The organism is Sphingopyxis macrogoltabida, assembly GCF_001314325.1.
Classification (GTDB): Bacteria; Pseudomonadota; Alphaproteobacteria; order Sphingomonadales; family Sphingomonadaceae; genus Sphingopyxis; species Sphingopyxis macrogoltabida.
On the sequence record NZ_CP009429.1, the window covers coordinates 1402461 to 1514903 of the forward strand.

General features: G+C 65.4%; 116 protein-coding genes (2 of these 116 running past the window's edge). 57 read left to right on the forward strand and 59 right to left on the reverse strand.

Annotation, left to right across the window (positions count from 1 at the left end; genetic code table 11):
- From LH19_RS07005 to LH19_RS07035, 7 genes are all read left to right on the forward strand, one after another.
- Positions 1–1881, forward strand: the 3' portion of a protein-coding gene (locus tag LH19_RS07005) for a phage tail protein (protein ID WP_201258449.1). The gene continues 210 nt to the left of window position 1, outside the view; the window shows 1881 of its 2091 coding nt (coding positions 211–2091); the start codon falls outside the window, past its left edge; its stop codon occupies positions 1879–1881.
- A gap of 81 nt (positions 1882–1962) precedes the next feature.
- Positions 1963–4344: a hypothetical protein gene (locus tag LH19_RS07010; RefSeq protein ID WP_054726340.1), complete on the forward strand. Its 2382-nt coding sequence runs from the start codon at positions 1963–1965 to the stop codon at positions 4342–4344.
- Between the two features lie 39 nt (positions 4345–4383).
- Positions 4384–4740: a hypothetical protein gene (locus LH19_RS07015; protein WP_054726344.1), complete on the forward strand. Its 357-nt coding sequence runs from the start codon at positions 4384–4386 to the stop codon at positions 4738–4740.
- Complete coding sequence (locus LH19_RS07020; protein ID WP_054726352.1) at positions 4737–5525, forward strand: glycoside hydrolase family 19 protein; 789 nt, start codon at positions 4737–4739, stop codon at positions 5523–5525. Before LH19_RS07015 ends, LH19_RS07020 begins: the two co-directional genes overlap by 4 nt.
- Positions 5522–5881 (forward strand): hypothetical protein, encoded by a 360-nt coding sequence (locus tag LH19_RS07025; RefSeq protein ID WP_054726353.1) that lies wholly within the window; start codon positions 5522–5524, stop codon positions 5879–5881. Before LH19_RS07020 ends, LH19_RS07025 begins: the two co-directional genes overlap by 4 nt.
- Entirely contained in the window at positions 5878–6240 is a 363-nt protein-coding gene (locus tag LH19_RS07030; RefSeq protein ID WP_054726354.1) for a hypothetical protein, read from the forward strand. The genes LH19_RS07025 and LH19_RS07030 overlap by 4 nt, the downstream gene beginning before the upstream one ends.
- A gap of 4 nt (positions 6241–6244) precedes the next feature.
- Positions 6245–6469 carry a hypothetical protein gene (locus LH19_RS07035; protein WP_156344011.1) on the forward strand — a complete coding sequence of 75 codons (225 nt, stop codon included), beginning with the start codon at positions 6245–6247 and terminating at the stop codon, positions 6467–6469.
- A 734-nt stretch (positions 6470–7203) separates the two neighbouring features.
- Here LH19_RS07035 and LH19_RS27865 read toward each other — a convergent pair.
- The 11 genes from LH19_RS27865 to LH19_RS07095 all read right to left on the reverse strand — a co-directional run bounded on the left by LH19_RS27865 (position 7204) and on the right by LH19_RS07095 (position 11855).
- Positions 7204–7536 carry a thermonuclease family protein gene (locus tag LH19_RS27865; protein WP_082395486.1) on the reverse strand — a complete coding sequence of 111 codons (333 nt, stop codon included), beginning with the start codon at positions 7534–7536 and terminating at the stop codon, positions 7204–7206.
- Positions 7529–7771 carry a hypothetical protein gene (locus LH19_RS28525; protein WP_145923425.1) on the reverse strand — a complete coding sequence of 81 codons (243 nt, stop codon included), beginning with the start codon at positions 7769–7771 and terminating at the stop codon, positions 7529–7531. The genes LH19_RS27865 and LH19_RS28525 overlap by 8 nt, the downstream gene beginning before the upstream one ends.
- Entirely contained in the window at positions 7755–8027 is a 273-nt protein-coding gene (locus LH19_RS07050) for a hypothetical protein (protein WP_145923424.1), read from the reverse strand. The genes LH19_RS28525 and LH19_RS07050 overlap by 17 nt, the downstream gene beginning before the upstream one ends.
- A gap of 188 nt (positions 8028–8215) precedes the next feature.
- A complete protein-coding gene (locus tag LH19_RS07055) occupies positions 8216–8572 on the reverse strand; it encodes a hypothetical protein (RefSeq protein ID WP_054726366.1) in 357 nt (118 codons plus the stop codon).
- Positions 8565–8846 carry a hypothetical protein gene (locus LH19_RS07060; RefSeq protein ID WP_054726369.1) on the reverse strand — a complete coding sequence of 94 codons (282 nt, stop codon included), beginning with the start codon at positions 8844–8846 and terminating at the stop codon, positions 8565–8567. The genes LH19_RS07055 and LH19_RS07060 overlap by 8 nt, the downstream gene beginning before the upstream one ends.
- 2 nt (positions 8847–8848) lie before the next feature.
- Complete coding sequence (locus LH19_RS07065) at positions 8849–9178, reverse strand: hypothetical protein (RefSeq protein ID WP_054726372.1); 330 nt, start codon at positions 9176–9178, stop codon at positions 8849–8851.
- The gene (locus tag LH19_RS07070; RefSeq protein ID WP_456114887.1) at positions 9175–9504 is read right to left on the reverse strand and encodes a hypothetical protein; all 330 of its coding nucleotides are present in this window, start codon (positions 9502–9504) and stop codon (positions 9175–9177) included. The genes LH19_RS07065 and LH19_RS07070 overlap by 4 nt, the downstream gene beginning before the upstream one ends.
- Positions 9501–9824 (reverse strand): DUF551 domain-containing protein, encoded by a 324-nt coding sequence (locus tag LH19_RS29835; RefSeq protein ID WP_054726378.1) that lies wholly within the window; start codon positions 9822–9824, stop codon positions 9501–9503. The genes LH19_RS07070 and LH19_RS29835 overlap by 4 nt, the downstream gene beginning before the upstream one ends.
- Positions 9825–10246: 422 nt before the next feature.
- Positions 10247–10489: a hypothetical protein gene (locus tag LH19_RS07085; RefSeq protein ID WP_054726384.1), complete on the reverse strand. Its 243-nt coding sequence runs from the start codon at positions 10487–10489 to the stop codon at positions 10247–10249.
- Position 10490: 1 nt separating this feature from the next.
- Positions 10491–10832, reverse strand: a complete 342-nt coding sequence (locus LH19_RS07090) for a hypothetical protein (RefSeq protein WP_145923422.1) — start codon at positions 10830–10832, stop codon at positions 10491–10493.
- 171 nt (positions 10833–11003) lie between these two features.
- On the reverse strand, positions 11004–11855 hold the full coding sequence (locus LH19_RS07095) for a class I SAM-dependent methyltransferase (RefSeq protein WP_054726392.1): 852 nt from the start codon (positions 11853–11855) through the stop codon (positions 11004–11006).
- 143 nt (positions 11856–11998) lie between these two features.
- Here LH19_RS07095 and LH19_RS07100 point away from each other — a divergent pair, with 143 nt between their 5' ends.
- The 4 genes from LH19_RS07100 (at position 11999) to LH19_RS07115 (ending at position 16293) form a co-directional block, all read left to right on the forward strand.
- On the forward strand, positions 11999–12970 hold the full coding sequence (locus LH19_RS07100) for a glucokinase (RefSeq protein WP_054726394.1): 972 nt from the start codon (positions 11999–12001) through the stop codon (positions 12968–12970).
- Between the two features lie 65 nt (positions 12971–13035).
- Positions 13036–13776, forward strand: coding sequence for a gamma-glutamyl-gamma-aminobutyrate hydrolase family protein (locus tag LH19_RS07105; protein WP_054726397.1), 741 nt, complete (start codon positions 13036–13038; stop codon positions 13774–13776).
- Between the two features lie 184 nt (positions 13777–13960).
- Entirely contained in the window at positions 13961–15334 is a 1374-nt protein-coding gene (locus tag LH19_RS07110) for an aspartate aminotransferase family protein (RefSeq protein WP_054726400.1), read from the forward strand.
- 20 nt (positions 15335–15354) lie between these two features.
- Entirely contained in the window at positions 15355–16293 is a 939-nt protein-coding gene (locus LH19_RS07115; RefSeq protein WP_054726403.1) for a DUF808 domain-containing protein, read from the forward strand.
- A gap of 50 nt (positions 16294–16343) precedes the next feature.
- On the opposite strand, the gene LH19_RS07120 is transcribed toward LH19_RS07115, so the two are convergent.
- The 12 genes from LH19_RS07120 to LH19_RS07175 form a co-directional block, all read right to left on the reverse strand.
- Positions 16344–17474: an ABC transporter ATP-binding protein gene (locus tag LH19_RS07120; protein WP_054726406.1), complete on the reverse strand. Its 1131-nt coding sequence runs from the start codon at positions 17472–17474 to the stop codon at positions 16344–16346.
- Between the two features lie 109 nt (positions 17475–17583).
- The gene (locus tag LH19_RS07125) at positions 17584–18426 is read right to left on the reverse strand and encodes an ABC transporter permease (RefSeq protein WP_054587527.1); all 843 of its coding nucleotides are present in this window, start codon (positions 18424–18426) and stop codon (positions 17584–17586) included.
- Entirely contained in the window at positions 18426–19331 is a 906-nt protein-coding gene (locus LH19_RS07130) for an ABC transporter permease (RefSeq protein WP_054587528.1), read from the reverse strand. The genes LH19_RS07125 and LH19_RS07130 overlap by 1 nt, the downstream gene beginning before the upstream one ends.
- Positions 19332–19354: 23 nt before the next feature.
- Positions 19355–20461: an ABC transporter substrate-binding protein gene (locus tag LH19_RS07135; protein WP_054726409.1), complete on the reverse strand. Its 1107-nt coding sequence runs from the start codon at positions 20459–20461 to the stop codon at positions 19355–19357.
- A gap of 105 nt (positions 20462–20566) precedes the next feature.
- Entirely contained in the window at positions 20567–21958 is a 1392-nt protein-coding gene (locus LH19_RS07140; protein WP_054726412.1) for a glutamine synthetase family protein, read from the reverse strand.
- 6 nt (positions 21959–21964) lie between these two features.
- Positions 21965–23308, reverse strand: coding sequence for an aspartate aminotransferase family protein (locus LH19_RS07145; RefSeq protein WP_054726415.1), 1344 nt, complete (start codon positions 23306–23308; stop codon positions 21965–21967).
- Positions 23305–24573 carry an NAD(P)/FAD-dependent oxidoreductase gene (locus LH19_RS07150; RefSeq protein ID WP_054726417.1) on the reverse strand — a complete coding sequence of 423 codons (1269 nt, stop codon included), beginning with the start codon at positions 24571–24573 and terminating at the stop codon, positions 23305–23307. The genes LH19_RS07145 and LH19_RS07150 overlap by 4 nt, the downstream gene beginning before the upstream one ends.
- Positions 24574–25920, reverse strand: coding sequence for a glutamine synthetase family protein (locus LH19_RS07155; RefSeq protein ID WP_054726420.1), 1347 nt, complete (start codon positions 25918–25920; stop codon positions 24574–24576). It lies immediately after the preceding gene.
- Between the two features lie 245 nt (positions 25921–26165).
- Positions 26166–26378, reverse strand: a complete 213-nt coding sequence (locus LH19_RS07160) for a hypothetical protein (protein WP_054726423.1) — start codon at positions 26376–26378, stop codon at positions 26166–26168.
- Positions 26379–26611: 233 nt separating this feature from the next.
- Complete coding sequence (infA, locus tag LH19_RS07165) at positions 26612–26875, reverse strand: translation initiation factor IF-1 (protein WP_054726426.1); 264 nt, start codon at positions 26873–26875, stop codon at positions 26612–26614.
- 3 nt (positions 26876–26878) lie between these two features.
- Positions 26879–27085, reverse strand: coding sequence for a cold-shock protein (locus tag LH19_RS07170; protein WP_054587536.1), 207 nt, complete (start codon positions 27083–27085; stop codon positions 26879–26881).
- Positions 27086–27274: 189 nt separating this feature from the next.
- Positions 27275–28507: a sensor histidine kinase gene (locus LH19_RS07175; protein WP_054726428.1), complete on the reverse strand. Its 1233-nt coding sequence runs from the start codon at positions 28505–28507 to the stop codon at positions 27275–27277.
- A gap of 149 nt (positions 28508–28656) precedes the next feature.
- Between LH19_RS07175 and LH19_RS07180 the strand changes: the two genes are divergently transcribed.
- Positions 28657–29073, forward strand: coding sequence for a hypothetical protein (locus LH19_RS07180; RefSeq protein ID WP_054726431.1), 417 nt, complete (start codon positions 28657–28659; stop codon positions 29071–29073).
- 47 nt (positions 29074–29120) lie between these two features.
- The gene (locus LH19_RS07185; protein ID WP_054726434.1) at positions 29121–30122 is read left to right on the forward strand and encodes a fumarylacetoacetate hydrolase family protein; all 1002 of its coding nucleotides are present in this window, start codon (positions 29121–29123) and stop codon (positions 30120–30122) included.
- Between the two features lie 50 nt (positions 30123–30172).
- Here the strand turns inward: LH19_RS07185 and LH19_RS07190 are convergent, their stop codons facing one another.
- The 7 genes from LH19_RS07190 to LH19_RS07220 form a co-directional block, all read right to left on the reverse strand.
- A complete protein-coding gene (locus LH19_RS07190) occupies positions 30173–31219 on the reverse strand; it encodes a type II secretion system F family protein (RefSeq protein ID WP_054726437.1) in 1047 nt (348 codons plus the stop codon).
- 13 nt (positions 31220–31232) lie between these two features.
- Positions 31233–32204: a type II secretion system F family protein gene (locus tag LH19_RS07195; protein ID WP_054726440.1), complete on the reverse strand. Its 972-nt coding sequence runs from the start codon at positions 32202–32204 to the stop codon at positions 31233–31235.
- A gap of 66 nt (positions 32205–32270) precedes the next feature.
- Complete coding sequence (locus tag LH19_RS07200; RefSeq protein WP_054726443.1) at positions 32271–33545, reverse strand: pilus assembly protein CpaE; 1275 nt, start codon at positions 33543–33545, stop codon at positions 32271–32273.
- The gene (locus LH19_RS07205) at positions 33542–34195 is read right to left on the reverse strand and encodes a CpaD family pilus assembly protein (RefSeq protein WP_054726446.1); all 654 of its coding nucleotides are present in this window, start codon (positions 34193–34195) and stop codon (positions 33542–33544) included. Before LH19_RS07205 ends, LH19_RS07200 begins: the two co-directional genes overlap by 4 nt.
- Positions 34196–34220: 25 nt before the next feature.
- Positions 34221–35708 carry a type II and III secretion system protein family protein gene (locus LH19_RS07210; RefSeq protein ID WP_054726449.1) on the reverse strand — a complete coding sequence of 496 codons (1488 nt, stop codon included), beginning with the start codon at positions 35706–35708 and terminating at the stop codon, positions 34221–34223.
- 1 nt (position 35709) lies between these two features.
- The gene (gene cpaB, locus LH19_RS07215; RefSeq protein ID WP_054726452.1) at positions 35710–36750 is read right to left on the reverse strand and encodes a Flp pilus assembly protein CpaB; all 1041 of its coding nucleotides are present in this window, start codon (positions 36748–36750) and stop codon (positions 35710–35712) included.
- A 48-nt stretch (positions 36751–36798) separates the two neighbouring features.
- A complete protein-coding gene (locus tag LH19_RS07220; protein ID WP_054726455.1) occupies positions 36799–37287 on the reverse strand; it encodes an A24 family peptidase in 489 nt (162 codons plus the stop codon).
- Positions 37288–37382: 95 nt separating this feature from the next.
- On the opposite strand from LH19_RS07220, the gene LH19_RS07225 reads away from it, so the two are divergent.
- Both LH19_RS07225 and LH19_RS27875 read left to right on the forward strand, forming a co-directional pair.
- On the forward strand, positions 37383–38513 hold the full coding sequence (locus LH19_RS07225) for an NAD(P)/FAD-dependent oxidoreductase (protein ID WP_054733146.1): 1131 nt from the start codon (positions 37383–37385) through the stop codon (positions 38511–38513).
- Positions 38514–38588: 75 nt separating this feature from the next.
- The gene (locus tag LH19_RS27875; protein ID WP_082395489.1) at positions 38589–38765 is read left to right on the forward strand and encodes a YegP family protein; all 177 of its coding nucleotides are present in this window, start codon (positions 38589–38591) and stop codon (positions 38763–38765) included.
- 17 nt (positions 38766–38782) lie between these two features.
- On the opposite strand, the gene rnhA is transcribed toward LH19_RS27875, so the two are convergent.
- Genes rnhA through ispH form a run of 3 tightly spaced genes read right to left on the reverse strand, consistent with a single transcriptional unit; the run spans position 38783 to position 41183 of the window.
- Positions 38783–39241, reverse strand: coding sequence for a ribonuclease HI (gene rnhA / locus LH19_RS07230; protein WP_054587547.1), 459 nt, complete (start codon positions 39239–39241; stop codon positions 38783–38785).
- Positions 39238–40197 carry a homoserine kinase gene (gene thrB / locus LH19_RS07235; protein ID WP_054726457.1) on the reverse strand — a complete coding sequence of 320 codons (960 nt, stop codon included), beginning with the start codon at positions 40195–40197 and terminating at the stop codon, positions 39238–39240. The genes rnhA and thrB overlap by 4 nt, the downstream gene beginning before the upstream one ends.
- Positions 40197–41183 carry a 4-hydroxy-3-methylbut-2-enyl diphosphate reductase gene (ispH, locus tag LH19_RS07240; protein ID WP_054726459.1) on the reverse strand — a complete coding sequence of 329 codons (987 nt, stop codon included), beginning with the start codon at positions 41181–41183 and terminating at the stop codon, positions 40197–40199. Before ispH ends, thrB begins: the two co-directional genes overlap by 1 nt.
- 209 nt (positions 41184–41392) lie before the next feature.
- Here ispH and LH19_RS07245 point away from each other — a divergent pair, with 209 nt between their 5' ends.
- The 9 genes from LH19_RS07245 (at position 41393) to tatC (ending at position 48882) form a co-directional block, all read left to right on the forward strand.
- Positions 41393–42004 carry a hypothetical protein gene (locus LH19_RS07245; RefSeq protein ID WP_234716105.1) on the forward strand — a complete coding sequence of 204 codons (612 nt, stop codon included), beginning with the start codon at positions 41393–41395 and terminating at the stop codon, positions 42002–42004.
- Positions 42005–42409: 405 nt separating this feature from the next.
- The gene (gene argS / locus LH19_RS07250) at positions 42410–44137 is read left to right on the forward strand and encodes an arginine--tRNA ligase (RefSeq protein ID WP_054726462.1); all 1728 of its coding nucleotides are present in this window, start codon (positions 42410–42412) and stop codon (positions 44135–44137) included.
- Positions 44137–44910, forward strand: a complete 774-nt coding sequence (locus LH19_RS07255) for an SPOR domain-containing protein (RefSeq protein WP_054726465.1) — start codon at positions 44137–44139, stop codon at positions 44908–44910. Before argS ends, LH19_RS07255 begins: the two co-directional genes overlap by 1 nt.
- Positions 44911–45018: 108 nt before the next feature.
- Positions 45019–46026 carry a beta-N-acetylhexosaminidase gene (gene nagZ, locus LH19_RS07260; protein WP_054726468.1) on the forward strand — a complete coding sequence of 336 codons (1008 nt, stop codon included), beginning with the start codon at positions 45019–45021 and terminating at the stop codon, positions 46024–46026.
- A complete protein-coding gene (locus LH19_RS07265; protein WP_054726471.1) occupies positions 46026–46793 on the forward strand; it encodes a segregation and condensation protein A in 768 nt (255 codons plus the stop codon). The genes nagZ and LH19_RS07265 overlap by 1 nt, the downstream gene beginning before the upstream one ends.
- The gene (scpB, locus tag LH19_RS07270) at positions 46790–47389 is read left to right on the forward strand and encodes an SMC-Scp complex subunit ScpB (protein WP_054726474.1); all 600 of its coding nucleotides are present in this window, start codon (positions 46790–46792) and stop codon (positions 47387–47389) included. Before LH19_RS07265 ends, scpB begins: the two co-directional genes overlap by 4 nt.
- Before the next feature lie 25 nt (positions 47390–47414).
- Positions 47415–47645 (forward strand): twin-arginine translocase TatA/TatE family subunit, encoded by a 231-nt coding sequence (locus LH19_RS07275; RefSeq protein ID WP_054587556.1) that lies wholly within the window; start codon positions 47415–47417, stop codon positions 47643–47645.
- 32 nt (positions 47646–47677) lie between these two features.
- On the forward strand, positions 47678–48076 hold the full coding sequence (gene tatB / locus LH19_RS07280; RefSeq protein ID WP_054726477.1) for a Sec-independent protein translocase protein TatB: 399 nt from the start codon (positions 47678–47680) through the stop codon (positions 48074–48076).
- A 50-nt stretch (positions 48077–48126) separates the two neighbouring features.
- On the forward strand, positions 48127–48882 hold the full coding sequence (gene tatC, locus LH19_RS07285) for a twin-arginine translocase subunit TatC (protein ID WP_054733151.1): 756 nt from the start codon (positions 48127–48129) through the stop codon (positions 48880–48882).
- Positions 48883–48903: 21 nt separating this feature from the next.
- Here tatC and LH19_RS07290 read toward each other — a convergent pair whose 3' ends face one another.
- Together LH19_RS07290 and mgtE are read right to left on the reverse strand one after the other, a co-directional pair.
- Complete coding sequence (locus LH19_RS07290; RefSeq protein ID WP_407696738.1) at positions 48904–48999, reverse strand: entericidin A/B family lipoprotein; 96 nt, start codon at positions 48997–48999, stop codon at positions 48904–48906.
- Positions 49000–49260: 261 nt separating this feature from the next.
- Positions 49261–50718 (reverse strand): magnesium transporter, encoded by a 1458-nt coding sequence (gene mgtE / locus LH19_RS07295; protein WP_082395490.1) that lies wholly within the window; start codon positions 50716–50718, stop codon positions 49261–49263.
- Positions 50719–50897: 179 nt separating this feature from the next.
- On the opposite strand from mgtE, the gene LH19_RS07300 reads away from it, so the two are divergent.
- Positions 50898–51347, forward strand: a complete 450-nt coding sequence (locus tag LH19_RS07300; RefSeq protein WP_054587559.1) for a peptidylprolyl isomerase — start codon at positions 50898–50900, stop codon at positions 51345–51347.
- Positions 51348–51382: 35 nt separating this feature from the next.
- Here LH19_RS07300 and LH19_RS07305 read toward each other — a convergent pair whose 3' ends face one another.
- Positions 51383–52507: an NAD(P)H-dependent flavin oxidoreductase gene (locus LH19_RS07305; protein ID WP_054726484.1), complete on the reverse strand. Its 1125-nt coding sequence runs from the start codon at positions 52505–52507 to the stop codon at positions 51383–51385.
- Positions 52508–52604: 97 nt separating this feature from the next.
- On the opposite strand from LH19_RS07305, the gene nadC reads away from it, so the two are divergent.
- The 3 genes from nadC (at position 52605) to LH19_RS07320 (ending at position 54467) form a co-directional block, all read left to right on the forward strand.
- A complete protein-coding gene (gene nadC / locus LH19_RS07310) occupies positions 52605–53453 on the forward strand; it encodes a carboxylating nicotinate-nucleotide diphosphorylase (RefSeq protein WP_054726487.1) in 849 nt (282 codons plus the stop codon).
- Entirely contained in the window at positions 53440–54159 is a 720-nt protein-coding gene (locus LH19_RS07315) for a ribonuclease T2 family protein (RefSeq protein ID WP_054726490.1), read from the forward strand. Before nadC ends, LH19_RS07315 begins: the two co-directional genes overlap by 14 nt.
- 83 nt (positions 54160–54242) lie before the next feature.
- The gene (locus LH19_RS07320) at positions 54243–54467 is read left to right on the forward strand and encodes a hypothetical protein (protein WP_054726494.1); all 225 of its coding nucleotides are present in this window, start codon (positions 54243–54245) and stop codon (positions 54465–54467) included.
- A gap of 9 nt (positions 54468–54476) precedes the next feature.
- Here the strand turns inward: LH19_RS07320 and LH19_RS07325 are convergent, their stop codons facing one another.
- The gene (locus tag LH19_RS07325) at positions 54477–55748 is read right to left on the reverse strand and encodes an MFS transporter (RefSeq protein WP_054726497.1); all 1272 of its coding nucleotides are present in this window, start codon (positions 55746–55748) and stop codon (positions 54477–54479) included.
- 135 nt (positions 55749–55883) lie between these two features.
- Here LH19_RS07325 and pgsA point away from each other — a divergent pair, with 135 nt between their 5' ends.
- Genes pgsA through LH19_RS07340 form a run of 3 tightly spaced genes read left to right on the forward strand, consistent with a single transcriptional unit; the run spans position 55884 to position 57155 of the window.
- The gene (gene pgsA / locus LH19_RS07330) at positions 55884–56456 is read left to right on the forward strand and encodes a CDP-diacylglycerol--glycerol-3-phosphate 3-phosphatidyltransferase (RefSeq protein ID WP_054587565.1); all 573 of its coding nucleotides are present in this window, start codon (positions 55884–55886) and stop codon (positions 56454–56456) included.
- Positions 56457–56460: 4 nt separating this feature from the next.
- Positions 56461–56718, forward strand: a complete 258-nt coding sequence (moaD, locus tag LH19_RS07335) for a molybdopterin converting factor subunit 1 (RefSeq protein WP_054726500.1) — start codon at positions 56461–56463, stop codon at positions 56716–56718.
- A complete protein-coding gene (locus LH19_RS07340) occupies positions 56715–57155 on the forward strand; it encodes a molybdenum cofactor biosynthesis protein MoaE (protein ID WP_054726502.1) in 441 nt (146 codons plus the stop codon). The genes moaD and LH19_RS07340 overlap by 4 nt, the downstream gene beginning before the upstream one ends.
- Here the strand turns inward: LH19_RS07340 and LH19_RS07345 are convergent, their stop codons facing one another.
- A complete protein-coding gene (locus tag LH19_RS07345; RefSeq protein WP_054726505.1) occupies positions 57156–58061 on the reverse strand; it encodes a hydrogen peroxide-inducible genes activator in 906 nt (301 codons plus the stop codon).
- 136 nt (positions 58062–58197) lie between these two features.
- On the opposite strand from LH19_RS07345, the gene LH19_RS07350 reads away from it, so the two are divergent.
- The gene (locus tag LH19_RS07350) at positions 58198–58665 is read left to right on the forward strand and encodes an EF-hand domain-containing protein (RefSeq protein WP_201258448.1); all 468 of its coding nucleotides are present in this window, start codon (positions 58198–58200) and stop codon (positions 58663–58665) included.
- Positions 58666–58767: 102 nt separating this feature from the next.
- On the opposite strand, the gene trmFO is transcribed toward LH19_RS07350, so the two are convergent.
- Positions 58768–60114, reverse strand: coding sequence for a methylenetetrahydrofolate--tRNA-(uracil(54)-C(5))-methyltransferase (FADH(2)-oxidizing) TrmFO (gene trmFO, locus LH19_RS07355; protein WP_054726508.1), 1347 nt, complete (start codon positions 60112–60114; stop codon positions 58768–58770).
- 141 nt (positions 60115–60255) lie between these two features.
- Here trmFO and LH19_RS07360 point away from each other — a divergent pair, with 141 nt between their 5' ends.
- Entirely contained in the window at positions 60256–60927 is a 672-nt protein-coding gene (locus LH19_RS07360; protein ID WP_054726511.1) for a lysoplasmalogenase family protein, read from the forward strand.
- On the opposite strand, the gene LH19_RS07365 is transcribed toward LH19_RS07360, so the two are convergent.
- Positions 60928–61389, reverse strand: coding sequence for a host attachment family protein (locus LH19_RS07365; protein WP_054726515.1), 462 nt, complete (start codon positions 61387–61389; stop codon positions 60928–60930).
- 50 nt (positions 61390–61439) lie between these two features.
- A complete protein-coding gene (locus LH19_RS07370; protein WP_054726518.1) occupies positions 61440–62282 on the reverse strand; it encodes a TauD/TfdA dioxygenase family protein in 843 nt (280 codons plus the stop codon).
- A gap of 164 nt (positions 62283–62446) precedes the next feature.
- Between LH19_RS07370 and LH19_RS07375 the strand changes: the two genes are divergently transcribed.
- From LH19_RS07375 to LH19_RS07385, 3 genes are all read left to right on the forward strand, one after another.
- On the forward strand, positions 62447–62830 hold the full coding sequence (locus LH19_RS07375; protein WP_054726522.1) for a glycine zipper 2TM domain-containing protein: 384 nt from the start codon (positions 62447–62449) through the stop codon (positions 62828–62830).
- Between the two features lie 146 nt (positions 62831–62976).
- Positions 62977–63537, forward strand: a complete 561-nt coding sequence (locus LH19_RS07380) for a peroxiredoxin (protein ID WP_054733160.1) — start codon at positions 62977–62979, stop codon at positions 63535–63537.
- A 53-nt stretch (positions 63538–63590) separates the two neighbouring features.
- Positions 63591–64379, forward strand: a complete 789-nt coding sequence (locus tag LH19_RS07385) for a hypothetical protein (RefSeq protein WP_054726525.1) — start codon at positions 63591–63593, stop codon at positions 64377–64379.
- A 15-nt stretch (positions 64380–64394) separates the two neighbouring features.
- Here LH19_RS07385 and LH19_RS07390 read toward each other — a convergent pair whose 3' ends face one another.
- The gene (locus LH19_RS07390) at positions 64395–64703 is read right to left on the reverse strand and encodes a DUF952 domain-containing protein (RefSeq protein WP_054726528.1); all 309 of its coding nucleotides are present in this window, start codon (positions 64701–64703) and stop codon (positions 64395–64397) included.
- Positions 64700–67414, reverse strand: coding sequence for a DNA gyrase subunit A (gene gyrA / locus LH19_RS07395; RefSeq protein WP_145923421.1), 2715 nt, complete (start codon positions 67412–67414; stop codon positions 64700–64702). The genes LH19_RS07390 and gyrA overlap by 4 nt, the downstream gene beginning before the upstream one ends.
- A gap of 371 nt (positions 67415–67785) precedes the next feature.
- On the opposite strand from gyrA, the gene LH19_RS07400 reads away from it, so the two are divergent.
- Genes LH19_RS07400 through LH19_RS07410 form a run of 3 tightly spaced genes read left to right on the forward strand, consistent with a single transcriptional unit; the run spans position 67786 to position 71369 of the window.
- Positions 67786–68997, forward strand: coding sequence for a hypothetical protein (locus tag LH19_RS07400; RefSeq protein ID WP_054726534.1), 1212 nt, complete (start codon positions 67786–67788; stop codon positions 68995–68997).
- A 60-nt stretch (positions 68998–69057) separates the two neighbouring features.
- Entirely contained in the window at positions 69058–69999 is a 942-nt protein-coding gene (locus LH19_RS07405; protein ID WP_054726538.1) for a hypothetical protein, read from the forward strand.
- Entirely contained in the window at positions 69996–71369 is a 1374-nt protein-coding gene (locus LH19_RS07410; RefSeq protein ID WP_054726541.1) for a sensor histidine kinase, read from the forward strand. The genes LH19_RS07405 and LH19_RS07410 overlap by 4 nt, the downstream gene beginning before the upstream one ends.
- Before the next feature lie 59 nt (positions 71370–71428).
- Here the strand turns inward: LH19_RS07410 and LH19_RS07415 are convergent, their stop codons facing one another.
- On the reverse strand, positions 71429–72712 hold the full coding sequence (locus LH19_RS07415; RefSeq protein ID WP_054726544.1) for a citrate synthase: 1284 nt from the start codon (positions 72710–72712) through the stop codon (positions 71429–71431).
- Positions 72713–72748: 36 nt separating this feature from the next.
- Positions 72749–74203: a glutamate--tRNA ligase gene (gltX, locus tag LH19_RS07420; RefSeq protein WP_054726547.1), complete on the reverse strand. Its 1455-nt coding sequence runs from the start codon at positions 74201–74203 to the stop codon at positions 72749–72751.
- A 68-nt stretch (positions 74204–74271) separates the two neighbouring features.
- Here gltX and LH19_RS07425 point away from each other — a divergent pair, with 68 nt between their 5' ends.
- Positions 74272–76431 (forward strand): ComEC/Rec2 family competence protein, encoded by a 2160-nt coding sequence (locus tag LH19_RS07425; protein ID WP_082395491.1) that lies wholly within the window; start codon positions 74272–74274, stop codon positions 76429–76431.
- On the opposite strand, the gene lexA is transcribed toward LH19_RS07425, so the two are convergent.
- The 9 genes from lexA to LH19_RS07470 all read right to left on the reverse strand — a co-directional run bounded on the left by lexA (position 76385) and on the right by LH19_RS07470 (position 85199).
- Entirely contained in the window at positions 76385–77062 is a 678-nt protein-coding gene (lexA, locus tag LH19_RS07430) for a transcriptional repressor LexA (protein WP_054726550.1), read from the reverse strand. The genes LH19_RS07425 and lexA overlap by 47 nt on opposite strands.
- A 66-nt stretch (positions 77063–77128) precedes the next feature.
- Positions 77129–78319 (reverse strand): molybdopterin molybdotransferase MoeA, encoded by a 1191-nt coding sequence (locus LH19_RS07435; protein WP_054726553.1) that lies wholly within the window; start codon positions 78317–78319, stop codon positions 77129–77131.
- Complete coding sequence (gene moaC, locus LH19_RS07440; protein ID WP_054726556.1) at positions 78316–78786, reverse strand: cyclic pyranopterin monophosphate synthase MoaC; 471 nt, start codon at positions 78784–78786, stop codon at positions 78316–78318. Before moaC ends, LH19_RS07435 begins: the two co-directional genes overlap by 4 nt.
- Entirely contained in the window at positions 78783–79577 is a 795-nt protein-coding gene (trpC, locus tag LH19_RS07445; RefSeq protein WP_054726561.1) for an indole-3-glycerol phosphate synthase TrpC, read from the reverse strand. The genes moaC and trpC overlap by 4 nt, the downstream gene beginning before the upstream one ends.
- Positions 79574–80572, reverse strand: a complete 999-nt coding sequence (gene trpD / locus LH19_RS07450; protein WP_054726564.1) for an anthranilate phosphoribosyltransferase — start codon at positions 80570–80572, stop codon at positions 79574–79576. Before trpD ends, trpC begins: the two co-directional genes overlap by 4 nt.
- Positions 80569–81159 (reverse strand): anthranilate synthase component II, encoded by a 591-nt coding sequence (locus LH19_RS07455; protein WP_054726567.1) that lies wholly within the window; start codon positions 81157–81159, stop codon positions 80569–80571. The genes trpD and LH19_RS07455 overlap by 4 nt, the downstream gene beginning before the upstream one ends.
- Positions 81156–81677 (reverse strand): hypothetical protein, encoded by a 522-nt coding sequence (locus tag LH19_RS28530; RefSeq protein WP_145923420.1) that lies wholly within the window; start codon positions 81675–81677, stop codon positions 81156–81158. Before LH19_RS28530 ends, LH19_RS07455 begins: the two co-directional genes overlap by 4 nt.
- 56 nt (positions 81678–81733) lie before the next feature.
- The gene (locus LH19_RS07465) at positions 81734–83245 is read right to left on the reverse strand and encodes an anthranilate synthase component I family protein (protein WP_054733166.1); all 1512 of its coding nucleotides are present in this window, start codon (positions 83243–83245) and stop codon (positions 81734–81736) included.
- Between the two features lie 13 nt (positions 83246–83258).
- Positions 83259–85199 carry a peptidylprolyl isomerase gene (locus LH19_RS07470; protein ID WP_054726572.1) on the reverse strand — a complete coding sequence of 647 codons (1941 nt, stop codon included), beginning with the start codon at positions 85197–85199 and terminating at the stop codon, positions 83259–83261.
- Positions 85200–85376: 177 nt separating this feature from the next.
- Here LH19_RS07470 and tpiA point away from each other — a divergent pair, with 177 nt between their 5' ends.
- The 8 genes from tpiA to LH19_RS07510 all read left to right on the forward strand — a co-directional run bounded on the left by tpiA (position 85377) and on the right by LH19_RS07510 (position 93280).
- Complete coding sequence (gene tpiA, locus LH19_RS07475) at positions 85377–86126, forward strand: triose-phosphate isomerase (protein WP_054726575.1); 750 nt, start codon at positions 85377–85379, stop codon at positions 86124–86126.
- Positions 86127–86222: 96 nt separating this feature from the next.
- The gene (gene secG / locus LH19_RS07480; protein ID WP_054733169.1) at positions 86223–86657 is read left to right on the forward strand and encodes a preprotein translocase subunit SecG; all 435 of its coding nucleotides are present in this window, start codon (positions 86223–86225) and stop codon (positions 86655–86657) included.
- Positions 86658–86775: 118 nt separating this feature from the next.
- Positions 86776–88407, forward strand: a complete 1632-nt coding sequence (locus LH19_RS07485; protein WP_054726578.1) for a CTP synthase — start codon at positions 86776–86778, stop codon at positions 88405–88407.
- Positions 88408–88433: 26 nt separating this feature from the next.
- Complete coding sequence (locus LH19_RS07490; RefSeq protein WP_054726583.1) at positions 88434–89117, forward strand: Crp/Fnr family transcriptional regulator; 684 nt, start codon at positions 88434–88436, stop codon at positions 89115–89117.
- 103 nt (positions 89118–89220) lie between these two features.
- Positions 89221–90462 carry a S41 family peptidase gene (locus tag LH19_RS07495; protein WP_054726586.1) on the forward strand — a complete coding sequence of 414 codons (1242 nt, stop codon included), beginning with the start codon at positions 89221–89223 and terminating at the stop codon, positions 90460–90462.
- Between the two features lie 392 nt (positions 90463–90854).
- Complete coding sequence (locus LH19_RS07500) at positions 90855–92105, forward strand: lipoprotein-releasing ABC transporter permease subunit (RefSeq protein WP_054726589.1); 1251 nt, start codon at positions 90855–90857, stop codon at positions 92103–92105.
- Positions 92098–92775, forward strand: coding sequence for an ABC transporter ATP-binding protein (locus LH19_RS07505; RefSeq protein ID WP_054726592.1), 678 nt, complete (start codon positions 92098–92100; stop codon positions 92773–92775). Before LH19_RS07500 ends, LH19_RS07505 begins: the two co-directional genes overlap by 8 nt.
- Before the next feature lie 28 nt (positions 92776–92803).
- On the forward strand, positions 92804–93280 hold the full coding sequence (locus LH19_RS07510) for a glutathione peroxidase (protein ID WP_054726595.1): 477 nt from the start codon (positions 92804–92806) through the stop codon (positions 93278–93280).
- 3 nt (positions 93281–93283) lie between these two features.
- Here the strand turns inward: LH19_RS07510 and LH19_RS07515 are convergent, their stop codons facing one another.
- Entirely contained in the window at positions 93284–94984 is a 1701-nt protein-coding gene (locus LH19_RS07515) for a sulfatase-like hydrolase/transferase (RefSeq protein ID WP_054726598.1), read from the reverse strand.
- A gap of 117 nt (positions 94985–95101) precedes the next feature.
- Between LH19_RS07515 and dnaE the strand changes: the two genes are divergently transcribed.
- Positions 95102–98590 carry a DNA polymerase III subunit alpha gene (dnaE, locus tag LH19_RS07520; protein ID WP_054726601.1) on the forward strand — a complete coding sequence of 1163 codons (3489 nt, stop codon included), beginning with the start codon at positions 95102–95104 and terminating at the stop codon, positions 98588–98590.
- A 119-nt stretch (positions 98591–98709) separates the two neighbouring features.
- The gene (locus tag LH19_RS07525) at positions 98710–100314 is read left to right on the forward strand and encodes a long-chain fatty acid--CoA ligase (RefSeq protein ID WP_054726604.1); all 1605 of its coding nucleotides are present in this window, start codon (positions 98710–98712) and stop codon (positions 100312–100314) included.
- Here the strand turns inward: LH19_RS07525 and LH19_RS07530 are convergent.
- The 4 genes from LH19_RS07530 to LH19_RS07545 form a co-directional block, all read right to left on the reverse strand.
- Positions 100311–101405: a PA0069 family radical SAM protein gene (locus LH19_RS07530; RefSeq protein ID WP_054726607.1), complete on the reverse strand. Its 1095-nt coding sequence runs from the start codon at positions 101403–101405 to the stop codon at positions 100311–100313. The two genes, LH19_RS07525 and LH19_RS07530, sit on opposite strands and share 4 nt — an antisense overlap.
- Positions 101406–101451: 46 nt before the next feature.
- Entirely contained in the window at positions 101452–101976 is a 525-nt protein-coding gene (moaB, locus tag LH19_RS07535; protein WP_054733171.1) for a molybdenum cofactor biosynthesis protein B, read from the reverse strand.
- Positions 101966–103657 carry a lytic transglycosylase domain-containing protein gene (locus LH19_RS07540; protein WP_234716106.1) on the reverse strand — a complete coding sequence of 564 codons (1692 nt, stop codon included), beginning with the start codon at positions 103655–103657 and terminating at the stop codon, positions 101966–101968. The genes moaB and LH19_RS07540 overlap by 11 nt, the downstream gene beginning before the upstream one ends.
- Before the next feature lie 69 nt (positions 103658–103726).
- Positions 103727–104488 carry a uracil-DNA glycosylase family protein gene (locus LH19_RS07545; protein WP_234716107.1) on the reverse strand — a complete coding sequence of 254 codons (762 nt, stop codon included), beginning with the start codon at positions 104486–104488 and terminating at the stop codon, positions 103727–103729.
- A gap of 143 nt (positions 104489–104631) precedes the next feature.
- Between LH19_RS07545 and LH19_RS07550 the strand changes: the two genes are divergently transcribed.
- The 7 genes in view from LH19_RS07550 to LH19_RS07580 are tightly spaced (at most 59 nt apart) and all read left to right on the forward strand, a layout consistent with a single transcriptional unit that may run on beyond the window.
- Positions 104632–106287, forward strand: a complete 1656-nt coding sequence (locus LH19_RS07550; protein ID WP_054733174.1) for an electron transfer flavoprotein-ubiquinone oxidoreductase — start codon at positions 104632–104634, stop codon at positions 106285–106287.
- Between the two features lie 19 nt (positions 106288–106306).
- Positions 106307–107971: a tetratricopeptide repeat protein gene (locus tag LH19_RS07555; protein WP_234716108.1), complete on the forward strand. Its 1665-nt coding sequence runs from the start codon at positions 106307–106309 to the stop codon at positions 107969–107971.
- On the forward strand, positions 107968–108816 hold the full coding sequence (locus tag LH19_RS07560; RefSeq protein ID WP_054726616.1) for a 4-(cytidine 5'-diphospho)-2-C-methyl-D-erythritol kinase: 849 nt from the start codon (positions 107968–107970) through the stop codon (positions 108814–108816). Before LH19_RS07555 ends, LH19_RS07560 begins: the two co-directional genes overlap by 4 nt.
- Complete coding sequence (locus tag LH19_RS07565) at positions 108813–109544, forward strand: N-formylglutamate amidohydrolase (RefSeq protein ID WP_054726619.1); 732 nt, start codon at positions 108813–108815, stop codon at positions 109542–109544. The genes LH19_RS07560 and LH19_RS07565 overlap by 4 nt, the downstream gene beginning before the upstream one ends.
- A 59-nt stretch (positions 109545–109603) precedes the next feature.
- Positions 109604–111466 carry a dihydroxy-acid dehydratase gene (ilvD, locus tag LH19_RS07570; RefSeq protein WP_054726622.1) on the forward strand — a complete coding sequence of 621 codons (1863 nt, stop codon included), beginning with the start codon at positions 109604–109606 and terminating at the stop codon, positions 111464–111466.
- The gene (locus LH19_RS07575) at positions 111463–111852 is read left to right on the forward strand and encodes a hypothetical protein (protein ID WP_054726624.1); all 390 of its coding nucleotides are present in this window, start codon (positions 111463–111465) and stop codon (positions 111850–111852) included. The genes ilvD and LH19_RS07575 overlap by 4 nt, the downstream gene beginning before the upstream one ends.
- 31 nt (positions 111853–111883) lie before the next feature.
- Positions 111884–112443 carry the start of a bifunctional ADP-dependent NAD(P)H-hydrate dehydratase/NAD(P)H-hydrate epimerase gene (locus LH19_RS07580; protein WP_054726627.1) on the forward strand. It continues 793 nt past the right edge of the window, so 560 of the gene's 1353 nt are visible here — the first part of the coding sequence; its start codon is at positions 111884–111886; its stop codon lies beyond the right edge, outside the window.

The following is a 112443-nucleotide window of genomic DNA, read 5'->3' on the forward strand; positions in this document are numbered from 1 at the left end:
CAGGGCGGGGGCGTCCTATTCGCCGAATTCGATGATCAGGGCCGCTGGTGGTATGTCGTCGTCCACAGTGACGAAATCCTGCATCCGGGCTATTCCTATTATCTCGACGACGAACCGGTCACGCTCGACGGGTCGGGCTACGTCTACCAAAAGGAATTCCGCCTCAAGACGAACAAGGCGAAAGACCCTGCCGAAACCGACGGCGAGGGCAAAGGCTATATTCGCATCTGGACGACGACCTATAGCGAGACCGACCCTGTGCCGCCGCGCATTGCCGCGCTCGATGCCGCCTTCCCAACAAAATGGACCGCGGATCACAAACTGGTCGGCACGACATTCAGCGTCGTTTGCATGGATGCGCTCGAAATCGAGCATCGCTACAAGATCTATCGCTGGCGCGGGCCGATCGGGCTGGGCGAGGCCGCGCTGAGCGTGCGCGGGGATTGGGCGAATGCTTACGACCCGCGCGACGAAGAACAGGTTCTGGGCGACCGCACCACATATAAGCCGACGCGCAACGCGGCGCTGGTCTGGGCGTGGTTTCGCACGCACCCGTTCGGCCGCGGGAAGCCTGAAAGCTCGATCGATTGGACGCGCATGGCGACCGAAGCCGACATTTGCGATCAGGACGTCGAGGGCATCGAGGGAACGCAGAAGCGATATGAAGCGGGCGTCGCAATCGTCGACGAGGCGCGCCGCGTCGATGCCGAGCAAGAAATTCTCGCAGCCTGTGACGGCTTCATCCTGTTCGGCGAGGATGGAAAGTCATGGGTGAGCGTCGGCCATTATGCGGCGCCGACGGTCGCCCTCTCTCGAAACCGGGATATTATGGCTCTGTCCAGCATCGAGGCGCAGGACGGCGAGAGCGAAACGCAGGGCGTCATCGTGCGCTATACCGAGCCGGCGGCTAATTATACGGTCCAGCCGTCGGCAGCGTGGATCAATCCGCTCTATTACGACCCGCTGACGACGCCGAAATTCCTGACCGTCGACATTCTGCCGTGCCAGAATCACAATCAGGCGATGCGCCTCGCCAAGGCGATCGGTCAGCGGGTGCAGCCTCGGCACAAGATCGCTCCGATCACCAACCTTCGCGGCCTGAAATGCCGCCACGAACGCATCGTCAACATCAACTATGACAACACCTTCGCCGGGGATTATGAGATCGCGACCCCTGTCGAACTTGACGGCGCCGGCATCTTCACCGGATTCGGCGCGGTCCCGGTCAACGCCAGCCGCTGGACCCTGCTGCCCGGCGAGGAACAGCCGAAGCCGGTTGTCGATGGCAGCGAGGGCACGGTTTCCTTCCCCGCGATCAGCGGCGAGAGCGTCTATTACAGCGACGGTTCGATCAAGATCGACTTCCCCCCGATTCCCCGCGACGATGCCACCTATGTCGCAGAGTATATCCTGACCTCGGAAATCACGGGCGACGAAAACGACCCCTGGACCTCGATGACGATCAACGTCGACAAGGCGGTCAGCGGGCCGGTCCAAGGCGGGGGCGGCTATACGGTGCGGTATCGCTATGTCGTCTCGTCGGGGCGGGGTTCGGCCTATGAATATGGCGTCATCACGCCGGAAGATGCGATGCCGCCCGCGACCAACCTTTCGACTGTCGATGGCGTTGGCCAAGCCGGGTTCTCATGGAAGAACCCGAACGACCTCCGATTCTTCTCGTCGGATATTTATCGTGGGACCACGAACGTCTTCGGCTCCGCAACCAAGATTGCGGATAGCTATGGCGGTGGCGTGGGTGAGGTGCAGTCCATCGTCGACACGCCGCTGAGCGCGGGGACATATTACTACTGGAATGTTGCAACCGATGGCGGATCGCTTGAGGCAACTCCTGCCGGTCCGGTATCCGCTGTCGTCACCTAGGCTTTCCGAATATTTCAACAAGCTTGTCTAAAATTACGTCACTTGATATGACGGCGTAATATTATTTCAGGCAGGTGGAATATGGGCGCAGTCGAAACCGCGAGGGACGCACTTTTCGGCAATCCGCCGCAGCCCAATATGGAGCCCTCGCGCGAAGGGTTGCTGGCGGCGATCACCGAACTGCAGCAGAACATCACCGGCATTGTCAGTGGAATCCCGGCCTACGAGGATGTGGCTGATTTGCCCGCTGTCACAGTGGACGACAACGGGAAGCAGGGCCGCGTTTACGACGCCGTGGACCCGGAAAATAACGGCTTCTGGATCGTCCAGAGCGGGGCGTGGGTCGTTGATACGTCATTTCAGGACGCGCTCGAAGGTGCCGTCCAACCCCTCGTAGACGAAGCCCAAGCATGGGCCGAAGGCACCGAGCCGGGCGGTCCGGGAACCTATAGCGCCAAGGAGGGCGCAGAACTGTCCGAAGCATGGGCAACCGGCACCGAACCCGGCGGCCCCGGCACGAAGAGCGCGCAGCAAATCGTCGACGAGATCGACACCGGGACCATGCTCCGTCAGGCCGAGAGCCCCGAAGCTGGTTTGCTGATCACCAATAGCGGTGAAGCCTTTGCCGTGGTTTCCGATCCTGAGGCCGGCGGTGCCATCTATCGCAACACGCCAAGCTCGAACCTATATAACACCGCGGCGAAGGTGACCGGCTATTACATCCAGTCGTCGACCGGCGCGCTGTCCCCGAACGTATCCGCAGCGGTCAGCGCCGACATCCCTTGCTCGCCGGGCGATCAGTTCACCATCTCGACCAACGGTAACCGGCAGGCCGAAGTTGCCTTCTACACCGGGCCGAATGCGACCGGGCCCATCTTGCCGGTCAACACCACGCTCGATCCCAAAACGGTGACCGCGCCTGCCACTGCAGCATTTATGAAGCTGACGGTGGCGTTTCCGGGCAAACCCGAGCCGTCGCAGATCATGGTCAACGCCGGGGCCGTCGCGCTGCCCTATGAGCCGTTCGGCAGCACGGCTGAACTGGTTTCGGTCTGGCCGCCCTCGTCTGCGGGTGCGACGCTGCATCTTGCCGGGAGCGGGATCAGCTATGTCGAAAGCGCGCGATCGGGAACGCTGATCCGCAACGGATTTGTCGCATTCCCTGTGCCGAACCTGACTGCCGCGCCGTGCCGCGTGAACCTGCGCGACAACCGGATTGGCGGGGTGCAGCTTCGCGACGGGTCGGACGATTCCGCGCCCGACAAGATCCTTGGTACCGATCTGGGCGGCAACCACGGCTATCGCATCAGCGAATGCACCGCGAACGGGCATGGCAAGGTCACCGCCGACGAAGGATCGGTATGGGCGCAATCGGGCGTTGAGTCTGTGCTGGTCAAGGTGCTGGACGCGAACAAGCTGTTGATGGCGCGCCGGACGACGAACGCTTTCATGACGACCGGGACGTGGACGCATGTTTCGGGTGCGACCAACACCGGCAATATCGTCATCACCGCGCAGCTCGGCAAATCTTGGTTCCCGCCGCACAAGAATTACAGCATCCGCGTCATGGTCGATGGCGTCACCATCGAAGATCAGACGGGGGACTGGCCCTATTCGAGGGACGTCAAAATTGTCGAAAGCTGCGATTTCATCTCGCGCCCCGACTATATCGCGTGGTGGGTCGCGAACGGCGGCGCATCGGGCGCCCCGGTCAACGCTGCGGCGAGCTATACGCAGACGCTGACCCATTATTTCGACCGCGACGGCCAACTGACGATCTATTGCGACTGGCTGGTCCTGAAATCGACGGCGATGGAATATCTGCGCGGCTTTCAGGTCGGGCTCCTCGGCTCGCCGCTCAGCATCGTCGTACCCGGTGCGGTGCCGTTCACCTATCAGGGCAACAGCATCGATTACAGTCGGGGGGCCGCCGCCAACCTGACCGTCGCTGGTAACGAGGCGATCAAGTTCGACGCGGCAAAGCTGCAGGCGACGGGCGAATATGGATCGCGGGCGCTGACGCTGTGGTCCGATGCGATCTTTGCGACCGGCTTCCTGCCAATCGGCGATGTCGCCCCCGGCGTCCGCCGCACGCGGGTGGCCAATCTTGCGCTCGAAATCGAGACGTCGGGCAAAATCTATGGCCGCGTCCTCGACATCGGCGCCCGCACCGCAGCGGCGGGCGAGCGGTACAGCATGGCGGCCTATCGCCATATTATCCCGCGCAGTTCGGCGCGTCTCAGTCTCTACACCGTCCGCACCCCGGATGGTGGAGCTTATGTCTATGCCGACTGGATCGACAAGCCTGGCCTCGATCGGCTGCCGCTGCCCGATGACCTGATCGGCCGCAACTTCACGGTCGTGGAGGCGCGCGGCGTAACCCTCTCGGCGGGCATTGTCGCCGGGTCGCTGCCTGTCGTCGTTGCCAACGGTGTCGCGGCGCTTATCCTGCGGGTGGACTGAGATGACCGACGGCACCGGCAACACCGAAATGGTCCGGTCATGACCCAGAGCCTCGGAGACGCCGCAACGACCCGCGCCATCGCCGAACAAGTCGGCAAGGCTTCGGCCGAAATAGCGATCAGGGAATTTGTGCAGACCCATCCCCATTTCGCGCCCGCTGCGCCGAAGCCTGACACGCCCACCTATGTGAAGTGGGGCGCCGGTATCGGGGCCACCCTCGTTGCTGCCGCGATACTCTGGATGGCCAATACGCTGAACCAGCTTCAGATCACCGTCGCGCGCATCGACGAGCGGCAAATCACCGACACGACGAAGGCCGACATCATCGAACTGCGGAAGCGGGTGACAGACCTCGAATCCTACCACCGGACACAGCCGACGGAGCGCAAGCAATGACCCCGATCCAGATGCTCGACATGGCCCGTCTCGCGGCGGCGAAGGTGCTGGTCCCAACCCCGAAGCCCGTCGTTATCCAGCCCCGCCCGGAACCGCGGATCGCGCAAGACCTGTCGTTTGCGCAGCGCCAGATCGATATCGACTTCCTCTGCCTCGCTTTCCCGCAGAACAAGCGAGCGAACCTCCTCCAGTGGGTGAAGCCGACGCAGGACGCCTGCTATCGCTGGGGAATCGACACCTTCCGCGAGGTCGCGAGCTTCCTTGCAAATATCAGCGTCGAGAGCATGGGCCTGACCCGCCTAGAAGAGAACCTGAACTATTCAGCGCGCCGCATGGCCGAAGTCTGGCCGGGGCGCTATGCGATCGGCGGCAAGGCGGCGAACGGGCCGAACGCGCTCGCGCACAGCCTCGCGCACAACCCTGAAAAACTGGCGAACAATGTCTATGCGAACCGCATGGGCAACGGGCCGCCGGCGTCTGGCGATGGATGGCGTCATCGCGGCTTCGGGCCAAAGCAGACGACGGGGAAGAAAAACCAGCAGGCGTTCGCCGACGCGGCGGGCATTCCGCTCGCCGACGTGCCTGCCTACATTCGCACGCCCGAGGGCGGGATGATGTCGGCAGGCTATTACTGGAAGGCCAACAATCTGGACGCCAAGGCGGCGACGCCCGGGTGGAAGGATGATCGGATCGCCGTCAACGGTGGCACCATCGGCCTCGCCGCTGTGGAAGCGATCGCAGACGACCTGATCGAAGAGTTGCTGCGGCGGGAGGCTATGGCATGACCAACCGCACCCCCGTCGAGCAGATCGAGCGCACCCGCAACATCCTCGCCTTCCTTCTGGTCGGCGCTTTCGTGGCGGTGATCCCCTTCCTGCTGTTCAAGGTGATCCCCGAGAAGAACGAGCAGATCATCACCTACATGGTGGGCCAGCTCAGCGGCATGGCCGTCATGGCTCTCGGCTTCTACTTCGTGAACAAGGTCGGGCAGGACGCGATCGATGCGACCAAGGCTGAGAACAGCCGGAAGTTCGCTGATGCCGTGGTTGCCGTCGCGCAGGCGACTGGATCCTCGACCCCCGAGCCCGATGTCATCCTGAGGCCGGGAGAGACGGCGCAGGCGGAGGAGCCGAAGTCATGATCAGCCTCATTGCCTATGCGCTCGCGCCCCGTCTCGGCGCTCGCATGGCGACTGTCACCGCATGGGCGCTCACCATCGGACTCGCCTTCCTCGCGCTGTACCTGGCCTATTGCTGGGCATGGGATCAGGGGCGGGACCACGAACGGGCGAAATGGGAATCCGCTGCCGAAATGCTCGAAGACGCCGACGCCGCGGCCGATGCCGAGGCGCTGGACGTCGCCCACGACACGAAAGGAACGGTCGATGCGCAAAACGAACGCGCGCGCGATGCCGCTGCCGCTTCTGATGATCCCCTTCGCGTTGGCCTCGACAGCCTGCGGGGAGAAGGTGCACGTCAAGGCAACGAAGCCGCCCGCTGAGCTTTTGGCATGCGCCGGGGAGCCTGTCGCGCCCGCGCTGCCGCCCTACGAGTGGGACAAGATCGCAGCCGCCCCTTCGGTCGCTGTGGCGGTCGATATGGCGAAGGCGATCACCGGCAAGCGCGATGGGCTGATGCTACCCTATGTGCTCGATATGCGGGCTGCGCTCGGCGATTGCGCTGCGAAGGTGGCCGGGGTCAGAGCGTGGGCTGATCGATTGCCGGAATAGCTTGGCTGGCGAGCCCGACCCTCCGAAGAGTCCCGACGCCGCGCCCTGAGGCCCCCGCTTCTCACGACAGGCGCCGACCAGCCGGGGCGAACTTGTGCAAAATCTGCACTGGTTCGCAAGCGGAGATAGAACCGAATTTGGATGCATCCGCCTCAGGATTCTGCTATGAAAATCGTGCGCGGCGGCGGGAGCAAAACCATGCACGTCCGGGCTGGTGGCGTGTGTACGGGAAACCGGAAAAGCGCCTAGACCGATAAGCCCCCGACAAGGACACCGGGGCATCCGCTACGCAGGGCGGCGAGTTATGCGACGGGGGGCTGTTCCCATCGGGCTCGCCGCCTTCGCTGCCTGCATTGAGCTGGCAGAGGGATGGGGTGCATGATCCCGCGATCCCGCTCTTTCTCATCCCGCCAACCACCGATCCGCAGCGGCAGCATCCCTGAACGGCAACCAAACTCCCGACCTATCGTGAAGGAAATAATTCCACCCCTGACACCCCGGAAGCAGCTTGCACCGGCACCGCCTGTTAAACAGTGAGTAGGACGGACCGACCTTCGCGATCAACATCTCAAGGTTTATGACCCGCTCGCACTGGCAGCGATTACACGCCACTTTGGCGCCCACGCCTATCCTCAGCATATCCCCGAGCGTCGGCTGAAAGAATCGATTGAAGCCGCTGCGGTCTGCCATCCTTCAAGGGTAGCGATGTTCTCCGAATGTTCGCAAGCGATTCGTTAGCGCCAATCGCTCCTGATCACAGCCAGCCCCTCGGCAACAAGCTGATCACCGACATCCCGCCCGTTCACCGTGACCCTGCAAAGCCGTCTCCCGTATTTGTCCGAACCAGTGCAATGGAGTTTGGCCGGCTGGCTCAGGATTACGCGGAGGCGGTCTCGGGCGGCATATCCGGCGCGAGGGTCGCAGCGGTTGCAGCGAGGGCTACCGGGAAGCTCGGGAGCATCGACAGGGCCGGAGAGGGCGACGAGGCGGACGCGGGTCCCGTCACAGAGGCGCAGGCTATCTCCGTCATGGACCGATCCTAGGCAGAGGGCGAGGGCTTCAAGCATCTGGGTTCCTTAGCAGAGCTTCTCGAACCTCGCTGCCGAATGGCGTCAATCGCCTGAACCAAGGCCAACCGCCGGCCTCTGTGAACTTCGTCAGTCGGATGCGCGTCGATCGATTCCCAGGAGCGTCTTTTTGATGCCAGTCCCTGAATTCCTCACCGTTAAGCCAGACAATGAGCGCGGCTTGCGCCACAGAGAGGCTGTTCGCCACATCTTCGGCATCAGCCATGATCGTCACCAAGGGCGTTCCTTGCCGCGATGATCTCGACGAAGGCATGTCGGATGCTTTCCGAGACCGCGCCGATGACCGTAGGTCCAAGGCCCCGTGGCAGCAATTGGCTCTCCACGCGATCAAGGTCTTGGGCGATGCACATTTCAATACCATCCATTTTGCACTGCTCGCCGGTGACGGGATCGAGGCGCCAAGCCTCTTCATAGCTCAAAGCAGCAATCGCGGCGTCTAGATGCGCGCGGGCGTTCTCCACCTCACCCACGCCCACCTCCAATATCTTCCCCAACAGCGGCAGACAGGGAGGCGCAAGTCTGACAGTCGCAAGACTTTCGTACGGTTCGCCGCCCGCACACATTATGGAATACCGCGACGCAGCCGCTCAGCGGTGGAGGGTGCCCGTAGAATGTGTCTCCGTCGCTTCCCGGTATTGGACTCGCCAATTTATCCTGCTTATCCATTATCGCTCTCCGGGGTGAGAAGGTGTGCGTCGATACGCTTAATGATGCGCGCGCTCTCCGGTTCTTTCATGTATTGAAGGTGATCGATCAAACAGCCGCGCGCGTCTCGCAATATCTCCCTGAGGGCGGTGATTTCGTCGGCGGCTTCCTGACTCGCGAACTTCGCGTTCATTGCGTCCGCGATCCAATGGGCGCTCTTCTCGGTAAAGCCACCATCGCCGCTATCATCGACTTCATTGCCGCTCGCATTTGTAATGATCCACCAACCACTGTCGTGCCGTTCCGCCTTAAACGGACCATCATCGACCGATGACGGCCACGCGCTATCGAAGTCGATCAGGTCAGACATGATTGCTATCCTTGAGGTGGTCGGCGGAGCGGAGCCTTTCAGCCCACTCCCAACCGTAGAGATTGTCGCCGTTGCCGAGCATGTTCGCCGCCATCTCGCTCGTCTCCATGATGGCAGCGAGGGGGCCAAGAACGAGCGCCTCGTTGTCCGCCTCGCCCCGAATGATGCTTTCATACATGCCCGCCTTGACCCCCGGCTTCCATTTTTCAGGACCGCAAAGAGCGTGAGCCGCAATCCTCCGCGCCATGCGCTTCATTTCCTCTGTCGGTTCCATTGCTAGGCTCCTGTGGATAGGTGGGCGCGAAGGGAGGCTGCGACGAGGGCGAGGGCCCATGTCTCTCCGCGTGCATGAACCTCGCGGTCGGCGCTCGGTGTCTCGCCCTCGAACTCCAGCCGAGCGAGCGCGTCTCCGTTGTCGGCGTCGAACATAGAGCGCGTCCAACCCTTCGGAACCAGCGTCATCGCGGCGTCTATGGAGGCGGAATAAGCAGGCCAGCTTTCGCGATCAGGGCGAAGTGCCTGGCCAATCGCGCAGTCCAGTGCGAACAACGGCCCTTCCGCCCGCTCCACCCTCTCGATCAGATCCCTTATTGCATCATTGGTCATTGTTCGGACTTTCGGGTTGGGGTAGAAACATCGATGGCGAACACCTGAACGGCGTCGGGACCGAAATGGGGATGGGTGATCCAGCGCACCTGATAGCCTCGCCACTGTCGCGTCAGGCGGGTGGCGCCTTCGATGCCGCCGCCTTTCGGATAGCCGCGCGTCAGGACGATGCGGTCATATTCGCGACCGGCGATCCGACGAGCCCAGAAGTCGTTCGCGAGCCGAAACTCCTCGGGCTTAGTCCCCGCAGCGATGGCGTCGAAATACTCGCCCTTGAGCGGAAGTGTCAGAACCCGGTCGGACAAGGCAGAGGAATCGGTCATCACGGTTTCTCCTCTGATACAGGGGGAGGGGGTAGGGGCATCCAGTGGGTAGGCTGCACGGACTGGTCGCCATCCTCGTTGACCGCCCAGCAATAGCCATCGGTCCAACAATCCGGTGGCTCTTGATCGCGCGTGAAGGCCCATCCTCCACAGTAATCTCCGTTACTGTCGATGAGGTCGTCGACCCATGCGATCACGTTGTCTTCGCCGTTGCCCGGGATGCGCGCTTGAAACTCGGTTCCATCCTTCGGCGCCGTCGAAATGTCCTGCCACCCATCCAGTCGGGTATCTGAGTTAGGGGAGGTCATGACACGCACTCGCATTCGTGCCGACCATCATAGGCGGCGGGGCATTCGATAAACCCGCTGTTGCCGCAGGACTTGCACAGGAAGCGGGACGGCCAGAAGTCGCACGACGTGAAGCCCTTCCGCACCGCGCCAAACAGAGCATCACAGCGGGGGCCGTGTTTGCAATCGGCGCACGACAGACCTTCCGGCAGCCTCATCTCGGCAGCGTAATTGGGCTCACGCCCCACCCCTTCCCGGTCAGAGTCCGAGCGTACAGTAGAGTTAGTCATGGTGGGGCTCCGGGGTGGCTATCGCTGTAAGAGCTAAGAACATCACCAGTTCGCTGGGCGTGGGCGCACCGACGCCGCCGCAGTCCTCGACCTTGCACCGGATGCCGCTGCGTAGTTCTAAGTGCCAACCGATCCGATTAAGGGTCTCGCGGGCGATCTCTGCGGCGCTCATGCCGCACACTGTAGGGCCGCCTTGCGCTCGTTGAGGCGGGTTTCATCATGAAAAGCCTGCCATGCTTCCGAATGAGGCGGCAGCGACGGGCCGCGCAACGCATGGCCGAACGACTTGGTCACATCGACCTCGTTCTCAAAGATGCGCCAGCGATAGGGCGATCTGAACGCAACCGTCACATCGCGACCGTGGACGGTCGTCCAGACTTTGACGCCGATAATGCGGTTGGGAGTTTCCATCTCATTGTCCTCCAATTCGCGCGCCAGCCGCTTCAATCGCAGCGATCCACGCATCAGCCCCTCCGCCATCGGGGCCAAAGAAACGGTTGAGGGCATCCGGGCTGAGAACGGCTTTGGCTGCCTCGATGTCTTCCGGCACGTCGGCGCGGAAAGTGGCGATGGGCTTCGGTTCGTCAGGGAAGGCGGCGGCATAACCAGCGGCCAGTTCTTCCTCTGTCGCCTCGCGATAGATATTTCCGCCCGCTTGGCAGATCGGTGGGGCCTCCCGGCGCTGGCGATGATAGCTGTACGGCTCCATACAATTGCCGCATCGGCCAAGAATCTGTACGGGGTTGTCACCCATGGCGAACTACCTTTCGCTTTGGCAGGGCCGGGTGAGATTGCCGTCTCATTCCGGCCCGATTAAACAATCCTATTCCGCCGAGATTTACGGCACCACCCGCCAAGCTATTGGAAAAAATAGCCGAGCGAGTCCGGCCAGGGGCACCATCATCGGCTTTCAACGTCATTTCGTTCATAGGTTGCGATTGCGCGCCGTTACGATCCATGCCGCGCCGTCGATCAGCACCGAAGTTTCGCCGGGCTGCGCCGAAAAGGCGGCGCGGACGGCGGCGGCAGCTTTCGCCCGGATGTCGTCGGGCTGCCCGGCCAGCGCGCGCGACAGCGGACCGACGGCGAAGGCCAGCGCCAGCGCATCGTCGACCGCTTCGGCGCGCGTTTTGCCGTAGCCATAGGATATGGTGGTATCGAAGGGCGCAATCCCGATATCGTCGAATCCCGCAGTCGCGAGGATGTCCGACACGCGATCACGGTCGGCGAAGGCAAAGGGCCCGGGGGCAAGGGGATCGGCGGGCGCCGGCGTGACAAGGTCGCGGATTGCCGCCATCGGGAGGCGGACCCAGTCGTTCTCCTGTGCGCTGCGCCAGCAAACGAATGCCACCCGGCCGCCGGGCTTGAGCGCTGCCCGCATATGGGCAAAAGCGGCGACGGGGTCGTCAAAGAACATCACGCCGAAGCGCGAGAAGAGCAGGTCGAATGCCTGCCCGGGCAAAGAGGCACGGGCGGCATCGGCAAGGTCGAACGTCACAGGCACACCATCCGGTTGTGCCGATCGCGCGCGGGCGATCAATTGTGCCGAGATGTCGACGCCGAGCACATGGCCGTTCGAACCGACACGTTCTGCCAGCGCAAGGCTGGTCGCGCCCGCTCCGCATCCTATGTCGAGAACATGCTCGCCCGGCTGCGCATTGGCGGCAGCGATTGCCGCGGCGCCGAAATCTTCGAGCATAAGGTCGAGACGGAGCTGGTGAACCACCCAATTTTCGCCGCTCGTTCCGTCCCAGTCGTGCGTCGGTGCGATCGTCATTGCCTAACTTTCATTATTGAGAATGATTCGCAAATAGGCGCCGTCTGCGGGCGAAGCAAGCACGCATAGCTATGCCTTGTTGCATCGATGCGACCCATGCGACATGCCTTCGTCAACCCGGCGGCTGCCGGCAAGGGAGAGTCATGAGCGAAGCCATCGTCACGGTCGATATCGGGGGCACCCATGCGCGCTTTGCGATTGCCGGGGTCGAAGGCGGCCGGGTCGTCTCGCTTGGCGAGGAAACGACGTTACACACCAGCGATCATGCGAGTTTCCAGACCGCCTGGCAGGATTTTGCGCGCCAGCAGGGCGGAAGCCTGCCGCGTGGTGTCGCGATCGCGATCGCCGGGCCGACGCGTGGCGAAATCATTCGCTTCACCAACAACCCCTGGATCATTCGCCCGGCCCTGATCGGCGAAAAGCTGGGTGTCGACCGCCACATACTCGTCAATGATTTCGAAGCCGTGGGGCACGCCGTTGCACAGGCCGATGTCGGCTATTTCGAGCGGCTTTGCGGTCCTGACGAACCGCTGCCCGAAACCGGTACGATCAGCATTATCGGTCCTGGCACCGGGCTCGGCGTCGCGCATGTCTGGCGCGACGGCGGCGCCTATCGCGTCCAGGCGACCGAGGGCGGCCATATCGATTTCGCGCCGCTCGATAGCATCGAGGATGCGATCCTTGCGCGGCTGCGCAAGCGGCACCGGCGGGTGTCGATCGAACGGGTTGTGTCGGGGCCGGGTATCGTCGATATTTATGAGACGCTCGCCGCGCTCGAAGGCCGCGCGGTGACGCCGCTCGACGACAAGGCGATCTGGACCAATGCGTTGAGCGGACAGGACAGCCTTGCCGCCGCGGCAGTCGATCGTTTCTGCCTGTCGCTCGGTAGCGTGTCGGGCGACCTCGCGCTCGCGCAGGGGGCGAGCGGGGTGGTGATTGCGGGGGGCCTCGGCTTACGGATTCGCAGCAGCCTCGTGCAATCGGGTTTTCCCGAGCGCTTCGTCGAGAAGGGGCGGTTCGAGGGCTTCATGTCGGCGCTGCCGGTGAAGCTCATCACCCATCCGCAGCCCGGCCTGTTCGGGGCGGCCGCGGCTTTCGCGCGCCAATACGCCTGACGCAAATATCGCTGGCGTCGCGCCGCGAAAGACGGCAGCTATGAGGCGAAAGGAAAGCGCCTCCGATGTCCGCCCGTCCCGTCCTTGGCATCATCGCCTGCAACCGGCAGGTCGGAGCGGAATATGCGCAGGCGGTGATGAACCGCTATGCGACGGCGGCGATGCGCCACGCCGATTGCGCGGCGCTCCTGATCCCGTCGCTGCCCGAATATATGCGCGCCGGCGAGATCGTCGGCCGTCTGGACGGCGTGCTGCTCACCGGATCGCCGTCGAATGTCGAGCCGGCGCGCTATGGCGAGGATGATGCCGGCGAGGGACCGTTCGACCCCGACCGCGACCGGATGATGCGCGATCTTGTCGAGGCGGTGATTGCGGCGCAGCGCCCGCTGTTCGGCATCTGCCGGGGGTTTCAGGACATCAACGTCGCGCTCGGCGGGACGTTGCGGCGCGACACGGCGACAAATGGCGAGCTGCTGCGCCACCATACCCCCGACGGGACGCTGTTCGACGCGATGTTCGACCATCGCCATCATGTCGACCTAGCCGAGGGCGGGATGCTGGCATCGGCCTATGGCGCTTCGTCGCTCGACGTCAATTCGGTGCATTATCAAGGCATCGGCCGGCTCGGCGACGGCCTGTCGGTCGAGGCACGTGCCCCCGACGGGCTGGTCGAGGCGTTCAGTGCGCGGCCGAACGGCGCGCCCCTGCTCGCGGTGCAGTGGCACCCCGAATGGGCGGTCGACGGCAACGGCGAAAGCCAGACCTATTTCCACCTCCTCGGACGCGGGTTAAGGGGGGAATTATGAACCGCCGCGTCTCCCGCTACGATCGCTATCTCGCACGGCTCTGCTTCTCGCCCTGATGATTTCGGGACCGGTCTCTTCTCTGTTCGTGTCGAGCGAAGTCGAGACACCCATCGTCGTAGCGCAAGATCGAGGGGCATCTCGACTTCGCTCGATGCAAACGGATCTTGGAATTCAGGAGTTTCTTATGCCCCGCAATCACGACATCGCCGAACTGCGCCGCCTCGACGTCGCGCACCATCTTCCCGCACAGGCCGACTGGGCCGAGATCGAGAGGCTCGGCGGCAGCCGGATCATCACCCATGCCGAGGGATGCTATATCCACGACGGCGACGGGCACCGTATCCTCGACGGGATGGCGGGCCTTTGGTGCGTCAACGTCGGTTATGGCCGCGAGGAACTGGTGGAGGCCGCGGCGGCGCAGATGCGCGAGCTGCCTTTCTACAACACCTTTTTCAAGACCGCGACGCCGCCGACGGTAACGCTGGCGGCGAAGATCGCCAGCCTGACCGGCAACCGCCTGCCGCACGTCTTTTTCAACGCGTCGGGCAGCGAAGCGAACGACACGGTGTTCCGCATGGTCCGCCACTATTGGAAGCTGAAGGGCGAACCGAAGCGCACCGTCTTCATCAGCCGCTGGAACGCCTATCACGGTTCGACCGTCGCCGGTGTCTCGCTTGGGGGCATGAAGGCGATGCATGCGCAGGGCGACCTGCCGATCCCCGGCGTCGAACATGTCCGCCAGCCCTATGCCTTTAACGAAGGGCAGGGGATGACCGAGGAGGAGTTCTGCGACGCCTGCGTGCAGGCGATCGAGGACAGGATAATTGAGGTCGGCCCCGAAAATTGCGCCGCGTTCATCGGCGAGCCGGTGCAAGGCGCCGGCGGGGTGATCATCCCGCCGAAAGGCTATTGGCCCAAGGTCGAGGCAGTGGCGCGCAAATATGGCCTGCTGATCGTCGCCGACGAAGTGATCTGCGGTTTCGGCCGCACCGGCAAGATGTGGGGCCACGAAACGATGGGCTTTACGCCCGACCTGATGCCGATGGCGAAGGGGCTGTCGTCGGGTTATCTGCCGATTTCAGCGACCGCCGTCGCGAGCCATGTCGTCGACGTGCTGAAGACCGGCGGCGATTTCGTGCACGGCTTCACCTATTCGGGGCATCCCGTCTGCGCCGCCGTCGCGCTTCGGAATATCGAGATCATCGAACGCGAAGGACTTGTCGAGCGCACCGGTAGCGTCACCGGGCCGCATCTCGCTAAAGCGCTCGCGACGCTGAACGATCACCCGCTGGTCGGTGAAACACGCTCGATCGGTCTGCTCGGCGCGGTCGAGATCGTGGCCGACAAGGAGAGCCGCGCGCGCTTCGGCGGCGCCGAGGGCACCGCCGGACCGATGGCGCGCGATGCGTGCATCGCCAATGGTTTGATGGTCCGCGGTATCCGCGACAGCCTGGTCATGTGTCCGCCGCTGATCATCACCACCGACCAGATCGACGAGATGGTTGCCATCATCCGCAAATCGCTGGATGAGGCGATGCCCAAACTCCGCGCTCTCTAAACAGGAAAGACCCAGCCCCTATGCCCTCCGGCCTTTTTGCCCTGCTCGACGATATTGCGACGATCGCCAAGGTCGCCGCGGCGAGCATCGACGATATCGGCGCCGCGGCGTCGAAGGCCGGGGTCAAGGCGGCGGGGGTGGTCGTCGACGATACGGCGGTGACGCCGCGCTATGTCACCGGCTTCACCCCCGACCGCGAACTGCCGATCATCTGGCGGATCACCAAGGGGTCGATCTTCAACAAGCTGGTGCTGATCCTGCCGGCGCTGCTCTTGCTGTCGACCTTCGTGCCGTGGGCGATCACGCCGCTGTTGATGCTGGGCGGCGCCTATCTCTGCTTCGAGGGCGCCGAAAAGGTGATCCATTCGTTGCAGGAGGACAAGACGAGCCTTGCCGAGGATGCCGAGATCGTGGCCGACAAGGATCATGAAGAGGCGATGGTGAAGGGCGCGGTACGCACCGACTTCATCCTGTCGGCCGAGATCATGGTGATCGCCCTCAACGAAGTGCTCGACGAGCATTTCGCGATGCGCGCGGCGACGCTGGCGGTCGTGGCGGTGGCGATCACCGTTGCGGTTTACGGCGTCGTCGGGCTGATCGTGAAGATGGACGATATCGGCCTGCATATGGCGAAGGAAGGCAATAGCGCGCGCCGGGCGATCGGCCGCGGGTTGGTGTCTTTCATGCCCAAGCTGCTGTCGGCACTGGCGGTGATCGGCACCGCGGCGATGCTGTGGGTCGGCGGGCAGATCGTCCTGCACGGCCTGCACGAATATCATATCGGCGGCATCGCCGAGGCGCTGGAATCGCTGGCGCATTCGATCGCCGGCGGCCTGCCGCTCGAGGGGCTGTGGACCTGGCTGGTCAAGGCGACCGGCGACGGCATCTTCGGGCTGTTGCTCGGCGGTGTGATCGTCGGGGTGATGCACCTGCTTCCGGGGAAGAAAGCCGCACACTAAAATTCGTCATCCCGGACTTGATCCGGGATGACGATGGTTTGACGGTCCAATTATCCCAGCAGCACCACCGGACTGTCCGCGCGCCAGTGCATGCTGACCTTGTCGTCCCAGGTGAAATCTTCCTGGTCGTGGCGCGACAGGTTGGGACGCGAGACGCGGATGCGCGCGCCGGACTCCAGCTCGATCTCGAACAGCGTGATGTCGCCGAGGTAGCTCATGCCTTTGATCTTGCCGCGGGCGAAATTATAGCCGTCGGGTGCGTCCTGCGCCGCCGCCTTGACCGCTTTGCCTTCGCCCGGAACGTGCAGGTAAATCTTCTCGGGACGCAACGCGACCCAGACGTCGGCGCCGTGCGGGCCGGTGACGCCATGATTGAGATAGACCTTGCCGAGCCCGGGGCAATCGACCGCCGCCCGGTCGGGTTCGTCGAGTGTCAGCTTGCCCTCGAAGATGTTCACCGAGCCGACGAAATCGGCGACGAAGCGGTTCGCGGGATATTCGTAGAGGTCCGACGGCGTCGCGAGCTGCGATACTTCGCCCTTGTTGATCACCGCGATGCGGCACGCCATCGACAGCGCTTCGTCCTGATCATGGGTGACGGTGACGAAGGTGATGCCGACCTTTTCCTGCAGTTCGCTGAGCTCGAACTGCATCTGCGCGCGCAGCTTGGCGTCGAGCGCCGACAGCGGTTCGTCGAGCAGCAGCACCTTCGGCCGCATCACGAGGCTGCGGGCGAGGGCAACGCGCTGGCGCTGGCCGCCCGACATCTGGTCGGGCATGCGGGTTTCGAAGCCGCCCAGCTTGACGAGTTCGAGCGCCTCGGCGACGCGGTCGCGCGCTTCGCCGCCCTTCACGCCCGCGATCTTGAGGCCATAGGCGACATTGTCGGCGACGCTCATGTGCGGGAAGACGGCATAGCTCTGGAACACCATGTTCACCGGCCGCTTGTTCGGCGGAATGCCGGCCATGTCCTGCCCGTCGATCAGCACCTTGCCCTCGGTCGGCAGCTCGAAGCCCGCGATCATGCGCAGCAAGGTCGTCTTGCCGCATCCCGACGGGCCGAGGAGGACAAAGAATTCGCCCGCCTGGATGTCGAGGCTGACATTGTCGACCGCCGTCACCTTGCCGAAGCGTTTCGAGACATTCTGAATCTGGATGATCGGCGGTTTTGTATCGGTCATGGTCGGTCCTTAGTCCGCTCGTGTCGAGCGCAGTCGAGACACCCCAAAGGCGCGCACGACTGATGGGCATCTCGACTTCGCTCGATGCGAACGGGGAAGGGAGAATGCATCAATGGGTTTCCGCTATCGCCTTCACGCCCTGAAGCTTCAGTGCGACGGCGGTCAAAACGATGGTCAGGATGATCAGGATGGTCGAGGCGGCGTTGACTTCGGGGGTCACCGAGAAACGCACCATCGAATAGACCTTCACCGGGAAGGTGATCGTGTCGGGGCCGCTGGTGAAATAGGTGATGACGAAATCGTCGAGGCTGAGCGTGAAGGACAGCAGCGCCCCCGCGACGAGCGCGGGTTTCATGTGCGGGATCAACACATCGCGGAACACCGCCCATTCGCCGGCGCCCAGATCCTTCGCCGCTTCTTCCTGTTCGCGGTTGAAGGTCGCGAGGCGCGAGCGCACGACCATCGTCACGAATGGGAAGCAGAAGGTGATGTGCGCGATGGTGATCGCGCCGAGATTGAACGGCCAGACAAGATCGGTCGGCCAGCCGATCGCGGCGAAGAACATCAGGAAGGCGACGCCCATGCAGATTTCGGGGACGATGATCGGCAGCGAGATCGTTCCGTCGATCGCCCCTTTCAGCGGGAAGCGGAAACGCCAGAGCATGACCGCGGCGACCGCGCCGAGCATCAGGCTGACAATGGTCGCCAGCGCCGCGATGGTGAGCGAATTGACCAGCGCCTCGACAAGCTGGTCGTTACCCAGCGCCTTTTCATAATATTTGGTCGTGAAGCCGCGCCACACGACGTTGCGCTTGCTGTCGTTGAAGCTGAAGATCATCAGCACGAACAGCGGCGCATAGAGGAACAGCATCACCAGCCCGACCCAGAGCCGCATCCACAGGGTGCGGCTATATTCGAGCGGAGCGATCGGGGTGCGACGGAAAAGCGCCATCAGTGAACCTCCGGCACCTTCTTGCGCATCGCCTGCAGCGCGATGAGGATGAACATGGCGTAGATGAGCAGGAAGGAGAGGGCAGCGCCAAAGGGCCAGTCGTTTGCCTTCTTGAACTGGCGTTCGATCACATTGGCGATCATCTGGCTGTCGGTACCGCCCATCAGGTCGGGGGTGAGGTAGGCGCCCAGCGCGGGGATCAGGGTGATCATCACCCCCGCGATGATCCCCGGCGCAGCGAGCGGAACGACGATGCGCATGATCGTGCGGAAATGCCCGGCGCCGAGATCGAGACTGGCCTCGATCAGGCTGCGGTCGAGCCGGTCGAGCGCGGCGTAAAGCGGCAGCACCATGAAGGGCAGGTGGACATAGACGAGCCCGAAGACGACGGCGAAATTATTGAAGAGGAGTTGCACCGGTTCCCATGTCGGCAGCGGCTGCATGCCGACGAGCGTACGAAACCAGCTCGCGCCGCCCCACAGGGTTTCGAGCCCCTTGTTCGCATAGCCCTGCGTGCCGAGCAGCATCATCAGCGCATAGGTGCGGATGAGGAGATTGGTCCAGAAGGGCAGCATGATGCCGAGGAGCAGCCACGGCCGCCATTTCTCGCTGGCAAAGGTGATCGCCATCGCGACCGGAAATCCGATGATCAGACAGATCAGCGTCACCAGCGCCGCGACCGCGAAACTCTTGCCGAAGATGGTGACGTAAAGCCATTCGGTCGCGCGCTTGTAATTTTCGAGGGTGCCCGAAAATTCGATGTCGGTCAGGCCCCGGTTCTCGCCGAAGCTGTAGACCCAGACGATCGCCATAGGGATCAGGAAAAACAGCAGCACCCACAGGATCGTCGGCAGCGAAACCGCCGCGAAGACCCGTTTATTGGATTTCCAGTCCTGTTCGGCCACCCCCCGATGCCCCCTTCAGACCGTCAGGCTGCCCGCACCTTGGTGAAGGCTTCCTCGTACAGCGGCTGCAGCTTCTCGTTGAACTTCGCATATTCGCATTTCGCGAGCACGTCCGCCGGCGGGAAAATGACCGGATTGTTCCGGTAGCTCTCGGGCATCAGCGCCTTCGCCGCCGAGTTGGGGGTCGGGAAGAGGATCGTTTCGGTGATCTTCTTGTCGACCTCGCCATCGAGCAGATAGTTGATGAAGGCGTGGGCGTTCTTCGGATGCGGCGCGCCCTTCGGGATGCAGAGCGTGTCCGAATTGAGCTGGCTGCCTTCCTTGGGCACGATGAAATCGAGGTCGTTATCCTCGACCATCGCCTGTGCGATATCGCCATTATATTCGAGCACGACATCGCAGTCGCCCTTGAGCAGCAGGTCCTGCCCGTCGTCCTCGTGGAATTTCTTCACATAGGGCTTCTGCTTGATCATCATCGCCGAGATCGACTCGATATCCGCCGGGGTCAGCGCGTTGACCGACTTGCCGAGATATTTGCCATAGAGGCGGAACATGTCGCCGGCCTCCGACAGCCAGGCGATACGATCCTTATATTCGGGGCTGTCGAACAGGACTTTCCAGCTGTCGGGTTTGGTCTTCACCTTCGACTTGCGATAGCCGATGCCGAGTACGAGCCAAGTATAGGGCAGCGAGAATTTGCGTCCCGGATCATAATCGACGTTCATGAAGCTCGGTTCGATATTCTTGATGTTCGGAATCTGCGCATGGTCGAGCGGCTGGAGCATGTCGGCGCGCGCCATCCGCTCGACAAAGTCGTTCGACGGGACGATCACGTCGTAGCCGGGGTTGCCCGCCTTGAACTTCGCGAACAGCGTGTCGTTGCTGTCGAAAAGGTCCATGGTGACGTCGACGCCGCTGGTTTCCTTGAAATCGTCGAGCGTCGTCTCGCCGATATAGGTGTCCCAGTTGTAGAAGTTGAGCTTGGCTTCCTCGCCGTTCGCGAGCTTTTTGCCTTCCCCCTTGCTGCAGGCGGCGATGCCGCCGAAGCTGATCCCGACCGCTGCGACCCCCAGCGCCTGCAGCAGTGAGCGACGACCCCGAGTGGCTTTGAGCAGTTCGTTCAGATCCATGGCTGGCCTCCCTGTATGTTGAGTCAAGCTGACCCAATATCGGCGGCTTGAAAAGGGGGTATTTTGCGGTGCAGCGCCGAATCTCTCAAAGAAACCGGCATCAATTCATGCGTTGCGCAGATACCAGTCGTAATCGAGCGTCGGGACGACGCCGAAATAATTGTCCTGCTCGACGCGCTTGACGATGCTGAACATGTCGACGAACCGCTCGCCGAGATAGGCACGCATCAGTTTGGAGGCGTGGAAGCGGTCGACCGCGGCGAACCAGTTCGACGGTGGCTTGTCGTCGCCCGCGTTGTCGCGGTCATAGCCGTTGCCGACGACCGCGGCGCCGGGATCGGCCTGTGTCGCCATGCCGTGATGCATACCGGCGAGGACCGCGGCGACGGCGAGATAGGGGTTGGCGTCGGCGCCGCAGGCGCGATGTTCGACGTGGCGGCTCGGCGGCGGACCGGCGGGAATGCGGAACGATACGGTGCGGTTGTTGACGCCCCAGGTCGGCGCGACCGGGGCATAGCTGTTCGCCTTGAACCGCCGGTAGCTGTTTGCGTGTGGCGCGAAGAGCGCGAAGCCGTCGCCGACGCTGCCGATCATCCCGCCGATGGCGTGGCGGAGGGCCGGGGTGCCTTCGGGATCGTCGCTGGCGAAGATATTGGCGCCCTTGTCGTCGTTGACCGAGACGTGGATGTGCATGCCGCTGCCCGCCTGCCCGGCGAAGGGCTTGGCCATGAAGGTCGCTTCGAGTCCCTGTTGCTGGGCGATCGCCTTGACGAGCCTTTTGTACATGATCGCATCGTCGCAGGCGCGCAGCGCGTCGGGCTTGTGGCGCAGCGTCAGTTCGAACTGGCCGGGCGCGAATTCGGAGATCGCGCTTTCGAGCGGCAGGTCCTGAACGTCGGTCGCGGCATAAAGCGCGTCGAAGAAGGGCCGGAAGTCGTCGAGTTCTCGCAGCCCGTAAACCTCGACATTGCGCGGGGTATCACGGCTGTAGGCTGGGCGAGCAGGGCGGACGCTGCCGTCGCGGGCGCGGCGCGGATCGACGAGATAGAATTCGAGTTCGACCGCCAGCACCGGCGTCAGCCCGTCGGCGGTGAAACGGTCGACCACGCCGCCAAGCACATGGCGCGGATCGAGGTCGTGCGGTGTGCCGTCGAGCTCGTAGAAGTCGACGAGGAATTGCCCGGCGTGGTCGCCGCCCCACGGCGTGCGGACGAGCGTTCCCGGGATCGGCTTCATCGACCGGTCGGCATCGCCGTCTTCCCAGACAAGCCCGGTTTCGACCGTGTCCTGACCGGTGATGTCGACAACGGTGATCGAACCGGGAAACATGCGGCCGCTTTCATAGACAGCGAGCACTTCGTGCTGGCGCAGCCGCTTGCCGCGCGGCACGCCGCCGAAGTCGGTGTAGATCATCTCGATCGAATCGACGTCGGGATTGGCCTTGAAGAAAGCCTCCGCTTCCGAACGCGGCGCGATCACGCCCGATGATTTCGACATCGCCCCTTACTCCTTCAACGCTTTCGTGCAGTCGGCGAACCCGCCGACAAGCCGGTCGATCTGATCGTCGCCGGTAACCGGGCTCACCAACATCATATTGTGAAACGGCGCCAGCAAAATCCCGCGGTTGGCGAGGAACAGATGGATCGCCGCCTCGAGTCCGGGATGCATCGCGGCCTTGGCTTCGCTGCCGTTCCGCGGCGGGACGGGACAGGTCAGGAATTCGACCCGGGCGCCGACGCTCGTCACATGCCAGTCGAGGTCCGCAGCCGCAATTTCCTGTTCGAGCCCGGCCACAAGCCGCGCGGCGCCGCGGAGCATTGTGGCATAGGCGGCGGGGGTAATGACCTCGTCCAGCATGGTGTCCATCGCGGTGATCGCCAGCGCGTTGGCGGACAGCGTCGTGCCGATGCCGCTGTGTCCCGCGGGACGCGAACGATTCAGCGCCGCCATCCGGTCGGCCACCGCGGCGCTGAAGCCATAGACCGCGCACGGCACGCCGCCACCGATCGACTTGCCCACGACCAGCAGGTCGGGCTTGGGTCCATGGACGACACCGTGACCGCCATAGCCGGACGAGATGGTGTGCGTTTCGTCGAACACCAGCAGCGTCCCGGTCTCGTCACACAGCGCGCGCAGCGTCGACAGGAAACCGGGTGCGTCCAGCACCATGCCGACGTTGGTCATCACCGGTTCGGCAAGGACGCAGGCGATATCGCCGCCGCGCAGGGCTCCGGCGAGCGCTTCTTCATCGTTGAACTCGATCACGGTCGTCGTGCCGCGAAGGTCGTGGACTTGCCCGATCAGGCTCGCGCGCATCGCCGCATCGCCGTCTTTCAGGTCGACGAAGGCGTCATCGACGGCGCCATGATAGGCGCCGTTGAAGGTCAGGATCCTGCGCCGCCCGCTGATCCCGCGGCACCAGCGGATGACGGCGCGGTTGGCCTCGCTGGCGGTCGTCGTGACCTGCCATTGCGGGAGGCCGAACATCGCCGCAAGCGTTCCGGAAAGCGCGGCGGCGCGCTCCGTCGGCAGCATGTAGCTCAGTCCTTCGTCCGCCTGTTTCGCCAGCGCGGCGGCGAGGGCAGGCGGCGAGTGGCCGAACAGGCTCGCCGTATCGCCGAGGCAGAAGTCGTCGTAGCGCTGGCCGTCGATGCTGGTCAGCGTCGCATCCTTTGCCGCGGCGGCGACGATCGGTACCGGGCTTGGCCAGTCGGCCATCCAGTGGAAAGGCACCGACTGGAACCAGCCCGTCGCCGCCGCGTGATGCGCGAAGGCGCGTGGATTGGCGGCACGGAAACGCTCTGCCTCGCGCGCCGCGACACGCGCAATGACAGCATCGGATATCACCCGAGCTTGTCCTTCATCGCATAATAGAGCAGCCCCAGCGTCGCGAGCGGCCGGCGCAGCCATTTGCCGCCGGGGAAGGGCCTCGACGGCAGGTTCGCCAGCACATCGAAGCGCTCGGCGGTGCCCGCCATCGCCTCGGCGATCAATTCGCCCGCGAGCGTCGTCACCAGCGCGCCGTGACCCGAGAAGCCATGCGCGTAAAAGACATTCCCGCGCCGCCCGACATGCGGCAACCGGTTCATCGTCACCGCGACCGCGCCGCCCCAGCCATAGTCGATCTTCGCATCGGCGATCTGCGGGAACACCTCGACCATGAACGGCCGCACGAACGCCGCGATGTCGCGCGGCGGGGTCTGCGAATAGCGTTCGCCGCCGCCGAAGATCAGGCGCCGGTCGGCCGAGAGGCGGAAATAGTTGAGGACGAAGCGGCTGTCGGCGACCGCGGCATCGCTCGGCAGCAGCGCGTCGGCATTCGCGAGCGGCTCGGTCGCGATATTATAGTTCATGATCGGCACGGTGTAGCGGCCGAGGTCGGGCTCGACGTCGCCGATCCAGCTATCGGTCGCGTCGATGACATAGCGCGCGCCGACGTGCGCGCGGTCGGTCATCACGCCAAGCTCCCCGGCGGTGCCGGTGATGCGGTGAGCATTCTCCTTTTCCCGGATGCGAACGCCGGCGGCCTCGGCCGCCCGCGCCAGGCCGATCGCATAGTTCAGCGGATGGAAATGCCCGCCCTGCGGATCATAGGCGCCGCCGTGATAGAGCGGGCTGGCGATATGCTCGCCCATATCGACTTTCGCGACGATGTCGGTCCGATAGCCGAAGCGGGTCCCCAGATAGTCGGCCTCGCGCGCGATCGCGTCAAAATCCTTCGGCGTCCACGCCGCCTCGAGATGCCCGGTTTTCAGGTCGCAATCGATGGCATGCTTTTCGATCCGCGCCTTGACGCGGTTGTCGCGCCAGCACAGGTCGAACAGCGCGTCGGTGCGTTCGCGTCCGAAGTCCGCCTCCAGTTCCGATGCGGTCCAGCGCAACCCCGGGATCAATTGCCCGCCGTTGCGTCCCGACGCGCCGAAGCCGATATGCTCGCGTTCGATCAGAATGACAGAAAAACCGCGCTCGGCGCAGGCTAGCGCGGCGCTCAGCCCGGTGAACCCGCCGCCGATCACGGCAACATCGCAACGGCAATCGTCGCCCTCGACTGGCCGTGGCGGTCGCGCGTGCGCGGTCGCCGCATAATAGCTGTGGTTCAGCGGGTCGGTCATTCAGACCCGCATCAGCAGATGTTCACGCTCCCAGCTCGACACCACCGACTGGTAGTTGAACAGTTCATAGTCCTTCACGGCAAAGAAGATTTCGAAGAAATCGTCGCCCAGAAGATTGCGCACCTTCTTGCACGAGGCGAAGCGGTCGAGCGCTGCTTCCAGGGTCCGCGGCAGGGTGCGCGCGCGGTTGTACGCGCTGCCGGTGATCGGCTTCGGCGGCACCATCCGGTCGACCATCCCGATATAGCCGCAGACGAGCGACGCGGCGATCGCCAGATAGGGATTGCTGTCGGCACCGGGCAGGCGGTTCTCGACGCGGCGGTTGTTCTTGTCGGACACCGGGATACGGAACCCGCACGAGCGGTTGTCGACGCCCCACTGGACGTTGATCGGCGCCGCGCTGTCGGGCCGCATGCGCCGGAAACTGTTCACATTCGGCGCCCACATCGGCGAAATCTGCGGCATGAAGCGGATCAGGCCGGCGACATAGGAACGAAAGGCGGCGCTGTCGCGGCCGTTGGCGGTCGCGAACAGGTTGCGCCCCGTTTCGGCGTCGACGACCGACTGGTGGATATGCATCGCGCTGCCCGGCTGGCCCGCCATCGGGTTCGCCATAAAGGTCGCATAGACGTCGTGCTGTTTCGCGACGTTGCGCACGACGCGCTTGAACAGGAACACCTCGTCGGCGAGACGGAGGGGGTCGCCATGTTCGAAATTCACCTCGAGCTGCGCTGCGCCCATTTCGTGGATCATCGTATCGATATCGAGCCCCATCAGCTCGCAATCGTCATAGATATGATCGATGATATCCTCATATTCGTTCATCGCCTCGAGCCCGTAAGGCTGGCTCGCGGACTCGCTGCGGCCCGAGCGACCGGTGGGCGGAGTCAGCGGAAAGTCCGGGTCGGCATTCTGCGAGACAAGGTAGAATTCGACCTCGGGCGCGATGATCGGTTTCCAGCCCTTGTCGGCATAGAGCGCGAGCACTTTTTTGAGGATGGTCCGCGGCGCGATATCGACGTCGCTGCCGTCGCGGTTGTGGACGTCGGCGATCACGAACGCCGTGGGCGACGTGAAACCGGGGGCAACGCAGATCGTCGACGGGTCGGCGATCAATATCTTGTCGGGATCCTTGTCCCAGATATCGTCGATATCCTCGGGATAATGGCCGTCGATCGTGCAGATGAAGACGCTGCCCGGAATGCGCAGCGACTTGTCCTTCACCGATGACAGGAACTTCTTTGCCGGCAGCACCTTGCCGCGCTGGACCCCGTTGATGTCGGGGATGATACATTCGACTTCGTCGATCTTATGTTCGCTGATCCATTGTTCCAGATTGACTGACATGTGCCCCCGATTGGGCGCAGAGACACGCCCGCTTGTGCAGGTACAGCCTATCGTGAAGTTCGGCGCAGCGCCAGAGGGGGCCGCCATCCGGGCATCGAGGGCATGATTTGATGCCGGATTCTTTGCTTTGCGCGACCGGCGATATCATAGCGCCGTCGCCACCGCTGACCGTCGACAAGGCGCGGATCGACGCTGCTTTGATCGCGACGATCGACTGACCGGCGCGCGTCAGGCCAGGCTGGCAATCAGGCTGCGTCGGCCGCCGCCTGCGCCTTTGCGGCTGCGGCGGCGACTTGCCGCGCGCGCGTCACTTCGGTCAGGATCAGCTTGTCGGCCATGGTCCGCCAAGCCTGCGCCGCGCGCAAATTTCGGTCGCGCACTTGCGTCAGCGCGGTTTCCGCGGCTTCCGCTGCGCATTTCTCGGCCTGGGCCAGATAGAAATCGCTGGTGGCGGACATGGCGGCTCTCCTTGATGGGATCGGGGTAAGTGTCTGTCGTCAAATGGCGGTATTCAGTCGACCATTTCGGCGATCAGGCGGCGTAGCTCGTGCCGCGACAGGGTCGGCGATCGCCGAACCGCTTTGGATGCCCGGGGGCCCGTGAGGGCCGGTCGGCGAAGGGGAGAAGAAAACGCATTCAAATTGAAAATCATAATGTCCTGAAGTCTGGTTATATTGAATTATTTGCAAAATCAGCGCCGGGCGCCTTTGCGCGGGCCGCTTCCGGCCGGGCCGGCGCCACGATCGCGATAGACGATCCGGCCCTTGGTCAGATCGTAAGGCGTCATTTCGACGCGTACGGTGTCGCCCACGACCGACCGGATGCGGAAACGCCGCATCCGGCCAGCCGTGTAAGCGATGATACGATGGTCATTCTCCAGAAGGACGCCGAAGCGTCCGTCGGGGAGGATCTCATCGATCTGGCCGTCGAGGGTTAGTAGTTCCTCTTTGGCCAAGGATCAGGCCGACTGGAGATTGACAGCCGAGGTCTTGCCGCGGTTGTCGGTCTCCAGTTCATAGGAGACGCGCTGATCCTTGTTCAGCGTGCCCATCCCGGCGCGTTCGACGGCGGTGATGTGGACGAAGCTGTCGCCCGAACCATCCTCGTTGGCAATGAAGCCATAGCCTTTTTCGGTGTTGAAGAATTTTACGGTGCCGATCGGCATGGGGTCGTTCCTTTCACGGAATCGGAGTTACCGCCGGCTCATGCCGACGGCGCCAAGTAGCGTGAAGAAGGAAGTGTCCGCCGAAAGGCAAAAAAATCCGTCGCAGGCGACGATAGCGGTGGCAAGATGGGCCCTGATATCCGAAAAGTCAAGGATATGAACGGAAACGGGCTTTTTGACCGACCGAATTCAACTTTGCGCAGTCAACGGAAATGTCACCGAAACCCGCGTCCCCCGGCCGACTTCGCTATGAATGTCGAGCTGTCCTTGATGCCGTTCGCTGATATGCTTGACGATGGCGAGGCCGAGGCCGGTACCGCCGACCGAGCGGCTGCGCGCTTCGTCGACGCGGTAGAAGCGCTCGGTCAGGCGGGGCAGGTGATCGGGAGCGATGCCGTCGCCTTCGTCGCTGACCGACAAGCGGACGCGCCGTCCCTCGCGGACCAGTTCGACCGTCACCGGGGTCCCTGCGCGGCCATATTTCATCGCGTTGGAAATGATGTTGTGCGCGAGTTGCCCGAGCTGCGCCCCGTCGCCGAGCATCGGCTGACTGTCGTCCCCGGCATTGGCGACGATATCCCGGGCGCGCGCGTGTTCGCTGTCGCGAAGCTGCGCGATCGTCGTTTTGACGATCGCGGCGAGGTCGACCGGCGTCGTCGGCCGGCGAAAGCGGTCGGCCTCGACGCGCGAGATCGACAGGAGGTCGATGACGAGTTGCTGCATGCGGCCAGCCTCGCGCTGGATGATCGACAGGAAGCGGTCGCGGGTCGGGCGGTCGGCGTCGCCGTTCATGTCCTGCAGCGTTTCGACATAGCCGAGGATCGCGGCGAGCGGGGTGCGCAACTCGTGGCTCGCATTGGCGACGAAGTCTGAGCGCATGCGGTCGGCGGCGTCGATCGCCGTACGGTCGGCCAGAAAGATGATGCTTTCGTTCCCCGAGAGGGTGGCGATCCGCATCGTCCAGCGCTGGCCGGGGCGCGGGAAGTCGACGAGGTTGATCGTCTCGAGCGGCGCATCGCCATCGATCCGCGACAGCCATTCGGTGGCGGCGGGGTGACGGATCGCGGTGCGGATATCGGCGCCGACGATATGCCGGCCGAGCAGCCGGACCGCGGCGTCGTTGGCGATGGTGACGATATTGTCGGCGATGCCCAGCAAGGGCTCCTTTTCCTGATCGACCCACAGCGCGAAATCGGGATGGCGCAGCAGCGACGGCGGCGGCAGGTCGGCCGGTGGCGTCGCGGTGCCCTGGGGATCGGGGAGAGGCGCGGGCACGGCCCCGTGGACGATCGCCGCTCCGACGAGACCTGCGACGGTCAATATGGCGATTGCCAGCGCGTCGCCGCCCGCCAGCGCCGCGAAAATCGCCGCGACGGCGACCAGCGTCAACGCGATGATCAGGCTGGAAAGTCGATCGAGCATCGTCGCTCGCCTCGCACGAAGGCGCCGGACAATGCAAGGCCGTTCGCTGCCGTTAATCCTTCGCGGGCGAATGTCCCAAAGCGGGATGCGCTGCGCCCGCATGCGGTCTTTTGCTTTTCCTTAGCAGATCGATGGTTTAAGCGACGGCCATGGAAAACAGCGATATCCCGGCCGAAAACACGCCCGCAGGCGCCGATGAAGCCGTGCCCTCGCGGCGCAGGATGCTGGCGCTTGGCGCCGTGGGCGTCTCCGCCGCGCTGACGATCCGCCCGGCCTTTGCGCAGACAGCAGTTTCAGTGATGAACTGCCAGATCCCGGTTCCGCCGCCGACCGCCGCCGGCCAGTATATCGACACCAACGGCAAGCTCGTTCCGCCGGGCACCAAGGGCGCATTCCCGGGGGCAGTGCGGCCGTTCACGGGCGAGGAAGTGAAGCGGGCGTTTCAGGGGCAAAATTTGCCCGGTACGACTTACAACCAGTCGCAGGCCTATCTGAAATATATCCGGCGCTTGCAGGCGGGGCAGAGCGGCTTTACCTGTTACGCATCGATCCAGATGCCGCGCTGATCATTTCCTTTCGGGCGATGACGGCATCGCCAGACGAAGGGACATGTGTGAAACTAGCTTCGCTCAAAGCCGGTCGCGACGGGCGGCTTGTCGTCGTGTCCGATGATCTCGCCTGGTACACCGACGCCGGCCAGATCGCCGCGACGATGCAATATGCACTCGACAACTGGGCCTATGCGGCGCCCCGCCTCGCGGCGCTGGCCGAAGATCTCAACCATGACGCGATCCCGAAGGAGCGCTTTCACGAGCGCGACGCGGCATCGCCGCTCCCGCGCGCTTATCAATGGGCCGACGGCAGCGCCTATGTGAACCATGTCGCGCTGGTGCGGCAGGCGCGGGGCGCCGAAATGCCCGACAGCTTCTGGCACGACCCGTTGATGTACCAGGGCGGCAGCGATGCCTTCCTGGCGCCGCGCGATCCGATCCCGCTTGGCGATCCGGCGTGGGGCTGCGACATGGAGGCCGAAGTGGTGGTCGTCACCGGCGACGTTCCGGCAGGGGTCGATCCCGAAACCGCCCGCCAGCATATCCTGCTCGTCGGATTGACCAACGATGTGTCGCTACGCGGCTTGATTCCGGCGGAACTCGCCAAGGGGTTCGGCTTTTTCCAGTCGAAGCCGTCGAGCGCGATGTCGCCGGTGTTCGTGACCCCCGACGCGCTCGGCGAGCGCTGGAAGGACGGCAAGCTTCACGGGACGTTGTGCGTCGACCTGAACGGCGAGCCGCTCGGCCGTGCCGATGCGGGGGTCGATATGACGTTCGATTTCGGCGCGCTGATCGCGCATGCCGCGAAGACGCGCGATCTGGGCGCCGGCACGATCATCGGGTCGGGGACGGTGTCGAACCGCGGTGCCGACGGCGGTCCCGGCAAGTCGATTGCCGATGGCGGGCTTGGTTACAGTTGTCTCGCCGAAGTGCGGACGGTCGAGACGATTATGCAGGGCGAACCACGGACGCCGTTCATGCAAAAGGGTGACAGGGTCCGCATCTGGATGGACGACGACCGTCACCACAGCATCTTCGGCGCCATCGAGCAGCAGGTCGGCTGAACGAAAAAGGGGCGGGATCGCTCCCGCCCCTTCGGTTGGTTTTGGGTCGATCAGCCCGCGCCGCCGCCGAATTTCCCGCCCGACATCGCGTCGCTCAGCGAGCAGGCCGCCGGGCCGAGAATGACGACGAACAGCGTCGGCAGGATGAACAGGATCAGCGGAACGGTCATGATGGCCGGCAGACGCGCGGCCTTTTCTTCGGCGCGCATCATGCGTTCGTTGCGGAATTCCGCCGAAAGCACGCGGAGCGCGCTGGCCAGCGGTGTGCCGTATTTCTCGGTCTGGATCATCGTCGTGACGACGCCCTTCACCGACTCCAGATTGACGCGGTAGGCAAGATTCTCGAACGCCTGTCGACGCTCGGTCAGAAAGCCGAGTTCGATCGAGGTGAGCGCGAATTCCTCACCCAGTTCGGGATAGGCGCGGCCCAGTTCCTTCGAAACCCGCGAAAAGGCAGAGTCGACGGTCAAGCCCGCTTCGGCGCAGATGACCAGCAGATCGAGCGCGTCGGGAAGGCCCTTGCGGATCGCGTCGGTGCGTTTGGCGCGCTTGTTGTCGACGAACAGGTCGGGTGCCTTGTAGCCGAGCAGCAGTGCCCCCATGACGCCGGCCGCACTCTTGAACGGCGTCAGGTCGGGCCACATTTCGATGCCGTAGATCAGGAAAGCGGCAAGGCCGCCGAACACGATCGGCAGGACGAGGCGTCCGAAAATGACGGTGACAGCAAGATCCTTGGACCGGATACCGGCTTGCGCCAGCTTCTGCTGCACTTCCTTGATCTGTTCGTCCTGCAGCACCTGCAGCCTGCCGAGGAAGGTGCGCATCTTGTCCGCGGTCTGATTCTTGCGAACCAGCCGTGCGCGGCGCTTCGTCGTCGATGCGGTGACCCCGGCCTTGAGCTGTTCGCGGCGGTCGTTGAGCGCCTTGACGCGTTTCGCCATCGGATCGCGGACCGTCATCGCCCCGTAAATTGCGACGATCACGGCGAACACGCCGACCGCGGCGAGCAGCGTCGAGGCCCAGATGACGTCGACGCCGAGCAGGGTCGGGCCGCGCTGGGCGCCGGTGAAGGCGGTGAGGAGAAGGCTGCTGTTCATCTGTCGTGCCTTCTCAGATTTCGAAGCTGATCATTTTGGCCATGATGAACACCCCGATACTCATCCACACGAGCCCCCCGAGACCGGCGATCATCAGACGCGGGTCGACAAAGAAGCCCTGGAGATATTCGGGATTCATCAGCCACACGATGCCGAAAACGAAGAAGGGCAGCGAACCGACGATATAGGCGGACGCTTTCGCTTCCGACGACATGGCGCGAATTTTCAGTTTCATCTGCGCGCGCTTGCGCAGCACGTCGGACAGGTTGGCCAGCGTTTCGGCGAGGTTACCGCCCGTTTCGCGCTGGATGGAGATCGTGATGCAGAAGAACTGGAATTCGGGCGTACCGAGCAGGTTTGCCGATTCCTGCAGCGCGGCTTCCATCGTGTTGCCGATACGGATGCGCTCGATCACCCCCTTGAACTCCTCGCCGACCGGACCCGGAAGTTCCTGGCTGACGACCTGGAAGGTTTCCGTAACCGGAAGACCCGATTTCAGGCCGCGGACGAGCAGGTCGATCGCATCGGGAAAACGCGCGTTAAACTGTTTCAGGCGCTTGTTGATCAGCCGGCCGACGATCATATAGGGAAGACCCAGTCCCGCCAGCAGCCCGATCATCGCGGCCAGCAGCGGCGGCGAACGAAACACAAGCAGCATGCCGGTCACGATCACGAACGCAGCCATCGAACCGAGCATATACTGGCTGACGGTCCAGCCCTTGCCGGTGCGGCGCAGCCGCAATTCCATCTGCTCGCGGCGCGGCATCAGGCTGGAGATGTTCGCATTTCCTTGCCCGCCGGCCGCCTGAATGGTCTTGCGCATCTGCGCTGCGACCACCGCCTCGGTCGAGTTGGCGTGCCGGTCCTTGACCATCGACAGGCGCCGCGACTTCGCTTTGCCGACCGACGGGCCGCCGAGCAGGATGACCAGCACGGCAAAGGCCAGGAAGGCGGCGGCGATGATGAGGATGACTGACAGGTTCATGGTCTGACTTTGTCCGCTTCGGTCAACGGGGCAACGCCGGCCAGCGAGCGCCGGCCGGCATCGTCCTTACTTCGCGCTCTTCTTGGCCATCATGCCGCCGATGCCGCCCAGCTTGCCGAGCAGCGAGCCGCCCGCCTTCGCCTTTTTGGCGACGGGAGCTTCCTCGGCTTCCTCATCGGCCGCATCGAGCGCCAGCCGCATCAAGTTCGTCCAGACCTGGCCCGCCTTGGTGCCCTTGCAAATCTCGGCATAGGATTTGCCGAGCTTCGCCGACTGGCTCACCAGTTTCGGATCGAAGGGGATCACGATGTCGATCGGACGTTCGATGGACGATTCGAATTCCTTGCGCGACAGTTCGCCGATCGCGGTCTGGAACTTGTTCGCGACGAGCAGCACGCGCGCGCCCGGAACATTCTGCTTGAACCACGAGAGCAGACGGATCGTATCGCGCGCCGAGGCGAGCGTCACGTCGCTGACCAACAGGATCGTGCCGACTTCCGACACGAGATGCGGGAAGGGGATCAGCACCTGCCGCGGAATGTCGACGATCGTCATCTCGAAGGCGTTGCGCAGTTCTTCTTCGAGCTGGAAGAAGGCCGAGCCGTCGGTCAGCACCGGCTGGTGGATCGGGGCTTCGGCCGAGAGCAGACTGAGCTTGTCCGACGCGCGCACCATTGCGCGTTCGATGAACAGTCCGTCGATGCGGCTGGGGTTGTCGATCGCGTCGATGAGGCCGCGGCCCGGTTCGAGATCGAGCGTCAATGCGCCGGTCCCGAAATGGACGTCGAGGTCGAGCAGCGCCGTCTGGCGATCGGCCTGTGTGCTCATCGCCCAGGCGAGTGAGGTCGCGACGAGCGATGCGCCGGCGCCGCCGCGAACGCCGACCACCGCCATCATGTGATGCGATTTGGCATCGAGCATGTCGGCGTGTTTCGGTGCGCTGAGCATCGCCTGCGCGTTGGTCAGCGATTCGCGAATCTGGTCGAGCGACAGCGGTTTCAGGAGATAATCCTGGATGCCGCTGGACAGGAGGTCGCGGTACAGGCGGACATCGTTGACCTGACCGGCTGCGATCACGACGGTACCGGGCTCGCACACTTCGGCCAGCGCGTTGATATCGTTGATCGGGTCGCCCGATTCCGACATGTCGACGAACAGGATGTTCGGGCTTGCCGACACCGAAAGCGACTGGACGGCGTTGCGAAGCCCGCCCTTGTTGCACTTTTCGACCGGCCAGCCCATGTCGCCGGCGGCGACACGGATCAACTCCAGCGTGTCGTCGTCGCAGACGAAGGCGTTGAAGGGGTCACGCAGACCCGCGGCTTTGAATGGAGCGTTCACTGGCTGCCTCCCCCGCTGCCGTTGCTCGTCGACTGGCCGCGCAATTCGCCGGCGCCGGTCTGCGGCTTTTCACGATAGGTCTTGATCGCGCGCGTTGCTGCGGCGGGGTCATTCCGTTCCTCGCTGGTGCCCTTGATCAGGTCGTTCGGATCGGCGACCATCGAAGCGAGATTGCTGTTCGTGGCGCAGCCGTAGTTCGACGAGGTCGCGTTCTTGATGTTGACCGAATATTTGCTTCCCCAGTCGGGGCAACCTGCGACACTGGCCGAAGCGCGGGTGATCACCACACGCAGATAGCCGGGCGGCACAGCGCCGGTCGTGACGGGAACGTCGTTGCTCATCAGCAGGCCGCGCCGTTCGACCATCGAACGGATCACTGCCTGTGCGCCCGACGAACCATAGGCCGAGGGGTCCTCGATCGCGATCCGGTCGCCGTAGCGTGCGCCCATCGTATCGAGCCAGCCCTGCAGGCGGCCCTGTTCGCTGGGCGGCAGTTCGCCGTTCGAAGCGGCGACGTCGAATTGATAGATGGCGTTGCGAACGACCGGCTGATGCACCGATTCGAGGCTGGTGTTGCTGCCCGCGCTGCCGGCGCAGCCGGCAAGCGAGGTGGCCAGCGCCAGGACCGTCCAAGTTGCGATTTTTTTCATCACTTTGCTCCTGAAAACCAGCGCGTCACTTGATGCTGAAGCCGGGCGACACTTCGTCGCTGCCGCGCAGGCGGTCGGCGTCACCCACCGAGGTGTCGAGGCGCGGTTTCGGCCGGTCGCCACCGGTCACACCGTTGCTTTCCTGTCCGAGCAGCAGCCGTCCGAGATCGTTCGGCGCCTGGAAGGCATCGGTCGGCAGCTTGATCTCGTTCGCCGACACCGGATTGACCAGATAGGGCGTCACGACGATCACCAGCTCGGTTTCGCCGCGGCGGAAGCTGTCCGATTTGAACAGCATGCCGAGGACGGGCACGTCGCCGAGGCCGGGCAGCTTGTCGATCGCGCCGATCGAGCGGTTGTTCATCAGGCCGGCGATCATGAAGCTTTCGCCCGACCCGAGTTCGACCGTCGTTTCCGCACGGCGGATCGTCAGCGCTGGGATCTGAAAACCTTCCATCTCGATCGCGCCTTCGGTCGACAGTTCCGACACTTCGGGACGGACGCGCAGGCTGATGCGGCCGTTCGACAGCACCGTCGGCGTGTAAGCGAGGCTGACACCATATTTCCGGTATTCGATCGTCGTCCCGGCGAAGTTGCCGGGGATCGGGATCGGGAATTCGCCGCCCGCGAGGAAGTCGGCGGTTTCGCCCGAAATCGCGGTGAGGTTCGGCTGCGCCAGAGTCGCGACCATGCCCGAACGTTCGCCAAGATCGAGCGACGCGATCAGATCCATCCCGAACAGGCGGCCGGCACCGGCAAGGCTCCGCGTCCCGCTCGGCGTGTTAATGATATAGCGCTTGACCCCGGGAGGCACCGCCGGATCGCCTTCGCCCGGATACAGGATCTGGCCGGGCGTGCGTCCGTTGAACACACCGCCCAGAAAGCCGCCGGTCATGTCGCGGGTCAGCAGGTTGCCGCTGATTTCCTTGACGAGCGAACGGTTCACCTCGGCGATGCGGACCTGCAGGTTGACCTGCAGCGGCGTCGCGGTGCGCAGGCGCGAGACGACCTTGGTCTGCTCGCCGACGAAAGCCTGTACGAGCCGTTCGGCTTCGGCGGCGTCGTCGGGCGACTGGACCGTCCCGGTGAGCAGCACGAGGCCGTTCATCGTGTTCGCCGAAATCGATGCCTCGGGCATCGCGAGCGACAGCATCTGGTCGATCGTCTCGATGTTGTTGCCGACGCGGGCGACGGTCGAATAGACGACCCGGCCGCTGGCATCGGTGGCATAGACGCTCGTTTCGCCGGGCGCCTTGCCGAAGACATAGAGCTGGCGGCTCGAGCGGACCTGCACGTCGGCGACCTTGTCGTCGGCGACGAACACGTCGGTCATCGCGGCGGGGAGGCTGATCAGGCGGCCGCGGCCGACCGACAGGTCTATGCTGCTGCTCGCATTCTGGACCGCCTGTGCCGACGCCTGCTGGGCCGGAGCGGAGATCAGCGTGGCTGCAACGAGGCCGATGGCCAGGGTGCGCGCGAGCGCCGTGCCCAAGAAATTGGCTTTGCTGTTCATCTTACTTACCCCCCACCGGAACTTCGGTGACCTGGCCGCCGCGGGTCACGCGGACGACAGGGCCGCGGGGCGCCGCCGGTGCGGCAAATCCCGTTGCCGACGGCATGCCGCCGCCATATGACTGCTGCTGCTGGCGCGGCGGTGCCTGGACGCGGCCGCTGACAGGAACCCAGAAGCGCGAAACGTCACCGCCGGTCGTCGCCGAGCCACGACCCGAGGTAGGGCGGGCAGCCGCTTCGGCCAGCATCTTCTTTTCCGCGGCGGTGCCGCCCTTCGCCGGGACGTTGACTTCACCCGATGCAATCGCGGCGTCGAGGTCGCCCGCACTTTCGGCGAGCGGGCGCAGCGCGAGCGACAATTTGCCCATATTCTGCGCCACGGCGATCTTTTCGGCGATCTCCGGCGTGGCCTCGAGCGTTACCGAGCCAAAGGTGTTGACCGGGGTCTTGCCGGTCTCGTCCTCGGCGTTGTAGCGCTGGTCGGTGGCGAGGACGCGAACGTTGCGAACGATCGTCTCGGCGGTGAACAGTTGGTCGTCGGGATAGGAGCTGCCCTCCTTGACCTCGATTTCCTGGGCGAGGACCACGTCGACCCGGTCACCCGGAAAGACGAAACCGGCGACGCCCTGTTCCTGCGACACCTTGACGGTGACCGCGCGCATGCCCGGGCCAAGCGCCGCAGCAAGGAAGCCGCGGTCGTCGGGCTGGACGAGCGCGCCCTGCGTGACCGGCTGGCCGGCAGTGATGGGATAGCGGACCACCGTACCGACCAGCGTGTTCACGTCGGTCTTGTCCTTCAGGAAATAGGCCTTCTCGACCAGTTCCTTCGGCCACGGCTGGAAGCGGAAGCTGTCGGGGCCGACGATCGTCCCCACCGGAAGCTGCCGCGTTGCGACGAGGATCATCGGTCCGTTGATTTCCGGTGCAGCGGCGGCGCGAGCCTCCGGTGTCGATGATCCCCGCATCATCAGGTTGACCCCGAACGCCGCACCGATCGCAATGACCAGCGCGCCGACGATCAGCATTATCTTTCGCGTATCCATGACGATTTTTCGCCTCCTAACACCCACCGGACGCGGCGGTGCTTACCCTCAGGTCGAACCGATAGACTGAAACTGGTTAAGATATTGTTGGTGAAGCACCCAAAGCCCTGCGGCCGCGATCGCGACCCCGTAAGGCACCTCGACCGGGCCTTCCGACGGACGCAATTTCATTTGCACGAGCATGACGGCCGACAGGATGCCGCCCCCGATCGCCATGACGGTCAACGTCGGCATAAACAGGGGCAGGGGCACCCAAAGCATCACGGCACCGATCATCTTGACGTCGCCGCCGCCCATCGCGCCAATCGCGAACAGGCCGACGAAGGCCAGGAACACGGCAAAGGCGGCACCGAACTGGATCGGCACATCGGGCCAGACCGGCAGGCCGATCGCGATCCAGAATGGAATGGCGAGCAGCGCCATCGCCGCGTTGAGGCCGTTGGAGATCGTCCGCGAGCGAAGATCGCTGATCGCGGCGGCAATCATCAACACGGCCAGCAAGGCCATCAGGGCGAGAGCGAGCGAGCCGTTTTCCATGCATTTCCTCTAGCAACCATGGCTTACCAAAGAGTAACCATGCCGACGGGCCCGCGCGGCTTGCATTCCGCGGACCAGCCGATATGCGGGCGGCCATGACCGCCGCCGCGCCTTCGTCCACCGATGTCTTGATCGTCGGCGCCGGAATCGCCGGCGCCAGCCTCGCCGCGGCGCTTGCGCCGTATCGCCGCGTAACGATGATCGAGGCGGAGGATATGCCCGGCCGCCACGCGACCGGCCGGTCGGCGGCATTCTGGCATGAAAGCTATGGCGGGGCGGGGGTGCAGCCGCTGTCGGCGGCGTCCTTTGCGCTGCTCGACAATCCGCCGGCGGCATTTTCGGATCGCGGTTTCCTGTTGCCACGTACCGCATTGACCCTTGGGCGTCAGGACGAAGTGGCGGCAGTGGATGCCTTCGTCGCCGAATTTTCGGGGCAGGGCGTCGATGTGACCCGGTTCACGGGTGCCGGCGTTGCAGCGAAGATACCCGGCCTTCGGCCCGCGTGGACCGAAGGCGCATATGAACCCGCATGCCGCGATATCGATGTCGGCGCGCTGCACGCCGCCTATTTGCGCGCGGCGAAGCGGGCGGGGGCCTCGCTCGCGACGCGCGCGCCGCTTCGGTCGGCGCGGCGTACCGGCGCCGGCTGGGAGGTTCGCACGGCGACGGGGACGATCGCGGCCGCAGCGATCGTCAATGCGGCGGGAGCATGGGCCGACGAGGTTGCGGCGCTTTGCGGTGTCGCACCGATCGGGATCCAGCCGCTTCGCCGTACGGTCCTGCAGGTGCGCCTCGGCGTGGCGGTACCCGCGGACCTGCCGCTCGTCGTCCATGTCGGCGGCGATTTCTATTTCAAGGGCGAGAGCGAAGGCCGGGTGTGGCTGAGCCCGCACGACGAAACGCCGATGGCGGCTTGTGACGCGGTACCCGATGAGCTCGACGTCGCGCTTGCGATCGACCGGTTGCAGTCGGTGGTCGACTGGCCGGTCGCTGCGGTCGAACGCAAATGGGCCGGGCTGCGCAGTTTCGCGCCCGACCGCATGCCGGTTTTCGGCGCCGACGTAGGTGAACCGGGCTTCATCTGGTGCGCAGGGCAGGGCGGCGTCGGCATCCAGACGGCGCCCGCCATTTCAGCGCTGCTCGCCGCTCAACTGGGTGCGCCCGCCCCCGGGGGCGCGATCGGTGCGGTCGATCCTGTTCCCTTTGCGCCGACGCGTTTCGGGTGACCGCTTGCGCACGCGTTCCGGCGAGCTAAGCTCGGCCATGGTCGCTATTCGAGCGACTCCCGCAGCGGAGGTTCCATGGCCCACTATTTCGAGATCAAGAAGAACAAGGCCGGCGAGTTCGTCGCCTATTTCAAATATAACAGCGAACCGATCTTCTGGACCGAAGGCTATTCGAGCAAGGCCTCGGCGAAAAATGCGATCGAATCGATCCTGAAAAACGGCCCCGGCGCCGTCGTTCGCGACGAAAGCTGAACGTTTTGCGCGGGCGTTCAGCGCGCCCGCGCCACCTCCAGCGCGGCATCGCTGGCAAGCTGGTCGGCCAGTTCGTTGTCGCCGTGACCGGCGTGGCCCTTGACCCACAGCCATTCGATATCGTGCCGTTTCGCCTCGGCGATCAGCCGTTGCCAAAGGTCGGCGTTGGCAACGGGTTTCTTCGCGGCGGTCTTCCAGCCGTTCTTCTGCCAGCCGAACACCCATTTGGTGATGCCGTCGCGGACATAGACGCTGTCGGTCGACAGCTCGACGCGGCAGCGGCGCTTGAGTGCCGCCAGCGCTTCGATCGCCGCCATCAATTCCATGCGGTTGTTCGTCGTATCGGGTTCGCCGCCCGACAGCTTCTTGACGACATCGCCCCAGCGCAGCACGGCGCCCCAGCCGCCCGGGCCGGGATTGCCCTTGCACGCGCCGTCGGTCGCGACGATCACCGTCTTTGCCGGCGCGTCGCTCATGCGGCGAACAGGCTGGCGGCGTCGGCCGCCTGATAGCGGCGCAAGCGGTTGAGGAAAGGGGCCGGGTCCTTGCGCGTGACGAGCGCGTCGGCCGGGGTATGGACCCAGTCGTGCGCGCGGGTCAGCAGGAAGCGGAGCGACGCGCCGCGCGCGAGCAGCGGCAGGGCGGCAATTTCCGCGTCGGTCAGCGTGATTTCACGGGCATATCCCTGCATCAGCGCCCGTGCGAGTTGCCGGTCGCATTCGGCCCCGTCGCCCGAAAAGGTCCATGATGCGTGAGTGACCGCGACGTCGTAGGCGCGATAGTCGGTCGCGGCGAAATAGAAGTCGATCAGGCCGGTTACCCGGTTGCCGAGCATCAGCACATTGTCGGGAAACAGATCGGCATGAATGACATGCGCGGGAAGATCGGCCGGCCAATGCGCGTCGAGCCAGGAAAACTCGGTATCGACGACGGCCTGCAAGCCCGGGATGACAGCATCGAGATCGCCGGTGGCCTCGGCGACGCCGCGCCAGTGAAGATGTCCCATGCTGTTTTCGCGTGCGCCGGGAAAGCTGGCGACCGCGCGGTGCATGGCGCCGAGCGCCGCACCCGCCGCTTCGCACTGGGCGGGCGTCGGATGGGTCAGCGATATGCCCGACAGGAACTGGATGATGCATGCGGCACGGCCCGAAATCTGCTGGATCGCTTCACCGTTCCGGTCGCGGATCATCGCTGGGACGGGGCAGCCCTGATCGGCAAGGTGACCGAGCAGGTCGACGAAGAAGGGCAGGTCGCTCGCCTGCACCCGCTTTTCGTAAAGCGTCAGGATGAAGCGTCCGCCGGTCGTTTCGAGCAGGAAATTGCTGTTCTCGACGCCTTCGGCAATGCCCTTGCACGACAGGACGGTGCCGATGTCGTAGCGGGCGACGAGAGCGGCCAGATCGTCGGGATCGACCTCGGTATAGACGGCCATTAGTTCGGTGCCGGTTCGAGCCCGCGGGGCAGCTTGAAGATCATGTTTTCCTCGGCGGTGACGACGACGTCCTCGACGATCGTCCGGTGCGCCGCGATGGCGTCGATCACTTCGCGGACCAGCTCTTCGGGGGCGCTTGCTCCGGCGGTGACCCCCAGCGTGCCGATCCTGTGCAGCCATGCCGGGTCGATGTCTTCCCCGCGCTGGACGAGATGCGCGGGGGTGCCCATCCGCTCGGCGACCTCGACGAGCCGGACGCTGTTCGAACTGTTCGGCGCCCCGATGACGATTACCCGGTCGCACTGACCGGCGATGGCCTTCACCGCCTGCTGGCGGTTCGACGTCGCGTAGCAGATGTCCTCGCCGCGCGGGCCGGAGATTTCAGGGAAACGGTGCTGCAACGCGGCAACGATATCGCGCGTGTCGTCGACCGACAGCGTCGTCTGGGTGAGGAAGGACAGTTTTTCCGGATCGGCGGGAGTGAGGGCGGTGACGTCGTCGACCGATTCGACCAATGTCATCGCACCTTCGGGAAGCTGGCCGAGCGTCCCGATGACCTCGGGGTGGCCGGCGTGGCCGATAAAGATGATGTGGCGCCCGGCCTCGTTCGCGCGTTCGGCCTGCCGGTGGACCTTCGATACCAACGGACAGGTCGCGTCGATATAGTCGAGCCCGCGCATTTCCGCCTTGGCCGGAACCGCCTTGGGAACGCCGTGGGCGCTGAAGACGACCGGAACATCGTCGGGAACCTGGTCGAGCGATTCGACGAAAACCGCGCCTTTGGCCTTCAGCGTTTCAACGACATAACGATTGTGGACAATCTCGTGCCGGACATAAACCGGCGCGCCGAAGCGCTCGATCGCCAGTTCGACGATGCGGATCGCGCGGTCGACACCGGCGCAGAAACCGCGCGGCGCGGCGATCAAAACCTTGAGTTCTGCCGTTTCGCTGCCTTTTGGCGGTGCAAAGTTATGCGGAGCGTTCATTATGCGCGCGCTCTAGCGCAGCATCGCATATGGGGTAAAGGAGCTTCGCACCGTTGCGCCGCGTTCATCGCGCCGATAAGAAGCGGCGCGCATGACGCTCGGGACATTCGTTCCGACGCATCAGCGCCAGTTTGGAAAGCCCGTTCATCATGATGTCCATTTCGTCTCCGTCCCGCAAATTCCTGGCCCTGCTGTGCGGAACGGCAGCCATGGCGACGGTGGCGGGCTGTGCGAAGGACAACGAGATCGACGTCTCGGGCGGCGTCGGCATTACCTCGACGCGCAGCGCCTGCCCGTCGGTGGCGGTGCCGCTGCAGACGGGCGACATCACCCTGTTCGATCCCGCGACGAGCCGCGACGCGAGCGCGATCGATGTCGTCGCGATGATCACCAATGTGACGCCGCAGTGCAACGACGAGGGCGAGAAGGTCTATCAGCTCGCGAATTTCGACGTCGTCGCGACGCGCCGCGATGCCGGCCCCGCGCGGACCGTCACCCTGCCTTATTTCGCGACCGTCGTGCAGGGCGGGACCGTCGTCGTCGCCAAGCGGCTCGGCAATGTCGCGGTCACCTTTGCCGACGGGCAGACGCGCGGTACCGGGCGCGGCCAGGCGTCGGCCTATGTCGACCGCGCTGCCGCGACGCTGCCCGCCGACATCATGGAACGCATCACGCGCAAGCGTAAGGCGGGCGATCAGGACGCCGCGATCGACCCGCTCAGCGTCCCCGAAGTGCGCGCGGCGGTCCAGCGCGCCAGCTTCGAACTGCTCGTCGGCTTCCAGCTGACACAGGAACAGCTCGAATATAACGTCCGACGATAAGGCGCGCGGCGGCGCTTTTCCTGCGCCGTTCGCCGATGCTCCCTGCGACGCTTTTCCGGCGGCGCAGGGCTTTTCGCGTTGCGCAAGCTGCGCTAGGGGCCGTACGCCATTACAGCGCCGTCGAGGTTTGAGGCAAAATGGCCCAGTGCGAGGAGAGAAGGCGCAGTAATATGTCGATATTTCAAGACTTCTCGACGAAGCAATGGGCCATTTTGATCAAATCCCTTCGGGACGTCCAAATGGCTTCCATCTCGGCCCGAAAGCCGCTTGGAAAGGCCACCTGCCTTCCCGGCGCGTCTTTCGGCCCGAGTTGTTCGCCATTTGGGCGCCTCGACGGCGCTGTAATGGCGTACGGCCCCTAGGGCGCACGCAATGCTTCACTCCATTTGAAGATTAGGATCCGCCGTGACCCTGTTCAGCCGTTTTTCCGACCATATCGGCGCCGCGCTCGATGCGCTTGCCGCGAAAAATGCCGTGCCTGCCGGGCTCGACCGCAGCGCGGTCAGCGTCGAGCCACCGCGCGATCCCGCGCATGGCGATGTCGCGACCAACGCCGCGATGGTGCTCGCGAAGCCGGCGGGAATGAACCCGCGCGCGCTTGCTGAGTTGCTCGTCGCCGAACTCGGCGCGCTCGATGAAGTGACCGAGGCGAGCGTCGCGGGCCCGGGCTTCATCAACCTCCGCCTTGCTGACGACAGCTGGCGGAACGAACTGGCGCTGATCTTCAGCGAAGGCAATGATTACGGGCGCTCGACGACGGGGCGGGGGCGGCGCGTCAATGTCGAATATGTCTCCGCGAACCCGACGGGGCCGATGCACGTCGGCCATTGCCGCGGCGCGGTCGTCGGCGACGCGCTCGCCGCGCTGCTCGAATATGCCGGGCATGACGTCGTTCGCGAATATTATGTCAACGACGCGGGCGCGCAGGTCGATGTGCTCGCACGGTCGGTGCATATGCGCTACCGCGAGGCGCTCGGCGAGGATATCGGCGCGATCCCCGAGGGGCTCTACCCCGGCGACTATCTGGTTCCCGTCGCCGGCCGGCTGGCGGCCGAATATGGCGACCGCTTCGTCGGCGCGCCGGAAAGCGCGTGGCTCGGCCTGTTCCGCGCCGAGGCGGTGAGCGCGATGATGGACATGATCCGCGCCGACCTCGCGAAGCTGGGCATCCATCACGACCTGTTTTCGTCGGAAGCCGAGCTGCAGGCAGCGGGCAAGCCCGCTGACGCCGAGGCATGGCTGCGCGCGCATGACCTCGTCTACGAGGGCGTGCTCGAGGCGCCGAAGGGCGAAACGCCCGAGGATTGGGAGCCGGTCGAACTGCCGCTGTTCCGATCGACCAAATTCGGCGACGATCAGGACCGGCCGATCAAGAAATCGGACGGTAGCTGGACCTATTTCGGCGCCGACCTCGCCTATCATTTCCAGAAGAGTCAGGATGCCGACGAGCTGATCGACATCTGGGGCGCCGACCATGCCGGGACGGTGAAGCGGATCAAGGCGGCGGTCGCGGCGCTGACCGGCGGCGAGAAGAAGTTCGACGTCAAGCTGGTCCAGATGGTCCGGCTGCTCAAGAATGGCGAGCCGTTCAAGATGTCGAAGCGCGCCGGCAATTTCGTCACCCTCGCCGATATCGTCGACGAGGTCGGCAAGGATGCGGTGCGTTTCACGATGCTGACGCGCAAGGCCGATGCGCAGATGGATTTCGACTTCGCCAAGGTGGTCGAGGCATCGCGCGACAATCCGGTCTTCTATGTCCAGTACGCGCATGCGCGGATCGCGTCGCTGAAGCGCAAGCTCGCCGATGCCGGCATCGCCGCTGCGGCGCCGAACCCGGCGCGGCTCGACGAGTATGAACTCGGCCTCGTCAAACTGCTCGCGCAATTCCCGCGAATCGTCGAATCGGCCGCCTCGGCGCGCGAACCGCACCGCATCGCCTTTTATCTGGGCGAGGTCGCCGCGGCCTTCCACGCGTGGTGGAATATGGGCAATGACAAGCCCGAGGCGCGGGTGATCATCGCCGACGATCCCGAATTGACTGCGACGCGGCTTTATTTGGCCGATGGAATCGGGCAAGTCATCCGGAACGGGCTGCACCTGATGGGGGTCGAGGCGCTCGAGGAGATGGTTTGATGGCAGACGACAGCAAGGGGCAGGGGGACGCCGGACTGGGTCTGGAAGACGAGGACCGGCTGCCTTGGCTCGAAGCCGCCGACGAATATGACGAGGATGGCGAGGTATCGCCGGTACGCCTGCTGGTCATGGTGCTCGGCGGGTTGCTGTTGATCGGGGCAGTGCTCGGCGGCCTCTGGTGGGTCCAGAACGGCGGCGCGCGCGGGCAGGGCGAACTGATCGCGGCGCAGCAGGGCGACTATAAGGTTGTGCCCAAGAATGACGCCGCCAAGACCTTCGAGGGCGAAGGCGATGCGAGCTTTGCCGCCAGCGAGGGCGTCTTGCCCGGTGGTAAGGTCGATCCGAGCCGCATGCCCGAAGAGCCCGCGGTAACCCCCGAAGAGCGCGAGGCCGCGGCAAAAGCGGCGAAGAAGGCAGCGGCCGACAAGGCGGCCAAGGCCGAAGCCGCGAAGGCGGCATCGACGGACAAGGGCAAGCCGGCCGCGACGTCGGTCAAGACCGCCGATGCGGCCGCGAAGGATGCGCCCGCCGCTTCGGGCGGCGCGATGATCCAGCTCGGCGCGTTCAGCAGCGAGGCGGCCGCCGCCAAGGCGTGGACCAACCTGTCGAAGCGGTTCGCCTATCTGGCCGACCTCGGCAAGTCGGTGTCGCCGGCGACAGTGGGCGACAACAAGGTCTATCGCTTGCGCGTTTCGGCAGGTTCGGCCGCCAACGCCGCGAATCTGTGCGGGAAATTGCGTGTTGCCGGCGAAAATTGCGTCATCGTCCGCTGATTCGGCCCGCTTGGCCGCAGCACTCATTGGTTCGGTAACCGGGCCGTGCCATCATGCGCGCATTGGATGGCGCACGAGGGGGTGCCAGCCGATGGAGGTTGACGCACGATGATACCGGCGATCTTTGGCCTGTCGGGCCTGACCCTGACCGATAACGAACGCGCTTTTTTCCGCGACAGCGACCCCGCAGGCTACATCCTGTTCGGGCGCAATATCGAAAATCGCGAACAATTGCGGCGGTTGACCGACGATCTTCGGTCGCTCGACGGGCGCAGCAACCTGCCGATCCTGATCGACCAGGAAGGCGGGCGCGTCGCGCGGATGAAATCGCCCGAATGGCCCGATTTCCCGAGCGGCGCCGCGTTCGACGCGCTTTATGAGCGCGCGCCCGCGAGCGCGATCGAGGCAGCGCGGCTCAATGCCATGGCCCTTGCAGTGATGCTTGCCGAGGTCGGGATCACCGTCGATTGCCTGCCGCTCCTCGATGTCCGCCAGCCGGGCGCGAGCGATGTCATCGGCGACCGCGCGCTCGGCAGCGAACCGATGCGCGTCGCGGCGCTCGGCCGCGCGATCCTCAGCGGCCTGCAGGCCGGCGGCGTGGTCGGGATCGTCAAGCATATTCCGGGGCATGGCCGCGCGATGGCCGATTCGCACGAGGCACTGCCCGTCGTTTCGGCGCTCGACCGCGACCTGCAGACCGACCTCGCGCCCTTTGCGGCGCTGCGCGATGCGGCGATGGCGATGACCTGCCATGTCGTGTTCGAAGCGTGGGATCCGGATCGCCCCGCGACATTGTCGCCGACGGTCATCGACAGCGTGATCCGCCAGCGCATCGGATTCCATGGCCTGCTGATGACCGACGATCTCGACATGAAGGCGCTGTCGGGCGACGTGCCGTCGCGCGCTGCCGACGCGATTGCGGCGGGATGCGACATCGCGCTCAATTGCTGGGGCAAGATGGACGATATGATCGGTATCGCCAAGGCGCTCGACCCGATCAGCATGATATCGCTCGCGCGCCTCGAAGGCGCGATGGACCGCATTGCCGGAGCGCATGATCCGCGACAGTTCGCGACGCTGGTCGATCAGCGCGACGCCTTGCTGGCCGTTGCCTGATGGAAGAACTGCCGCTCGACTTCGAAGTGGCACCGACGGCGGAGCGCGACGATGCGCTGCAGCTCAGTCTCGACAGTTGGGAAGGTCCGCTCGACCTGCTGCTGACGCTGGCGCGCAGCCAAAAGGTCGACCTCCGGCAGATTTCGATCCTCGCGCTGGTCGAGCAATATCTGGCCTTCATCGCCGAAATGCGCGCGAAGCTGGAGGTTGCCGCCGATTATCTGGTGATGGCGGCATGGCTCGCCTATCTGAAATCCGCCCTGCTGCTGCCCAAGGACCCGACCGAGGATCCGTCGCCTGACGAACTGGCGCTGCGGTTGCAGCTTCGGCTCCAGCGGCTGGCCGCGATGCGGGAGGCGGCGGCGCGGTTGCTGGCGCGCGACCGGGTCGGCCGCGATGTTTTCCTGCGTCCGAAGCCCGAGGGGCTCCACGATGTGAAGCTCCGCCGTTGGGATGCCAGCCTCTATGATCTCCTGTCCGCCTATGGCCAGGTCAAGCTGCGCACCGAACCCGTCGTTCATATGGTCGCGCGGCGGCCCGTGGTCACGCTCGACGCCGCGCTCCACCATCTCCAGCGGTTGATCGGGGTGAAGCTCGACTGGGCCGAGCTTTCCGATTTCCTGCCGCCCGACTATCAGGGGCCGTTGCGCCGTTCGGCGATTGCGTCGAGTTTCGTTGCGGCGCTCGAACTGGCGCGGCAGGGCCGCGTCGAACTGAAACAGGACGGCGCTTTCGAGCCGCTTTATCTGAAGGCCGCATCCGCATGACTCCGATCGACGATCTCGAACGCGCGATAGAGGCGATGCTGTTCGCCAGCGACGAACCGCTCGACGCGCGGCAGGTCGTGGGGCGGCTCGGCGACGAAAAGACGCCGGGCGAGATTCGGGCGATCATCCAGACCATCGCCGCGCGCCATGCCGGCAGCGGCATCGAACTGGTCGAGCGCGGCGGGCACTGGCATTTCCAGACCCCTGCCGATCTCGCCCATCTGCTCCGCCGCGAGCGCGACGACCCTCGCAAGCTGTCGCGCGCTGCGTCCGAAGTGCTGGCGATCGTCGCCTATCACGAACCCGTGAGTCGCGCGGAGATCGAGGCGATCCGCGGAGTCCAGACCTCGAAAGGCACCCTCGACGTGCTGATGGAGGCCGAATGGATCGCGCCCGCGGGACGGCGCGAGGTGCCGGGGCGGCCGCTGATCTACAAGACGACCGACGCTTTCCTGCAACATTTCGGCCTCACCAGCCGCAAGGACCTGCCGGGAATCGAGGATTTGCGTGCGGCGGGCCTGCTCGACCCGGTCGACCTCGCTTTCGAGGAAGCGATAGGAGAGCTGGACCTAGTAAAAGACGGCGAAGAGGCCTAGATGGGCCGCTCAAGGAGAATTTGAGATGGGTAGCTTCAGCATCTGGCACTGGCTGGTGGTCGGGATTCTCGTCCTGCTGCTGTTCGGCAAGGGCCGTTTTTCGGACATGATGGGCGATGTCGCCAAGGGCATCAAAAGCTTCAAGAAGGGCATGGCCGACGACGACGCGCCGGTGCCGCCGAAGCATATCGAGGGCCAGCGTGCGCCCGATACGACCCCGATGTCGACGCCGACCAACGAGCACGACAAGCTCTGATCGCCGTTCGCGCGCCGGGGGTATTTTAGACGATGTTCGATGTTGCGCCCACCGAGTTGCTGCTCGTCGTGGTGGTGGCCTTGGTCGTCATCGGTCCCAAGGACTTGCCCAAGGCGATGCGCTTTGTCGGCAAATGGATGGGCAAGGCGCGCGGCATGGCGCGCCATTTCCGGTCCGGGCTCGACACGATGATGCGCGAAGCCGAACTCGAAGAACTCGAAAAACAGTGGCGCGAGCAGAATGAGGCGATCATGCGCGAGTTTCCGCGCATCGACGTCAATACTCCCGAGCCGACAACCGCGACGACGAAGCCGGCACCTGCGGATGAAGCCGCGGGCGACGCCGATCAGACAGCTGCGGCGAAGAAGCCGGAAAGCGCCGAACCCGCGGAAACGCACGCGGTTCCGCCTAAGGACGGGCCGCTCCCGTGACCGTCGAGGCTCCCGTGACGGCCAGCGATGAGGATGGCGCCGGCGGCAAGATGCCGCTGCTCGACCATCTGATCGAACTGCGCTCGCGTCTGCTGAAGTCGCTGCTGGCGATCGGCGTCGCGTTCGGCGTCTGCCTTTATTTCGCCAAGCCGATCTTTGGCATTCTCGTCCAGCCGCTCGTCCGCGCCGGGCAGGGCAAGCTCATCTATACCCAGTTGTTCGAGGCCTTTTTCGTCGAGATCAAGGTGGCGCTGTTCGCGGCGATGATGATCGCCTTTCCGGTGATCGCGAACCAGCTCTGGAAATTCATCGCGCCGGGGCTTTACCGCCAGGAAAAAAAGGCGTTGCTCCCGTTCATCCTGGCGACGCCGGTGCTGTTCGCGATCGGCGCGAGCTTCGCCTATTTCATCACCGTCCCGATCGCGCTCAAATTCCTGCTCGGCTATCAGGGCAATGTCGGCGGGATCACGCAGGAAGCGCTGCCGTCGGTCGGCAATTATCTGAGCTTCATCATGCAGTTCATCATGGCGTTCGGCATCGCCTTCCTGCTGCCGATCCTGCTGATGCTGATCGAGCGGTCGGGGCTGGTGACGCGTGAGCAGCTCGTTTCGGCGCGGCGCTATATGATCGTTGCGGCCTTCGCGATCGCCGCGGTGTTCACGCCGCCCGATATTCTGAGCCAGCTTCTGCTCGCGGTGCCGCTGGTGTTCCTTTACGAACTGTCGCTGTTCGCGATCTGGTTCACCCAGCGTCGACGCAAAACAGGCGCCGAAGCGGCGCCTGTCGAACCTCTCGAAGAGGTTTAGGGTAAGCGGGTTAGAACCCGGTCAATGGATGGCATCGCTGCCGGCCTGACCGACCGACTCGATGTCGCGGCCAGCTCCCTTAACGGTATTGCAGCCAGCGACCAGAAAGCTTGCCATCAATGCCAGGATGATTGCGCGAAAACTCGTCATCGTTCCTCACCTTATTTTTGTTCCAGAGTGCAAAATGGCCCGGCGCGCTTCGAGGGGGGGGAGGGAATGCGAGCCGGGCCAATGTTGCTGAGCAGCGCTGCGGGGGGGCGATGATCGCTGCTCGAATGGGAAACGAGCAAATCGGCGAATAAGTTCCCGAAAAAAATACGGCCGATGCACTTTTTTTCGTGAATCTTTTGAATCGCTTGGATTCCAAAGGCTTGGATATCAGAGAGTGGTGAGCCCGCTGAGCACGGCAAGGCCGAGGAAGGCCAGAAAGCCCATCGAATCGGTGGTCATGGTGACGAAGATCGAACTCGCGACGGCGGGATCCTGATCGAGCCGGTCGAGGAGCAGCGGGATGGCGACGCCCGCGACCCCGGCGACGAAGATGTTCACGATCATCGCCGCCGCGATCACCCCGCCGAGCATCGGATTGCCGAACCACAGCCCGGTCGCGGTGCCCGCGATCAGCGCGATCGTGCCGCCGTTGAGCAGCGCGATCTTCATCTCGCGGAACACCGCGCGCCAGCTGTTCGAATCGGTGAGCTGGTTCATCGCCAGCGCGCGCACGGTCACCGCGAGCGTCTGGGTGCCGGCATTGCCGCCGACGCCCGCGACGATCGGCATCAGCGCCGCGAGCGCGACCATATGTTCGATCGCGCCGCCGAACAGCCCGACGATCGTCGAGGCGACGAGCGCGGTGCCGAGATTGGCGACCAGCCAGCGCACGCGCGCGCTGTAGGTTTCGCGGATCGGCTCGTTGATGTCGCCGTCGCCGGCGCCCGACAGGCGCAGGATATCCTCGCCGGCCTCTTCCTGGATGATGTGGACGATGTCGTCGACGGTGATCATGCCGACGAGACGGCCCGCCCGGTCGACGACTGCCGCCGAGATCAGCGCATATTTCTGGAAGCGCAGCGCTACCTCTTCCTGATCCATGTCGATCGGGATCAGCGTCTGTTCGCGCTTCATCACGTCGCTGATCGCGATGTCGCGTGGGGTGCGCAGGATCCAGCTGAGCTGGCAGGTGCCGACCGGCTTGTGCATCGGGTCGACGACGAAGATTTCCCAGAAATCGCTCGTCAGGTCGGTGTCTTCGCGCAGCCGGTCGATGACGTCGCCGACGGTGACATGTTCGGGCACCGCGACGAGGTCGCGCTGCATCAGGCGGCCGGCCGATTCCTCGGGGAAGGAGAGGGCGTCCTCGATCGCGGCGCGATCCTCGGGCTCCATCGCCTCGAGCACCGCCTGCTGCTCGTCGGCCTCCATATCCTCGATGATCGCGACCGCGTCGTCGGTATCGAGTTCGGACGCCAGTTCGGCCACTTGCTCCGGCGCGAGAAGATCGATCAGCTCTTCGCGCACATAATCGTTCATTTCCGCCAGCACGTCGGCGGACAGCATGTCGCCGAGCACCGCGGCGAGCATCGGGCGCTCGTCGGCGCGCGCGAGTTCGAACAGGTCGGCGATGTCGGCGGGATGCAGGCGGCCGATACGCTCGCGCGCCGCTTCGCCTTCGCCCGCTTCCGCAAGCTCGATGACGTCGCGGACGAATTCGGGCTTCAGCCGGTCGTCCTCGTCGAGTTCGGTTTCGGGTTCCCGCGCCGCGGAATCGCGGTCGAGTTCGCGATCATCGGTAACCAGTGTGTCATCGGGGGGCAGGGAATCTTCGCGTTTGTCCATCGCGCGGTCCTCCCTGTCTTGTGCCGGCAAAGCGCCCGGCGGGCCGTGCCTTCCCCTAGGCTCGCCGCCTCGATAACGCAATGTCGAGCGCGGCGGACCCGGCAATTAATGCGTGGCATTGCCGCTATCGCCCGCTATGGCACGGCCAACGTCAACTCCCCCTTCCACAGGAGCATTTCATGTCCGATCAGACCCTCACCCTGTCGCTGTCGACCGGCGATGTCGTCATCCGCCTGCGCCCCGACTTGGCGCCCAAGCATGTCGAGCGCATCACCCAGCTCGCCAGCGAAGGCTTTTACGACGATGTCGTCTTTCACCGCGTGATCCCCGGCTTCATGGCGCAGGGCGGCGATCCGACGGGCACCGGCATGGGCGGCAGCAAGCTTCCCGACCTGCCGCAGGAATTCAGCAGCGAACCGCATGTCCGCGGCGTCTGCTCGATGGCGCGAGCGCAGAACCCGAACAGCGCGAACAGCCAGTTCTTCATCTGCTTCGAGGACGCGCGCTTCCTCGACAACCAGTACACCGTCTGGGGCGAAGTGACCGAAGGCATGGAAAATGTCGACGCGCTGCCCAAGGGGGAACCGCCGCGCGAGCCCGGCAAGATCGTCAAGGCGACGGTTGGCTGAATGGAAATCCCCGCTTCGGCGGGGATTTTTTTTGGCTAGTCGCCGATGAAGCCGTTGAGCCGCTCGCAGGCGGCGATCCAGTCCTGCTTGAACTCCTGTACGACCTGCCCGGCGCCCATCGCCTCGTTCATCAGGCCCACGCCCTGACCGACCCAATAGGTGGCGAGTGCCTTGGCGCCTTCATGGCCGCCCTCGGACAATTTATCGACCTTGCGCAGCGCCGGCTCGCTGACCAGCGACTGGAGCGGCATCGGGAGCGGTTTGGGCGCGTCCTCTGCCTCCCAAGCGTCGGTCCACGGCGACCGAAGCTGGCGCGAGGGTTTGCCGGTGCGGCTCTTCGAGCGCACCGTGTCGCGCGACGAGGCGGCGAGCATCTTGTCCTTCACCACCGGATTGGTTTCCGCCTCGGCGGTGGTCAGCCACACCGATCCGGTCCAGGCGCCGTGCGCGCCCATCGCCATCGCCGCCGCCATCTGGCGCCCGGTGACGATGCCGCCGGCGGCGAGAATCGGCGTGTCGGCGCCGACCGCTGCGACGGCGGCCGCCACCTCGGGCACCAGCACCATCGTCGCGACCTCGCCGCAATGGCCGCCGGCCTCACCGCCCGCGACGACGAGGATATCGACGCCGGCGCGCACCTGCGTCAGCGCATGATCGCGTGTGCCGACGAGCGCCGCGACCGGGACATTGTGCCGTTTACCCAGTTCGAGCATCAGCGGCGGCGGTACGCCGAGCGCGTTGGCGATCAGCTTGATCGGATGGCGGAACGCGACTTCGAGCAATGCCGCGGCCCCGGCGTCGCTCATATTGTCGCCGAGGCTGGAGCTGACGCCGCCGAGGCTGTCGCCCTCGACACCGTGCTTTTCGAGGAGATCGGCGACGAAGGCCTTATGCGCGTCGGGAATCGGCGGCAGGGCGTCTTTTTCCTCGCCCTTTCCGGCGAAGCTGTTCGGAACGATCAGGTCGACGCCATAGGGACGCCCGCCGATATGGTCGTCGATCCACGCCAGTTCTTCCTCGAGCCGTTCGGGCGGCAGCGCGGCGGCGCCGAAGACGCCCATGCCGCCGGCCTTCGACACCGCGACGACGACGTCGCGGCAGTGCGAGAAGGCGAGCAGCGGAAACTCGATATCGAGCATCGTGCAGATGGGGGATTGCATAGGGACCTCTCCATATCTCTCTATTTGCACCCATGTCAGCGCCAGTTGACGTAAACGTCAAGTTGATTTGCGCGAGCCAGCGTTTAACGCGGGGCCCATGACCGATTTCACGCTCCCCGACTTCGACCTCGATGCTTTCGTCCGCGCGACTCTTGCCGAAGATCTGGGAGCGGGGGGCGACATCACCTCGATGGCGACGATCCCTTCCGATGCCCGTTTCGACGGCGTGATGGACAGCCGCGATGCGATCACCGTCGCCGGACTGCCGATCGCCGAGCGCTTCTTTCGCGCGCTTTCGCCCGACATGGATATCCGGATCCTTGTCGAAGAAGGGGCAGAGGTCCAATCGTGCACCGACCTTATCCGCCTGTCGGGCAACGCGCGGGCGATGCTGACCGCGGAGCGGTCGGCGCTCAATACAGTGCAGCATCTGTCGGGTATCGCGACGATGACGCGCGAATATGTCGACGCGATCGCCGGCACCGGGGCGACCCTGCTCGACACACGCAAGACGATTCCCGGGCTGCGTATCCTCGAAAAATATGCGACGCGCATGGGCGGGGCGACCAACCATCGCATGGGTCTGTGGGACGCCGCGATGATCAAGGATAATCATGTCGCGGTCGCGGGATCGGTCGAGGAGGCAGTACGCCGCGCGGTTGCGGCCGGGATCGGCAGCATCATCGTCGAGGTCGACCGGGTCGATCAGGTGGAACCGGCGCTTGGTGCGGGTGCGACGCACCTGCTGCTCGATAATATGGACCTTGCCGCGCTTCGCGAATCGGTGGCGCTTGTCGCTGACCGGGTGCCGACCGAGGCGTCGGGCGGGGTGCGGCTCGACACGATCCGCGCGATCGCCGAGACGGGCGTTACCTATGTCTCGGTCGGCCGCCTGACCCAATCAGCGCCTGCGGCCGACATCGGGCTCGATTTTGCGCTGGCCTGAGGTCGCTGCACTAGCGCTGCTTCTCGCGCCCACCGCCGCCAACGCGCAGGCATTGGCGTGCCGGATTCCCGATCGCATCCCGGTTCCGAGGCTGGAACAGCCCAAGCGCGGCGAGCCGGTGCGCAAGCCGCCGGTCGCCGGATATCTGCTGAGTATGAGCTGGTCGCCGCAGCATTGCGCGACCGTTCGTAACCCGAAGGATGCGCGCGACCGGTTCCAGTGCGCAGGCGAGAACGGCCGTTTCGGCTGGGTGCTTCACGGCCTGTGGCCCGAGGCGGCGAATCCGGGCTATCCCCAATGGTGCCGCCCGGCGAAGATCGTGCCACAGCCGGTGCTGCGCCGCCACCTGTGCATGACGCCGTCGGCGCAGCTGCTCCAGCATGAATGGGCCAAGCACGGTACCTGCATGAGCCCGCATCCTGCCGCCTATTTCCGCTCGGCCGAAATATTGTTCGGCGCGGTGCGCTTTCCCGACATGGCGGCACTCGCGGCGAAACCGCAGACCGCGGGGACCATCCGCCGTGCCTTTGCGGCGGCCAACAAGGGGGTTTCCGAATCGATGATCGCGGTGGCGGTCGACGAAAAGGGCTGGCTCAAGGAAGTGCGGCTGTGCCTCGGCCCGCGGATGCGGCCGCAGCGGTGCAAAGGCTCCCAGACCGGCGCCCGCGACCAGCGCGCGGTGCGGGTGCGGCCACTGCCGCGCTGAAATCCTGTCCCGCGATGGAACGCCGCGCGCGTTAACCCTTTTTTAACCTTACCCAATCGTTAACGCTGTCCTAGCGTGCCGGCATGGACAGCGACGATCGCATCGATATTCGGGGTCTCGTTCGTGCGCACGGCGCGCGGCAGCTCGCCATCGCCCGCTTGGGTGCGCCCGATGACTGGAAGGGCGAACTGCACCGGACCCTGGCGGTCCAGCGTGCGCCGCAAGCGATCTGGACGCGCAGCGACCTGCGCCTGTTCGTCGAAAGTTTCGCGATCTTCTTTACCGCGACGATGATCTTCCTGCTCTGACGCAGGCGCTCAGTCGCAGGCCTTGTGGAGCTTCCACGCCAGCCACGCCGAGACGAGGCACATCGCCGCGACCATCAACAACGTATCGCCGATCGTCAGCCCCGCGCCGATCAGGACGCTGAGCAGCAACGTCGCCGCGACCATGAAGCCCGAATTGACGATGTTGTTTGCGGCGACGGTGCGGGCTGTCTGCGATTTCGACACCGTGGTGGTAAGAAAGGCGTAGAGCGGTACGACGAACATCCCGCCGGCGATCGCGATACCGAGCAGGTCGAGGATGATGCGGTCGCCCGCAGTCAGTGACAGGAACTCGCGCCAGTTCATCAGCGTGCCGTCGGCGTGGACCCAATGGGTAACCGACCACCAGAGGTCGAGCACGAACAGCGCCATGACGATCACCGAGCCGGGCGAATAGCGCGCCGAGACATGCCCCTTGAGCAGCCGGTTGACGATGATCGACCCGATCGCGACTCCGACCGAGAAGATCGCGGTGAACAGCGTCGCGGCGGTGTTGTCGCCGCCGAGCGCATTCTTGACCAGCGGCGGGAATTGCGCGGCGAGGATGGCGCCGATCGCCCAGAAGAAGCTGATCGACACGATGGCGAGGAACAGCCGCGGAATGTGCATCGTCGAATTGACGATCTGCCATGACGAACGAAAGACATTATGGTCAATGACCAGCCCCTCGGCTTCCTTTTCGGGCGGGGCGGCGGGGACGTAGCTGGCGGTCAGGCGGCCGACGATGGCGACGATGATGATGCCGGGAATGGCGAAATGCGGCGGCGTCAGCCCGCCGACGATGCTGCCGCCGAGGATCGCGATATAGGTTCCCGCCTCGACCCAGCCGGTGCCCGCGAGCACTTCATCCTCGTGCAGATGCTGCGGCAGGATCGCATATTTGATCGGGCCGAAGAAGGTCGAGTGCATCCCCATTGCGAAGAGCGCGAGCAGCATGACGGGCACGATATGGAACCAGATGCCGATGCCGCCGACGATCATGATGAAGATTTCGGCCGTTTTGATCAGGCGGATCATCTTCGTCTTGTCGGTGCTGTCGGCAAGCTGGCCCGCGAGCGCCGAAAAGAGGAAGAAGGGCAGGATGAACAGCCCGCCCGCCAGCGCGTTGAACCAGGCCTCGGTCTCCGGGTCCTTGTAGATGGTGAAGGTGACGAGGATCACCATCGCCATCTTGTAGAAATTGTCGTTGAAGGCGTTGAGGAATTGGGTGGCAAAGAGGGGCAGGAACCGGCGTTGCTTCATCAGCGCGAAGGAACCGGTCATTGAAAACCCAATCTTGTAAACCAACTATCCGATACCATTTCGCCCATCAGGCAAAGCGGTTGTGACCCCGGGGGCTTATCGGGTAGGGCAGTCGGGGTCAAAGCCCATTTTGGAACAGACACGCCAGCGGGGATCATGCTCAGCCTTCCCAATCTTCTGACCCTGTCGCGGATCCTGGCGGTTCCCATCCTGCTCTTCCTGCTGTGGCCGGGCGTGATCGAAGGATCGCACCAGCCGAAGCCGATCGACTATGCCTTCGCTTTCGGCCTCTACTGCCTGATGGGCGTGACCGATTATTTTGACGGCTATGTTGCACGCTCGCGTGGCATCGTATCGCGGCTGGGGGCTTTCCTCGATCCGATCGCCGACAAGATCATGATCGCGGCGGTCATCCTGCTCCTCGTCTTCACGCGCGACATTGCGGGCTATCATGTCATCGCCGCACTGATGATCCTGCTGCGCGAGATCATCGTGTCGGGGCTGCGCGAGTTTCTCGCGACGCTGCAGGTCTCGATGCCGGTGACCCAGCTTGCGAAATGGAAGACGACCTTCCAGCTCATTGCTTTCGGCGCGCTGATCCTCGCAGGCGCCTTGCCCGCGATGGCGTGGATCAAGCTGGTCGGGCTCGCCTCGCTGTGGGGCGCCGCGGTGCTGACGCTGATCACCGGCTGGGACTATCTGCGCGTCGGCCTCAAGCATATGGACTGACCCGATGACGCTGACGGTGAGCTATTTCGCCTGGGTGCGCGAGCGGATGGGGGTTGCCGAGGAAGAGATCGTGCTGCCCGCGGGAGCCGCGACGGTCGGTGATCTCGTCGGCTGGCTCGCGGCGCGCGACGAACGCGGTGCTCGCGCCTTTGCCGAACCCGGACGGATTCGCGCCGCGCTCGGCGGCGCGATGGTCGGTGCGACCGCGCCCCTCGGCGATGCGCGCGAGATCGCGCTGTTTCCGCCGGTGACGGGCGGATGATCCGCGTCGAAGTCGGCGCCGCAGCGATCGATGTCGCCGCCGAACTCGCGGTGCACGACGGTGGCGGGCATGGTGCGAGCGCGAGCTTTATCGGCCGGGTGCGCGGCGACGACGGATTGACCGAACTTTTCCTCGAACATCATCCGGTGCTCACTGCGACGGGGCTCGATGAGCTTGCGACCGAAGCCGCGGCGCGCTGGAAACTGGGCGCGCTCACCCTGATCCACCGGGTCGGCGCGATGGCACCGGGCGATACGATCGTCCTTGTCCTCGCCAGCAGCCCGCATCGCGGCGAGTCGCTGGCGGCGTGCGAATTTCTGATCGACCGTCTGAAGACCGACGTAATGTTGTGGAAGCGCGAAAGTTTTGCCGACGGCCGCGTGCAATGGGTCGAGCAGCGCGAGGGCGATCATGCGCGCGCGGAGCGGTGGGACTGATCAGTTCGCCTTATGCTTGCGAAATATGTCGGCGAGCATGCGGAATTCGTCGGCGCGCGGGCTGCCCTTGCGCCACACCAGCGCGATCGTCCGCCAGTCGTGGTCGGAAGCGAGCGGGCGGGTATCGATGTCGGTATGGTCGAGGATGCCGGCCTCGATCGCCATCTGCGGCAGCATCGTGATGCCGAGCCCGTTATCGACCATCTGCACCAGCGTGTGGAGCGACGTCCCCATCATCCGGGCGCCGGCGCGCAGTTCGGGGCGGTTGCACGCGGCGAGCGCATGATCCTTCAGGCAGTGCCCGTCCTCGAGCATCAGCATTTGCGCGGGGTCGATCTGGTCGGCGCTGACCATCGCGGGCAGGTCCTCGCTCTGGTCGCCGGGGAAGGCGACGAACAGCGCGTCGTCGAACAGATTTTCCGCCTCGACGTCGCCGCACGCATAGGGAAGCGCGAGCAGCACGCAGTCGACCGCACCATGGTGTAGCGATTCGCAGGCCTGCGCGCTCGGCTCCTCGCGCAGGAACAGCTTGAGCGACGGACGCTCCTTGCGCAGTCGCGGCAACAAGCCCGGAAGCAGGAAGGGCGCGATCGTCGGGATGACGCTCATCCGGAGTTCGCCGACGAGCGGCGCGGCGGCCGCGGCGGCCATATCGGCGAGCTCTTCGGCTTCGCGCAGCACGCGGTGCGCCTTGTCGACGATCGCGTTGCCGAGCATCGTGAAGCGGACGACGCGGCGCGTACGTTCGACGAGCGTCTGGCCGAGCAGCGTTTCGAGCTCGCGAATGCCCGCCGACAGCGTCGATTGCGTCACGTTGCACGCATCCGCCGCACGGCCGAAATGCCCGTGTTCGTGCAACGCGACGAGATATTGCATCTGCTTGAGCGAGGGCAGGTAGTTTTGCATTGATCGAATATAGCTATGGATGGCCTGATCTTGAACAGCTTTATCGATTAAAAATTCGCGGCCAAAATGGCGGCGTTTATTGCGACTGTCTGCCGCGACATGATAATCAGCCCGATCGATGGGCGCGGAGGGGCGGATGGCGATTTCCCGATTTCTGATCGGCGGCTTGGCGAGTGCCTTGTTGCTCACCGGCGGGCTGTTCATGTGGAAGGGCTATAGCCAGATTGCCGATGAAGAGGTGCTGCCCGAACCGCCGCCGGCGCTGCCCGCGATCCCGGTCGCGGGGGCCAACGCGCCGAAGCGTGGTCCCGCGCCGCCGGCGTTGCCCGCCGCGAAAGAGGCGTCGCGCGAGGAGCGCCGCTTCAACCGTTACGACCGCGACCGCAACGACCGGGTCAGCCGGGTCGAGATGATGTCAACGCGTACCGCGGCGTTTCGCAAGCTCGACAAGGACGGCAACAATTTGCTGACCTTCGAGGAATGGGCCGCGGCGACAGGCGAGCGCTTCGCCAGGGCCGACGGCGACCGGTCGGGCGACCTGACGCGGGTGGAGTTTGCGACGACGGCGCCCAAAGCGGCGGCGAAGCCCAAATGTAGCTGCTGATCGCCTATAATCGTCGCCCCCGCGCAGGCGGGGGCCGCCGTCGGTTTACGCAGCGGTGCAGAATAAGGCCTCCAGCGGCCCCCGCCTGCGCGGGGGCGACGATTATGCCGCTACCCCCTCTGCAGCCTTCATCCACTCTGCCAACGCCGTCCCCGCGCGCTGTGTGTAGCCGAGTTTGCGGTCCTTCTTACGGACATCCTCGGCGAGCGGCGGAAACAGGCCGAAATTGACGTTCATCGGCTGGTAGCTCGCGGCATCGGCGCCGCCGGTGATATGACCGAGCAGCGCGCCGAGCGCGGTTTCGGGCGGCGGCGGGGGCAGGGTGCGGCCGCCGAGTTCGGCGGCGGCGAAGCGCGCGGCGACAAGGCCGATCGCGGCGCTTTCGACATAGCCCTCGCAGCCGGTGATCTGCCCGGCAAAGCGGATATGCGGCGCCGATTTCAGGCGAAGCTGCTGGTCGAGCAGTTCGGGCGAGCGGATGAAGCTGTTGCGGTGGAGGCCGCCGAGGCGCGCGAATTCGGCCTTTTCGAGGCCGGGGATGGTGCGGAACAGTTCGACCTGCGCCGCATGTTTCAGCTTGGTCTGGAAACCGACCATATTCCACAGCGTGCCGAGCGCATTATCCTGCCGGAGCTGGACGACCGCATAGGGCCAGCGCCCGGTGCGCGGATTGTCGAGCCCGACGCCCTTCATCGGGCCGAAGCGCAGCGTTTCGGGGCCGCGCTCGGCCATCACTTCGATCGGCATGCAGCCTTCAAAGTAAGGCGTGTCCTTTTCCCAGTCCTTGAACTCGGTCTTGTCGCCGTCGACCAGGCCCTGGACGAAGGCGTGATACTGCTCCTTGTCCATCGGGCAGTTGATATAATCCTTGCCGTCGCCGATCGGCCCGACCTTGTCCCAGCGGCTCGCCATCCACGCGATATCCATGTCGATGCTGTCGCGGTAGACGATGGGCGCGATGGCGTCGAAAAAGGCCAGCGCATCCTTGCCGGTGGCTTCGCCGATGCTGGAGGCGAGGCCCGCGGCGGTAAGCGGGCCGGTGGCGACGATCGTCATGCCTTCCGACGGCAGCGTGTCGATGCGTTCGCGGACGATGGTGATGTTCGGGTGATTTGCGAGCGCATTGGTAACGCCGCCCGAGAAGAGGTCGCGGTCGACCGCGAGCGCCGAGCCGGCGGGAACTTTCGTGGCGTCGGCCTCGCGCATGATGATCGAACCGAGCGTGCGCATCTCGCGGTGAAGCAGGCCGACGGCATTGCTGTCGCCGTCGTCGCTGCGGAAACTGTTCGAGCACACCATCTCGGCGAGCGTGTCGCCCTGATGCGCCGGGGTCATGTCGCCGCCCCCGCGCATTTCGGAGAGGCGCACGCGATAGCCTGCCTCGGCGAGCTGCCAGGCGGCTTCGGAGCCCGCGAGGCCGCCGCCGATGATATGAATGTCGTGCGCCATTTACCGTGTCCGTTGACTTGCAAGAAATTCGCCGCGCACGCTTGTTTGACTTGCACGGCGTTCGCCGCGCGCGCCTATTTGACTTGCGCGATGTTCGCCGCGCACTAGGCCGGTTAGGAACAAGATGCAAAGGGGCGGACGATGAACGGCGAAATGGCTTGGGACCGGGCGCGCTGGCTGTGGCTGCTCGCGCTCGTGGGCGGGATCAGCTTTTTCGTCGCGGTCTTTTTACGGCTCGACGGTCCGGCGATCTGGGTGTGGAAGACCACAGGGGTGGCGTTCCTCTCCGCCTGGGCGGCCGCCAATGCACGAAACCGCGACGGCTGGATGATCGCCGCGGCGCTCGGTTTCGGCGCGCTGGGCGACTTTCTGCTCGACGCGGTCGGGATGATGCCGGGCGCGGCGGCTTTCGCTGTTGGCCATCTGATCGCCATCACCTTGTATCTTGGCAATCGGCGCACTCCTATGACCGGGTCGCAAAAGCTGCTGGCCACAACCGTGGTGCCGCTGGCGCTGGTCATCGCCTGGGGGCTTGCGAAAAATGCCGAGGCCGGCCTCATGGGCGCCGCGGTCGGCTATACCGCGATCGTCGCGGCGATGGCTGCAACCGCATGGGCCAGTCGCTTTCCGCGCTATCGCACCGGCATCGGCGCGATGCTCTTTCTCGCCAGCGATCTGTTCATCTTTGCCGGGGAGGGCGGGGCGCTCTCGAAAGACATTACGCTATGGCTCGTCTGGCCGCTCTATTTCGCGGGGCAGGCGCTGATCGCATGGGGCGTCGTCAGCACGCTGGCCCAGGAAGCGCGGGCCTGATCAGGAGGGCGGCGCGGCTTCGCCGACGAGCAGAGCTTCGATATCGGGGATCGGCCGGTCGGTCATTTCCTTGACATGCTCGCCCGCGAGGCGCGCGGTTACTTCCTTGTGCCACAGCGGGCGAAGCTCGCCCATCGTGCGCGCCGGGGCGATCACGACCAGATCGTCGAACTCGCCGGCGAGTGCCATCGCATTCACCTTGTCAGCAAGCTCGCGCGCGAAACGGTCTTCTTCCTGCTGGTGGAAATCGGTCTCGCCCATCGTGCCGCCGGGCAGACCGGTACCTGCCGGAGCGGGCGACTGGCCTGCGGCGTCGGTCTTGATGTCGCTATCCTTGCGGTCCTCGCGGGTCCGGTGCGACGCGGTGCGCAGGTCGATCCGCTGCTCATCGCCGTCATTGCGCAGAAACAGCGCCTTTCGGCCGTCGGCGACGAGGACGAGGGTGTTATTGGGGAGGGTCATGATCGTGCTCCTTCTATCGGAGCAACGCGCGGGTTCGCTGCGAAGTTTCCCTACCCGTCCCAAGCCGCGATCGTCGTGCGGTGGAGGAGGCGGTCGTGGCCGTCATAACCGCCGGTCGCGCGGTGGAGGACCGACCGATTGTCCCACATGATGAGCATATCGGGTTCCCATATGTGGCTGTAGCGAAATTCCTCGCGCCCCTGCCACTGGATCAGTTCATAGAGCAGGGGCAGGGCTTGGCTGTCGTCGAGCCCGTCGAAGCCGATGATATAGCCCGCGCAGCCGAACAGCCCCTTGCGGCCCGTTTCGGGATGCGCGCGGACGAAGGGATGGAGCTGCGTTTCGAGCGCTTCGTCGTCGGAGCGGATATCCATGCTGCGGCCTGTGTCCTTGGCGCCGTACATGCCCTGCGGCGCATAGCCGGCGCGGGCGCTGTGAATGGCTTGCAATCCTTCGACGCGGGCGCGGAGGTCGGCGGGCATCGCGTCGAGCGCCGCGTGCTGATTGGCAAATTCGGTATTGCCGCCAACCGGCGGAATGGTGATCCCGAACAGGCAGGTGCCAGCGGGCGGTCGCGCCTGAAAGCTCCAGTCGCTGTGCCAGTTTTCGGCGAACAGCGGTGCGGTCTCGTCGGCCTTGCGCTTTACCGCGATGATATGCGCCCGGCCCGGGATCGGGCGGATGAAGGGATCGTCGCCGAAACCGCCGAAATAGCCGGTAAAGCGTTCGAGATCGTCGTCGCTTATCTTCTGGTCGGGAAACGCCAGGACATGGTGATCGAGCCATGCCGTCCGGATCGCGGCGACTGTTTCGGGGGCGAGTGGCCGGGTGAGGTCGACGCCGGTCACACGGGCACCGCATGCCTGGCCGCTGGGGGTGATGCTGATCGTCATGGCGCGATGCTGCGCCGCTTGGGACGCGACGTCAATCGGCGCGACGGAATGCCCCGAAAGCTGGTCGAGCCGATGCGTCCGGCGTCGGCGGGCATGATCAATTCAGCCACGCGCCATCTTTGCCGACCTAATTTGATCGACGGGGACCAACACGGAGAAGACACATGTTCCTGTTCAAGAGACTGGCGTTGACGGCGCTGATCGGTGCCAGTGCGCTCGCCGCGCTGCCCGCCGAAGCCGACGCGCGCGACCGCCACCATAGGCACAGCTATTACAGCGACCGCGGCAACGATCGTTATCGCGATTACCGCCGCGACTATCGGCGTGATTACCGCCGCGATTACCGGCGCAGCCACTATCGCGACCGCCGCTACTATAACTGCCGCCGCGGCAGCGGCACGACCGGCCTGATCGTCGGCGGCGCCGCTGGCGCCTTGCTCGGCCGCGAGGTCGACCGTTACGGCGACCGCCTGCCGGGCACGATCATCGGCGGGGCCGCCGGCGCGCTGATCGGCCGCGAGATCGATCGCGGCGGCCGCCGCTGCTGACCGGCTTTGATGCGGGACTGGCGTCAGACCCTGCGATCGCGCAGGGGCTGACGTCGGTCCCCGCATATTTTTGTGCCGCACCGGCCAATATAGCGGTAGGGATGGTCGCGGCGGAAGATAGTCCGCCGCAGCGGTGGAGGCCGGAGATGAAGTTCCCGATGAAGGTTGCAATGGCGTTCGGTCTTGGCCTGTCGCTTGCGGCCGTCGCGCCAACGAGCATCGCCGCGCTTCAGCAGGGCGCCAAGGCGCCCGATTTCACCCTGACCGCCGCGCAGGGCGGCAAGGAGTTCAGCCTGTCGCTCAAGCAGACGCTGCGTGGCGGGCCGGTCGTGCTCTATTTCTTTCCGGCCGCCTTTACACCCGGCTGTACGGTGGAAGCACATCTTTTCGCCGAATCGAACAGCCGTTTCAACCAGCTTGGCGCCCGCGTCATCGGCGTGACCGCCGGCAATATCGACCGCGTGGCAGAGTTTTCGCGCTCGGAATGTCGCGACAAATTTGCCGTCGCCGCTGACCCCGGCGCCAAGGTGGCGGCGAAATATGACGCGACGATGCAGCGCCCCGACGGCACGATGCTGTCGAACCGGACATCCTATGTGATTGCCCCGAACGGGACGATACTGCTCAGCTACACTGACAACAAGCCGCAAGCGCATGTCGAAAAGACGATGGCCGCGGTGCGGGCGTGGAACGCGAAGCGGCGCTAACTCACCCGGCGAGCGGCGCGAAGGCGCGTCGACCGGCGTTTCATTGATAAAGATTGCTTCAGCTGAGCCCTGTTCCAGCCCTTTACGATGCCGAACCGCTCAACATCGGGGCGGGACGCCGCGTGCTTGCCATCGGTCTGTCGGTGCTCATTCCAGCGCTTTTGCTGCTCATGCTGCTGACCTTTGGCGTTCTGCGGGAGCCCGATCGAAAAGAAGTGCCAATCAGCGTGGTGAACCTCGAGGCCAGCGAGGTTTCGGAGCAAAGCAGCGAGCCCGCCAGCCAGCCGCAGGAACAGAGCGAAAAGCCCGCATCGTCGCCGCAGCCCGCACCCGCGGCCGCGCCGTCCACGCCTCTGCCGCCCCCGCCCGTCGCCGCACCCGAGCCGCCGCCGGCGGCGCCCGCACCAGCCCAGCCGCAGCCACCCCAGACGAAGTCCACGATCGGCGTCCGTATGCGAGACGGGCCGGTCGGCCCGCCCAACACGGGCGGCTCGTCCGCCTACCGCGATAGCGAACGGGTGGGAACAGCGCCCAACGGTGAGGCTCTCTATGCCGCGGCCTGGTATCGCGAACCGAGCGATGGCGAGTTGCGCGGCTATCTGTCGACGGCCAGCGGGCCGGGCTGGGGGCTGATCGCGTGCCGGACGGCGCCCGATTACCGCGTCGAAGATTGCGTCGGTCTCGACGAATATCCGAACGGATCGCAGATAACGCGCGCGGTGCTCGCCGCGGCGTGGCAGTTCCGGGTCCGGCCGCCGCGCGTCGGCGGGCAATCGATGGTGGGTGCTTGGGTGCGGATCCGCATCGACTATGGCGTCGGACGGCGATCGGGCGGCGGCTGAAAAAGAACGCGGCGCTCAGTCGCGCTTTTGCAGGCTCACCACGGCGTGGATCGGCAACTCCGCATAGATGTGCGGGAACAGCTCGCCGCCTCGCGCTTCTTCCCAGCGGACCACGTCGCCGAGTTGGATCAAATCCACCTCGGCGATCATCAGGCAGCTTTGCCCCGCGAAATGCTTCGCGATGGTGGCTTCGAGCTGCTCCGCGGTCGACAGGTGGATATAGCCGTCGGCGATATCCACCGGGGCGCCGCGGAACACGCGCTCGCGTTCGAAATCGGCCCATTGTTGCTGGGTCAGCACCTTGAAGGCCGTTGCGGCGGTCATTGGGGCGACGCTTCCGCTGCAGGTGCTTCGGCTGCAGTTTCGGCCGCTTCGCCTTCGTCCTCGTCGCCTTCCTCGATCAGCGCCGCCGAGACGACATGTTCGTCCTTGGTGACATCGAACAGGCGCACGCCGGCACTGCCACGGCCGATGACGCGCATCGAATCGAGCCCCATGCGGATCAGCTTCGCCTGATCGGTCACCAGCATCAGTTGATGTTCCTTGGTGGCGGGGAAACTGGCGACGACCGGGCCGTTGCGGCCGATATTGTCGATGTTGGTGATCCCCTGACCGCCGCGGCCGGTGCGGCGATATTCATAGGCCGACGACAATTTGCCATAGCCGTTGGCGCAGACGGTAAGGATGAACTCCTCGCGCGCGGCGAGTTCTGCCATGCGGTCGGCGGGCAGCGTCGGCTCGTTCTCATTATCCTTCCACGGCGCGGCGCGCAGATAGGCTTCACGTTCGTCGCTCGTCGTGCCGACCTTGTGGAGGATCGAGAGCGAGATCACCTCGTCGCCGTCGGCGAGGCGCATGCCGCGCACACCGGTCGAATTGCGGCTCTGGAACTCGCGGACATCGTCGCCGGCGAAGCGGATCGCCTTGCCCTGCCGCGTCGCGAGCAGGACATCGTCGCTTTCGTCGAGCAAGGCGACGCCGATCAGCCGGTCGTCCTCGTCCTCGCCTTCGAACTTCATCGCAATCTTGCCGTTCGAGGGTACGTTGGTGAAGGCGTCCATGCTGTTACGACGCACATTGCCCTTTGCGGTTGCAAACATGACGTGCAGCTTGCCCCATTCGGCCTCGTCCTCGGGCAGCGGCAGCACGGTCGAGATGGTTTCGCCCTGCGCGAGCGGCAGCAGGTTGATCATCGGACGGCCGCGCGTCGCAGGGCCGCCTTCGGGCAGGCGCCACACCTTCATGCGGTAGACCTTGCCCGCGGTCGAGAAGAACAGCACCGGCGTGTGCGTCGAAGTGACGAACAGATTGGTAACGACATCCTCGTCCTTCGTCGCCATGCCTGCGCGGCCCTTGCCGCCGCGGCGCTGGGCGCGGAAGGTTTCGAGCGGGGTGCGCTTGATATAGCCGTCGAGGGTGACGGTCACGACCATCTCCTCGCGCTCGATCAGATCCTCGTCGTCGATGCCGTCGGCAGCGGGAGCGACGAGCGTCTTGCGCGGCGTCGCGAATTCGTCGCGCACCGCGACCAGCTCTTCGCGCATCACGCCATAGAGCTTCACACGGTCGGCCAGGATCGAAAGCAGTTCCTCAATCTCGGTCGCCAACTCACCGAGTTCCTTGCCGATTTCATCGCGTCCAAGCGCGGTCAGGCGATGGAGGCGGAGATCGAGGATCGCCTTCACCTGCACTTCCGACAGGCGATAGGTCGCGCTTTCCTCCATCTCGCCCTCGATCGCCTCGACGAGGCGGATGTAGGGCGCGATTTCACCGATCGGCCATTCGCGCGCGAGCAGCGCTTCGCGGGCAGCGGCGGGGCTGTTCGATCCACGAATGATGCGGACGACTTCGTCGAGATTGCTGACCGCGACAACAAGGCCGAGCAAGATATGCGCGCGGTCGCGCGCTTTCGCGAGTTCGAACTTGCAGCGGCGGGTGATCACTTCCTCGCGGAAAGTGATGAAGGCGGAAAGAATATCCTTCAGCCCGAGCATTTCGGGGCGGCCGCCGCGGATCGCGAGCATGTTGGCCGGGAAGCTCGACTGCGCCGGCGTGTGGCGCCAGAGTTGGTTAAGCACGACCTCGGCGGTCGCGTCGCGCTTCAGTTCGATGACGACCCGGACGCCTTCGCGGTTCGATTCGTCGCGGATGTCGGCGACGCCCTCGATGCGCTTGTCGCGCGCCGCCTCGGCGATCTTCTCGACCAGTCCCGACTTGCCGACCTGGAAGGGAATTGACGTCAGAACAATCGACTGGCGGTCGTTCCTGCCTTCTTCGATCACATGCGTCGCCCGCATCATGATCGAACCGCGGCCGGTGGCATAGGCGTTGCGCGCGCCGCCTTGGCCGAGCATCATCGCGCCGGTCGGGAAGTCGGGACCGGGGACGATCGCCATCAACTCCTCGAGCGTGATGTCGGCGCCGCCGGCAAGCTGGCGGTCGATCATCGCAAGCGTCGCGTCGATCACTTCGCCGAGGTTGTGCGGCGGGATGTTGGTCGCCATGCCGACCGCGATGCCGCCCGCGCCGTTGACGAGCAGGTTGGGGAAGCGCGCCGGGAGCACCGTCGGCTCGTCGCGGCTCGCGTCATAGTTGGGCTGGAAGTCGACGGTGTCCTTGTCGAGATCGTTCAGCAGCACCATCGCGGTCTTGGCAAGGCGCGCTTCCGTGTATCGCATCGACGCCGGCGGATCGGGGTCCATCGAGCCGAAATTGCCCTGACCGTCGATCAGCGGCACGCGCAGCGACCAGTCCTGCGTCATGCGTGCGAGCGCGTCGTAGATCGCGCTGTCGCCATGCGGGTGGTAATTACCCATCACGTCGCCGACGATCTTGGCCGATTTCTTGTACGGACGGCCGGGGACGAAGCCGCCTTCCTGCGCCGCGTAGAGGATGCGGCGGTGCACGGGTTTCAGGCCGTCGCGCACGTCGGGCAGCGCGCGGCTGACGATCACGCTCATCGCGTAATCGAGGTACGAGGTCTTCATTTCGTCGACGATATTGATCGGCGACACGCCGTCGTCGGACGGTTGCATAGGCGTATTTTCTTCGGTCAAGACCCGGCCTTTTTTCTGCTTATCGGGAGATGCTTTTTGCCTAGCCCATGGGGGTGTGAAAGGCCAGCGATTCGGGCGATTCCGGACAGATTTTTTGTCCTCTGCGCTTCGCATGCGCGGGGTCCGAAAACGCCATGTTTTCTGCGCGTTGGATTGACGTCATGGCGTCCATTACATCCGTCATCCCGGCGGAGGCCGCGATCTCGACCCCGGCTCCCTGCGCACCGGCGGGATCCCGGCCTCTGCCGGGATGACGAGGGGACGAAAGAACGGCCGCTGCGGGCTTGCCAATCGCGCCTCCGCCCCTAAAGCTGCCGCGCGATGATCTATTGCCTGCCTGGGGGGCGCCGGTGACCCTGATCGCGCTCGTCGGCGCCGGTGAAATGCTGCCCGACGGCGGATTACGCGCGCTCGTCACCGTTGCGGGTGAGACGTTGATCGAGCGGCAGGCGGCGCGCCTCGCCGATGTCGGGGTCACGCATATCGCCGTCGCGGTCGGCGCGGTGCCGGCCGAATTGCTCGCAACCTGCGATCGCATCCGCCGCCGCGGGATGAAGGTCACGCCGGTGCGTGCGGCCGCCGACCTGATGGCGCTCGTCGAGGATGACGACCGGATCATCCTCGTCGCCGACGGTTTGGGCGCCGGCGGTACCCATTATGCGGCGATTGCGCGCCCCGGCTCGCCCGCGATCCTCGTGACCGGCGATACGGTGCTGACGCAGGGGTTCGAGCGGATCGATGCGACGCGGCGCTGGGGCGGGCTGGCCTGCATCTCGCCGCCGATGGTCGCCGAACTGGCGAGCATGCCCGGCGAATGGGACATGATGCTCACCCTGCTGCGCCTTGCCGTGCAGGCGGGCGCGCGGCGGCTCTATTGCGAGCCGGCGCTGTTCGAACAGGGCGAGATCGCGATCGTCGTCGACCGGCCGACCGCAGCGTTGATCGAACAGTCGAGCCTGCAGCAGGTCGAATATGGCGGCATGGGGCTGGGGCGCTCGGCGGTCATGATGCCGCTGATCCGGCTCGCGGGGCCCTTGCTCGTCAAATCGCCGACGACGGCGCGATACCTCCCTTATGTCACGGCGCTGCTCTGGGTCATCGTCGCGCTGCTCGCGGCGAGCGGCCTTGCCGCCGCCGGAGCGCTCGTCGCGATCCTCGGCGGGTTCGGGCTTACCGCGATGCGTTTTCTGTCGGCGTTCCGCGCCGAAAGCGCGGCGCAGGACCGGGTGCGCGAGGTGATCCGGACCTTTGCCTGGCTCCTCCTCGCGATCTTTCCGTGGCTGCTTTCGCTCGCCGGCCCCGCGCACAGGATGCCGCTGTTTTCGGAGGCGGCGCTGGCACCCTGCCTTGCCGCCGCAATCCTGCTGGCGCGCTGGCTTTACGAGGATTCGGGCGAGCGACGGCGCTTTCACTGGCTGCTCCCCGATGCCGATCAGGCGTGGATCATGCTCGCGCCGGCGCTGCTCTTCGGCTTTGCGCCCCTGATGTTCGCAATCCTTCCGTTGCTGGCGCTGCTCCAGATATTGCTGTGGGTGCGCCTCGCACGACGCCCGGATGCTTGAAAAACAATGTGGTTCAAGGTTTAGAGCGCATTAACGCCAAACTGTTATTGGCGGGCGCGCATGGTTGATTCATTCTCCTCGCCCGGCATCGACCTGCCGTCGCCGACCTTGTCGGCGCGCCTGCACGAACTTGCACAATATCTCGCGGCGCCGGCGATGGGCCGCCTGACCGAAGAACAACGCGCGCTGTCGCTCGGTGTTGCGCGCCGGATGGTGGCCGACGCCGCCGCCCGGCTCGACACGGGGATCGATCAGGGCGCGCTGTGGCAGGACTGGCTGTGCAGCGGATTGCCCGGCGCGGATCGCTTTGCCGTCGCGTGTTTCGCGCGGGCGGAGGAGCATCGCTGGCGCGAACAGGCGGCGCGGCGTGCAGGGTCGCCGCCGATGGCGGACGATGAAAGCGAAGGCGCCGACGGCGCGACCGAGCTGCCGGTTGCCGGCGCACTGCTGTCCGATGTCGAAGGGGCCTTTCTGGCCTTGCAGATCGCCGACCGGCGCCGTTTCGACGCGCTGGGAAATCCCGGCATTGCGGTCGCCGATCTCGACGCCGGCCTCTTTCGTGCGCTGCTCCTCGATATCGCGGCCTGGCGGCTCGTACAGACGGGCAAGACCGACAGCCTCGCCGAGAGGCTGGGCGAAGCGGTACGCGCCGCGCTTGCGCGACAGGCCGACGAAGCCGGGATCGATCAGGCCGCACGCACTTATCACGACATTCTCGCGGCCGACGCCGCGCGTCTGCCCGAAGCCGTGACGATCGCGCTTGCGCGCCACGACTGGTCGACGGTCATCGCACTTGCGGCGGCCGCGCATCGCCGCCCCTATGGCGACATGGCGCTGGCGCTGCTCGCGGCGGAGGCGGCGGCCCTCCCGTCGTTATTGGCCCCGCTGCGCGTCGATCGCGCCGCGCTGGCGCCGCTCGAGGCATCGCTGTCGATGCTGGCCGATCGCGCGGTGGCCGGCGGCGTCGCCGAGGACCATTATCCGCCGGAGCGGGGCGCATGAGCGCGCGGGTCGTCCGCGGCCGGATCGATCGCTCGGGCGCGCTGGTCAGTGCCGACGGTCCGCTCCTGCGATTGCAGCAACGCGCCGGCGCCGGTCTCGACAAACCGCTGGCGCTGCCGCACCTCGCGCGGCTGGTCGCGCTCGCGCAGCGCCTGCAGCGCGATATCAGCCGCCCGCTCTATGCCGCGGACGATCATAGCGACGTCCACGCGCTCGTTCGCATCATGCCCGATGCCGATGGCGCCAGCCTCGAGATCAGCGACTGGCGGACGCGTCCGGTATCGCAGCCGCAGGCTCCGGCGATCGCCGACACCGCGCTCGCGCCGCAGGGCTGGGCGTGGGAATGCGACCAGCAACTGCGGATGATCGCGCTGCGTGCCGGCATCCAGGCGCCGCCCGTCCCTGCCGGGTGGGAAGGATGCTCGCTGTCCGAGCTGTTCGAACTCCAGCCCGACGATGACGGCCATTTTCCCGTCCTGCGCGCCCTCGCGCGGCAATCGCGTTTCGATGCCCAGCGCGTCCGGGCCGATGGCCCCGCCTCGCGGATCGCGATGACGTTGGCGGGCGATGCGCTGTTCGATGCGACGGGGCGGTTTACGGGATTTCGCGGCGTCGCGCAGCTCGCCGAGGCGACGGCCGAAGTGCCGCAAACGGCGACGCTGGTGGACCCGGCGTTCGGATCGCTGCCCTTGTCCGACCCGCAATTCGGACGCCGTATCGATGGCGCGTTGCGCGGGCCGCTCAGCCGGATCATCGCGACCGCAGAGACGATATCGGGCCAGTTCGACGGCCCGATCCGCGCCGATTATGCGCGTTACGCGGGCGATATCGCGCATGCCGGGCGCCATTTGCTCGGTCTGGTCGACGATCTTGCGGATCTCCAGAATATCGAGCGGCCGGGTTTCAAGGCCGCCGCCGATGAAATCGACCTTGGCGACCTCGCCCGGCGCGCGGTCGGCCTGCTTGGCATGAAGGCCGAGGAAAAGAGCATCCGCATCGACGCACCGCGCGTCGATGACAAGATGCCGGCGACGGGTGAGTTTCGCCGCGTCCTGCAGGTGCTTTTGAACCTGCTCGGCAACGCGATCCGCTATTCGCCCGATCATTCGCAGATATGGATTCGCGTCGACCGCGAGGGCGACCGGGCGATGGTGACCGTGGCGGATCAGGGGCAGGGCATCGACGCCGACCAGCAGGCGGTGGTGTTCGAGAAGTTCGAGCGGCTGGGGCGAACTGACAGCGGGGGCTCGGGGCTCGGCCTCTACATCGCGCGCCGCCTCGCGCGGGCGATGGACGGCGAACTCACGGTCGACAGCGCGCCGGGGCAGGGTGCGCGCTTCACCCTGAGCCTGCCGGCGCGCGACGCCTGAATCGAAACGGCGGCACAGTTTCCTGCACCGCCGCTCCTGAAACTTAGCCGGGTCGGCGCTTAGCGCTTGTCGACCGGCACATAGGCGCGCTGCGTCGGGCCGGTGTAGAGCTGGCGCGGGCGGCCGATCTTCTGCGCGGGGTCCGAGATCATTTCGTTCCACTGGGCGACCCAGCCGACGGTGCGGGCGAGGGCGAAGAGCGCGGTGAACATGGTCGTCGGGAAGCCGATCGCCGACAGGATCACGCCCGAATAGAAATCGACGTTCGGGAACAGCTTCTTTTCGACGAAATAGCTGTCGTTGAGCGCCATTTCCTCGAGCTGCAGCGCGACTTCGAAGACAGGGTCGTTGACCTTCAAGGCGTCGAACACTTCGCGCACCGTCTTCTGCATCACCGTCGCGCGCGGGTCGTAGTTCTTGTAGACGCGGTGGCCGAAGCCCATCAGGCGGAACGGATCGTCCTTGTCCTTGGCGCGCGCGATATATTCGGGGATGCGCTCGGGACGGCCGATTTCGCGCAGCATGTTGAGCGCCGCTTCGTTCGCGCCGCCGTGCGCCGGGCCCCAGAGGCAGGCGATGCCGGCGGCGATGCATGCGAACGGATTGGCGCCCGACGAACCCGCGAGGCGGACGGTCGAGGTCGACGCATTCTGTTCATGGTCGGCGTGGAGAATGAAAATGCGGTCGAGCGCGCGTTCGACGGCGGGCACGACCTCATATTCTTCCGCCGGGACGCCGAAGGTCATGCGCAGGAAGTTGCCGGTGTAGCTGAGCTTGTTGTCGGGATAAACGAAGGGCTGACCGACCGAATATTTATACGCCATCGCCGCGATCGTCGGCATCTTGGCGATCAGCCGGTGGCTGGCGATCATGCGCTGGTGCGGATCGTGGATTTCGGTCGAGTCGTGATAAAAGGCCGACAGCGCGCCGACGACACCGCACATCACCGCCATCGGGTGCGCGTCGCGGCGGAAACCGCGATAGAAGGTCGAGAGCTGCTCGTGCAGCATCGTGTGGCGGGTGATCGTATTATCGAAATTCGTCAGTTCATCGGCGTTCGGCAATTCGCCGTTCAGCAGCAGGTAGCAGACTTCCATGAAGCTCGAATGTTCGGCGAGTTCGCCGATCGGATAGCCGCGGTGGAGGAGCACGCCTTCGTCGCCGTCGATATAGGTGATCTGCGATTCGCAGCTCGCGGTCGATGTGAAGCCCGGGTCGTAGGTGAAGGCACCGGTCTGGGCGTAGAATTTGCGGATATCGACGACGTCGGGGCCGACGGTGCCGGACAGGACAGGGCTGTCGACGATCTTGTCGCCCAGCGTGATTTTTGCAGTGTCGGTCATATAAATTTCCCTGTTCTGTCGGCGGGAGTAGTGTGGCTACGCCCCTGCCGGAAAATGTTGCGCTGCGTCAAGTCGCGCCAGACTGACATCGCGTCCGAGCAACAGCAGCACGTCGAAAATTCCCGGGGAAACGGTCCGGCCGGTTAGTGCAGCGCGTAGGGGTTGCGCGAGTTTTCCGAGCCCCAATCCGGCGGCTTCGGCTTCGGCGCGCACGGCGGCATCCAGCTCTTCTGTCGTCCAATTGTCCAGCGCGCGCAGCCGCTTCGTCACAGCGGCCAGCAGGCCTTCGGGCGAGGCCCTTAGCACCTCTGCCGCCTTTTCGTCCACTGGCAACGGGTCGCCCTGGAACAAGAAAATTGCGCCATCGGCGATTTCGTCGATCGTTTTTGCGCGTGGTTTGAGCGAATCCATGGCACGGACGAGCAAATCGTGCTCGGCGGTATCGAGTGTGCGGCCGATGAGCTTTTCGACGCGCGGCGCGACGAGGCCGGCCAGCCGCGCATCGTCGGCTTCGCGAAGATAATGGCCGTTGAGGTTCTCCAGCTTCTTGAAATCGAAGCGCGACGGCGAGCGGCCGACATGGTCGAGGTCGAACCATTGCACGGCTTGGTCGCGGCCGATGATCTCGTCGTCGCCATGCCCCCAGCCGAGGCGGAGGAGGTAATTGTTCACCGCTTCGGGCAGATATCCCATCTCGTCGCGATAGGCGTCGACGCCAAGCGCGCCGTGGCGCTTCGACAGCTTGGCGCCGTCGGCCCCGTGGATCAGCGGAACATGGGCATAGACGGGCTCGCGCCAGCCCATCGCGCGGATGAGTGCAAGCTGGCGGAAGGCGTTGTTGAGATGGTCGTCGCCCCGGATGACGTGCGTGATGCCCATGTCGTTGTCGTCGACGACGACGCTGAGCATATAGGTCGGTGTGCCGTCGCTGCGCAGCAGGACGAAATCGTCGAGTTCGGCATTCTGGACCGTGACCGCGCCCTGCACCTTGTCGTGGATCGTGACCTCGCCGTCCTGCGGCGCGCGCAGGCGGACGACGTGCGGGACGGCGGGATCGCCGTCGTCGCGGTCGCGCCAGGGGCTGCGGACGCGGAAGGGCAAGCGCTTTTCCTGCGCCTCGGCGCGCATCGCGGCGAGCTCGTCTTGCGTCAGATAGCAGCGATAGGCCTCGCCCTTCGCGAGCAATTCGGCAGCGACTTCGGCGTGGCGCGGGGCGCGGGCGAACTGGAACACCGTCTCGCCGTCCCAGTCCAGATCGAGCCACTGCATCCCGTCGAGGATTGCGTCGATCGCGGCGTCGGTCGAACGGGCGCGGTCGGTATCCTCGATACGGAGCAGGAATTTGCCGCCATGATGGCGCGCGAACAGCCAGTTGAAGAGCGCGGTGCGCGCGCCGCCGATATGGAGATAGCCGGTCGGCGAGGGCGCGAAGCGCGTCACGACGGCGGCGCCGGCGGCTTCGTTCGGATCGGTCTGGTTTTCGGTTGCCACTACGGCCTCTTTCACTCACTCTGCCGCCCCCGGACAGGTGCGGGGACGGGGTCGGGGGAGCCCCTAGCATGGCGACAAGGCAGCTTCAAACGCCGTTTGATGGCCGATGGGCGGGTGGCCGGGCGCGGTTGCTAGCGAATATCGAGGCGCGGCTGGAGGCGGAGCGCGAGCGCATCGGATTGTGGCTGCCCGTCGCGTTCGGGGCGGGCATCGCGGCGTGGTTTGCGCTTCCCGCGGCAGTCCACTGGATCGGACTATTGTTGTCGCTCGGCGGCGGGCTGCTCGCGGGGTTGCTGATCGGCTGGCAGCGGCGCCTGGGCCGGATGGTCGTGATCGGCTGTACCGTCATGGCGCTGGGCCTGCTGCTCGTCTGGGCGCGCGCAAGCTGGGTCGCGGCGCCGGTGCTGGCGCGGCCGGTGACCACCGAGTTTTCGGCGCGGGTCGAACGCGTCGAGCCGCTGCCTGCACGCGGGCAAGTGCGCATCCTTGTCCACCCGCAGCAGCGTGCCGACTTGCCGCCGCGCCTGCGGCTGACGCTTGGCAGCGAGCAAGCGGCGGGATTGGCCGGCGGCGAACTGATTGCGGTGCGGGCGCGGCTGATGCCGCCGCCGCCGGCCAACCTGCCGGGCGGATATGATTTCGCCCGGCGCGCCTGGTTCGACGGGATCGGTGCGGTCGGGACGGTGCTCGGCGACGTGGCGCGCGCGCCGGGGGCGGCCGAGAGCACCCCGCCGCTGCGCATGCGGCTGAGCGGGCACATCCAGCAGCAGGTCGAAGGATCGGCGGGGGGCATCGCTGCGGCGCTGGTCACCGGCGATCAGGGCGCGATCAGCGAGGCGGATTCGGAAGCAATGCGGCGTAGCGGCCTCGCGCATCTGCTGTCGATCAGCGGGCTCCATGTGACCGCGGTCGTCGGCTTCACGATGTTCCTGCTGATCCGGCTGCTCGCGCTGAGCCCGCGGCTGGCGCTGCGCGGCGTCGTGCTCGTGGCGGCAGCGGGCGGTGCGGCGCTCGCGGGGGTCGGCTATACATGGCTCAGCGGCGCCGAGGTGCCGACGATCCGCTCGTGCGTCGCGGCGCTGCTCGTTCTCGCGGCGTTCCTGCTGGGGCGCGAGGCGCTGACATTGCGGCTGGTCGCGGCAGGGGCTTTGATCGTGCTCGTCTGGCGGCCCGAAGCGCTGGCCGGGCCGAGCTTCCAGCTCAGTTTCGCCGCGGTGACGGCGATCATCGCGCTGCACGAAAGTCCGCGGATGCGCCGCTTCCTCGAGCGGCGCGACGAACGCTGGATCGTCCGCGCTGGCCGCGGCGTCGCCGGGCTGCTGATCACCGGTTTTGTCGTCGAGATCGCGCTGGCGCCGATCGCCTTGTTCCATTTTCACAAGGCGGGGCTTTACGGCGCACTCGCCAATGTCGTCGCGATCCCGCTCACGACCTTCGTCATCATGCCCGCCGAAGCGCTGGCGTTGCTCTTCGACAGCGTCGGGCTCGGCGCGCCCTTCTGGTGGGTCGCCGAAAAGGCGCTCGCGCTGCTGATCCTGCTGGCGCACGGCGTCGCCGATGCGCCGGGCGCGGTCGCAACCCTGCCGTCCTTCCCGCCATGGGGCTTCGCGCTCGCCGTTTTTGGCGGATTATGGCTGCTGCTGTGGCGGACGGTGTGGCGGCTGGCCGGACTGGCGCCGCTTGTCATCGGCGTCGCGGCGCTGCTCGCACAGCCGCGGCCTGACATATTGGTAACCGGCGACGGGCGCCATATAGCGGTGGCGGTGCCCGGCGGTAGCTATGCCCTGCTACGCGATCGCGCGGGCGATTATATCCGCGACTCGATGTCCGAAGCGGCGGGAATCGATACGCCGCTGGTTGCGCTCGCCGACTTGGAGCATGTGACGTGCAACCGCGATTTCTGCCGCTGGCGGCAAGGGGAAGCCGATACGGGGCGTGTCATCCTTGCCTCGCGCGGCCGTGACCGGATCGATGGCGCCGATATGGCCGCGGCCTGCGCTGCCGCCGATGTGGTGATCAGTGATCGCTGGCTGCCCCGCGAATGTGTCGCACGCTGGCTCACGATCGACCGTGACAGCCTCGCCGAAACCGGCGGGCTGGCACTCTACCTAGGCGCGGAGCCACGCGCGATCACCAGCTTGCGCGCCGGTGACGCACATCCGTGGCGCCGGCCCCGGCAGGTCAGTGGTAACGACGAAGCAGTCCCGACAGGCGCCCTTGCACGATGACGCGCTCGGCGGGGTAGCGCTGCGGCTCATAGGCGCTGTTCGCCGGATCGAGCCGGATCATCTGGCCTTCGCGGCGGAAATATTTGAGCGTCGCATCCTGCCCGTCGACCAGCGCGACGACGATATCGCCCTCGCGTGCGGTGCTGGCCTTCTGGATCAGCGCATAGTCGCCGTCGAAAATCCCCGCCTCGACCATCGAATCGCCCGAAACTTCGAGCGCATAATGTTCGCCCGCGCCGAGCAGTGCCGCCGGGACCGCGAGGTTGTTGTGATCCTCGAACGCCTCGATCGGCACGCCTGCGGCGATCTTGCCGTGCAGCGGCACCTCGATGATGTCGTTCGCGGCGATCGGGCGCATCGCAGGCGGGCTCTTTCGCAGCGGCACGACATTTTCCCGCGCCGGTGCCGCCTTTGCCGTTTCGGGCAGCTTCACCACTTCGAGGGCGCGGGCCCGGTTGGGAAGCCGGCGCAGGAAACCGCGTTCCTCGAGCGCGCTGATCAGCCGGTGGATGCCCGACTTGGATTTCAGGCCCAGCGCTTCCTTCATTTCCTCGAACGACGGCGAAATGCCGCTCGCGTCGAGCTTTTGCTGGATGAAGTGAAGCAGTTCATGCTGCTTGGCGGTCAACATTGATCATCCTCCGTCAGGACCAGAACCGGACATAATGAGAACGATAGTGGAACAGACCGGAACTTGTCAAGCGATGGCGATATAATCGGCGATCGCGCCCGCTGCGCGCGCGGGCGCACCGATTTCGCGGATCAGCAGCGCGTCGGCCTCGATCAGCGGGACGGTCTGGCCGCTGTCCTGGCTGTCGAACATATGGAGAGCGGCGCCGTCGACCCGTGCGCGCAGATAATCCCGGCGCGCCCCACCGGCGGCAAGCGCTGCGGCGAGTGGTGCCTGGCGGATTGGGGGAAGCGGATGTGCTGCGCCCGCAAGATGGCGGATCAGCGGCAGCAGGAAAAGCGTCGCGGTGACGAAGGCGGAGCCGGGGTTGCCGGGCAGCCCGAGCAACAGCGTCTCGCCGATCGTGCCGGCGATTAGCGGCTTGCCCGGCCGCATCGCGATCTTCCAGAAATCGAGGCGGCCGCCGGCGTCGTCGAGGGCGCCGCGAACATGGTCATGATCACCCACGGACGCACCACCGACGGTGACGATGACGTCATGATGTCGCGCCAACTCCTTGATGGCATTGGCAATCGACATGCGGTCGTCGCGCATATGGAGCGGCAGGGCGACGTCGGCGGGAACGGCGGCGAGCATTGCCGCGAGCATCGCTCCGTTGCTGTTCGGGATCTGGCCCGGCGCGAGCGCACGGCCCGGAGCGACGAGTTCGTCGCCGGTGGTCAGGATCGCGACGCGCGGCCGCGATCCCACGCGGACCTCGCCCGCACCACCCATGATCGCGGCGGCGATCGCGCCCGCGCCCATATGGGTTCCGGCGGCAAGCAGGCGCGCCCCGGCGGCGAAGTCGCCTGCGCGTTCCCGAATATGGCGCCCCCGGGTGCCGGGGCCGTCGCCGGTCAGCGTCAAAGCCGTGCCCGCTGCCGCAACATCTTCCTGGAGGATGACGGTGTCGGCACCGTCCGGAAGCATGGCGCCGGTGAAGATGCGTATCGCCTCGCCGGCGCCGACCGTCCGGTCCGGGGCAGCGCCGGCGGCGATTTCGCCGGTGATCGTCCACGGTCCCGGCATGTCGGCAAAGCGGATCGCATAGCCGTCCATCGCCGACAGCGGCGCCGCAGGCTGGTCGCGCGATGCGATGACATCTTGCGAAAGATAGCGACCAAGCGATTCGGAAATCGCGATATTTTCTGCCGCCAACGGGGCGCGGAGGGCGAGCAGGCGCGCCTGCGCTTCCTCGACCGCCAGCAGGCCGCTCATCCGGCGCGCCAGTCGCCCGAGCGGCCGCCGCTCTTTTCGAGCAGGCGGATATCGCCGAGGATCATCGCGCGGTCGAGCGCCTTGGTCATGTCGTAAAGGGTCAGCAGCGCTACCGATGCGGCGGTGAGCGCTTCCATCTCGACCCCGGTCGGCCCGGTCGTTGCCGCGACCGCGCGCACCGAGATGCCGCCGTCTTCCCAGTCGAATTCGACGCTGACCTGCGTCAGTGCGATCGGGTGGCAAAGCGGGATGAGGTCGGCGGTCCGCTTGGCCGCCATGATGCCGGCGATACGCGCGGTCGACAGCACGTCGCCTTTCGGCGCGTTGCCGGTGCGGATCGCTGCGAGCGCCTCGGCCGACATGGCGATACGCCCGCCCGCCACGGCGCGGCGTCCGGTTGCCGCCTTGCCGCCGACATCGACCATATGCGCCGCACCCGTTTCGTCGAGGTGCGTCGGGCGGGTCATGCGGCCGCTCCGGTGAGCAGCGCCTTCGTTGCCGCCGTGACGTCGGGCTGGCGCATCAGGCTTTCGCCGACGAGGAAGCTCCTGACGCCGCTGGCGGCCAGCCGTTCGCAATCGGCATGGCTGGCGATGCCGCTTTCGCCGACGAGCAAGGTGCCCGGCGGGACCAGTTTGGCGAGGCGCTCGGTAACGCCGAGATCGGTTTCGAAGGTGCGGAGATCGCGGTTGTTGACGCCGATCAGCCGCGACGTCAGCTTGCCCAGGGCACGCTCAAGTTCGGCTTCGTCATGGACTTCGACGAGCACGTCCATGCCGCGCTCGACCGCCGCCGCCTCGATGTCCTGCATGATGCCGTCGTCGAGCGCGGCGACGATGATCAGGATCGCATCGGCGCCGATCGCGCGCGCCTCCGCGACCTGCCAGGGATCGATCATGAAATCCTTGCGCAGCGCGGGCAGGGCGCAGGCGGCGCGCGCGGCGATCAGATAATGCTCATGCCCCTGAAAATAGGGCGCGTCGGTCAGTACCGACAGGCACGCCGCGCCCCCGGCCTCATATTGGCGCGCATGATCCGCCGGATTAAAATCTTCCCGGATCAGTCCTTTGGATGGCGATGCTTTCTTGATTTCGGCGATCAATCCATAGCCGCCGGCGTCGATTTTCGCCTGCAGCGCGGCGGCGAAACCGCGGACGGGACCCGCGTCGATCGCATCGAGATCGGCGAGGGAGTGCACCGCGCGTCGCGCGGCGACCTCTTCGGCCTTGGTGGCAAGTATCTGGGTGAGCTTGTTCATTTATAGGCGATCCAGCAATTGAGCAGCGCGTTGGCAAGGCCCTTGTCGATCGCCTCGGCAGCCTCCTCGACACCCTCGTGCAATGTGTCGGCGGCGCCAGCGACGACGAGCGCTTCGGCGGCGTTATAGAGTACGGCGTCGCGATACGCGCCGGGTTCGCCTTGCAGCAGGGCGCGCAGCGCTTTCGCGTTATAATCCGCGTCGCCGCCGCGAATCTCGTCGAGCGACCGCGTCGGAAGACCGGCATCGGCCGCCTCGCTGCGTTGCATCCGGACGCCCTCGGGCGTGATCACCGCGACCTCGTTGCCGCCGGCCAGCGACAGCTCGTCGAGCCCCTCGTCGCCCGAAATGACGCGCGAATGGTCGGTGCCGAGCCGGTGCAGCGCTTCGGCATAGACGGGGACATAGGCGGGGCGTGCGATGCCGATGAGCTGGCGCGTGACGCGCGCGGGGTTGGCGAGCGGGCCCATGAGGTTGAAGATCGTCCGCCGCCCGATTGCCTTGCGGATCGGCATGATGCGCTTCATCGCGGGGTGACGCGTCCCGGCGAAGAGGAAGCAGATACCAAGATCAGCGAGCTGCGCCTCGGCCTGCCGGTCGGCGCGCTCCATGTCGAGCCCCAGTGCTTCCAGGGTGTCGGCGGCGCCAGACTTCGACGAAGCCGCCCGATTTCCGTGCTTTGCGACGGGAACTTCACATGCGGCAACAACAATCGACACGGCGGTCGAGACGTTGAGCGTATGATGGCCATCGCCGCCGGTGCCGCAAACGTCGATTGCGCCAGCGGGCGCCGCGACGGGGATCAGCCGGTCGCGCATCGCCTGCGCGGCGGCAGCGATTTCGACCATCGTTTCACCGCGATCGGAGAGGGCGATCAGAAATTCGGTCACCTGCTCGTCGGTCGCGCCGCCGTCGAGCATCGTCGCGAAGGCATCGGCCGCTTCGTCGTGATCGAGAAGCGCCGAGGGGTCAGGAAAGGGCCCGAACCGGCTCATGCCGCCTTCCGATCGCCGACCGGCAGCCCCGCGATCTTCAGGAAATTGGCGAGCATCGCATGGCCGTGCTCGGTCGCGATGCTTTCGGGGTGGAACTGGACGCCGTGGATCGGGAGGTCGGTGTGGCGGAATCCCATGACGGCGCCATCGTCGCTCGTCGCGTTGATGACGAGGCTGGCCGGGATATCGACGACTTCGAGGCTGTGATAGCGCGTCGCGGTGAGCGGCGAGGGCAGGCCGGTGAACAGCCCGCTGCCGTCGTGGCACACCGGCGACGTCTTGCCGTGCATCAGGTGGCCGCGCTGGACGGTGCCGCCGAAATGCTGGCCGATCGCCTGATGGCCGAGGCAGACGCCGAGCAGGGGCCGCGCGGCGTCGGCGCAGGCGGCGACGAGATCGAGGCTGATCCCCGCCTCGTTGGGCGTGCACGGGCCGGGCGAGATGAGGATCGCATCGGCGCCGCTGGCCAGTGCGGCGGCGGCGGTCAGCGCGTCGTTGCGCTCGACGCGCACCTCCGCCCCCAGCTCGATCAGATAATGAACGAGGTTGAAGGTAAAGCTGTCGTAATTGTCGATGACGAGGATCATGCTCCCTCCTGTAACATGGTTTCATCGCCGCCGATCAAGAGTCGGGAAACTTCTTTTGCCAACTCGCCGAAAGGAAACTTCTTTCCCAGGATGACATAGATGTCGTTCTCGATGTCTATGACCTTGAAGGCATGACCAAAGCCGTCGTCCACAATCGAATGGGCAGCTACAATGGGGCTTGCCATTATTGGTCCCACTGGCCCTGACAAAATCCAAGAATCTAAACGTTCGTCAAAATGTTCTAAAGCGTTCCGGAGTTCGCGGTTTGCTAACGGCGAATGATCGCTTACGCCGTACTGCTTGCGGAGCGCCGCACCACGACGAGCGGCAAGACTTTCCGGTTTTGCCGGCGGCCAGAAAAAGCGCGATATTGCGGCACAATGCGTCATCGCATCATGGAGGTGACGAGCAATTATTATTTCACTCTGGCCGCCATCTATCGCTCTGCCATACGCAAAAAAAGCATCTACGGCCGAATGGGCGGATTGCTCAAGAGACGCCTCGTAAAAGGCGAGCATATAAGGCATCTCATCAATTATATTAGATGCTTGCGGGTTGGTATCATCCCTGGAAATCACTGCCCGTAACCCGGTGTTCCGGCAAGCCGCACCGCCTCGCGCGCTGCGGCGAACAATGCGCCGGCTTTGGCTTCGCATTCGCGCTGTTCATAGGCGGCCTCGCTGTCGGCGACGATGCCGGCGCCGGCCTGAACGTGCATTTCGCCGTCCTTGACGATCGCGGTGCGCAGCACGATGCAGCTGTCCATATTGCCGTCGGGGGCGAAATAGCCGACGCCGCCGGCATAGGGCCCGCGCGCATCGGCTTCGAGTTCGGCGATGATCTGGCAGGCGCGAACTTTGGGCGCGCCGCTGACGGTGCCCGCCGGAAAGCCCGCGAACAGCGCGTCGATCGCGTCCTTGCCCTCCGCGATGCGGCCGATGACGTTCGACACGATGTGCATGACGTGGCTGTAGAATTCGACGGTATAGCTGTCGGTCACGACAACGCTGCCGCCGGTCGCGGCGCGGCCGACATCGTTGCGGCCGAGGTCGAGCAGCATCAGATGCTCGGCGCGTTCCTTGGGATCGGCGAGCAGGCTTTCGCGATTCTCGAGATCTTCGGCGCTCGTCTTGCCGCGCGGGCGGGTGCCGGCGATCGGGCGGATGGTGATTTCGCCGTCGCGCACCCGGACCAGAATCTCGGGCGACGAGCCGATCAGCGCGAAGCCGGGCAGGTCGAGGAAATAAAGGAAGGGCGAGGGATTGATGCGCCGCAGCGACCGGTAAAGGTCGAAGGGCGGCAGGTCGAACGGCGTCGAAAAACGCTGCGACAGCACGACCTGAAAGATATCGCCCGCCGCGATATAATCCTTCGCCGTGGCGACCATGGCGGCATAGTTCCCGGGCGTCGTCGCGGGTATCGGAACGATGTCGCCCGGCACCGCATCCGTGGCCGCGCGGTCGGCGTGCGGGCTGGCGCTGGCCAGCCGCGCCGCGATATCGTCGAGCCGTTCCTGCGCGGCATCGATCATCCGGTCGATCGGCGCCGCCGGATCGGGCCAGAGCGGCGCGATCAGGAAAAGTTCGTCGGCGAGCCGGTCGAAGACGAGGATCGTCGTCGGGCGCACGAAGACCATGTCGGGCAGGCCGAGCCCGGCGCCGGGCGCCCGCGGGATGCGCTCGACGAGGCCGATGGTTTCATAGGCGAAGAAGCCGACGAGGGTGGTCAGCGCCTTCGGCAAGCCGTCGGGCACGTCGAAGCGGCATTCGGCGACAAGGTCGCGCAGCGCCTGCAGCGCGCCGGCCGCGACCGGCTCGAACGCCGCCTTGTCGCGCCGCCAGTCGCGGTTGATGCGGGCGGTGTCGCCGCGCGCTTCGAGCAGCAGGTCGGGATCGAGCCCGATCATGCTGTAGCGGCCGCGCGTCTCGCCGCCCTCGACCGATTCGAGCACCCAGTCGCCGCGTCCCGGCTCGATGAGCTTGAGCGCCGCCGATACCGGCGTTTCGATATCGGCGATCAGCCGCTGCCACACGACCGCGCCGCGGCCCTGCGCCAGCGCCTCGAGCGCGGCGGCTCTGCCCTCCAGCACCCGCGCCGCCTTATTCGGCGACCGGCGCCGTGCCGGTGAGTTCGCGGCGGAGCTGGTCGACCAGTTGCTTGTTGATCGTCACCCCGGCGCGGCGCTTGGCCTCGGCGACGAGCTGTTCGACGAGTTCGTTGCCGAAAGCGGCGCCGAGCGGGCGCGCGATATAGGCGGCGGCGCGCGGGTCGACCGACTTGATGTCGGGGCGGTTCACTTCGTTGAGCGCGATCACCATCCAGCCGCGGTTACCCGGGATTTCGAGCGTCTTCACCGTGCCCTTGGCCATCGAGAACAACAGCGCGAGTTCGGGCGGTGCACCCTTGCCGTCGCGGTCGAGGTCGCCGCGACGGCCGCCGATCGTCTGGACATTGCCGATGTTCGGGCCGGCGGCGCTCACCGCCTCGGCGAGCGACTTGCCGCCTTCGACCGCCTTGACGATGCCGCGGGCCTTGTCGCGCGCCACCTTCTGCCCCTCGGCAAAGCGCCAGTCGGCGAGCAGGTCGCTGCGGATCTGCGCGAAGGGTGGCGGCGCTGCGGCGGTAATCGATTTCACCGCAAAGACGGCGAATTTCTCGTTTTCGACCAGTGTCGCAATCTCGCCTTCGCCTTCGCCGCTGCCGAGGAAGGCCTGGGCGATCATCGGCGCCATTTCGGGCGGCAGGGTGAAGGCGGGCTGCGCCGGGGCGCGGCCGCTCGGCAGCAGCGCCGGGGTCTCGACGAGCTGGAGCTTGCGGTCGGCGGCGACTTCCTCGATCGACGCGCCGCCGTTCACGGCGTCCTGGATCGCGTTGTAATAATCGACGATCGCCTCGTTCGCCTTGTTCTTTTCGAGTTCGGTGCGGATTTCGGGGGTCGCGTCGGCAAGGCTGCGCGCCGGATTGGCGGTGACGCTCTCGACCCGCGCGATCGCCCAGCCAAGGCCGGTTTGCGTCGGACCGAGCAGGTCGCCGCGCTTCGCGGCAAAGGCGGCTTTCGCCCCTGCCGCGGTCGTCGTCGCCGCATAGGCGGTCTGGGTCAGCTCGCCCGTCGTCGAGGCCGACAGGCCGGCGGCCTGCGCCGCGGCGGCGAGCGGGGTGCCGCCGCGGACCTTGGCCGCGAGGGCGTTGGCGGCGGCCTGGTCGGGGACGATCACCTGCGCGAAACGCCGCGTTTCGGTCGCCGCGAAATTGGCGGCGTTGTCCTTGTAGACCTTGGCGATTTCGGCCTCGGTCACCGCGGGGACCGGCACCGCGCTGCGATCGAACAGCGCATATTGGATGACGCGCCGCTCGGGGACGGTGAAGCGCGCCTTATGCTCCGCAAGATATTTCTGCAGCACGGCATCGCCCGGATCGGCGGTCGGCGCAAAGGGGCTGGCGGGGATGAAGGTCGCCTGGCCGTGCCGCTGTTCAAGCGGCAGCACCGCATAGGGTTTGGCCATGCCCGGGGCGACGGCGGGGATTCCCCCGATCGGTTTTGCGAGCTGCTGGCTGAGCAGCAGCGTTTCGATTTCACCGCGAATCTGGTTTTCGTTGAGACCGCTTTCGGCAAGATAAGCTTCGTAGCGCTTCTGGTCGAAGCTGCCCGACACGCCGGAGAAGGCATCGGCGATCTGTGCGTCGATCAGCCGCTTGCTGACCCCGAAACCGAGGTCGCGCGCAAGCTGGCGGACCGCAGCGTCGTTGATCAGCTGCTTCAATATGCCGTCGAGGGCGCCCGATTCGACGAAGGCTTCGCGCGTCAGTCCTGGCTGGTCCTGCCGTGCCCGGTTATAGGCCTGTTGAACGCGCGCGCGGAGTTCGCCGACGCCGATTTCGGTATCGCCGACCTTGGCGACATTGGCGCCGCCCAGCCCGCCGAAGGTCGAGTTGCCGGTCACGTCGCCGAGCGCGAAGGCGACGCCGACGAGGACGACGAAGCCGAGCGCGATGGCTTTGCCGACGGTGGATCCGAAGAGGCGGCGAATGGCGGTGATCATGAAGCGGGCATTCTTTCGGCGGGGCGCACGGGGCGCGGTTGCGCGTTGCTTTAGGCGGGAGGCGGCGCGGCATCAAGGCGGGAAAGGGGGTTTTCGCGGGCGCCGACCCCGCTTGCCACTTCCCCATGATGACCGCTAGGGCGCGGTCAACATTTGATTCAAGCAAGGAGCGGCACGATGGCGCGGCGCAAATATGTGGTCGGCAACTGGAAGATGAACGGGCTGGCGGCCGCAATCGGCGAGGCGCAGGCGATTTTCGCCGCGGCGCAGGCGCATGACGGCGTCGATGTCGCCCTCTGTCCGCCGTTCACGCTGGTCGGCGTCATGGCCGCAGCGGTACCCGGCGCGGCGGTCGGCGGACAGGATTGCCACAGCGCCGCGTCGGGCGCTTTCACCGGTTCGGTCGCGGCGCCGATGCTCGTCGATGCGGGCGCCAGCCTGACCATCGTCGGCCACAGCGAACGGCGCGACGGGTTCGGCGAAAGCGACGCCGAGGTGCGCGCCAAGGCCGAAGCTGCGCTCGCCGCCGGCCTGTCGGTCATCCTCTGCGTCGGCGAACCGCGCGAGGTCCGCGAATCGGGCGGGGCCATCGACCATGTGCTGGCGCAGATCGCGGGCTCGGTTCCCGACGCGTTCGACGCCGACCGGCTCGCAATCGCCTATGAGCCGATCTGGGCGATCGGGACCGGGCTTGTCCCGACCGTCGGCGACGTCGAGGCAATGCATGGTGCGATCCGTGGGGCGCTGGCGGCGCGTTTCGGCGACGCCGCGCAGGAAATGCGCCTGCTCTACGGCGGCTCGGTCAATGGCGAGAATGCCGCCGAACTGCTGGGCGCGGCCGATGTCGACGGGGCGCTGGTCGGCGGCGCGAGCCTGACCGCGGGTAAATTCGTGCCGATTGTCGAGGCCGCGGCCGCGCTCGGCTGAGCCTTGTGGGTTGAAGCGGCGCGCCTTCGTCTCTATGTGCGCCGCGGGCGCGGACCAAGTGAGGCCGCGCGAGTTCGGGAAAAAATGATGTCCAACCTGTTCACCTTCCTGCTCGTCGTCCAGGCGCTCGTCGCCGCGGTGATGATCGGCGTCATTCTGATGCAGAAGTCGGAAGGTGGCGGCCTCGGCGTCGGCGGCAGCCCCGCAGGGCTGCTCTCGGCGCGCGGCGCGGCGGATTTCCTGACCCGCGCGACGACGATCCTCGCCTGCCTGTTCGTCGGCCTCTCGATCCTTCTCGCCGCGATGGCTTCGGTCGGTCGCGGCGGATCGACGATCGACACATCGCTGTCGAAAGCGGCGCAGCAGCAGTCGGCACCGTCGTCGTCGCTGACCGGCCCGGCGCAGCAGCCCGCACAGGGCGCCGCAGCTCCGGCGCAGGCGCCGATGAGCGACGATCCGCTGGCAGCGGCCGCCGCAGCAGCCGCGGCGAAGGACGCCCCCGCGCAGCCGCAGGCGCCCGCAAAGAAGTAAAGCCGATCCAGCGGAGGCTCCGGCCTCCACCCCCAATCCCGCGCGGCGGAATTATTTCCGCCGTTTGCGATTCGACGGCTTGCGCCGTCCCCCTCCTGTTGAGTAAGTCTTTCCTCCCATGGCGCGGTTCATTTTTATCACCGGCGGCGTGGTCTCCTCCCTTGGCAAAGGTTTGATGGCGGCTAGCCTTGCGGCTCTGTTGCAGGCGCGGGGTTACCGCGTCCGCATCCGGAAATTCGATCCCTATCTGAACGTCGATCCGGGCACGATGTCGCCCTATCAGCATGGCGAGGTCTATGTGACCGACGACGGGGCCGAGACCGACCTCGACCTTGGCCATTACGAACGCTTTACCGGCGTTGCGGCGCGGCAGAGCGATAACGTCACGTCGGGCCGCATCTATCAGCAGATCATCACCAAGGAACGCCGCGGAGACTATCTCGGCGCGACGGTGCAGGTCGTCCCGCACGTCACCGACGCGATCAAGGCGTTCGCGCGCACCGACATCGACGACCTCGATTTCGTGCTGTGCGAGATCGGCGGCACCGTCGGCGACATCGAATCGCTGCCGTTCATCGAGGCGATCCGCCAGCTTCGCAACGAAGAGGGGCGCGAGAACACGCTTTCGGTCCACGTCACGCTGGTGCCGTACATCGCGGCAGCGGGTGAACTGAAGACCAAGCCGACGCAGCACAGCGTGCGCGAGCTCGCTTCGCTGGGCGTCCAGCCCGACATCCTGCTCTGCCGCTGCGAAAAGCCGCTGCCCGAGGGCGAGCGCGCGAAGATCGCGCAATTCTGCAACGTGCGGAAGGAAGCGGTGATCCCGGCGCTCGATGCCGACAGCATCTATGCAGTGCCGGTACAATATCATGGCGAGGGGCTCGACAGCGAAGTCCTACGCGCCTTCGGCATCCACGACGCGCCCGACCCCGACCTGTCGCGCTGGTACGACATCATGGACCGCAAGCAGCATCCCGAGGGCGAGGTCACGATCGGCGTCGTCGGCAAATATGTGTCGCTGCCCGATGCCTATAAATCGCTCAACGAGGCGCTCGTCCATGGCGGCATGGCGCACCGGGTCAAGGTCAACATCCGCTGGCTCGACGCCGAAATGTTCGAGCAGGACGAGGATCTGGCGGCGAATCTCGAGCCGCTGCACGGTATTCTCGTGCCCGGCGGCTTCGGCGAGCGCGGGTCCGAAGGCAAGATCGCCAGCGTCCGCTTCGCGCGCGAGCGCAATGTGCCCTTCTTCGGCATCTGCCTCGGCATGCAGATGGCGTGCATCGAGGGCGCGCGGAACACGAGCGGGATCGACAAGGCGTCGAGCACCGAATTCGGTCCGACCGAGGAACCGATCGTCGGCCTGATCACCGAATGGATGAGCGCCGAAGGGCTGCAGAAGCGCGGCGCGAACACCGACCTCGGCGGCACGATGCGGCTCGGCGCCTATGAAGCGAAGCTGTCCCCGAACAGCCATGTCGCGAGCGTTTATGGCGCGAACGAGATCAGCGAGCGCCACCGCCACCGTTACGAGGTCAATGGAGCCTATCGCGACCGGCTCGAAGCCGGCGGGCTCGTCTTTTCGGGCATGTCGCCCGACGGGATGCTGCCGGAAATCGTTGAGCGTCCCGACCATCCGTGGTTTATCGGGGTGCAGTTCCATCCGGAGCTCAAGTCGAAACCCTTCGACCCGCACCCCTTGTTCGCGGGATTCATCGAAGCGGCGGTCAAGCAGAGCCGTCTGGTCTAGGACCGGCGGCGGAAAAGGGTCAGGGCATGGATCACGCGAAACTCGCCGAATTGCAGGGCCCCGAGAGTATTTTTTCCGGCCTGTCGATTCAGGACTGGGCCGATATCGCAGGCCGTGCAGTCCAGATCAATTTCACCAAGGGCAAGGAATTGCTGGCCCAGGGCGACACGGGCGACAGCCTGCTGATCCTGACCGAGGGCAGCGCGCGCGTATCGATGCTGACCGCGAACGGGCGCGAAATCGTGCTGGCTTATGCCGAACCGGGCGCCGTGCTCGGCGAGATCGCACTCCTCGACGGCGGCGAGCGCACCGCATCGGTGACTGCGACCAGCGCTGGTAGCGCGCTCCAGCTCGGCCGCAACGCAATGCGCGATTTCGCAACCAGCCATCCCGAATTCGCCTGGTCGCTGATGCAGCAGCTCGCACGCCGCCTGCGCACCGCCGACCAGACGATCGAGAGCGACCGCGCTTATGCTTCGGGGCCGCGGCTGGCGCGCTATCTCAAGCGGCTGATTCGCAAGGATGCCGAGGCATCGCAACGCGTCGAACTGAGCCAGACCGAACTCGGCAATTTTGCGGGAATGAGCCGCGAGCATATCAACCGCCAGCTCAAGAGCTGGGAAGAATCGGGTGTTATCTCGCTGGAGCAGGGCCGGGTGCGCGTGCTCGACGCCGATATGCTGGAGGATATCAGCGAGAGCGAAGGCTAGGCCCGAACGCTCCTGCAGACTGCGCCCGGCTTGGCGTGCGGCTGTCGAGACGCTACCGGCTGTATATGTTCCGCTGAATCATGGCGTTAACGGGAGTTGGGCAATGCTCGCAAGGCTGTTGCTGGCGGCATGGGTTGCATTCGCTTGGGCAGGCGTTTGCCTGGCGAACAATATTCCCGATCTGACCGCTGCACAGTGGCGCGAAGATATCGACGCGCTCGTTGCAGGGATGGAGCGGAACCATCGCGATCCCTGGAACTTCGCTTCGCAGGCCGAAATCGGGCGGCTTGCCGATGAAGCGGCGGCCAAAGCCGGCAAGGCCGACAATTTCGCCATGCTGGTGGCCCTGCAGCGGATCGCCGCCGCCATCGGCGACGGGCATAGTTTCGTCGCCGTGTCCGACCGATATTGGCGATACCCCGTCGAAATTCGCTGGATCGAAGGCGAATTCCATATCGTCGGCGCTTTGCCCGGGCGCAGCGACATGCTGGGCAGCAAGCTGATCGCGATCGACGATGTTCCAACCGCACAGGCCGTCGAAAAGCTGTTGGCCCTCGTGCCGCGGAATGAAAATCGCTGGTACGAACGCGATGCGGTTGCCGGGCTGTTGACTCAAGCCCAACCTTTGAACGCGCTCGGCGTGACACGCCGCGCGGCCGAGGCGACTTTCACGGTCGAGACCGCCGCCGGGCTCCGCAAGCAGATGCGGATGTCATCATATGCGCCGGCCGACCGACCTTCGCTCGTAACGATCGGCAACGAGGGGGCGCCCGTTGTTTCGGAGCCCGAGCGCGGTTTGCGGCTTCGCCTGTTCGACGATGTCGCCTATCTCGATTTCGCCGGTTATCAGGACCTCGCGAAGACAGGCCCCGGCATCTGGGCGGCGATCGACGATGCCAAGCCTCGTGCGCTCATCGTCGACTTCCGAAAAAATCGCGGCGGCTCGTTGCCGGCGGGACGGCAATATATGGTCTATCCCGCGTGGGAGCGCACTCAACTCAATCGTGAAGGCTGCCTGTTCGTCCTGACCGGGCCCGCGACCTTTTCCGCTGCCATGACCAATGTCACCGATATGCGGCGCGAAACCGAAGCAATCCTCGTCGGGCTGCCGACGGGCGCTCGTCCGAACGGCTATCAGGAGAACAAGTGGTTTGCATTGCCGAACTCGGGTCTTCGCGTATCCGCGGCGCAACGCCGCTATCGGTTCGGCGCGCCGGGCGAAACGACGGTCACCCCCGATATTCAGGTCGAACAGACGATCGATGACTGGCGGCACGGGCGGGACACGGTGTTGCAGACCGCGCTTGCCATGGCAGGCAATTGCCAACGCGACCAACGGCATTGAATCGTCGCCGTCAGCAATCGATCATCAGGCAATTTTGGCACCGGAGGGGCGGGAATCACAACGCCCGGGCCTCCTTCGAGACCCGGGCGCCTGTGACGAACATCGCCATCCCCCTTTGCGCAGGCCAGGCGAATGGCCTGCACTCCCTGGAGCCGGGCCTTTGGGCCGCGTTGAACCAGAAGTCATCGGGCTAGGGCGTAGAGGGCGGCTTGTCACCCTTTGCGAACGCTCCCAGACGGTTTTTGCCCGGCCCTGTGGCCGATGGGCAACATATTTTGCGAATCGCTCGCAACTTTGTCGCGACTCCGGCAGCCATTGCCAGCGCTTCCGGCGCTCCCTAAAGCGGGCGGCATGACCGCAATGCGCCCCGCCCCGAAAAGGCCGTCCGCCTCATGATCCTGCGTCCGTACGAACGCACCATCTTCAAGCGTTACCTGCTTCCGCAACGCGGCGAGGGCTTCATTTTCGTCGCCGCGGCGTTCAGCTTTACCGCCGTGATGCTGGGCGTTGCGGCGCTGGTGATCGTGATGAGCGTGATGAACGGCGTCCGCGCCGACCTGTTCGACAAGATCGTCGGGCTCAACGGCCATGCCGTGGTGCAAGGCTTCGGCGGCCGGCTCGACGACTGGCAGGGCGTGCTCAAGGAAGCGAAGGCGACGCCCGGCGTCGTGTCGGCGACGCCGCTGATCGAACAGCCCTTGCTCGCGACCTTCAGCGGGCGGGTCGAGGGCGTGCTGGTTCGCGGCATGACGGTTCCCGACATCCGCAAGAACGAGACGCTCGGCGGCAAGGTGCTGCAGGGCAGCCTCAATTCGCTGACCCCCAATTCGGGCAATATCGCGATCGGCAGCGAACTGGCGCGCAACCTTGGCGCGACGGTCGGTTCGAACCTGACGATCATCAACCCCGCCGGCCGCTCGACGCCCTTCGGTACAGTGCCGCGCGAGATCAGCTACCGCGTGTCGGCGGTGTTCGAGATCGGCGTCTATGATTTCGACAAGGCCTATGTCGTCATGCCGATGGAGGATGCGCAACTCCTGCTGCTCACCGGCGACCAGATCGGGATGATCGAGGTCAAGGTGACCGATCCCGACAAGGTCGGCACGATCCTGCAGCCGCTGGCCGAAAAGGTGGCCGCGCAGGCGATCATCTCCGACTGGCGGTCGATGAACGCCAGCCTGTTCGAGGCGCTGTCGGTCGAACGCGTCGCGATGTTCGTGATTCTGTCGCTGATCATCCTCGTCGCGTCGTTCAACATCATCTCCTCGCTGATCATGCTGGTGCGGGCGAAGACGCGCGACATGGCGATCCTGCGCACGATGGGGGCGCCGCGCGACGCGGTGATGCGGATATTTATGGCCATCGGCCTCGCGATCGGCGTTTCGGGCACGCTCGTCGGGATGGCGCTCGGGTTCGCCACGCTGTTCTTCCGGCAGGGCGTGCTGCGCGGCGTCGAGTTCCTGACCGGGCAGCAGCTCTGGGACCCGTCGATCCGCTTCCTGACCGAACTGCCGTCGAAGCCCGACCCGTTCGAAATCACCCTGATCGCGGTGATGACGATCCTCTTCAGCTTCCTCGCGACGCTCTATCCTGCGTACAAGGCGGCGAATACCGATCCCGTACAGGTGCTGCGCTATGAGTGACGTCGTTCTCGAACTCGCGGCATTGAAACGCAGCTTCACGCAAGGCGATGTCATCATCGAAGTGTTGCGCGGCGTCGATGCGCATCTGAAGCGCGGCGAGATCGTCGCATTGCTCGGCCCGTCGGGGTCGGGCAAATCGACGATGCTGCAAGCCGTGGGGCTGCTCGAGGGCGGTTTCGACGGCACGATCCGCATCGACGGCGAGGATGTCACGCGGCTGGGGCAGGGCGAGCGCACGAAGATGCGGCGCGAGAAAATCGGCTTCGTCTATCAGTTCCACCACCTGCTCCCCGATTTCAACGCGATCGAGAATGTCGTGCTGCCGCAACTGATTCGCGGTGCGAAGCAGGCCGAGGCGGAAGAACGCGCCGCCGACCTGCTCGGCCGGCTCGGGCTGGGCGAACGGTTGCATCACAAGCCGAGCAAGCTGTCGGGCGGCGAACAGCAGCGCGTCGCGGTGGCGCGTGCGCTCGCCAACCGGCCGCTGCTCGTGCTCGCCGACGAGCCGACCGGCAACCTCGACGAGGCAACGGCCGACCGCGTGTTCGACCAGTTCGTCAAGCTGGTGCGCGACCATGGCTCGGCGGCGCTGGTCGCGACGCACAACGAACGGCTGGCGGCGAAGATGGATCGCGTGCTGCGCTTGCACGAAGGGCATATCGAGGTTTAGGCTGACGCCCGAAAGCAGGGGACGGAATATGGGACTTTACGATCTTTCGGCGAAGCTTCCCGGCGGCGGCGCGCAGTCGCTCGCCGATTACCGCGGCAAGGTGCTGCTGATCGTCAACACCGCGTCGAAATGCGGCTTCACCCCGCAATATGAGGGGCTCGAGGAACTCTACCGTGATTACAAGGATCGCGAGTTCGAGATACTGGCCTTTCCGTGTAACCAGTTCGGTGCGCAGGAGCCCGGTGACGCGGCGGAGATCGCAAACTTCTGTTCGCTGACCTATGACGTTAGCTTTCCTTTGATGGCGAAGATCGACGTCAACGGCGACGATGCCGATCCGATTTTCAAGCATCTGAAGAAGGAAAAGACCGGCCTGCTCGGCAGCGGCATCAAATGGAATTTCACCAAATTCCTCGTCGATCGCGACGGCAAGACCGTCTCGCGCCACGCACCGACGACGAAGCCCGAGCAGCTTCGCAAGGAAATCGAGGAATTGCTGGGCTGATCGCTAGCGTGCGTCGAAATCGGTCGCGGGCGGCCGCGCCACGGCGCTGCGCCGCACCTCGACCCATATCGGCTTGCGTCCCAGTCGGGCGTTGAACAGGCTGTTGAAGGTGGCGGGGTCGGCGCGCGCCGAATCGAGCGCTTCGCCGTAGAGGCGGCGGACCGCGTCACGATCATAGCCCATGGCGCCGAGCAGGGTCGGAAAGATCCGGTAATGGCTCGATGCGTCGAAATTCGCCTTTGCGGCGGCAGCCCAGCGATCGTCATCGCCAATGACGACGAGCGGCACGGCGCCCTCTTCGGCTTCCGGAAACGGGCTGCAATGCGTCGTCGTGCCGGGATCGCCGCGTTCGTGGAGATTCTGGCCATGATCGGCGGTGTAGACGATCAGCGCGCCGTCGAGACGGGCGCCCGCGAACAGCCGGTCGAAGAAGGCACCGACCGTCCAGGCGACGGTGTTGCGGTAGCTGTTGCGATAGAGCCGCCACGCCTCGGCGCCGCTGAACAGATTTTCGGGCAGCCGCATTTCAGTGACGTTGGCGGTTTCTCCGCGTGGCAAGGCCGGGCCGAAGGCTGCAGCGGTCTCGGGATATTTGTCCGCTACCGGAAAATGGGCGCCCATCTTGTTGATGAGGATGAAGTCGCGGCGGCCATTGCCCAGCAGCGCGATCAGCGCGTCCGCGGCCGCCATGTCGCGATCGACGACCGGCGTGTCGTCGAACTGGACAAAATGGTCGATGTCGCGCCGCTCGGCGTCGTCCATGCCGTTCTGATAGGCGCCGCCGGTGCGCTGCGCGTCGATATAGGTCGTCGCGAAGCCCGCTCGCCTTGCATAGGCGAAGATCGAAGGCAGCGCGGCATTCTGCCGCTGATATCCGTCACGCGTGCCGCCGTAGCGAAGGGTGAGGTTGCTGCCGTAGCTGCAATTGGTGATCGACGCGGCGATCCCGAAATTGGCGACGGCGACGTTGCCGGACGGCGATTTCAGTCCCGAGCGGACACCGGCGTCGTCGTTGATGTCGAGATAGCGCGCGGCGATGCTTTCATCGATGATCAGCACGACGTCGCCCTGTCCGGCCGAAGGTCGCGGAACGAGGCGCACCGGCTGACGCGGCGGGATGGGCTCGGTCACCGCTTCGATCGCATAGAGCGCCGCATAGGAGGTTCCGACCCACGCGCCGGGCAGGCCGCGCGCGCCTTCGCCGCCGCGGAAAAACAGCAGGATGGTCAGGATCGCCAGTCCGGCAAAGGGCGCCGCCAGCGCCACCGTGCGGGGAATCCACCGCCGCGGTCCGGGCTCGAGCCCGATAGCGAGCAGGACGAGCAACGCGCCCGCCGCCGCCCGGGCGATCGAGGCGCCATGTTGCATCAGCGCATCGTCGGCGAAGCCCGCCGAATGGAGCATGGTGACGAAGGCGTCGTAGCTCATCGCCTCGGCCGTGGCGGCCTGGAAACCGTCGACGAGCAGCGCCGCGAGCGCGAGCAGCGTTGCCCAGGCCCAGCGCAGCGGCGCCGACCCGATAAAGGCAGCACCCCACAGGCAGACGGCGAGAAGGCCATAAAGCGCGGCGTAGAATAGCAAGGATGGCGACGCTCCCAGCGTCGCGACGCGCGCCGCGATCTCGCCGATGCCGAATGCCAGCGCGAGCAGCAGCAGAATCGTCTTGGCTGCGCCGCGCGCATGGCTTGCTGTCGTCGCCCGCATATTGCTCCGTTTTCTGGTCAAGGGCGGCCATTGCCACAGAGATATTGAGATTCCATCTGCGCCATGAACGGGCAATCGCCCCTTTCCCGAATCATTGCGCCCGCCTAGCCTGTTTCGATGGCCTATAGCCCCTTTGTTCCGCTCCGCGTCTTTTCCAGTTTCACCATGCTGGAGGGGGCGATCGACCCCAAGGCGATCGCCAAGGCGGCGCGCGACCGTGGCTTTCCGGCGATCGCCATCTGTGACCGCAACGGGCTCTATGGCTCGATGGCGTTCGGCGAGGCGTGCAAGGCGGCAGGGGTGCAGCCGATCGTCGGTGCGATGCTGAGCGTCGCGCGGCCGGGACAGCGGCTGGCGAACGGCGCGCCGCTGATCGACTGGCTCGCGCTCTATGCGCAGGACGAGACGGGGTATGGCAATCTCTGCGCGCTCGTCTCCTCGGCGCATCTCGATCGGCCGATCGAACAGGACCCCCACGTCACGCTGCCGGCGCTGGCGGGCAAGACCGACGGGCTCATCTGCCTCACCGGCGGCGGCGAGGGAGCACTGGCGCGCCTGCTCGCGGGCGAGCAGGCGACCGCGGCGGACGATTATGTCGAACAACTCGAGGCGCTGTTCGGCGGACGGCTCTATATCGAATTGTCGCGGCGCGGCGACGCCACCGAAAAGGCGGCGGAGCAGGCGCTGGTCGACATGGCCTATGCGCGCGCGCTGCCGATCGTCGCGACCAATCCCGCCAGCTTCGTCGAACCGCAATTCCACCCCGCGCACGATGCGATGCTGTGCATCGCGCAGTCGGCCTATGTCGAGAGCGAGGACCGGCGAACGAGCAGTCCCGAGGCCTGGCTGAAGCCCGCCGAGGCGATGGAGGATGCGTTTTCGGACCTGCCCGAGGCGATGCACAATACGCTGGTGGTCGCGCAGCGCTGCGCCTATATGGCGCCCAAGCGCGCGCCCATCCTGCCGAGCCTGGCCGGCGACCGCGAGGGCGAAGCGGCGCAGCTCGCCGCCGACGCGCGCGCCGGACTGGACGCGCGGCTCGCTCTGATACCCGAACTGACCGAAGAGGAGCGTAACGCCTATATTGCGCGGCTCGATTTCGAGGTCGGGGTCATCGTCCAGATGGGGTTCCCGGGTTACTTCCTGATCGTCGCCGACTTCATCAAATGGGCGAAGGCGCACGATATTCCGGTGGGGCCGGGCCGCGGCTCGGGGGCGGGCAGCGTCGTTGCCTGGGCGCTGACGATCACTGACCTCGATCCTTTGAAGCTGGGCCTGCTGTTCGAGCGCTTCCTCAACCCCGAGCGCGTGTCGATGCCCGATTTCGACATCGACTTCTGCGAAACGCGGCGCGGCGAGGTGATCCGCTATGTGCAGGAGAAATACGGCCGTGATACCGTCGCGCAGATCATCACCTTCGGTAAGCTGAAGGCGCGCGCGGTGCTCAAGGACACCGGCCGCGTGCTGCAGATGAGCTATGGGCAGGTCGACCGGCTTGCCAAGCTGGTGCCCAACCATCCGACCGACCCGTGGACGCTGGACCGCGCGCTCAACGGCGTTGCCGAGCTGATGACCGAATATAAGCAGGACGACGGGGTGCGGCGGCTGTTCGACATGGCCAAGCAGCTCGAAGGCCTGCCGCGGCACAGCTCGACCCACGCCGCGGGGGTGGTGATCGGCGACCGGCCGCTCGACCAGCTCGTGCCGCTGTATCGCGATCCGCGATCGGACATGCCGGTGACGCAGTTCGACATGAAATATGTCGAGAGCGCGGGGCTGGTGAAATTCGACTTTCTCGGCCTCAAGACGCTGTCGGTGCTGAAGGAGGCGCGGCGGCTGCTCGCGCTGCGCGGCATCGACGTCGACTTGGATGCACTCGCGTGGGACGACACGGCGGTCTACGAACTGCTCCAGCGCGGCGAGACGGTCGGCGTGTTCCAGCTCGAATCCGAAGGCATGCGGCGCACGCTGTCGGCGGTGAAGCCGACCAATTTCGGCGACATCATCGCGCTCGTCGCGCTCTATCGTCCCGGTCCGATGGACAATATCCCGCTGTTCGGCGCGCGCAAGAACGGCCGCGAGGCGATCGCCTATCCGCACCCGCTGCTCGAAGGCATCCTTGCCGAGACCTATGGCATCTTCGTCTATCAGGAACAGGTGATGCAGGCGGCGCAGATCCTCGCGGGCTACAGCCTCGGCGGCGCCGACCTGCTGCGCCGCGCGATGGGCAAGAAGGTCCAGGCCGAAATGGACGCGCAGCGTGAGACCTTTGTCACTGGCTGCGGCGAGCATAACCAGATCGCCCCCAAGGCGGCGAACGAGCTGTTCGACTTGATCGACAAGTTCGCGGGCTATGGCTTCAACAAGAGCCATGCCGCCGCCTATGCGCTTCTGTCGTACCAGACCGCCTGGCTGAAGGCGCATTATCCGCACGAATTCTTCGCCGCGTCGATGTCGTTCGACAGCCATCAGACCGACAAGCTGTCGATCTTCATCGACGATATGCGTCGGCTGGGGGTCGAGGTGGCGCCGCCGTCGATCAACGACAGCGAGGCCGATTTCTCGGTCGGGCGCAGCGAAGAGGGGCTGGCAGTGCGTTATGCGCTCGGCGCGCTCAAGGGAGTCGGCGAAAAGGCGATGGAAACGCTCGTCGCCGAACGCCATGCGAAAGGCGATTTCGCGAGCCTCGACGATTTCGCGGCGCGCATCGACCCCAAACAGCTCAACCGGCGCCAGATCGAAGCGCTCGCCGGTGGCGGCGCGTTCGACCCGGTCGAACCCGACCGGCCGCGGGCCTATGCCGGCGCAGAAGCGTTGCTCGCCTGCGCGAACAGCTCGGCGCACGAACGGTCGACCGGGCAGGGCGGGCTGTTCGGCGGCGATGTCGCGATCATGCCGGTCCTCCAGCTTCCGGCGGCCGAGCCATGGACGCTGGCCGAGCGGATGACGCGCGAAAAGGAAGCGTTCGGTTTCTATTTTTCGGCGCATCCGGTCGAGCAATATGAGGCGATCATCGCGGCGCGCGGCGCGCGGAGTTATGGCGACATTTGCGAGAATGTCGAAATGACGCCGGGAACGCGCATCCCGATGGTGATGGCGGCGATGGTCGAAAGCGCGCGCCCGCGCGTGTCGCAGCGCGGCAACCGTTTCCTCAATCTGACCTTGTCCGACCGCAGCGGCCAGTTCCAGTCGAGCTGTTTCGACGAGGGTGCGGGCAAGATACTCGAAGCGCTCGCAGCCGATGGCGGCTGTGCCATGCTGTCGGTCGAACTCGATCTGCTCGAAGGCGAGGAAACGCCGCGCGTAACGGTGCGGGGGGCGCAGTCGCTCGTGGACATCGCCGCGACGGCGGCGCTGCAACTGACGTGCCGGGTCGAGCTGGCCGAGGCGGTGGCGGAGATCGCGAAACTGCTCGAATGCCGCGACGATGCGCGGGGCCGTGTGATCCTGTCGACCCGCGATCCGCTGACCGACGAGGATGTCCGCATCGAACTGGGGCGGCGTTTCGCGCTGGGTCCCGATGTCGTCGCGCGGCTCGATATGATCGGCGGCGTCACCGAAGCCGCGCTGTCGCTGGTCGCGCCGCGCGAGTTCCGGGTGCGTTAGGCGACGTCTTCGGGCGCTGGCCATACCCGGCGGGAATGACCGCGGTGACTATCCGGTGCTTGCGCCGAAGGCCTTTCCCGACCTATCGCTTGTCCAAAGATAAATGGAGAGGTGCCACGATGGGAATGCAAGGCCAGCCGCTGCTCGTCACCAGCCTGATCGATCATGCCGCGCGCGAGCATGGCGAACGCGAGATTATTTCGCGCTGGGCCGACGGCAGTCTGACGCGATCGACCTGGGGCGAAGTCGGTGCCGATGCCCGGCGTTTCGCCGCTGCGATGGTGAAGCTGGGAATGAAAAAGGGCGACCGCATCGCGACGCTCGCGATGAATCACGGCCATCACCTCGTAAGCTGGTACGGTACCGCCGGGATGGGCGGGGTGCTGCACACGGTGAACCCGCGGCTGTTCGACGAGCAGCTCGTCTATATCGTCAATCATGCCGAGGACCGGGTGCTGCTGTTCGACGCGGCCTTCCTGCCGATCGTCGAGCGGTTGCGCGACCAGCTACCGACGGTCGAGCATTTCATCCTGTTCGACGCGCCCGCGCGCGATGGCTATCTGTCCTATCGCGACCTGATCGATGCGGAGGACGGTAGCTTTGCGTGGGTCCAGCTCGACGAGCGTGATCCGGTCGGGCTTTGCTATACCAGCGGCACGACGGGCAATCCCAAGGGCGTGATCTACGAACATCGCTCGAACGTCATCCATGCGATCACCGAGATCCAGCCCGACGTGTTCGACCTGTCGAACCGCAGCGTGATCCTGCCGATCGTGCCGATGTTCCACGCCAATAGCTGGGGCATCCCGTTCGCCGCGGCGACGATCGGCGCGAAGCTGGTGTTTTCGGCGACGAACGATGCGCAGGTGCTGTGCGACCTGATGCACGACGAAGGCGTGACGCACAGCGCCGGCGTGCCGACGGTGTGGATCGCGATGTTCGCGCATATGGATGCGACGGGCATCGGTTATGGCGCGCTCCGGCGCGTGATCATCGGCGGGTCGGCCGCGCCGCGCGCGATGATCGAGCGCTTCATGAACGCCGGGATCGATGTCGCGCACGCGTGGGGCATGACCGAAACTTCGCCGATCGGGACGATGGGCAAGAAGCCGTGGAACTGGGACGCGATGAGCTTCAACGAGCGCGTCGATGTCGTCTGCCGTCAGGGCTGTCCGCCGTTCGGGGTCGAGCTGCGCGTCGTCGACGACGAAGACAATGTCCTGCCGCACGACGGCGTGTCGAGCGGGCGATTGCAGATCCGCGGGCCATGGATCATCCAGCGCTATTTCCGCGCCGACGAGGATGCGGCCGACGACGATGGCTGGTTCGATACCGGCGACGTGTCGGTGATCCATCCCGACGGCGTCATGCAAATCACCGACCGCGCGAAGGACGTCATCAAGTCGGGCGGCGAGTGGATCAGCTCGATCGAGCTCGAAAATGCGGCGGTCGGCGCGCCCGGCGTGCAGGAAGCCGCCGCGGTCGGCGTCTATCACCCGAAATGGGACGAGCGGCCGATCCTGCTCATCGTCCGCAAACCCGGCGCGGAGGTCAGCGAGGCGGCGATCGTCGAATATCTGGCCGACAAGGTCGCTAAATGGTGGCTGCCCGACGAGGTCGTGTTCGTCGACGAACTACCGCACACCGCGACCGGAAAGATACTCAAGCGGCAGCTTCGCGACGATTACAAGGATTACAAGCTGAAGTCGCTGGCGGCCGCCTAGGTCCGGAACAGCTCCATCTGCCCGTCGCGTTCGGGCGGTTGGAACAGGTCGCTGCGGAGCGGCGGGAAGCTTTTGTCCATGCCATGCTCGCGCGCCGCGCGCTTCATGCGCTGACGGATCAGTTGCGGCCAGACGCCCTGACCCTTCATGCGCGTGAAGAAGTTCGGGTCGTTGTCGCGGCCGCCGCGGATATCCTGCACCATGTGCATCACCTTGTCGGCGCGGTCGGGATAATGTGCGGCAAGCCAGGCGCGGAACAGCGGTGCAACCTCGAAGGGCAGGCGCATCAATATATAGGAAGCGCGGATCGCGCCCGCCTTCGCGGCGACGGCCATGATCGCCTCGATCTCGTGATCGGTGATCGCGGGGATGATCGGCGAGATATTGACCTGCGTCGGTACCCCGGCGTCGACCAGCGCCCGGATTGCGGCGAGGCGGCGGCGCGGATGCGGCGCCCGCGGTTCGAGCGTGCGCGCGACCTTGGGATCGAGCGTCGTCACGGAAATCGCGACGCCGACCAGATTGTCGGCCGCCATTTGCGCGAGCAGGTCGATGTCACGGAGCAGGCGGTCGGACTTGGTGGTGATCAGCAGCGGATGCCTGGTTTCGGCGAGCACCTCGACGATCTGGCGGGTGATGCCCCATTCGCGTTCAATCGGCTGGTAACCGTCGGTGTTGGTGCCGATCGCGATCGGCGCGACCTTGTAATTGCGCTTGGCGAGTTCGGCGCGCAGCAGCTTTGCGGCGTCGGGTTTCGCGAACAGCTTGCTTTCGAAATCCAGACCCGGCGACAGGTCGTGAAAGGCGTGCGTCGGCCGCGCGAAGCAATAGATGCAGCCATGCTCGCAGCCGCGGTAGGGATTGATCGAGCGGTCGAAGCCGATGTCGGGCGAGCTGTTGCGGGCGATGATCGTCTTCGGATGCTCGACCGACACCGTCGTGCGCAGGGGCGGCGGCGCACCGTCGATATCGTCGGCTGCGTCGAGCCAGTCGCCGTCGGCAACCCGCTCGGCCGACCCGGTGCGTGTCGGCCGCAAATTGGTCGGCGCGCCGCGCCCGGCGATCGGGGGCAGGGGCTTGGTTGATTCCATCGGGCGAGAATATCGCGCCGATGAGAACAAAGAAAGAACAAATGCGCTATTCGGTGAGCCGGGGCATCAATTCGACGAAGTTGCAGGGCTTGTGCCGGCTGTCGAGCTGGGTCGACAAAATGCCTTCCCATGCGTCGGTCACCGCGCCGGTCGATCCGGGCAGCGCGAAGATATAGGTACCGCGCGCGACGACGGCGCAGGCGCGCGACTGGATCGTCGAGGTGCCGATCTTCTGATAGCTGAGCCAGCGGAACAGCTCGCCGAAGCCGGGAATATCCTTGCCGTCGAGGCGGTGCAGCGCCTCGGGCGTCACGTCGCGGCCGGTGACGCCGGTCCCGCCGGTGGTGATCACGACATCGACTTCGGCATCGTCGATCCAGTTATGCAGCCGCGAGACGATCAGATCGCCCTCGTCGCGGATGATCGCGCGCGCGGCGAGGACGTGGCCGGCATCGGTCAGCAATTCGACCAGCTTGTCGCCCGATCGGTCGTCGGCCTCGCTGCGGCTGTCCGAAATCGTCAGGATGGCGATCCGGACCGGCCGGAACTCGAGGGTCTCGTCAATTGGCATCGGCGAGGCCGCCGGCATAGCTCAGCCGGACGCGGTCGTTGCCGTCGGGAAAGCGCGGCCATTTGCCCTGCGCGAGCGCGGCGCGGCTGACCGACGGCTTGCCCTGCTGCGCTTCGTACATCCAGTAATTGCGCAGCACGATGCCGACATAGCCCCGCGTCTCCCAATAAGGGATCGATTCCATGTAGAGCAGGGGGTCGCCCTGATCGCGGATCTCGGTCTGCCAGCGCGCGACGGGAGCCGGACCGGCGTTATAGGCGGCGATGACCTTGGGCAGCAGGCCGCCGGTCGCGCCGTCGCGGCTCAGATATTGCAGATAGCTCTGCCCGAAATCCATGTTGACCGCCGGGATGCGAAGGTCGCCGGTACCGCTGTCGCCGCGCCAGCGTGCAACGTCGCGCGCGGTGCCGGGCAGCACCTGCATGAGGCCGAAGGCGCCAGCCGGGCTGACCACGGTGCGCTGGAAACGCGATTCCTGCAGCGTGTGCGCAAAGACGAGCGCCGGATCGACCTTCCAGCCGCCATTGGGTTCCCATTTCGGCTGCGGGTAGCGCGTTTGCGCCGCGAGCTTACGGCCCTGCGGCGTGTTGTGCGCGAGATAGAGCTGCGTTTCGGGCAGGCTGAGCGCGCCCGCCATGCCGATCAACTGGGCATGCTGTTCGGGATTGCCGATCTGCGCCTGATGACGCAGCGCCGCGCCAGCATATTTATCCTCGCCGATTTCGGCGAGCGCCATGGCGATGCGGACGTTGGGCAAATCCTCCAGCGCCCGCCAGGCGCTGCGGTCGGCGCGGACATTCTCGCGCTGACTGCCGGTCTCGACGCCCAGCGTTTCGGCGGCGAGCAGGCCGTAGAGCGTTTCCTCGTTCGCGGCGGCGGCACGCAGCCGAGGCTGCACCGATGCGGGGTCGCCGGCGGCGATCGCGGCGCGCGCCGCCCAATAATAAGCGGCGGCGCGGGTTTCGCTGTCGGGTGCTTCCTTGGCAACGCGGTCGAAGGCGACGAGCGCGGTGCGGTAATCGTGAAGGCGCCACGAGGCGAGGCCCTGGACCCACGCGCCCTGTGTGGCCCACGCGCCACCGCCGGACGTGCAGGCGAGCGAAAGCCTGAGCGCGTTCTGGTCGTCATTCTCGATATAATAGGACCAGGCGACCTTTTGTGTCCATTCGGCGCGCGCTTGCGGCGTGAGCTGGTCGGCGACCGCGTTGAGCAGCGCTTCGGCGCCCGCGGGATCATCGTTCTTGATGCGATCGGGGATCGTCGCGGCAAGGCGCGCGGCGACCGGATCGCTGACGCTGTCGGCACCCAGCCGGCGCGGGGCGCTGCCGGCCCATGACAGGCGCGTCTGCATCGGCAGCGTCGGCAGATCGGTCGCACCGCGCTTGGCGGCGAGGCGGCCGAGCTGCTCGGCCTGCGGCAATTGCGGCGAGCGCGCGAGGATCGGCATGATGTCGGCGACTTCGGCGCGCGGGCTGTTCGGTGCGGTGAGCAGTTCGGCGCGGAGGAAATCGTTGAGCGGGCCGTTATCAGCACTGTCGAGGAGGGATTTTGCCTCGGCCCAACGCTGGCCGCGGATCGCCACGATCACCTGCGTGTAAAGCTGTTTCTGTTTCGACGATAATATGTCGGGCACCGTCTGCGGCTGCGCGGTCAGGTTGCGCTCGCCGGCGTCTGCGGCCATGGCGGGCGCCGTGCAGAGCGCAGCGGCCGCAAGAGTGCAGGAGAGAAAAATTGTCTTTATCGTCATCTGTCAACGTCCCCGGTTGAACAGTTTGAGGCTATCCCAGGCCGCTGCCTTGTGGGCGGGCCGGGCCAGCAGCATCGCGGGGTGCGCGACGGCCACTGTCTCCATCTTGCGGCCATCTTGGTTAACATCGAGTAACCTTCCGCGCGCATCGGCAAGCGCGATGTTCGCGGCCATGCGCACGATGTCGCTGCCGATCAGCAGGAGCCGTTCGGGCCCCGCAAGCCGCAGATGATGCCAGAGCAGCCGGTCGAGTTCGGCCGTGTCCCGCTCGTCGCAGCGGCCGCCCGGCGGCCGGGTGATGGCGAGGCTCGCGACATAACAGTCGGCGCGGCTGGCGCCGATCGCGCGGAGCATCGCATCGAGTAAGGTTCCCGCGGGACCCGCAAACAAGGCGCCGTCGCGCTGGTCGTCGACCTCGGGCCAGGCGGTGAACAGCATCAGCGGCGCGCCGGGATTTCCGGTGGGCAGGACGCGGCGGGCATCCCACTGGCTGCCCGGAACGTCGGGATCTTCGGCCAGCCAGTTCTGGAACGCGGCCCAGTCTTCCGGAAAGACGACGGGGCCCTTGGCGGCGGGCGCTACCGGCGCTTCCTGCCGCTGGAGCGCGGCCGGGAGGGGCATCGCTTCGGGCTCGGCGGCGGGCGCCTTGAGTTTCGGAGGAGCGGCATCATTCGCCGGCGGCAGGACCAGCCAGCCTGCCGGCTCCTCGCCGACAAGTCCATCGACGCCAGCCAGCGACCACCAGTCGCAAATGCTTTCCGCCAACAAGGCCGATTTTTGCCCACCCATGAATTTGTTTCAAACAGAGAGTTGACGGACGCGTCAATTGGCGGGCATCGCAATTCGTGACAGAATGAGCGCCGGACACGATGAATGATCGGCGCGGGGACGGCAGAAAGGTTATTGCGGTGAGCGAACGGGAATCGATGCCCTATGACGTGGTCATCGTCGGAGCGGGTCCGGCGGGCCTTTCGGCGGCGATCCGCCTCAAGCAACTCGCGAACGAAGCGGGCAGCGAACTATCGGTGTGTATCCTCGAAAAAGGATCCGAGGTCGGAGCGCATATCCTGTCGGGCGCCGTGATCGACCCGAAGTCGCTCGACGAACTGATCCCCGACTGGCGCGAACAGGGCTGCCCGCTCGCGCAGGTGCCGGTCAACGACAACCAGCATTGGGTGCTGACCAAGACGAAGAAATTCGGCCTGCCCGAATTTATCTCGCCCGGCTTCATGCACAACAAGGGCACCTATACCGGCAGCCTTGGCAACCTCTGCCGCTGGCTCGCCGAGCAGGCCGAAGGTCTGGGGGTCGAGATTTTCGCGGGCTTCCCTGCCGCCGAAATCCTCTACAATGACGATGGTTCGGTGAAGGGCGTCGCGACCGGCGACATGGGCGTCGCGCGCGACGGCAGCCACAAGGGCGATTATCAGCCGGGCCTTGAACTCCACACCAAATATACATTCTTCGGCGAGGGCGTTCGCGGCCACCTGACCAAGATGCTGAAGCCGCAATTCGCGCTCGATGCCGACTGCGAGCCGCAAGTCTATGGCCTCGGCGTCAAGGAATTGTGGGACATCAAGCCCGAGAATCATGCCGAGGGCCGCGTCATCCACACGCAGGGCTGGCCGCTCGACCATAATACGAACGGTGGCGGCTTCCTCTATCATCAGGCGAACGGACAGGTCGCGCTCGGTTTCGTGACCTGGCTCAACTATCGCAACCCGCACACCTCGCCCTTCCAGGAAATGCAGAAGTGGAAGACACACCCCGAGATCGCCAGGATCCTGAAGGGCGGCAAGCGCGTCTCCTACGGCGCCCGCGCGATCAGCGACGGCGGCTATCAGTCGGTGCCGAAGCTCGCCTTTCCGGGCGGCGCGCTGATCGGCGACAGCGCCGGTTTCCTCAATGTGCCGCGCATCAAGGGCACTCACACCGCGATGAAGTCCGGCATGATGGCGGCCGAGGCAGCTTTTGCGGCCGTCACCGCCGGCCGCGGCAGCGACACGCTGACTGCCTATCAGGATGCCTATGACGATAGCTGGGTGAAGAAGGAACTCAGCGTCGTTCGCAACGTCCTGCCGCTCGTCGAGAAATATGGCGACCTTGCGGGCACTTTGCTGTCTGGGATCACGATGTGGGCGGAAACGCTGAAGATCCGCATGCCCTTCACGATGAAGCATCATCCCGACAACACGACGCTCTATCGCGCCGACATGATGCCGAAGCCCGATTATCCGAAGCCCGACGGGGTGCTGACTTTCGACCGCCTGTCGTCGGTGTTCCTTTCGAACACCAACCATGAGGAGGACCAGCCGGTCCACCTCCAGCTCAAGGATCCGTCGATCCCGGTCGAATATAATCTGCCGCTCTATGACGAGCCCGCGCAGCGCTATTGCCCGGCGGGGGTGTATGAGATCGTCGGCGAGGCCGAGGGCGATCCGAAGTTTGTGATCAACGCGCAGAATTGCGTCCATTGCAAGACGTGCGACATCAAGGACCCGACCCAGAATATCAACTGGGTCACCCCCGAAGGCGGCGGAGGCCCCAATTATCCGAACATGTAAGTCCGCCCGGTTCCTTGCGGTGCGCTTCCTCGCGGTTGGGGGCGCCGCGCTGCCGATGCTGGCGCTCGCATCGCCCGCGTGGGGCGCCGAGGACAATGGCGGGGCGCTGAATGCGCTGGTGCGGGCGCGGCTGGCCGAGGAGGCCGGCGACCCTGCCGCGGCCCTGTCGGCCCTCGAAACGCTCGCCAGTCACGTGCCGACGCTTCCCGGGCTGCGCGGGCGGATTCTCGAACGGGCGATCGAGACGGGCGACCTCGCAGTAGCACGCGGCGCCGCGGCGCAGCTCTGGCAGGCCGGCGACCGCCGTTTCGACGCCCAACTCGTCCTACTGGTCGACGCGATCCGCCGCGCCGACTGGAAGGGGGCGCAGCTCTATATGAGCGGTCGCGCCGACAAGACCGGTGGCGACGCGATATCGCGCCTGATCCAGCCGACGCTCGACACATGGATCGATGTCGGCGCGCGGGCGAAGCAGCCCGAACGTCATCTCGCCGCTGCCAGCGTCCGGGCGCGGCCCGAACCAGCGCTGCTGCTCGAAGCGGCATTGGTCAAGCTCGCAACCGGCCGGCCGGCCGAAGCCGTGTCGATTACCGACGAGATCATATTGACCGACCGGACGAGCCAGCTCGTCGCCCTTCGCGTCGCGGCGACGCTCGACAAGGCGGGGCAGGGCGAAGCGGGCGACCGGCTGCGCGGACGTATCGCGCTCGCATCGGGCGGCCGCGAGGATCCGATGCTGCTCTTGCCCGACCAGCCGGTATCGACGCCGCGCAGCGGGATCGGCCACTGGATGGCGCTGCTCGCCGACGCTTTCGCGCGCACGCCGAACAGCAGCCCGAAACTATCCTTGTTGTTCGGGCGCACGGCCTTTTGGCTCGACGAGAGCGACTGGATGGCGCGGTCGGCGCTGGTCGAGGCGCTCGATCGCAACGATCAGCGGCAGGACGCGCTGGCACTGCTCGCCAGCAGCCGCCGCGCGATGCCGCCGGTGCTCGACATGCGCCGCGCCGAGCTGATGGCCGATGCGGGCGATCTGGCGGGCGCCGCGAAGCTAGCGGAGGCGGCCGCTGCGCAGGAACCGCCGGTGCGTAGCCTGCTTGTGCGCTTTGCCGATATCGCGCGGCGATCGGACGATCCGAAGGCGGCCGAACGCGCCTATGCGCGGCTCGAAGCGACGCTCGGTACGGGGGAAGACGACGCGGCGCTGCGCGGGACGCTGCTCATCGCGCGCGCCGAACTCTTGCTGCAGGCCGACGCCTGGGGCGAAGCCGAACCCTTGCTCGAAAAGGCGGTGGCGCTGCGGCCGAACGATGCCACCGTTCTGAACTTCGCGGGCTATTCGGCGCTCGAGCGGCGCAAGGACGTCAAGACCTCGCTCGCCCGCATCGAGGCGGCGTGGAACGAAGAACCGCAGAATGCCAGCATCACCGACTCGCTCGGCTGGGCCTATTTCCTGACCGGCCGCGTCGAGGAGGCGGTGCCGCTGCTCGAAAAGGCGCAAGCGGGCGAACCCGACAATCCGGTGATCGTCGAGCATCTCGGCGATGCCTATTGGAAGGCCGGGCGGCGGTTTCAGGCACGCTATAGCTGGCGCGCCGCGGCGCTGCTCGCCGAGGCCGACATGGCGACGCGGATCGAGGCGAAGCTCCGCGACGGGCTGAGCGAGGCGACGACCGCGCCATGACCGCCTTTCGCGAAACCGGCTGGGCGAAGATCAACCTCGCGCTGCACGTCCGCGGACGGCGTGCCGACGGCTATCACGATATCGAGACGCTGTTCGCCTTCGTCGACGATGGCGATGGAATCGAAGCGGAGTTCGCCGACGCCGACAGCCTGAGCATAGACGGCGATTTCGCCGAAGGGCTGACCGCCGGCGACGACAATCTGGTTCGCCGGGTACTGACGTTGCTGCGCACGCGCTATGGTGCCGACCGCGTGCCGCCGCTGGCCGTCACGCTGACCAAGCGCCTGCCGGTCGCCGCCGGAATCGGCGGCGGGTCGGCCGACGCGGCGGCGATGGCGCGGCTGGTCCGCCGTCATTTCCTGCCCGAACTGGGCGATGCCGGGCTGGCGCGGCTGGTTGCGACCCTCGGCGCCGATATCGCGGCCTGCGTTGCCAGCGCGACCTGCCTCGGCCTCGGGACAGGAGACGAGCTGAGCCCGCTTCCCGAACTGCGGCTGTCCGGTACCCCCGTGCTGCTCGTCAACCCGCGCCAGCCGGTGGCGACCGGGCCGGTGTTCGCGGCGTGGGACGGCATCGATCGCGGCCCCTTGTTCACCGGAGCAGACCTCCGCGCGCAGCTGTTTGCCGGGCGCAACGACCTGCAGCGTGCCGCGATCGCCCAATGTCCGGCGATCGTCGACGTGCTGACCGAACTCGGCGCCCTGCGCCCGTGGCTGGCGCGAATGTCGGGATCGGGCGCGACCTGTTTCGCGCTGTTCGACGCGCCGGCCGAGCGCGACGCCGCGGCGGCGCATCTGGCGCAAAGCCGGCCGCACTGGTGGCAGATGGCGGGAGCATTGCGATGAGCGAGGCTTGGCGGCAACTGGGCGAGGCGCGGGCAGGGGGCATCCTGCTGATCGCCGACCATGCCTCGGCCTTCGTCCCCGCCGATATCGATCTCGGCATCGATCCCGCGTTGCTGCGCGAGCATATCGCGATCGACATCGGGGTTGCCGAAGTGGCGGCGCTGCTCGTCGAAGGCGGCGCGGTCGATGCCGCGATCCTCGGCGGCGTGTCGCGGCTGGTGGTCGACTGCAACCGTGAAGAAGACGCCCCCGGCGTGCTGCCGATCGCCAGCGACGGGCACGCGGTGCCGGGCAATGCGCTCGATGATGCGGGGCGCGAGGCGCGGCTGGTGCGCTTTTTCCGGCCCTATCACGACCATATTGCCGCGACGATTGCAGCGCACCGCCCGGCGATGATCCTGTCGCTGCACAGCTTTACCCCGGCGCTGGCGGCGCATCCCGAACAGGCGCGGCCATGGCATGTCGGGGTTCTCTATAATGAGGACGACCGGCTCGCCGCGGCGGCGATCGCTGCGCTGGCGGCCGAAGGGCTGAATGTCGGCGACCAGCTTCCTTACTCGGGCAAATTGCTCAACGCGACGATGAACCGCCATGCCGAAGGCAATGGGATTCCCTATGTCGGCATCGAGATGCGGCAGGACCTTGTGCGCGATGCGGCGGGGCAAGCGCTGTTTGCTGAACGGCTTTCTCGCATGTGCAGCAAAGTTACATTGAATCTGGCCGGATAGGCGTGTAGAGGCGCGTTTCGTCGCTTATTTTTGAAATAAAATTATCAGGACTGTCGAAAATGCCTTCATATCGTTCGCGCACCACCACCCACGGCCGTAACATGGCCGGCGCCCGCGGGCTATGGCGCGCGACGGGGATGAAGGATAGCGACTTCGGCAAGCCGATCATCGCGGTCGTCAACAGCTTCACCCAGTTCGTTCCCGGCCACGTCCACCTGAAGGACCTCGGCCAGATGGTCGCGCGCGAGATCGAGGCGGCGGGCGGGGTTGCCAAGGAATTCAACACGATCGCGGTCGACGACGGCATTGCGATGGGGCACGACGGGATGCTCTACAGCCTGCCGAGCCGCGACCTGATCGCCGACAGCGTCGAATATATGGTCAACGCACATTGCGCCGACGCGATGGTGTGCATCTCCAACTGCGACAAGATCACCCCGGGCATGCTGATGGCGGCGCTGCGCATCAATATCCCCGTCGTCTTCGTGTCGGGCGGACCGATGGAGGCGGGCAAGGTGGTGCTCAAGGGCAAGGAGGTCGCCCTTGATCTGGTCGATGCGATGGTGGTCGCGGCCGACGAGAAATATACCGACGAGGAAGTCGCGGCGGTCGAACGCTCGGCGTGTCCGACCTGCGGGTCCTGCTCAGGCATGTTTACCGCCAATTCGATGAACTGCCTGACTGAGGCGCTGGGGCTGTCGCTGCCCGGCAATGGCTCGACGCTCGCGACCCATGCCGATCGCAAGCAATTGTTCCTGCGCGCGGGGCGGATCGCGGTCGAGATGTGCAAACGCTATTATGAGCAGGATGACGAGAGCGTGCTGCCGCGCAATATCGCGACCTTCGAGGCGTTCGAAAATGCGATGAGCCTCGACATCGCGATGGGCGGATCGACCAACACCGTGCTCCACCTGCTCGCCGCTGCGTTCGAGGCCGGGGTCGATTTCACCATGACCGACATCGACCGGCTGTCGCGCCGCGTGCCGTGCCTGTCGAAGGTCGCGCCGGCGAAGAGCGACGTCCATATGGAGGATGTCCACCGAGCCGGTGGGATCATGGCGATCCTCGGCGAACTCGAGCGCGCGGGGCTGATCCATGCCCATCTGCCGACGGTACACAGCGCCACGCTGGGCGATGCGCTGAACAAATGGGATATCGGGCGGACGAACGACCCCGAGGTGCAGAAGTTCTTCATGGCGGCGCCCGGGGGCGTGCCGACGCAGGTGGCATTCAGCCAGGACCGGCGCTGGGACGACCTCGACCTCGATCGCGAAGCCGGCGTGATCCGCTCGGCCGACCATGCGTTCAGCAAGGACGGCGGGCTGGCGGTGCTGACCGGCAATATCGCCCTCGACGGCTGTATCGTGAAGACCGCAGGCGTCGACGAGAAGATTCTGAAATTTTCAGGTCCGGCGAAGGTTTATGAAAGCCAGGACGCCGCCGTTGCGGGCATCCTGACCGGACAGGTCGAGTCGGGCGACGTCGTCGTCATTCGCTACGAGGGACCGAAGGGCGGGCCGGGAATGCAGGAAATGCTCTATCCGACGAGCTATCTGAAGTCGAAGGGGCTCGGCGCCGCCTGCGCGCTAATCACCGACGGGCGCTTTTCGGGCGGTACGTCGGGGCTGTCGATCGGCCATGTCTCGCCCGAAGCGGCCGAAGGCGGGACGATCGGCCTGGTCGAAAACGGCGACCGGATCGAGATCGATATTCCGGCGCGCACCATCACGCTCGCCGTTCCTGAGGGCGAACTGGCTTCGCGCCGAGTAGCGATGGAGGCCAAGGGCGATGCCGCGTGGCAGCCCGCCAAGCCGCGGCCGCGCAAGGTTTCGGTAGCACTTCAGGCCTATGCTGCGATGACGACGAGCGCCGCGCGCGGCGCGGTGCGCGACCTGTCGCAGCTTAAGGGGGGCAAGCCATGATATCGAACCGGGGCGCATTCCTGCCGTTCCTGTTGCTTGCTGGATGCAGCGGCGCCCCCGATAATGGCGAACTCGCCGAAGCCGAAGCGCGCGGATCGCGCGAGGCGGCCGAAAACGGCCGTATCGAATGCGCGCTCGAAGGAGCGAAGCTGTTCGACCGGACCTGCACCGTCGAGGAGATGAGTGGTGCCGACGGGACCGTGCTGGTGGTCGGCCGCGGCGATGTCGGATATCGGCGCCTGCTGATCGCGACCGACGGGCGCGGGCTGGTGTCGGCCGACGGGTCCGAACTGGCAAAGGTCACGATCGTCGGCGACAAGCTGATCGAAGTTGCGGTCGGTGCCGACCGTTATCGCCTGCCCGCCAATACCGGCGGTCCGAAATAGGCTTTTGGGCAGGACATGATAGGGTAGCGCCATGTCGATACCCCCGGATGCCCCGATCCTGACCGGCGCCGCGATGCGCGAAGCGGAGGCGGCGTGCGCGATCCAGGGGACATCGCTTTCGGAGTTGATGGATCATGCGGGAGCGGCGGTTGCCGATACCGCGTGGCGGATGGCGGCGGGAGCGCCGATCCTGATCCTCTGCGGTCCCGGTAACAATGGCGGCGACGGCTATGTCGCGGCACAAATGCTCGCGGAGCGTGGAGCGAATGCGCGCGTCGCCGCGCTCGCGGAGCCGGCGACGAAGTTGGCGACGGCGGCGCGTGCGCGCTGGAACGGACCGGTCGAAACTCTCGATGAGCAGACGAAGCCGGCGCCGCTGATCGTCGATGCCTTGTTCGGGGTCGGCCTGTCGCGGCCGCTCGCCGACGGTCTGGCGGCGACGCTGCGCCGTTTCGCCGCGAGCCGCATCCTTGCCGTCGATGTGCCGAGTGGCGCCGACGGCGATGGGGCCAAGGATTGGGTGCCGCCGCTTCCGGCTGACGTGACGCTGGCGCTCGGGGCGCTGAAGCCGGCGCATGTGCTGTTGCCGAC

Coding starts and splice junctions, on each gene's coding strand:
- LH19_RS07370 (WP_054726518.1), bottom strand. CDS start 62,282: ATGACGATCAGCATCACCCCCAGCGGCCAGGCATGCGGTGCCCGTGTG.
- tpiA (WP_054726575.1), top strand. CDS start 85,377: ATGGCGCGGCGCAAATATGTGGTCGGCAACTGGAAGATGAACGGGCTG.
- LH19_RS07575 (WP_054726624.1), top strand. CDS start 111,463: ATGATATCGAACCGGGGCGCATTCCTGCCGTTCCTGTTGCTTGCTGGA.
- LH19_RS07255 (WP_054726465.1), top strand. CDS start 44,137: ATGGCAGACGACAGCAAGGGGCAGGGGGACGCCGGACTGGGTCTGGAA.
- trmFO (WP_054726508.1), bottom strand. CDS start 60,114: ATGGCGCACGACATTCATATCATCGGCGGCGGCCTCGCGGGCTCCGAA.
- LH19_RS07300 (WP_054587559.1), top strand. CDS start 50,898: ATGTCCGATCAGACCCTCACCCTGTCGCTGTCGACCGGCGATGTCGTC.
- LH19_RS07085 (WP_054726384.1), bottom strand. CDS start 10,489: ATGGAAACTCCCAACCGCATTATCGGCGTCAAAGTCTGGACGACCGTC.
- trpD (WP_054726564.1), bottom strand. CDS start 80,572: ATGAGCCGGTTCGGGCCCTTTCCTGACCCCTCGGCGCTTCTCGATCAC.
- LH19_RS07190 (WP_054726437.1), bottom strand. CDS start 31,219: ATGAACAGCAGCCTTCTCCTCACCGCCTTCACCGGCGCCCAGCGCGGC.
- LH19_RS07210 (WP_054726449.1), bottom strand. CDS start 35,708: ATGAACAGCAAAGCCAATTTCTTGGGCACGGCGCTCGCGCGCACCCTG.
- rnhA (WP_054587547.1), bottom strand. CDS start 39,241: ATGAGCGACGCGCCGGCAAAGACGGTGATCGTCGCGACCGACGGCGCG.
- LH19_RS07180 (WP_054726431.1), top strand. CDS start 28,657: ATGGAAAACAGCGATATCCCGGCCGAAAACACGCCCGCAGGCGCCGAT.
- LH19_RS07500 (WP_054726589.1), top strand. CDS start 90,855: ATGATCCTGCGTCCGTACGAACGCACCATCTTCAAGCGTTACCTGCTT.
- LH19_RS07090 (WP_145923422.1), bottom strand. CDS start 10,832: ATGGGTGACAACCCCGTACAGATTCTTGGCCGATGCGGCAATTGTATG.
- LH19_RS07565 (WP_054726619.1), top strand. CDS start 108,813: ATGAGCGAGGCTTGGCGGCAACTGGGCGAGGCGCGGGCAGGGGGCATC.
- LH19_RS07100 (WP_054726394.1), top strand. CDS start 11,999: ATGAGCGAAGCCATCGTCACGGTCGATATCGGGGGCACCCATGCGCGC.
- moaB (WP_054733171.1), bottom strand. CDS start 101,976: ATGCCAATTGACGAGACCCTCGAGTTCCGGCCGGTCCGGATCGCCATC.
- LH19_RS07195 (WP_054726440.1), bottom strand. CDS start 32,204: ATGAACCTGTCAGTCATCCTCATCATCGCCGCCGCCTTCCTGGCCTTT.
- pgsA (WP_054587565.1), top strand. CDS start 55,884: ATGCTCAGCCTTCCCAATCTTCTGACCCTGTCGCGGATCCTGGCGGTT.
- cpaB (WP_054726452.1), bottom strand. CDS start 36,750: ATGGATACGCGAAAGATAATGCTGATCGTCGGCGCGCTGGTCATTGCG.
- LH19_RS07505 (WP_054726592.1), top strand. CDS start 92,098: ATGAGTGACGTCGTTCTCGAACTCGCGGCATTGAAACGCAGCTTCACG.
- LH19_RS07530 (WP_054726607.1), bottom strand. CDS start 101,405: ATGGAATCAACCAAGCCCCTGCCCCCGATCGCCGGGCGCGGCGCGCCG.
- LH19_RS07205 (WP_054726446.1), bottom strand. CDS start 34,195: ATGAAAAAAATCGCAACTTGGACGGTCCTGGCGCTGGCCACCTCGCTT.
- LH19_RS07405 (WP_054726538.1), top strand. CDS start 69,058: ATGGTTGATTCATTCTCCTCGCCCGGCATCGACCTGCCGTCGCCGACC.
- LH19_RS07020 (WP_054726352.1), top strand. CDS start 4,737: ATGACCCCGATCCAGATGCTCGACATGGCCCGTCTCGCGGCGGCGAAG.
- LH19_RS07140 (WP_054726412.1), bottom strand. CDS start 21,958: ATGTCGAAATCATCGGGCGTGATCGCGCCGCGTTCGGAAGCGGAGGCT.
- nadC (WP_054726487.1), top strand. CDS start 52,605: ATGACCGATTTCACGCTCCCCGACTTCGACCTCGATGCTTTCGTCCGC.
- LH19_RS07425 (WP_082395491.1), top strand. CDS start 74,272: ATGGCGACAAGGCAGCTTCAAACGCCGTTTGATGGCCGATGGGCGGGT.
- lexA (WP_054726550.1), bottom strand. CDS start 77,062: ATGTTGACCGCCAAGCAGCATGAACTGCTTCACTTCATCCAGCAAAAG.
- LH19_RS07245 (WP_234716105.1), top strand. CDS start 41,393: ATGGCGACGGTGGCGGGCTGTGCGAAGGACAACGAGATCGACGTCTCG.
- LH19_RS07410 (WP_054726541.1), top strand. CDS start 69,996: ATGAGCGCGCGGGTCGTCCGCGGCCGGATCGATCGCTCGGGCGCGCTG.
- thrB (WP_054726457.1), bottom strand. CDS start 40,197: ATGGCCGTCTATACCGAGGTCGATCCCGACGATCTGGCCGCTCTCGTC.
- LH19_RS07015 (WP_054726344.1), top strand. CDS start 4,384: ATGACCCAGAGCCTCGGAGACGCCGCAACGACCCGCGCCATCGCCGAA.
- LH19_RS07135 (WP_054726409.1), bottom strand. CDS start 20,461: ATGGATCTGAACGAACTGCTCAAAGCCACTCGGGGTCGTCGCTCACTG.
- LH19_RS07275 (WP_054587556.1), top strand. CDS start 47,415: ATGGGTAGCTTCAGCATCTGGCACTGGCTGGTGGTCGGGATTCTCGTC.
- trpC (WP_054726561.1), bottom strand. CDS start 79,577: ATGAACAAGCTCACCCAGATACTTGCCACCAAGGCCGAAGAGGTCGCC.
- LH19_RS07455 (WP_054726567.1), bottom strand. CDS start 81,159: ATGATCCTCGTCATCGACAATTACGACAGCTTTACCTTCAACCTCGTT.
- ispH (WP_054726459.1), bottom strand. CDS start 41,183: ATGAACGCTCCGCATAACTTTGCACCGCCAAAAGGCAGCGAAACGGCA.
- gyrA (WP_145923421.1), bottom strand. CDS start 67,414: ATGCAACCGTCCGACGACGGCGTGTCGCCGATCAATATCGTCGACGAA.
- LH19_RS07540 (WP_234716106.1), bottom strand. CDS start 103,657: ATGGCCGCAGACGCCGGCGAGCGCAACCTGACCGCGCAGCCGCAGACG.
- LH19_RS07125 (WP_054587527.1), bottom strand. CDS start 18,426: ATGGCGCTTTTCCGTCGCACCCCGATCGCTCCGCTCGAATATAGCCGC.
- LH19_RS07560 (WP_054726616.1), top strand. CDS start 107,968: ATGACCGCCTTTCGCGAAACCGGCTGGGCGAAGATCAACCTCGCGCTG.
- dnaE (WP_054726601.1), top strand. CDS start 95,102: ATGGCCTATAGCCCCTTTGTTCCGCTCCGCGTCTTTTCCAGTTTCACC.
- LH19_RS07030 (WP_054726354.1), top strand. CDS start 5,878: ATGATCAGCCTCATTGCCTATGCGCTCGCGCCCCGTCTCGGCGCTCGC.
- LH19_RS07155 (WP_054726420.1), bottom strand. CDS start 25,920: ATGTCAGTCAATCTGGAACAATGGATCAGCGAACATAAGATCGACGAA.
- LH19_RS07340 (WP_054726502.1), top strand. CDS start 56,715: ATGATCCGCGTCGAAGTCGGCGCCGCAGCGATCGATGTCGCCGCCGAA.
- LH19_RS07225 (WP_054733146.1), top strand. CDS start 37,383: ATGACCGCCGCCGCGCCTTCGTCCACCGATGTCTTGATCGTCGGCGCC.
- LH19_RS07375 (WP_054726522.1), top strand. CDS start 62,447: ATGTTCCTGTTCAAGAGACTGGCGTTGACGGCGCTGATCGGTGCCAGT.
- ilvD (WP_054726622.1), top strand. CDS start 109,604: ATGCCTTCATATCGTTCGCGCACCACCACCCACGGCCGTAACATGGCC.
- LH19_RS07415 (WP_054726544.1), bottom strand. CDS start 72,712: ATGACCGACACTGCAAAAATCACGCTGGGCGACAAGATCGTCGACAGC.
- LH19_RS07360 (WP_054726511.1), top strand. CDS start 60,256: ATGAACGGCGAAATGGCTTGGGACCGGGCGCGCTGGCTGTGGCTGCTC.
- LH19_RS07485 (WP_054726578.1), top strand. CDS start 86,776: ATGGCGCGGTTCATTTTTATCACCGGCGGCGTGGTCTCCTCCCTTGGC.
- LH19_RS07490 (WP_054726583.1), top strand. CDS start 88,434: ATGGATCACGCGAAACTCGCCGAATTGCAGGGCCCCGAGAGTATTTTT.
- LH19_RS07220 (WP_054726455.1), bottom strand. CDS start 37,287: ATGGAAAACGGCTCGCTCGCTCTCGCCCTGATGGCCTTGCTGGCCGTG.
- LH19_RS07110 (WP_054726400.1), top strand. CDS start 13,961: ATGCCCCGCAATCACGACATCGCCGAACTGCGCCGCCTCGACGTCGCG.
- LH19_RS07390 (WP_054726528.1), bottom strand. CDS start 64,703: ATGACCGCCGCAACGGCCTTCAAGGTGCTGACCCAGCAACAATGGGCC.
- LH19_RS07025 (WP_054726353.1), top strand. CDS start 5,522: ATGACCAACCGCACCCCCGTCGAGCAGATCGAGCGCACCCGCAACATC.
- LH19_RS07470 (WP_054726572.1), bottom strand. CDS start 85,199: ATGATCACCGCCATTCGCCGCCTCTTCGGATCCACCGTCGGCAAAGCC.
- LH19_RS07495 (WP_054726586.1), top strand. CDS start 89,221: ATGCTCGCAAGGCTGTTGCTGGCGGCATGGGTTGCATTCGCTTGGGCA.
- LH19_RS07120 (WP_054726406.1), bottom strand. CDS start 17,474: ATGACCGATACAAAACCGCCGATCATCCAGATTCAGAATGTCTCGAAA.
- LH19_RS07320 (WP_054726494.1), top strand. CDS start 54,243: ATGGACAGCGACGATCGCATCGATATTCGGGGTCTCGTTCGTGCGCAC.
- LH19_RS07510 (WP_054726595.1), top strand. CDS start 92,804: ATGGGACTTTACGATCTTTCGGCGAAGCTTCCCGGCGGCGGCGCGCAG.
- LH19_RS07325 (WP_054726497.1), bottom strand. CDS start 55,748: ATGACCGGTTCCTTCGCGCTGATGAAGCAACGCCGGTTCCTGCCCCTC.
- LH19_RS07365 (WP_054726515.1), bottom strand. CDS start 61,389: ATGACCCTCCCCAATAACACCCTCGTCCTCGTCGCCGACGGCCGAAAG.
- tatB (WP_054726477.1), top strand. CDS start 47,678: ATGTTCGATGTTGCGCCCACCGAGTTGCTGCTCGTCGTGGTGGTGGCC.
- LH19_RS07160 (WP_054726423.1), bottom strand. CDS start 26,378: ATGTCCGCCACCAGCGATTTCTATCTGGCCCAGGCCGAGAAATGCGCA.
- mgtE (WP_082395490.1), bottom strand. CDS start 50,718: ATGGACAAACGCGAAGATTCCCTGCCCCCCGATGACACACTGGTTACC.
- LH19_RS07380 (WP_054733160.1), top strand. CDS start 62,977: ATGAAGTTCCCGATGAAGGTTGCAATGGCGTTCGGTCTTGGCCTGTCG.
- LH19_RS07065 (WP_054726372.1), bottom strand. CDS start 9,178: ATGACCAATGATGCAATAAGGGATCTGATCGAGAGGGTGGAGCGGGCG.
- LH19_RS07515 (WP_054726598.1), bottom strand. CDS start 94,984: ATGCGGGCGACGACAGCAAGCCATGCGCGCGGCGCAGCCAAGACGATT.
- scpB (WP_054726474.1), top strand. CDS start 46,790: ATGACTCCGATCGACGATCTCGAACGCGCGATAGAGGCGATGCTGTTC.
- LH19_RS07175 (WP_054726428.1), bottom strand. CDS start 28,507: ATGCTCGATCGACTTTCCAGCCTGATCATCGCGTTGACGCTGGTCGCC.
- LH19_RS07095 (WP_054726392.1), bottom strand. CDS start 11,855: ATGACGATCGCACCGACGCACGACTGGGACGGAACGAGCGGCGAAAAT.
- moaC (WP_054726556.1), bottom strand. CDS start 78,786: ATGACCCGCCCGACGCACCTCGACGAAACGGGTGCGGCGCATATGGTC.
- nagZ (WP_054726468.1), top strand. CDS start 45,019: ATGATACCGGCGATCTTTGGCCTGTCGGGCCTGACCCTGACCGATAAC.
- LH19_RS07060 (WP_054726369.1), bottom strand. CDS start 8,846: ATGGAACCGACAGAGGAAATGAAGCGCATGGCGCGGAGGATTGCGGCT.
- LH19_RS29835 (WP_054726378.1), bottom strand. CDS start 9,824: ATGCGAGTGCGTGTCATGACCTCCCCTAACTCAGATACCCGACTGGAT.
- LH19_RS07525 (WP_054726604.1), top strand. CDS start 98,710: ATGGGAATGCAAGGCCAGCCGCTGCTCGTCACCAGCCTGATCGATCAT.
- LH19_RS27865 (WP_082395486.1), bottom strand. CDS start 7,536: ATGCTTGAAGCCCTCGCCCTCTGCCTAGGATCGGTCCATGACGGAGAT.
- LH19_RS07105 (WP_054726397.1), top strand. CDS start 13,036: ATGTCCGCCCGTCCCGTCCTTGGCATCATCGCCTGCAACCGGCAGGTC.
- LH19_RS07010 (WP_054726340.1), top strand. CDS start 1,963: ATGGGCGCAGTCGAAACCGCGAGGGACGCACTTTTCGGCAATCCGCCG.
- LH19_RS07055 (WP_054726366.1), bottom strand. CDS start 8,572: ATGTCTGACCTGATCGACTTCGATAGCGCGTGGCCGTCATCGGTCGAT.
- LH19_RS07265 (WP_054726471.1), top strand. CDS start 46,026: ATGGAAGAACTGCCGCTCGACTTCGAAGTGGCACCGACGGCGGAGCGC.
- LH19_RS27875 (WP_082395489.1), top strand. CDS start 38,589: ATGGCCCACTATTTCGAGATCAAGAAGAACAAGGCCGGCGAGTTCGTC.
- LH19_RS07345 (WP_054726505.1), bottom strand. CDS start 58,061: ATGCAAAACTACCTGCCCTCGCTCAAGCAGATGCAATATCTCGTCGCG.
- LH19_RS07170 (WP_054587536.1), bottom strand. CDS start 27,085: ATGCCGATCGGCACCGTAAAATTCTTCAACACCGAAAAAGGCTATGGC.
- LH19_RS07290 (WP_407696738.1), bottom strand. CDS start 48,999: ATGGCAAGCTTTCTGGTCGCTGGCTGCAATACCGTTAAGGGAGCTGGC.
- LH19_RS07115 (WP_054726403.1), top strand. CDS start 15,355: ATGCCCTCCGGCCTTTTTGCCCTGCTCGACGATATTGCGACGATCGCC.
- LH19_RS07150 (WP_054726417.1), bottom strand. CDS start 24,573: ATGACCGACCCGCTGAACCACAGCTATTATGCGGCGACCGCGCACGCG.
- LH19_RS07435 (WP_054726553.1), bottom strand. CDS start 78,319: ATGAGCGGCCTGCTGGCGGTCGAGGAAGCGCAGGCGCGCCTGCTCGCC.
- LH19_RS07305 (WP_054726484.1), bottom strand. CDS start 52,507: ATGCAATCCCCCATCTGCACGATGCTCGATATCGAGTTTCCGCTGCTC.
- tatC (WP_054733151.1), top strand. CDS start 48,127: ATGCCGCTGCTCGACCATCTGATCGAACTGCGCTCGCGTCTGCTGAAG.
- LH19_RS28530 (WP_145923420.1), bottom strand. CDS start 81,677: ATGCTCGCCTTTTACGAGGCGTCTCTTGAGCAATCCGCCCATTCGGCC.
- LH19_RS07350 (WP_201258448.1), top strand. CDS start 58,198: ATGGCGATTTCCCGATTTCTGATCGGCGGCTTGGCGAGTGCCTTGTTG.
- moaD (WP_054726500.1), top strand. CDS start 56,461: ATGACGCTGACGGTGAGCTATTTCGCCTGGGTGCGCGAGCGGATGGGG.